This is a genomic window from Propioniciclava sp. LT294 (assembly GCF_059516005.1).
Genome location: NZ_JCAKNG010000006.1, coordinates 1 through 113,402, shown reverse-complemented (window position 1 = coordinate 113,402; position 113,402 = coordinate 1). Strand labels below are relative to the sequence as shown.

The 113,402-nt window shown below is 70.1% G+C and carries 105 protein-coding genes and 2 tRNA genes (1 of these 107 running past the window's edge); 73 read left to right on the top strand and 34 right to left on the bottom strand.

The features are described 5' to 3' along the window. A protein-coding gene (gene pyrR, locus AC5YDA_RS09655; protein WP_496189164.1) for a bifunctional pyr operon transcriptional regulator/uracil phosphoribosyltransferase PyrR crosses the window boundary here: on the bottom strand, positions 1-350 show its 5' portion. The gene continues 205 nt to the left of window position 1, outside the view; only the first 350 of its 555 coding nucleotides appear in the window; the start codon lies at positions 348-350; the stop codon falls past the left edge of the window. 66 nt (positions 351-416) lie between these two features. Here pyrR and AC5YDA_RS09650 point away from each other — a divergent pair, with 66 nt between their 5' ends. Continuing rightward, positions 417-608 carry a hypothetical protein gene (locus AC5YDA_RS09650; RefSeq protein ID WP_496189163.1) on the top strand — a complete coding sequence of 64 codons (192 nt, stop codon included), beginning with the start codon at positions 417-419 and terminating at the stop codon, positions 606-608. Here the strand turns inward: AC5YDA_RS09650 and AC5YDA_RS09645 are convergent. Further along, positions 605-1,738 (bottom strand): Nif3-like dinuclear metal center hexameric protein, encoded by a 1,134-nt coding sequence (locus tag AC5YDA_RS09645; protein ID WP_496189162.1) that lies wholly within the window; start codon positions 1,736-1,738, stop codon positions 605-607. The two genes, AC5YDA_RS09650 and AC5YDA_RS09645, sit on opposite strands and share 4 nt — an antisense overlap. A gap of 59 nt (positions 1,739-1,797) precedes the next feature. Further along, positions 1,798-4,374: an aminopeptidase N gene (gene pepN / locus AC5YDA_RS09640; protein ID WP_496192940.1), complete on the bottom strand. Its 2,577-nt coding sequence runs from the start codon at positions 4,372-4,374 to the stop codon at positions 1,798-1,800. A 110-nt stretch (positions 4,375-4,484) separates the two neighbouring features. Between pepN and AC5YDA_RS09635 the strand changes: the two genes are divergently transcribed. Genes AC5YDA_RS09635 through AC5YDA_RS09620 form a run of 4 tightly spaced genes read left to right on the top strand, consistent with a single transcriptional unit; the run spans position 4,485 to position 7,916 of the window. Next, a complete protein-coding gene (locus tag AC5YDA_RS09635) occupies positions 4,485-5,087 on the top strand; it encodes a mycothiol-dependent nitroreductase Rv2466c family protein (protein WP_496192939.1) in 603 nt (200 codons plus the stop codon). A gap of 40 nt (positions 5,088-5,127) precedes the next feature. Further along, complete coding sequence (locus AC5YDA_RS09630; protein WP_496189160.1) at positions 5,128-5,583, top strand: ribose-5-phosphate isomerase; 456 nt, start codon at positions 5,128-5,130, stop codon at positions 5,581-5,583. A 42-nt stretch (positions 5,584-5,625) separates the two neighbouring features. Further along, a complete protein-coding gene (locus tag AC5YDA_RS09625; protein WP_496189159.1) occupies positions 5,626-6,465 on the top strand; it encodes an Fpg/Nei family DNA glycosylase in 840 nt (279 codons plus the stop codon). Continuing rightward, positions 6,462-7,916, top strand: a complete 1,455-nt coding sequence (locus AC5YDA_RS09620; RefSeq protein WP_496189158.1) for a hypothetical protein — start codon at positions 6,462-6,464, stop codon at positions 7,914-7,916. The genes AC5YDA_RS09625 and AC5YDA_RS09620 overlap by 4 nt, the downstream gene beginning before the upstream one ends. A 140-nt stretch (positions 7,917-8,056) precedes the next feature. Here AC5YDA_RS09620 and AC5YDA_RS09615 read toward each other — a convergent pair whose 3' ends face one another. The 4 genes from AC5YDA_RS09615 to AC5YDA_RS09600 form a co-directional block, all read right to left on the bottom strand. Further along, complete coding sequence (locus AC5YDA_RS09615; RefSeq protein ID WP_496192938.1) at positions 8,057-8,410, bottom strand: hypothetical protein; 354 nt, start codon at positions 8,408-8,410, stop codon at positions 8,057-8,059. A gap of 169 nt (positions 8,411-8,579) precedes the next feature. Then, the gene (locus AC5YDA_RS09610; protein ID WP_496189156.1) at positions 8,580-10,013 is read right to left on the bottom strand and encodes a 4Fe-4S binding protein; all 1,434 of its coding nucleotides are present in this window, start codon (positions 10,011-10,013) and stop codon (positions 8,580-8,582) included. Between the two features lie 30 nt (positions 10,014-10,043). After that, entirely contained in the window at positions 10,044-10,337 is a 294-nt protein-coding gene (locus tag AC5YDA_RS09605) for a hypothetical protein (protein ID WP_496189155.1), read from the bottom strand. Between the two features lie 444 nt (positions 10,338-10,781). Beyond that, positions 10,782-10,857, bottom strand: a tRNA-Pro gene (locus AC5YDA_RS09600). A gap of 71 nt (positions 10,858-10,928) precedes the next feature. On the opposite strand from AC5YDA_RS09600, the gene AC5YDA_RS09595 reads away from it, so the two are divergent. From AC5YDA_RS09595 to clpX, 6 genes are all read left to right on the top strand, one after another. Beyond that, entirely contained in the window at positions 10,929-11,192 is a 264-nt protein-coding gene (locus AC5YDA_RS09595) for a hypothetical protein (RefSeq protein ID WP_496189154.1), read from the top strand. 76 nt (positions 11,193-11,268) lie between these two features. Continuing rightward, positions 11,269-11,339, top strand: a tRNA-Gly gene (locus tag AC5YDA_RS09590). A 45-nt stretch (positions 11,340-11,384) separates the two neighbouring features. Continuing rightward, complete coding sequence (gene tig, locus AC5YDA_RS09585) at positions 11,385-12,899, top strand: trigger factor (protein ID WP_496189153.1); 1,515 nt, start codon at positions 11,385-11,387, stop codon at positions 12,897-12,899. Positions 12,900-13,047: 148 nt separating this feature from the next. Continuing rightward, positions 13,048-13,662, top strand: a complete 615-nt coding sequence (locus tag AC5YDA_RS09580; RefSeq protein WP_496189280.1) for an ATP-dependent Clp protease proteolytic subunit — start codon at positions 13,048-13,050, stop codon at positions 13,660-13,662. A 26-nt stretch (positions 13,663-13,688) separates the two neighbouring features. Next, complete coding sequence (locus AC5YDA_RS09575; RefSeq protein ID WP_496189279.1) at positions 13,689-14,333, top strand: ATP-dependent Clp protease proteolytic subunit; 645 nt, start codon at positions 13,689-13,691, stop codon at positions 14,331-14,333. A gap of 32 nt (positions 14,334-14,365) precedes the next feature. Then, complete coding sequence (gene clpX, locus AC5YDA_RS09570) at positions 14,366-15,652, top strand: ATP-dependent Clp protease ATP-binding subunit ClpX (RefSeq protein ID WP_496189152.1); 1,287 nt, start codon at positions 14,366-14,368, stop codon at positions 15,650-15,652. A 65-nt stretch (positions 15,653-15,717) separates the two neighbouring features. Here the strand turns inward: clpX and valS are convergent, their stop codons facing one another. Beyond that, positions 15,718-18,333 carry a valine--tRNA ligase gene (valS, locus tag AC5YDA_RS09565; protein WP_496189151.1) on the bottom strand — a complete coding sequence of 872 codons (2,616 nt, stop codon included), beginning with the start codon at positions 18,331-18,333 and terminating at the stop codon, positions 15,718-15,720. A 79-nt stretch (positions 18,334-18,412) separates the two neighbouring features. On the opposite strand from valS, the gene AC5YDA_RS09560 reads away from it, so the two are divergent. The 11 genes from AC5YDA_RS09560 to AC5YDA_RS09510 all read left to right on the top strand — a co-directional run bounded on the left by AC5YDA_RS09560 (position 18,413) and on the right by AC5YDA_RS09510 (position 29,861). Continuing rightward, the gene (locus AC5YDA_RS09560; protein ID WP_496189150.1) at positions 18,413-19,747 is read left to right on the top strand and encodes a bifunctional folylpolyglutamate synthase/dihydrofolate synthase; all 1,335 of its coding nucleotides are present in this window, start codon (positions 18,413-18,415) and stop codon (positions 19,745-19,747) included. Next, complete coding sequence (locus AC5YDA_RS09555; RefSeq protein ID WP_496189149.1) at positions 19,744-20,082, top strand: DUF4233 domain-containing protein; 339 nt, start codon at positions 19,744-19,746, stop codon at positions 20,080-20,082. Before AC5YDA_RS09560 ends, AC5YDA_RS09555 begins: the two co-directional genes overlap by 4 nt. A 10-nt stretch (positions 20,083-20,092) precedes the next feature. Then, positions 20,093-20,500, top strand: a complete 408-nt coding sequence (gene ndk, locus AC5YDA_RS09550) for a nucleoside-diphosphate kinase (RefSeq protein ID WP_496189148.1) — start codon at positions 20,093-20,095, stop codon at positions 20,498-20,500. A 117-nt stretch (positions 20,501-20,617) separates the two neighbouring features. Continuing rightward, entirely contained in the window at positions 20,618-23,545 is a 2,928-nt protein-coding gene (locus AC5YDA_RS09545) for a Na+/H+ antiporter subunit A (protein WP_496189147.1), read from the top strand. Then, positions 23,542-23,970: a Na(+)/H(+) antiporter subunit C gene (locus AC5YDA_RS09540; protein WP_496189146.1), complete on the top strand. Its 429-nt coding sequence runs from the start codon at positions 23,542-23,544 to the stop codon at positions 23,968-23,970. The genes AC5YDA_RS09545 and AC5YDA_RS09540 overlap by 4 nt, the downstream gene beginning before the upstream one ends. Continuing rightward, a complete protein-coding gene (locus AC5YDA_RS09535) occupies positions 23,967-25,493 on the top strand; it encodes a Na+/H+ antiporter subunit D (RefSeq protein WP_496189145.1) in 1,527 nt (508 codons plus the stop codon). The genes AC5YDA_RS09540 and AC5YDA_RS09535 overlap by 4 nt, the downstream gene beginning before the upstream one ends. Then, a complete protein-coding gene (locus AC5YDA_RS09530) occupies positions 25,490-26,083 on the top strand; it encodes a Na+/H+ antiporter subunit E (protein WP_496189144.1) in 594 nt (197 codons plus the stop codon). The genes AC5YDA_RS09535 and AC5YDA_RS09530 overlap by 4 nt, the downstream gene beginning before the upstream one ends. After that, positions 26,080-26,481 carry an MrpF/PhaF family protein gene (locus AC5YDA_RS09525; protein ID WP_496189143.1) on the top strand — a complete coding sequence of 134 codons (402 nt, stop codon included), beginning with the start codon at positions 26,080-26,082 and terminating at the stop codon, positions 26,479-26,481. Before AC5YDA_RS09530 ends, AC5YDA_RS09525 begins: the two co-directional genes overlap by 4 nt. Continuing rightward, the gene (mnhG, locus tag AC5YDA_RS09520) at positions 26,474-26,875 is read left to right on the top strand and encodes a monovalent cation/H(+) antiporter subunit G (protein WP_496189142.1); all 402 of its coding nucleotides are present in this window, start codon (positions 26,474-26,476) and stop codon (positions 26,873-26,875) included. The genes AC5YDA_RS09525 and mnhG overlap by 8 nt, the downstream gene beginning before the upstream one ends. A gap of 44 nt (positions 26,876-26,919) precedes the next feature. Beyond that, complete coding sequence (locus AC5YDA_RS09515; protein WP_496189141.1) at positions 26,920-28,866, top strand: TIGR03960 family B12-binding radical SAM protein; 1,947 nt, start codon at positions 26,920-26,922, stop codon at positions 28,864-28,866. A gap of 122 nt (positions 28,867-28,988) precedes the next feature. Further along, positions 28,989-29,861, top strand: a complete 873-nt coding sequence (locus tag AC5YDA_RS09510; RefSeq protein WP_496189140.1) for a PPK2 family polyphosphate kinase — start codon at positions 28,989-28,991, stop codon at positions 29,859-29,861. 74 nt (positions 29,862-29,935) lie between these two features. Here the strand turns inward: AC5YDA_RS09510 and AC5YDA_RS09505 are convergent, their stop codons facing one another. After that, positions 29,936-30,925: a malate dehydrogenase gene (locus AC5YDA_RS09505; protein WP_496189139.1), complete on the bottom strand. Its 990-nt coding sequence runs from the start codon at positions 30,923-30,925 to the stop codon at positions 29,936-29,938. 130 nt (positions 30,926-31,055) lie between these two features. Here AC5YDA_RS09505 and AC5YDA_RS09500 point away from each other — a divergent pair, with 130 nt between their 5' ends. Continuing rightward, the gene (locus AC5YDA_RS09500) at positions 31,056-32,327 is read left to right on the top strand and encodes a histidine phosphatase family protein (RefSeq protein ID WP_496189138.1); all 1,272 of its coding nucleotides are present in this window, start codon (positions 31,056-31,058) and stop codon (positions 32,325-32,327) included. A 99-nt stretch (positions 32,328-32,426) separates the two neighbouring features. Here AC5YDA_RS09500 and AC5YDA_RS09495 read toward each other — a convergent pair whose 3' ends face one another. The 4 genes from AC5YDA_RS09495 to AC5YDA_RS09480 form a co-directional block, all read right to left on the bottom strand. After that, positions 32,427-34,046, bottom strand: a complete 1,620-nt coding sequence (locus AC5YDA_RS09495; RefSeq protein WP_496189137.1) for a monocarboxylic acid transporter — start codon at positions 34,044-34,046, stop codon at positions 32,427-32,429. Continuing rightward, positions 34,043-34,393, bottom strand: coding sequence for a DUF485 domain-containing protein (locus AC5YDA_RS09490; RefSeq protein ID WP_496189136.1), 351 nt, complete (start codon positions 34,391-34,393; stop codon positions 34,043-34,045). The genes AC5YDA_RS09495 and AC5YDA_RS09490 overlap by 4 nt, the downstream gene beginning before the upstream one ends. Before the next feature lie 226 nt (positions 34,394-34,619). After that, a complete protein-coding gene (gene purU, locus AC5YDA_RS09485; protein ID WP_496189135.1) occupies positions 34,620-35,468 on the bottom strand; it encodes a formyltetrahydrofolate deformylase in 849 nt (282 codons plus the stop codon). A gap of 44 nt (positions 35,469-35,512) precedes the next feature. Beyond that, positions 35,513-36,472, bottom strand: coding sequence for a patatin-like phospholipase family protein (locus tag AC5YDA_RS09480; protein ID WP_496189134.1), 960 nt, complete (start codon positions 36,470-36,472; stop codon positions 35,513-35,515). Positions 36,473-36,616: 144 nt separating this feature from the next. Here AC5YDA_RS09480 and glf point away from each other — a divergent pair, with 144 nt between their 5' ends. The 5 genes from glf to AC5YDA_RS09455 are packed head-to-tail and all read left to right on the top strand — an operon-like array spanning position 36,617 to position 41,765. Further along, a complete protein-coding gene (gene glf, locus AC5YDA_RS09475; RefSeq protein ID WP_496192937.1) occupies positions 36,617-37,801 on the top strand; it encodes a UDP-galactopyranose mutase in 1,185 nt (394 codons plus the stop codon). Continuing rightward, entirely contained in the window at positions 37,798-38,664 is an 867-nt protein-coding gene (locus AC5YDA_RS09470; protein WP_496189132.1) for an ABC transporter permease, read from the top strand. The genes glf and AC5YDA_RS09470 overlap by 4 nt, the downstream gene beginning before the upstream one ends. A 1-nt stretch (position 38,665) precedes the next feature. Then, positions 38,666-39,412 (top strand): ABC transporter ATP-binding protein, encoded by a 747-nt coding sequence (locus AC5YDA_RS09465; protein WP_496189131.1) that lies wholly within the window; start codon positions 38,666-38,668, stop codon positions 39,410-39,412. Between the two features lie 29 nt (positions 39,413-39,441). Then, complete coding sequence (locus AC5YDA_RS09460; RefSeq protein WP_496192936.1) at positions 39,442-40,551, top strand: glycosyltransferase; 1,110 nt, start codon at positions 39,442-39,444, stop codon at positions 40,549-40,551. Further along, a complete protein-coding gene (locus AC5YDA_RS09455) occupies positions 40,551-41,765 on the top strand; it encodes a glycosyltransferase family 2 protein (RefSeq protein ID WP_496189129.1) in 1,215 nt (404 codons plus the stop codon). The genes AC5YDA_RS09460 and AC5YDA_RS09455 overlap by 1 nt, the downstream gene beginning before the upstream one ends. Before the next feature lie 23 nt (positions 41,766-41,788). Here AC5YDA_RS09455 and AC5YDA_RS09450 read toward each other — a convergent pair whose 3' ends face one another. From AC5YDA_RS09450 to AC5YDA_RS09440, 3 genes are read right to left on the bottom strand one after another with little or no spacing between them, the layout of a single operon-like run. Further along, positions 41,789-43,801 (bottom strand): acyltransferase family protein, encoded by a 2,013-nt coding sequence (locus AC5YDA_RS09450; protein WP_496189128.1) that lies wholly within the window; start codon positions 43,799-43,801, stop codon positions 41,789-41,791. A gap of 36 nt (positions 43,802-43,837) precedes the next feature. Beyond that, positions 43,838-44,695 (bottom strand): glycosyltransferase, encoded by an 858-nt coding sequence (locus tag AC5YDA_RS09445; protein WP_496189127.1) that lies wholly within the window; start codon positions 44,693-44,695, stop codon positions 43,838-43,840. Then, the gene (locus AC5YDA_RS09440; protein WP_496189126.1) at positions 44,688-45,653 is read right to left on the bottom strand and encodes a glycosyltransferase; all 966 of its coding nucleotides are present in this window, start codon (positions 45,651-45,653) and stop codon (positions 44,688-44,690) included. Before AC5YDA_RS09440 ends, AC5YDA_RS09445 begins: the two co-directional genes overlap by 8 nt. 59 nt (positions 45,654-45,712) lie before the next feature. On the opposite strand from AC5YDA_RS09440, the gene AC5YDA_RS09435 reads away from it, so the two are divergent. The 10 genes from AC5YDA_RS09435 (at position 45,713) to AC5YDA_RS09390 (ending at position 57,707) form a co-directional block, all read left to right on the top strand. Then, positions 45,713-47,047 (top strand): hemolysin family protein, encoded by a 1,335-nt coding sequence (locus AC5YDA_RS09435; protein ID WP_496189125.1) that lies wholly within the window; start codon positions 45,713-45,715, stop codon positions 47,045-47,047. Positions 47,048-47,085: 38 nt separating this feature from the next. Further along, a complete protein-coding gene (locus AC5YDA_RS09430) occupies positions 47,086-48,297 on the top strand; it encodes an aminoglycoside phosphotransferase family protein (RefSeq protein ID WP_496189124.1) in 1,212 nt (403 codons plus the stop codon). A gap of 136 nt (positions 48,298-48,433) precedes the next feature. Then, the gene (locus AC5YDA_RS09425; RefSeq protein WP_496189123.1) at positions 48,434-49,543 is read left to right on the top strand and encodes a BMP family lipoprotein; all 1,110 of its coding nucleotides are present in this window, start codon (positions 48,434-48,436) and stop codon (positions 49,541-49,543) included. Between the two features lie 107 nt (positions 49,544-49,650). Further along, positions 49,651-51,258: an ABC transporter ATP-binding protein gene (locus tag AC5YDA_RS09420; RefSeq protein ID WP_496189278.1), complete on the top strand. Its 1,608-nt coding sequence runs from the start codon at positions 49,651-49,653 to the stop codon at positions 51,256-51,258. After that, complete coding sequence (locus AC5YDA_RS09415) at positions 51,255-52,427, top strand: ABC transporter permease (RefSeq protein ID WP_496189122.1); 1,173 nt, start codon at positions 51,255-51,257, stop codon at positions 52,425-52,427. Before AC5YDA_RS09420 ends, AC5YDA_RS09415 begins: the two co-directional genes overlap by 4 nt. Beyond that, positions 52,424-53,713, top strand: coding sequence for an ABC transporter permease (locus tag AC5YDA_RS09410; protein ID WP_496189121.1), 1,290 nt, complete (start codon positions 52,424-52,426; stop codon positions 53,711-53,713). Before AC5YDA_RS09415 ends, AC5YDA_RS09410 begins: the two co-directional genes overlap by 4 nt. Before the next feature lie 5 nt (positions 53,714-53,718). Continuing rightward, on the top strand, positions 53,719-54,129 hold the full coding sequence (locus AC5YDA_RS09405; RefSeq protein ID WP_496189120.1) for a cytidine deaminase: 411 nt from the start codon (positions 53,719-53,721) through the stop codon (positions 54,127-54,129). Further along, positions 54,119-55,186 (top strand): adenosine deaminase, encoded by a 1,068-nt coding sequence (locus tag AC5YDA_RS09400; RefSeq protein WP_496189119.1) that lies wholly within the window; start codon positions 54,119-54,121, stop codon positions 55,184-55,186. The genes AC5YDA_RS09405 and AC5YDA_RS09400 overlap by 11 nt, the downstream gene beginning before the upstream one ends. A gap of 52 nt (positions 55,187-55,238) precedes the next feature. After that, on the top strand, positions 55,239-57,032 hold the full coding sequence (gene metG / locus AC5YDA_RS09395) for a methionine--tRNA ligase (RefSeq protein ID WP_496189118.1): 1,794 nt from the start codon (positions 55,239-55,241) through the stop codon (positions 57,030-57,032). A 3-nt stretch (positions 57,033-57,035) separates the two neighbouring features. Next, positions 57,036-57,707, top strand: a complete 672-nt coding sequence (locus tag AC5YDA_RS09390) for an O-methyltransferase (protein ID WP_496189117.1) — start codon at positions 57,036-57,038, stop codon at positions 57,705-57,707. Positions 57,708-57,736: 29 nt separating this feature from the next. Here the strand turns inward: AC5YDA_RS09390 and AC5YDA_RS09385 are convergent, their stop codons facing one another. Beyond that, positions 57,737-58,726 carry a bile acid:sodium symporter family protein gene (locus tag AC5YDA_RS09385; protein WP_496189116.1) on the bottom strand — a complete coding sequence of 330 codons (990 nt, stop codon included), beginning with the start codon at positions 58,724-58,726 and terminating at the stop codon, positions 57,737-57,739. Positions 58,727-58,827: 101 nt separating this feature from the next. Here AC5YDA_RS09385 and AC5YDA_RS09380 point away from each other — a divergent pair, with 101 nt between their 5' ends. The 3 genes from AC5YDA_RS09380 (at position 58,828) to AC5YDA_RS09370 (ending at position 61,459) form a co-directional block, all read left to right on the top strand. Next, positions 58,828-59,826, top strand: a complete 999-nt coding sequence (locus AC5YDA_RS09380; protein WP_496192935.1) for a CPBP family intramembrane glutamic endopeptidase — start codon at positions 58,828-58,830, stop codon at positions 59,824-59,826. A gap of 65 nt (positions 59,827-59,891) precedes the next feature. After that, positions 59,892-60,662 (top strand): maleylpyruvate isomerase family mycothiol-dependent enzyme, encoded by a 771-nt coding sequence (locus AC5YDA_RS09375; protein ID WP_496189114.1) that lies wholly within the window; start codon positions 59,892-59,894, stop codon positions 60,660-60,662. Beyond that, positions 60,659-61,459: a TrmH family RNA methyltransferase gene (locus tag AC5YDA_RS09370; protein ID WP_496189113.1), complete on the top strand. Its 801-nt coding sequence runs from the start codon at positions 60,659-60,661 to the stop codon at positions 61,457-61,459. Before AC5YDA_RS09375 ends, AC5YDA_RS09370 begins: the two co-directional genes overlap by 4 nt. A gap of 6 nt (positions 61,460-61,465) precedes the next feature. Here the strand turns inward: AC5YDA_RS09370 and def are convergent, their stop codons facing one another. Continuing rightward, positions 61,466-62,059: a peptide deformylase gene (gene def / locus AC5YDA_RS09365; protein ID WP_496189112.1), complete on the bottom strand. Its 594-nt coding sequence runs from the start codon at positions 62,057-62,059 to the stop codon at positions 61,466-61,468. A 59-nt stretch (positions 62,060-62,118) separates the two neighbouring features. Here def and AC5YDA_RS09360 point away from each other — a divergent pair, with 59 nt between their 5' ends. After that, on the top strand, positions 62,119-63,066 hold the full coding sequence (locus AC5YDA_RS09360; RefSeq protein ID WP_496189111.1) for a tyrosine recombinase XerC: 948 nt from the start codon (positions 62,119-62,121) through the stop codon (positions 63,064-63,066). Between the two features lie 12 nt (positions 63,067-63,078). On the opposite strand, the gene AC5YDA_RS09355 is transcribed toward AC5YDA_RS09360, so the two are convergent. Continuing rightward, entirely contained in the window at positions 63,079-64,029 is a 951-nt protein-coding gene (locus tag AC5YDA_RS09355) for a M23 family metallopeptidase (protein ID WP_496189110.1), read from the bottom strand. Between the two features lie 504 nt (positions 64,030-64,533). On the opposite strand from AC5YDA_RS09355, the gene AC5YDA_RS09350 reads away from it, so the two are divergent. The 7 genes from AC5YDA_RS09350 (at position 64,534) to rlmN (ending at position 70,610) form a co-directional block, all read left to right on the top strand. Next, positions 64,534-65,148, top strand: a complete 615-nt coding sequence (locus tag AC5YDA_RS09350) for a polysaccharide deacetylase family protein (protein ID WP_496189109.1) — start codon at positions 64,534-64,536, stop codon at positions 65,146-65,148. 241 nt (positions 65,149-65,389) lie between these two features. Further along, positions 65,390-66,307, top strand: coding sequence for a 30S ribosomal protein S2 (rpsB, locus tag AC5YDA_RS09345; protein ID WP_496189108.1), 918 nt, complete (start codon positions 65,390-65,392; stop codon positions 66,305-66,307). Positions 66,308-66,344: 37 nt separating this feature from the next. Beyond that, positions 66,345-67,157, top strand: a complete 813-nt coding sequence (gene tsf, locus AC5YDA_RS09340; RefSeq protein ID WP_496189107.1) for a translation elongation factor Ts — start codon at positions 66,345-66,347, stop codon at positions 67,155-67,157. Between the two features lie 86 nt (positions 67,158-67,243). Next, complete coding sequence (gene pyrH, locus AC5YDA_RS09335; RefSeq protein ID WP_496189106.1) at positions 67,244-67,954, top strand: UMP kinase; 711 nt, start codon at positions 67,244-67,246, stop codon at positions 67,952-67,954. A 30-nt stretch (positions 67,955-67,984) separates the two neighbouring features. Then, the gene (gene frr, locus AC5YDA_RS09330; RefSeq protein ID WP_496189105.1) at positions 67,985-68,542 is read left to right on the top strand and encodes a ribosome recycling factor; all 558 of its coding nucleotides are present in this window, start codon (positions 67,985-67,987) and stop codon (positions 68,540-68,542) included. Beyond that, a complete protein-coding gene (locus AC5YDA_RS09325; protein WP_496189104.1) occupies positions 68,542-69,426 on the top strand; it encodes a phosphatidate cytidylyltransferase in 885 nt (294 codons plus the stop codon). The genes frr and AC5YDA_RS09325 overlap by 1 nt, the downstream gene beginning before the upstream one ends. 11 nt (positions 69,427-69,437) lie before the next feature. Next, complete coding sequence (gene rlmN, locus AC5YDA_RS09320; RefSeq protein ID WP_496192934.1) at positions 69,438-70,610, top strand: dual-specificity RNA methyltransferase RlmN; 1,173 nt, start codon at positions 69,438-69,440, stop codon at positions 70,608-70,610. 50 nt (positions 70,611-70,660) lie between these two features. On the opposite strand, the gene AC5YDA_RS09315 is transcribed toward rlmN, so the two are convergent. After that, the gene (locus tag AC5YDA_RS09315; protein WP_496192933.1) at positions 70,661-71,737 is read right to left on the bottom strand and encodes an LOG family protein; all 1,077 of its coding nucleotides are present in this window, start codon (positions 71,735-71,737) and stop codon (positions 70,661-70,663) included. A 17-nt stretch (positions 71,738-71,754) separates the two neighbouring features. Here AC5YDA_RS09315 and dxr point away from each other — a divergent pair, with 17 nt between their 5' ends. From dxr to AC5YDA_RS09285, 6 genes are all read left to right on the top strand, one after another. After that, the gene (gene dxr / locus AC5YDA_RS09310; protein ID WP_496189101.1) at positions 71,755-72,921 is read left to right on the top strand and encodes a 1-deoxy-D-xylulose-5-phosphate reductoisomerase; all 1,167 of its coding nucleotides are present in this window, start codon (positions 71,755-71,757) and stop codon (positions 72,919-72,921) included. After that, positions 72,921-74,207, top strand: coding sequence for a M50 family metallopeptidase (locus AC5YDA_RS09305; RefSeq protein WP_496189100.1), 1,287 nt, complete (start codon positions 72,921-72,923; stop codon positions 74,205-74,207). The genes dxr and AC5YDA_RS09305 overlap by 1 nt, the downstream gene beginning before the upstream one ends. 11 nt (positions 74,208-74,218) lie before the next feature. After that, the gene (ispG, locus tag AC5YDA_RS09300; protein WP_496189099.1) at positions 74,219-75,364 is read left to right on the top strand and encodes a flavodoxin-dependent (E)-4-hydroxy-3-methylbut-2-enyl-diphosphate synthase; all 1,146 of its coding nucleotides are present in this window, start codon (positions 74,219-74,221) and stop codon (positions 75,362-75,364) included. Next, positions 75,364-76,191, top strand: a complete 828-nt coding sequence (locus AC5YDA_RS09295) for a GNAT family N-acetyltransferase (protein ID WP_496189098.1) — start codon at positions 75,364-75,366, stop codon at positions 76,189-76,191. Before ispG ends, AC5YDA_RS09295 begins: the two co-directional genes overlap by 1 nt. A 61-nt stretch (positions 76,192-76,252) precedes the next feature. Next, positions 76,253-78,028, top strand: coding sequence for a proline--tRNA ligase (locus AC5YDA_RS09290; protein WP_496189097.1), 1,776 nt, complete (start codon positions 76,253-76,255; stop codon positions 78,026-78,028). A 21-nt stretch (positions 78,029-78,049) separates the two neighbouring features. Next, the gene (locus AC5YDA_RS09285) at positions 78,050-78,844 is read left to right on the top strand and encodes a sulfite exporter TauE/SafE family protein (protein WP_496189096.1); all 795 of its coding nucleotides are present in this window, start codon (positions 78,050-78,052) and stop codon (positions 78,842-78,844) included. Between the two features lie 8 nt (positions 78,845-78,852). On the opposite strand, the gene AC5YDA_RS09280 is transcribed toward AC5YDA_RS09285, so the two are convergent. After that, entirely contained in the window at positions 78,853-79,785 is a 933-nt protein-coding gene (locus tag AC5YDA_RS09280; protein ID WP_496189095.1) for a hypothetical protein, read from the bottom strand. Positions 79,786-79,872: 87 nt separating this feature from the next. Here AC5YDA_RS09280 and rimP point away from each other — a divergent pair, with 87 nt between their 5' ends. After that, positions 79,873-80,364 carry a ribosome maturation factor RimP gene (gene rimP, locus AC5YDA_RS09275; protein ID WP_496189094.1) on the top strand — a complete coding sequence of 164 codons (492 nt, stop codon included), beginning with the start codon at positions 79,873-79,875 and terminating at the stop codon, positions 80,362-80,364. 1 nt (position 80,365) lies between these two features. After that, a complete protein-coding gene (gene nusA / locus AC5YDA_RS09270) occupies positions 80,366-81,337 on the top strand; it encodes a transcription termination factor NusA (protein ID WP_496189093.1) in 972 nt (323 codons plus the stop codon). A 117-nt stretch (positions 81,338-81,454) separates the two neighbouring features. Here the strand turns inward: nusA and AC5YDA_RS09265 are convergent, their stop codons facing one another. From AC5YDA_RS09265 to AC5YDA_RS09255, 3 genes are all read right to left on the bottom strand, one after another. After that, positions 81,455-82,021, bottom strand: a complete 567-nt coding sequence (locus AC5YDA_RS09265) for a hypothetical protein (RefSeq protein WP_496189092.1) — start codon at positions 82,019-82,021, stop codon at positions 81,455-81,457. Between the two features lie 161 nt (positions 82,022-82,182). Next, a complete protein-coding gene (locus tag AC5YDA_RS09260) occupies positions 82,183-83,823 on the bottom strand; it encodes a monocarboxylic acid transporter (protein ID WP_496189091.1) in 1,641 nt (546 codons plus the stop codon). After that, positions 83,820-84,257: a DUF485 domain-containing protein gene (locus AC5YDA_RS09255; RefSeq protein WP_496189090.1), complete on the bottom strand. Its 438-nt coding sequence runs from the start codon at positions 84,255-84,257 to the stop codon at positions 83,820-83,822. The genes AC5YDA_RS09260 and AC5YDA_RS09255 overlap by 4 nt, the downstream gene beginning before the upstream one ends. Positions 84,258-84,429: 172 nt before the next feature. On the opposite strand from AC5YDA_RS09255, the gene AC5YDA_RS09250 reads away from it, so the two are divergent. The 6 genes from AC5YDA_RS09250 to AC5YDA_RS09225 all read left to right on the top strand — a co-directional run bounded on the left by AC5YDA_RS09250 (position 84,430) and on the right by AC5YDA_RS09225 (position 90,765). Next, on the top strand, positions 84,430-84,696 hold the full coding sequence (locus AC5YDA_RS09250; RefSeq protein WP_496189089.1) for a YlxR family protein: 267 nt from the start codon (positions 84,430-84,432) through the stop codon (positions 84,694-84,696). A gap of 145 nt (positions 84,697-84,841) precedes the next feature. Continuing rightward, positions 84,842-87,826 carry a translation initiation factor IF-2 gene (gene infB / locus AC5YDA_RS09245; RefSeq protein ID WP_496192932.1) on the top strand — a complete coding sequence of 995 codons (2,985 nt, stop codon included), beginning with the start codon at positions 84,842-84,844 and terminating at the stop codon, positions 87,824-87,826. 109 nt (positions 87,827-87,935) lie between these two features. Next, positions 87,936-88,385 carry a 30S ribosome-binding factor RbfA gene (gene rbfA, locus AC5YDA_RS09240; RefSeq protein ID WP_496190227.1) on the top strand — a complete coding sequence of 150 codons (450 nt, stop codon included), beginning with the start codon at positions 87,936-87,938 and terminating at the stop codon, positions 88,383-88,385. Positions 88,386-88,389: 4 nt separating this feature from the next. Beyond that, positions 88,390-89,289 (top strand): tRNA pseudouridine(55) synthase TruB, encoded by a 900-nt coding sequence (gene truB / locus AC5YDA_RS09235; RefSeq protein ID WP_496190228.1) that lies wholly within the window; start codon positions 88,390-88,392, stop codon positions 89,287-89,289. A 28-nt stretch (positions 89,290-89,317) separates the two neighbouring features. Next, complete coding sequence (locus AC5YDA_RS09230; protein ID WP_496190229.1) at positions 89,318-90,274, top strand: bifunctional riboflavin kinase/FAD synthetase; 957 nt, start codon at positions 89,318-89,320, stop codon at positions 90,272-90,274. A 38-nt stretch (positions 90,275-90,312) separates the two neighbouring features. Further along, positions 90,313-90,765 (top strand): hypothetical protein, encoded by a 453-nt coding sequence (locus AC5YDA_RS09225; protein WP_496190230.1) that lies wholly within the window; start codon positions 90,313-90,315, stop codon positions 90,763-90,765. Between the two features lie 60 nt (positions 90,766-90,825). Here the strand turns inward: AC5YDA_RS09225 and AC5YDA_RS09220 are convergent, their stop codons facing one another. The 4 genes from AC5YDA_RS09220 to AC5YDA_RS09205 form a co-directional block, all read right to left on the bottom strand. Next, entirely contained in the window at positions 90,826-91,329 is a 504-nt protein-coding gene (locus AC5YDA_RS09220) for a GNAT family N-acetyltransferase (protein ID WP_496190231.1), read from the bottom strand. Between the two features lie 133 nt (positions 91,330-91,462). Next, entirely contained in the window at positions 91,463-92,872 is a 1,410-nt protein-coding gene (locus AC5YDA_RS09215) for an NAD(P)(+) transhydrogenase (Re/Si-specific) subunit beta (protein ID WP_496190232.1), read from the bottom strand. After that, positions 92,869-93,171: an NAD(P) transhydrogenase subunit alpha part 2 gene (locus AC5YDA_RS09210; protein WP_496190233.1), complete on the bottom strand. Its 303-nt coding sequence runs from the start codon at positions 93,169-93,171 to the stop codon at positions 92,869-92,871. The genes AC5YDA_RS09215 and AC5YDA_RS09210 overlap by 4 nt, the downstream gene beginning before the upstream one ends. Positions 93,172-93,176: 5 nt before the next feature. After that, the gene (locus AC5YDA_RS09205; RefSeq protein WP_496190234.1) at positions 93,177-94,379 is read right to left on the bottom strand and encodes an NAD(P) transhydrogenase subunit alpha; all 1,203 of its coding nucleotides are present in this window, start codon (positions 94,377-94,379) and stop codon (positions 93,177-93,179) included. Positions 94,380-94,607: 228 nt separating this feature from the next. Here AC5YDA_RS09205 and rpsO point away from each other — a divergent pair, with 228 nt between their 5' ends. Next, entirely contained in the window at positions 94,608-94,871 is a 264-nt protein-coding gene (gene rpsO, locus AC5YDA_RS09200) for a 30S ribosomal protein S15 (protein ID WP_496190235.1), read from the top strand. Between the two features lie 262 nt (positions 94,872-95,133). Then, positions 95,134-97,353, top strand: coding sequence for a polyribonucleotide nucleotidyltransferase (locus AC5YDA_RS09195; protein WP_496190250.1), 2,220 nt, complete (start codon positions 95,134-95,136; stop codon positions 97,351-97,353). Between the two features lie 184 nt (positions 97,354-97,537). Here AC5YDA_RS09195 and AC5YDA_RS09190 read toward each other — a convergent pair whose 3' ends face one another. Next, positions 97,538-98,443 (bottom strand): putative endonuclease domain-containing protein, encoded by a 906-nt coding sequence (locus AC5YDA_RS09190; RefSeq protein WP_496190236.1) that lies wholly within the window; start codon positions 98,441-98,443, stop codon positions 97,538-97,540. 241 nt (positions 98,444-98,684) lie between these two features. On the opposite strand from AC5YDA_RS09190, the gene dapB reads away from it, so the two are divergent. Together dapB and AC5YDA_RS09180 are read left to right on the top strand one after the other, a co-directional pair. Then, positions 98,685-99,419, top strand: a complete 735-nt coding sequence (dapB, locus tag AC5YDA_RS09185; protein ID WP_496190237.1) for a 4-hydroxy-tetrahydrodipicolinate reductase — start codon at positions 98,685-98,687, stop codon at positions 99,417-99,419. Beyond that, positions 99,419-100,126 carry an LmeA family phospholipid-binding protein gene (locus tag AC5YDA_RS09180; RefSeq protein WP_496190238.1) on the top strand — a complete coding sequence of 236 codons (708 nt, stop codon included), beginning with the start codon at positions 99,419-99,421 and terminating at the stop codon, positions 100,124-100,126. The genes dapB and AC5YDA_RS09180 overlap by 1 nt, the downstream gene beginning before the upstream one ends. Before the next feature lie 6 nt (positions 100,127-100,132). On the opposite strand, the gene AC5YDA_RS09175 is transcribed toward AC5YDA_RS09180, so the two are convergent. After that, on the bottom strand, positions 100,133-101,179 hold the full coding sequence (locus AC5YDA_RS09175) for a glutathione S-transferase family protein (RefSeq protein WP_496190239.1): 1,047 nt from the start codon (positions 101,177-101,179) through the stop codon (positions 100,133-100,135). 38 nt (positions 101,180-101,217) lie between these two features. Continuing rightward, positions 101,218-102,168, bottom strand: coding sequence for a sugar-binding transcriptional regulator (locus tag AC5YDA_RS09170; RefSeq protein ID WP_496190240.1), 951 nt, complete (start codon positions 102,166-102,168; stop codon positions 101,218-101,220). Between the two features lie 103 nt (positions 102,169-102,271). On the opposite strand from AC5YDA_RS09170, the gene AC5YDA_RS09165 reads away from it, so the two are divergent. The 3 genes from AC5YDA_RS09165 (at position 102,272) to glpK (ending at position 106,488) form a co-directional block, all read left to right on the top strand. Then, the gene (locus AC5YDA_RS09165; protein ID WP_496190241.1) at positions 102,272-104,002 is read left to right on the top strand and encodes a glycerol-3-phosphate dehydrogenase/oxidase; all 1,731 of its coding nucleotides are present in this window, start codon (positions 102,272-102,274) and stop codon (positions 104,000-104,002) included. A gap of 142 nt (positions 104,003-104,144) precedes the next feature. Beyond that, a complete protein-coding gene (locus tag AC5YDA_RS09160; RefSeq protein WP_496190242.1) occupies positions 104,145-104,858 on the top strand; it encodes an MIP/aquaporin family protein in 714 nt (237 codons plus the stop codon). Between the two features lie 115 nt (positions 104,859-104,973). Continuing rightward, positions 104,974-106,488: a glycerol kinase GlpK gene (gene glpK, locus AC5YDA_RS09155; RefSeq protein ID WP_496192931.1), complete on the top strand. Its 1,515-nt coding sequence runs from the start codon at positions 104,974-104,976 to the stop codon at positions 106,486-106,488. Positions 106,489-106,575: 87 nt separating this feature from the next. Here the strand turns inward: glpK and AC5YDA_RS09150 are convergent, their stop codons facing one another. Both AC5YDA_RS09150 and AC5YDA_RS09145 read right to left on the bottom strand, forming a co-directional pair. Next, positions 106,576-107,124, bottom strand: a complete 549-nt coding sequence (locus AC5YDA_RS09150; protein WP_496190244.1) for a GNAT family N-acetyltransferase — start codon at positions 107,122-107,124, stop codon at positions 106,576-106,578. A gap of 65 nt (positions 107,125-107,189) precedes the next feature. After that, positions 107,190-107,801: a cytidylate kinase-like family protein gene (locus tag AC5YDA_RS09145; protein ID WP_496190245.1), complete on the bottom strand. Its 612-nt coding sequence runs from the start codon at positions 107,799-107,801 to the stop codon at positions 107,190-107,192. Positions 107,802-107,900: 99 nt separating this feature from the next. On the opposite strand from AC5YDA_RS09145, the gene AC5YDA_RS09140 reads away from it, so the two are divergent. From AC5YDA_RS09140 to AC5YDA_RS09130, 3 genes are all read left to right on the top strand, one after another. Then, positions 107,901-109,583 carry a ribonuclease J gene (locus AC5YDA_RS09140; RefSeq protein WP_496190246.1) on the top strand — a complete coding sequence of 561 codons (1,683 nt, stop codon included), beginning with the start codon at positions 107,901-107,903 and terminating at the stop codon, positions 109,581-109,583. Positions 109,584-109,708: 125 nt separating this feature from the next. Then, entirely contained in the window at positions 109,709-109,903 is a 195-nt protein-coding gene (rpmB, locus tag AC5YDA_RS09135; RefSeq protein ID WP_496190247.1) for a 50S ribosomal protein L28, read from the top strand. A 101-nt stretch (positions 109,904-110,004) separates the two neighbouring features. Then, positions 110,005-112,218 carry an ATP-dependent DNA helicase RecG gene (locus AC5YDA_RS09130; RefSeq protein WP_496190248.1) on the top strand — a complete coding sequence of 738 codons (2,214 nt, stop codon included), beginning with the start codon at positions 110,005-110,007 and terminating at the stop codon, positions 112,216-112,218. A 49-nt stretch (positions 112,219-112,267) separates the two neighbouring features. On the opposite strand, the gene AC5YDA_RS09125 is transcribed toward AC5YDA_RS09130, so the two are convergent. After that, positions 112,268-113,284 (bottom strand): IS481 family transposase, encoded by a 1,017-nt coding sequence (locus AC5YDA_RS09125; protein WP_496190249.1) that lies wholly within the window; start codon positions 113,282-113,284, stop codon positions 112,268-112,270. Positions 113,285-113,402 lie beyond the last annotated feature (118 nt).

Sequence of the window (113,402 nt, the reverse complement as noted above, 5' to 3'; positions counted from 1 at the left end):
GCCGCGATGGTACGCCCCGAGAAGAGGACGTCGTCGACGAGGACCACGGTCCTGCCGTCGAGCGACACGGGGATCCGGGTCGGGCCGACCGCGCGGGTGGGGTTGGAGCGCAGGTCGTCGCGGTACATCGTGATGTCGAGTTCCCCGACCGGCACCTCGACGCCCTCGGCCTCGGCGATCAGGGCGCCCAGGCGTCGTGCGAGGGGGATGCCGCGGGTGCGGATGCCGAGCAGGACCAGGTCCTCGGGGCCGCGGTTGGCCTCCAGCACCTGGTGGGCGATGCGCTTCAAAGCGCGATGCACGTCGTGGCTGTCCCAGATGACCCGGACGCCATCCTCGTCTGCACTCACCAAGCTCTCCCTCGACCGCTCATTGCGGCAGTCAATCTACCCCAGTTGTCCGCTAGCATTCCGGCCATGTCGCATCTCGCCCTGATCACCCTGCTCGAAACCCTGCCGGGCTGGCCGGATGTCGTCGAGCCCAGCCTCATGGAGTCGCTCGTGATCCTCGCCGGGATCCCGGCGGCCATCGCCGTGGTGGCCACGGTCGCCATCATGGGGCCGCAGTGGTTCCGCCAGTCGCAGGGCAAGGAGCTCGAGCGCCGCTAGTAGCGCTCGCGCCACGGATCGGTGACGATCCGTGAGACGGTCGACCCCAGACGGACACCGGCGTCCACGGCCGCCCGCTCCAGCACCCGCTGCGCCACCGGCAGCCACGTCCACTCGGCTGCCCAGTGCGGCACGTCCACCAACACGGGGGCGTCCGCGTGCGCCAGGAAGTCCTGGGCCGGGTGGTGGCGCAGGTCGCCCGTGACGTAGGCGTCCACCCCGGCCGCCCGCACGGCGTCCAGCATCGAGTCACCGGCGCCGCCGACGACCGCCACCGTCTCCAGGACCCGGTCCGGATCCCCGCCCAGCTTCACGCCGCCGGCCGTGGCCGGAACGTTCGCCGCGACCCGCCGGGCGAACGCGCGGGCCGTGAGCGGCTCGACCAGCCGGCCGATGCGGCCCAGCCCCCGGTCGGACGCCTCGGGTGCCAACTCGAGCACGTCGAAGGCCGGCTCCTCGTACGGGTGGGCCGCGCGCAGCGCCGCCAGCACGGCGGACCGGCGCCGGCGGGGCAACACCATCTCCACGCGGGTCTCCTCGACGCGTTCGATCGCGCCGATGTTCCCGATCGTGGGGTTCGCCCCCGCCAGCGGACGGAAGGTGCCCGTCCCGGTCGCGGTGAACGCGCACCGGTCGTAGTCGCCGATCGCACCCGCGCCCGCGAGGGCGAGGGCGTCGATGACGCCCTCGGCGTCCGCGGTCGGGACGAACGTGACGACCTTGTCGAGCGGGTCGCCGGGCGCCGGCCGGAGCGGCCGGAGGTCGGTCAGCCCACACGCGGACGCCAGTGCCTCGGCCACACCGTCCGGGGCCGAGTCGGCGTTGGTGTGCGCCGCGAACTGCGCGATGCCCGCTCGGATCAGGCGGACCAGGACCCGGCCCCTGGGTTGATCGGTCCGCACGGCATGGACGCCGCGCAGCAGCAGGGGGTGGTGGGTGACGACCAACTGCGCACCCACGCGCTCGGCCTCGTCGACCACCTCGTCGGTGCAGTCGACGGCGAACAGGACGTGGTCCACCGCAGCGTCGGGGTCGCCGCAGCCCAGGCCGACGCGGTCCCAGTCCTCGGCGAGGCTCTCGGGGTAGGCGGCCTGCAGCCAGCCCATGATCGTGCGGACGTCCGTGGCCATGGCCCCGACCCTACTGGGCGGCACCCGGGCCCGCTCGGAGACGGCCGCATGGGGGGCGGCTACTCCGCTCGGGGCCGGTTGACCTGCGCGTCCTGGTTGTTGAGCGCGCGGACGGCGTCGTCGCGCCGTTCCACGACGAGGCGGCGGACCGACTCGGGCAGGTGACGCTCGGCCAGGAAGGCGTCCAGCTTGTCGATGAAGGCCCGGTCGGCGAGCGGGCGCGGGAAGAGGAGACCGAGGACGTGCTGGCGGATCGTGGTGGACGCGGTGGCCCAGCGGCCCTCGCCCGAGCCGATGTCGTCCACCACCTCGAGGTACTTGTCGACGTAGGGCGCGAGCAGGTCGTCCTGGTCGAGCTGCCAGAAATGGCTGCAGACCTGGACGTGGGTCTCGTTCGGGGTCTCCCGCTCGGTCGCCGCGGCCCAGGCGTCGGCCTTGGCGGCCGCGTCCTTCGAGGCAGCCCTCGCCCCGGCGGCCTTCTCGGCGCCGGTGGCGGTGTGGTCGCGCTCGGCCTCGGCGGCGATCTCGGCTTCGCCGACGGCGCCGACACGGGCCAACTCGGTGACCAGTCGCCAGCGCACGTCGGCGTCGATGGCGAGGCCCTCGGGCACCTCCTCGCCGTCCAGCCACGCCTTCAGCACGGCGGCGCCGACCTCGTCGTTGATGGAGTGGGCCAGCGAGCGGGCCAGTGCGAGCTGGTGGTCGGAGCCGGCGACGGACTCCTTCAGCAGCTTGGCGAGGCCGGCGGTGAACCGATCGGCCAGCGCGCGGCGGTCACCGCGGTCCGCGTAGTAGTCGATCGCGGTGCGCGCCTGCAGCAGGAGTGCGGCCACCGCGGTGAGGTCCGTCTCGACGCCGACGCCGCGCAGGACGAGGTCCACATAGTCGGACACCGCCATCTCACCGTCGCGCGTGAGGTCCCACGTGGCGCCCCAGGCCAGGGCGCGCGCCAGCTCATCGTCCAACGCGTGCACGTGGTTCACGAGCGTCGCCAGCGACCGTCCGTCCAGGCGGATCTTGGCGTAGGTGAGGTCGTCGTCGTTGAGGAGCAGCAGGTCGGGACGCCGCTGGCCGACGACCTCCGGCACCTCGGTGTACTCGCCGTCGATGTCGAACTCGAAGCGTTGGGTCCGCGTGAGCTTCCCGTCGACCACGTTGTAGAAGCCCAGCGCGATGCGGTGCCGGCGCAGGGTCGGCCACTGCTGGGTGGCCCACTGGCGGATGCCGAAGCGGGTGAAGGTGTCACCGTCGGTGTCCCAGTCGGCGGCCAGGGTGTTCACGCCCGCCGTCTGCAACCACTGTGTCGTGAAGAAGGAGAGGTCGCGGGTGGATGCCACCTGCAGGTGGTGGAGCAGGTCGTCCAGTCGCGTGTTGCCCCAGGCGTGCTCCGCGAAGTAGGTGCGGACGCCTGCCAGGAAGTCCTCCTCGCCGACGAACGCGACGAGCTGACGCAGCGCGGAGGCGCCCTTGGCGTAGGTGATGCCGTCGAAGTTCAGCTCGACCGCCTCGAGGTCGTACATGTCCGCGGCGATGGGGTGCGTCGAGGGCAACTGGTCCTGACGATAGGCCCACGTCTTGCGCTGGTTGCAGAAGGTGGCCCACGGGTTGGCCCTGTCGCCGTACCGGGCGCGGATCTGCTCCTGCGCGAAGTGGGCGGCGAACTCGGCGAACGACTCGTTGAGCCACAGGTCGTCCCACCACGTCATGGTGACGAGGTCGCCGAACCACATGTGGGCCATCTCGTGCAGGATCGTGTTGTCGCGGCCCTCGTAGGCGGCGGCGGTCTGGCGGCTGCGGAAGATGTACTCGTCGCGGAAGGTCACGCAACCCGCGTTCTCCATGGCGCCGAAGTTGAACTCCGGCACGAACACCTGCGCGTAGTCCTCGAACGGGTAGGTGCGACCGAAGTGCTTCTCGAACACCGCGAACCCGCGCTTGGTCGTCTCGAAGATCCGGTCGGCACGGAGCGCGTCCGCCAAGGACTGGCGGACGTGGACCGACAGCGGGATCTCCGAGCCGTCCTCCCGGGTCCAGGAGTCGAGGACCGAGTGGAACTCACCCGCGCACAGGGCGGTGATGTAGGTCGAGATGCGCTGGGTGGGGGCGAACTCCCAGCGGGCGAACCGGTCGTCGATGGCCGTCGGCTGGACGGCGGGGCTGTTGGAGAGCACCGTCCACTCCTGCGGGGCCAGCGCCGTGAACTGGAAGGTGGCCTTGAGGTCGGGCTGCTCGAACGTGGCGAACACCCGCCGGGCATCGGCGACCTCGAACTGGCTGTACAGGTAGACACGGCCGTCCGCCGGGTCGACGAAGCGGTGCAGGCCCTCCCCGGTGCGGGAGAACCGCATGGTGCCCTCGACCTCGAGCACGTGCTCACCCTCGGAGAGTTCCAGGGTCAGGTGCTCCCCGTCGAAGGCATGGGCGGGGAGGGGCTGTCCGTCGAGGGTGGCCGACACCGCGTCGGAGATGATGTTGGCGTTGGTCACGCACGCGATCGAGCTGAACCGGATGCGGGTGGACGAGGTGAACGTCGTGTCGCTCGATCCGGTGAGGTCGATGGTCACCTCGTAGGAATCCACGCGGAGTTGTCCGCTGCGGGTCCTGGCCTCGTCACGGGTGATGTTGGCGCGGAACATGCAGGCTCGATTCTCGGGTCGAATGGGTACGATCGCCCAGCCTACCGGGGCGGTCTTCCGCGTGCCGCCCGCAACAATTCAGTGTGGGGGCGGCCCACTACGCTGGCGCCATGACGCAGAAGGTTGATCTCTGGTTCGATCCGATTTGCCCGTGGGCCTGGATGACGTCCCGCTGGATGCTCGAGGTCGAGAAGGTTCGGGACGTGCACGTCGACTTCCACGTGATGAGCCTGTCCGTGCTCAACGAGGGGCGCGACCTGCCTCCCGACTACCGCCGGATGTTGGACGAGGCCTGGTCCCCGGCGCGCGTCGCGCTCGCCGTCGAGAGCGGGCACGGCCAGCAGGCCCTCCGCGACTTCTACACCGCCATCGGCACGCGCTTCCACCCGGGTGAGGAACCGCGGACGCGCGAGACCATCGAGGGTGCGCTCGCCGACGTCGGCCTGCCGGTGACGTTGGCCGACCTCGGCGAGACGGACGCCCACAACGGCGACCTGCGCGCCAGCCACCACGCCGGGATGGACCCGGTCGGTGACGAGGTCGGCACGCCGGTGATCCACCTGAACGGCAAGGCACTGTTCGGCCCGGTCATCTCCCCGGCACCCAAGGGGGAGGAGGCCGGCAACCTGTTCGATGGATTCGCCAAGGTCACCGCGTACCCCGGCTTCTTCGAGCTCAAGCGGACCCGCACCGTGGGGCCGATCTTCGACTGAGGGTGTGGTGCGTCGGCGCCGCGTGGGGGAGACTGGCGGCATGCGCGTTCACATTGCCACCGACCACGCGGCATTCGACCTCAAGCAGTTCCTGGTCAGGGAACTGACGGCGCTCGGGCACGAGGTGATCGACCACGGCGCCGCCACCTATGACGCCCAGGACGACTACCCCGCGTTCATCATCCCGGCGGCCGAGGCGGTCGCGGCCGACCCGGAGTCGTTCGGGATCATCCTCGGCGGGTCGGGCAATGGGGAGCAGATGGCCGCCAACAAGGTGAAGGGGATCCGCGCGGGGCTGGCGTACAACCTCGTCATGGCCCGGCTGGCGCGCGAGCACACGAACGCGAACATCCTGTCCATGGGTGGCCGGATGCAGAGCCTCCCGGAGGCGCTGGCGATGGCCAAGGTCTTCCTCGACACGCCGTTCTCCGGGGATCCCCGACACGTCCGACGGCTGGCCATGATCGAGGCGTACGAAGAAGGACGCCGGGCCTGACCCCCGCGGGTCGGGGACGGGCCGCCGACTAGACTCCCCGGCATGCCCGAAGGACACGTCACGCACCGGCTCGCCCGCGCCCTGACCAGCGAGTTCGGTGGGCGCCCGGTCTCGGTGACCTCCCCGCAGGGGCGCTTCGCGGAGGCGGCCGCCTTGCTGGACGGGCGAACGCTGGACGGCGCGGACTCCGTGGGCAAGCACCTGCTGGTGGACTTCGACCTCGGCACCATCTGGATCCACCTGGGCCTGATCGGCAAGTTCCGGTTCAACACCGACTTCCCGCCGCCCAACCCCACCACGCTGCGATTGCGCCTCACGGACGGACGCACGGCAGCCGACCTGCGTGGGCCCCAGTGGTGTCGGCTCGTCACGCCCAGCGAGCGCGAAGCCGTGATCGCCGACTCGGGCCCCGACCCGATCCGGACCGACGCCGACCCCGAGCGAGCATGGGCCGCCACCTCCCGCTCCCGCAAGCCGATCGCCGCCGTGCTGATGGACCAAAGGGCCTTCGCCGGCGTCGGGAACATCTTTCGCGCCGAGGTGCTCCACCGGCACCGGATCGACCCGATGCTGCCGGCTCGGGACCTCCCGCGGCCCGTCTTCGACGCCGTCTGGTCCGACCTGGTGATGCTCATGCGCGCGGCGGTGGAGGTCGGGCGCATCGACACGGTCGCCGACGACCACACGCCCGAGGCGACCGGACGTGACCCCCGCGTCGACCGGCACGGGGGCGAGGTCTACGTGTACCGGCGCGCCGACCTGCCCTGCCACGTGTGCGGCACGCGGGTCTCGTCCGCAGAGCTTGCCGGCCGCAACCTCTACTGGTGCGGGGTCTGCCAGGCGCCGGGGTCCACGGGCCTCGTCGAGGTGCCCGGCTCGTGAGCTGGGGCTTCACGTGCACGGTGAGTGGCGGCGGGCGCGGGCTGCTGGTGCGCCGCGGCACCGCGTCGGTCGCCGAACTCGTCTTCGGGCTGCCGGGGGAACCCGTCGACGGTGGGGAGCCGGACGGCACCGAGGCTCGGCTCACCCGCGACGAGACCACCACCGTGCGCCTGCGCCACATCGGCGACCCGGACGGCTGGACCACGGTCGTCTCCCTCGACAACACCGATGCCGCCGAGCGGCCGCTGCCGCCCTTGGGCATGGTCGTCGGCGCGCACGACGGCTGGAGCGGCTGGTCGTGGGCCAGCGACACCGAGGGCTTCGTGCTGCTGGCGCCCCGGGACGCCCCCGGTCCGGCTCTGCTCGTCCGCCTTCGGCAGGGGTTCCTGAGGTCGGCGTCCGGGCTGCGCGCGCTCACGCCGCTCGACCGGCGAGGGGATGCGTTGGGCGACGGCGTCGGGGCGTTCCACCTCGCGGATCCCACTGGATCGATCCGGCCCTACGGTCGCCACCAGACCACGCTGGAGTTCGAAGAGGTTGCGGACGCCGCCGCCGTGCGCGGTCTGCTGCCGGCATGGCTCCCCGAACTCGTGGTGCCTCCCGGCGATGACCTCCGCATCGAGGAGCCCGACCTGGCGGTCGTGCCGGGCGCCCGCGTCCGGATGTCCACGCAGGACACGACCAGCGTCCTGCTCGCCGAGCCGGGGCACCGCGACCTGGCGGTGCACGGTGTCCGGGGCGTGCAGCGGTTGGCCTCGACGTTCGTGCCGGCGGTGGAGCCCTTCCTGGCGGACGTGACCGCGGCCCTGAAGTCCAAGCGTCCCTCGGCGTTGCCCTCGGCCACCGGGGCGGTGATCGCGTCGGCGCTGTCCCGCAGGGCCGTGGCCGACCCGGAGGCGGTCCTGGACTGGCTGGAACGCGAGGACTGGCTCGCACGGGGCGACATCTTCGGGCCCGCGATCGCCGCGGTCATCGCGACCGAGACCCACGACGAGGCCCTCCTGGGGGCGGCCTGCGAAGCGGTGTCGGGTGCTGAGCCGGAGGTGGGCCTGGGGATCGTCGCCACGCGGTGCTGGCTGGCCACGCTCCGGATGGGCATGCCCCCCCTGGACCTCACCCGTGTCTTCACGCGCGCGACCTCGCCCGCGGCGGCCTTCGAGGCGGCGCTGCTACGGAACGCGGACGCTGATCTCTTCGGCCCCCGCGTCCACGGAGCGGCCCACCGATTCGGGGACGGGGTCCTGCCGGGCCGGCCGCTGGGGCTGTCCGAGGCGGACGCCGGGCTGCTGGTCGCGCTGCTCAGGCTGGTCCCGGAGGAGTGGCCGGCCAAACAGGTGGCCGCCGCGGCCGCCGAGCGGGGGAGTGCCCTGCTGTTGGCCGACCACGCCGACGGCCTGCACCCGGGGCACGAGGGCCTGGCCTGGTTGCTGCTGGGCGAGATCGGCGCCTGAGAGCCGACGGGGTGGGGAGACTTCGACCCTGCTGAGGTCCTTGGGCCTCTTTGCCACAATGCCACCATGAGTCTTGGCGACCTGCGACGAGCGATGCGCCATCACGGGGGCTTCCACTGGTGGATGATCCCCTGGTGGGGTTACGCCCTCGCCGTCGGTACCGTCGTGGCCGTGGTCCTGGTCGTGTTCGCGCTGGTGAACGTCATCACGCGACCGCCGGCACCGGACCCGTGGGGGCGGCCCGAGGTCGGCGTCCGGGTGGCGCCGGCGGCCACTGCGTCGCCCCGGTCGACTCCCACGCCGGAGGAGACAGCCATCCCGGAGCCCACGGCCTCGCCCTCGGTGACGCCCGCACCGGCTCCGCGGACCCCAGCATCGTCGACGACACGGCCCACCGCGCGTGCGCCGAGGGTCACCACGGCCGCCTCCGTAGTCCCCGGACCGGCTCCCACGACGCCCTCCCCGGCTCCCACGACGCCCTCTCCGGCTCCCACGGCGCCGCCCACACCGACACCCCCGCCTCTGCCGCTGCCCGAGCCCACGGTTCCTGTCGATCCACCGGCGCCGACGCCGTCTGTCCAGCCCTGAGGCGGTCGGGCCGGGCCCCCGTCGTCGTGGGGAGGGTACGCGCGGGGGACGCACGCCCTGTTCCCGCACTCGCTCTCACATGCGGTGGGCCATCGGCAGCAGGAACAGGTACGTGTTCATCACCGTGAGGATCCCGAGCAGGACGAGGTACGGCGCCATCGTCGCCCGGCGACGCACCGCGTCCCGATGCCGGCCGTACGCGATGCGACGGACGGTGTACACCGAACCGACCACTCCCAGCGCCAGCACCAGCAACTGCAGGAACAGGATCGCCCCGGGGTCCGCCAAGGCCGTCGAGCCCCCGACGGTCGTGACACCGAAGAGGGCCGCCACGGTCGAGAACACCAGCGACCCCTCGGCCAGCAGGTGGAACAGGTTGTGGGCCAGGTGGGCGGCGATGTCCAGCGGGATGAGGGCGTACCCGAAGCGGGCGAAGTTCGTCAGGGTGCTCTCACCGCTGCCGCGGGCGGCGACCCGGGAACCGAGCGCCAGCATGCCGACCGGAATCGAGACCGCGACGACGAACGCGACCGTGAAGATGAGCGGGTAGCTGGTGACACCGGTGGTCCGCTCGATCCAGACGAGGACGTCCTCCCACACGGTCAGCATCGTGAGGTTCTGGATGAAGACGATGCCCATGATCGCCAGGGCCAGGAACGACTCCTCGACCTTCGGCTTGGTGATGAACCACAGCTCGCTCAGCGGCTTGCGCACCCGTAGGCGCAGGGCGTCGTTGGGACAGGCCTTGATGCAGTTGGCGCACAGGGAGCAGTTGGCGTTCGTGTCCATCGTGCGGGGGAACGTGAACAAGGGGCAGCCCGGCAGCTTGTCCGTGCCGTTGAAGCAGGCAGCGCGCGCCGTGCAGGTCGCACAGACGTCCAGGTCGGCCCGCAGTTCGACGATGCCGCTGCGCGCGTAGTTGCTGCACAGCCCGCCGAGGAAGCACAGGTAGCGGCAGAAGGTCCTCCGCTGGAACAGGGCGCCGGACACGATCACGCCCGTGGTGAGGAGCAGCAGGAGGACGCCGGATCCCCACGGTGACTCGACGATCCCCCAGATGTGGTCACTCCAGGTGATCGCGAGGAACTGGGCGTCGATGATCCAGATGCCGTAGACCTTGAGGAAGCGGGGGACCGGCCGGTTGACGCCGACCCATTTCTGGACGAAGTCCGAGATGGCACCGAACGGGCACACGGCGCACCAGAAGCGACCCAGCACCACGAACGTGATGGGCAGCAACGGCCACCACAGCACCCACATCAGGGCGGTGCCGGCGTTCTTGTGGGCGGTGTCGGGTCCGGCGAGCAACTGGTAGGCGACCAGCCCGAAGACGGCGGCCACCGGGGCCTGGAAGATGCCGGGGTACCAGCGGCTGCGCAGGAACCGCGCCAGCAGGGGGATCTTCAACAGGTTCCGACCAGCCGGCGGCTCGGTGAGCAGGGGCAGCGGCCTCCGCCCCCGAGGAGGTGCGATGTGGTCGTCGGGGCGCGTGGGCACGGGTGCGGGCATGGTGTGTTCCTCAGACGGGTCGTGGGGTGGCTACTGGATGGCGCGCGGAAGCCGGGTCGGACGCCCGCCCTGGAGCCTGGCCCGCCGGCGGAGGAAGCCGGCCGTGGCGACCACGGCACCGTTGAGGGCTGCAAAGCCACCGATGACCAAGCCCCGTGGGCGCGGCGCCTCGGGCTCGTCCTCACCGTGGGCCGCTCCGTGCTCGCCGCCGCCTGAGGCCTCGGAGTGGGCCGCGGCTCCCGTGTGGCCCACAGGCTCGGACGGTGAGGCAGCGGCGGACGCCGCCGCGGTGGCCGCCGGGGCCGCAGGGATTCCGTGGTCCATGCCAGGCATCGGCTGGGAATGGTCCACAGGACTGGGCGACGGGGTCGCGGCGGCGTGAGCAGCGGCGTCCTGGTGTTGGTGGGCGGTTTCAGCGTGGGCGGGCGTCGCGCCGCCGGCGGTGATCACCGCGGCGGCGCACACAGCGACGGCCGTCGCTCGGACATGTCTCATCAGGTCCTCGTGGTTCGGTGGGGCGTTGCCTGATTCTTCGGCGGCGCCGGGGCCCGGGAGGCCCGGTTCGTCGAACCGTGGGCAAACCTTGAGCAGACCTTGACCTGAACGTCGGCCGTCGCCGATGCCGACCGGGCCGTGCGCCACGCCGGGCAGGTGGTGGGGAGTGCGACGGTGATGGTCAGGTCGCTGCTCCTTGCTCTGGAGCCAAGGGCACGACGGGGGCGGGCCCCCACCTTCCGACTCGGAAGGTGCCCCCACGAGGTGGGGAAGTGGTCGGGGCGACAGGACTCGAACCTGCGGTCTCCTGCTCCCAAAGCAGGCGCGCTAGCCACTACGCTACGCCCCGGTGACTGGGCGATTCTATGCGGACCCGGGTCCCCCTGCCCAACCGGCGCCGCCTGGCGTACGGTGGGCGACATGTCTGACCGCGTGGCCGTCGCCTGGGATCCGGACGGTCCGTTGGCGGCGGACGTCCGGCTGTGGCTCCTGCAGCTGGGGGCCGATCCCGTGGATCGGGGTTCGCCTGCGGCGTCCGGGCTGCCGGCCGCACCACAGCACGCCGAGGTGGCACGGGAGGACGTGGGGCACTTCGTCCACGGGTTGAAGGGGACGGACCGCTCGCGGGCCGAACGCTTCGATGACCACGGCTCCAGCGAGAGTTGGCCGCGGGGAAGTTACTGATTCGGGGTGACGCGTGGGCTCAGTGTGCATCCGGGGCCGACGACCTTGTAGTCTGTAGCGGCGCGTGAGCGCGCACGCGGATGTAGCTCAATGGTAGAGCCCCAGTCTTCCAAACTGGCTACGCGGGTTCGATTCCCGTCATCCGCTCCGAAGGTTCAACCGAATCGTCGACCACACACAGGAGTCAACCAAGTGCCCAGCACCGTCGAGAAGCTCAGCCCCTCGCGGGTCAAGCTCACCATCGAGATCCCCTTTGCCGACCTCAAGCCGCACCTGGACAAGGCGTACAAGGACATCGCCACTCAGGTGAACATTCCCGGCTTCCGCAAGGGGAAGGTGCCCGCCGCGATCATCGATCAGCGCTTCGGGCGCGGCTCGGTGCTGCAGGAGGCCATCAACGCCGCCCTGCCGGATGCCTACGCCGCAGCTGTGGCCGAGAACGACCTGGTGCCCCTGGGGCAGCCCGACGTGGACGTGACCAAGCTGGAGGACAACGAGGTCGTCGAGTTCACCGCTGAGCTGGATGTCCGCCCCGACTTCGAGATGCCGGACTTCTCGACCCTCACCGCCGAGGTCGAGGCCGTGGCCGACGCGGACGACGAGGTCGCCGAGCGCATCAACGTCATGCGCCAGCGCTTCGCCACGCGCGCCGACAAGGACGGTGCGGCCGAGGACGGCGACATCGTCACCATCGACCTGATCGCGTCGAAGGACGGCGAGGAGATCGAGGACGGCTCCGCCCAGGGCCTCACCTACAAGGTCGGCTCGGGCGGCATGCTCGACGGCCTGGACGAGGCCGTGAGCGGCAAGAGCGCGGGCGACGAGGTCGAGTTCACCTCCGAGCTCGTCGGGGGCCCCGCCAAGGGTCAGCAGGCCGACATCAAGGTCACCATCACCAAGGTCCAGACCGAGACCCTGCCCGAGCTGGACGACGAGTTCGCCCAGATGGTGTCCGAGTTCGACACCGTCGACGAGATGAAGGCCGACCTGGCCGAGGCCGTCGCCCGCATGGCTCGCGTCGACCAGATCAATGCCGCGTCGGACAAGATCGTGGCCGACCTGGTCGCCAAGACCGAGTTCGAGTTGCCCGAGGCGCTCCTGAACACCGAGGTCGAGAACCGCAAGAAGCAGATCAGCGAGCAGCTCGCCCGCGCCGGCTACACGCTGGAGCGCTACCTCGAGGACACCGAGGAGGAGACCGCCACGAGCGAGGACGAGTTCTGGGCCCAGGTCGCCACCAACGCCGAGACGTCGCTGAAGGCGCAGATCATCCTCGACAAGCTGGCCGACGACCGTGAGGTCACCGTCACCCAGCAGGAGCTGACCGAGCTCATCTTCCGCCGTGCCCAGCAGTCCGGCACCTCCCCGGAGCAGGAGATGCAGCACATGATGGAGCACAACCACGCTCCGGAGTGGATGGGTGAGCTCCGTCGCGGCAAGATCCTCCGCGAGGTCGTCCTGGAGTCGACCGTGACCGACACCAACGGCAACGTCGTCAACGTCGCCGCGGTCCAGTCCGACGGCACCATCGACGAGTCGGTCGTGGCTCCCGAGAAGAAGGCCCCGGCCAAGAAGGCTGCGGCCAAGAAGGCCCCGGCGAAGAAGGCTCCCGCCAAGAAGAAGGCGGACGCCGAGGCCCAGGAGGCCCCGGCTGAGGACGCCGACGCCGAGGCCGCTCCGGCCGAGGACGCTCCGGCTGAGGCCTGAGCCACCGAGTCGAGAACGCGCGGTCCCCTCGGGGGCCGCGCGTTCCGCATCTACCGGCGGTTCCGCCCGTCTGCCTTGAGCGAACACCGGCCCCGCCCGCTCCGAATTGTCGGCGCCAGCGGGTAGCGTCTGGAACGTGACGGAAAACATGCTTCCCGGCCTGCGAGCCGCAGCCGGCCCCTCGGTGGCCGGCATGAGCGACTCGGTGTACCAGGCCCTCCTGGCCAACCGCATCGTCTTCCTCGGCTCCGAGGTCCGCGACGAGAACGCGAACGCGATCTGCGCCCAGTTGCTGCTGCTGAACGCGGAGGATCCTGAGAAGGACATCTACCTCTACATCAACTCCCCGGGTGGCTCGGTGACCGCCGGCATGGCGATCTACGACACCATGCAGTGGATCAGCAACGACGTCGCCACCGTCGCCATGGGCCTGGCCGCCTCGATGGGCCAGTTCCTGCTCAGCGCCGGTACCAAGGGCAAGCGCTACGCCCTCCCGCACGCGCGCATCATGATGCACCAGCCCTCCGGCGGCCTCGGCGGCACGGCGTCCGACATCAAGATCCTCGCCGAGCAGATCATCGCGACGAAGAAGGAGATGGCCGAGCTCATCGCCGAGCACACGGGGCAGCCCCTCGAGCAGATCGAGGCCGATTCCGATCGTGACCGCTGGTTCACCGCTCAGCAGGCCCTCGAGTACGGGTTCATCGACCACGTCTACGAGCGCGCCGCGCAGATCCCGGGCTCCGACGCCCCGAACCAGTGAGGACGGATCCCATGGACATCGCAGCAATGAACAAGATGCTCGCCGGCGGCGCCGCTCCGCAGGGCCCGATGATGGATTACTTCATCCCCCAGTGGGAGGAGCGCACCAGCTATGGCGTCCGCCGCGTCGACCCGTACACCAAGCTGTTCGAGGATCGCATCATCTTCCTCGGCACGCCGATCGTGGACGACATCGCCAACGCGGTGATGGCGCAGCTCCTCGTGCTCCAGTCGATGGATCCCGAGCGCCCGATCTCGATGTACATCAACTCCCCCGGTGGCTCGTTCACGGCGCTGACCGCCATCTACGACACCATGCAGTACATCAAGCCGGACGTGTCGACGGTCTGCCTCGGCCAGGCCGCCTCGGCCGCGGCCGTGCTGCTGGCCGCCGGCGCCAAGGGCAAGCGTTTCGCCCTGCCGAACAGCCGCATCCTGATCCACCAGCCCGCCACCGAAGGTGGCTACGGGCAGGGCTCCGACCTGGAGATCCAGGCCAAGGAGATCCTGCGCATCCGTTCGCTCATGGAGCAGATGCTCGCCGATGACACCGGCCAGCCGGTCGAGAAGATCAGCCGCGACATCGAACGTGACAAGTACCTGACCGCCGAGGAGGCCAAGGAGTACGGCATCATCGACGAGATCTTCACGTCGCTGAAGGACGTCGGCTGACGCCCGGCGTCTGACGAAGAAGGAGGAGAGGGATGGCGCGCATCGGGGAGACCTCCGACCTGCTCAAGTGCTCGTTCTGCGGAAAGAGCCAGAAGCAGGTGCGCAAGCTCATCGCCGGCCCGGGTGTCTACATCTGTGACGAGTGCATCGAGCTCTGCAACGAGATCATCGAGGAGGAGTTCTCCGAGGCGGCGGACGTCGGCCTGCTGGAGGAGCTTCCCAAGCCCCGCGACATCGTGTCGTTCCTCGACTCCTACGTCATCGGCCAGCCGACCGCGAAGAAGGCCCTCGCCGTGGCGGTGTACAACCACTACAAGCGCGTGCAGGCCCAGGCGAGCAGCCCGCGTCGGGCCGCGGAGGACGAGCTGGTGGAGCTCGGCAAGAGCAACATCCTCCTCATCGGTCCGACCGGCTGCGGCAAGACGTACCTGGCCCAGACCCTGGCCCGCATGCTCAACGTCCCGTTCGCGATGGCGGACGCCACGGCGCTGACCGAGGCCGGCTACGTGGGGGAGGACGTGGAGAACATCCTCCTCAAGCTGCTGCAGGCCGCTGACTTCGACGTGAAGAAGGCCGAGACCGGCATCATCTACATCGACGAGATCGACAAGGTGGCCCGCAAGAGCGAGAACCCGTCGATCACGCGCGACGTCTCCGGCGAAGGCGTCCAGCAGGCGCTCCTGAAGATCCTCGAGGGCACGACCGCGTCAGTGCCTCCGCAGGGGGGGCGCAAGCATCCCCACCAGGAGTTCATCCAGATCGACACGACGAACATCCTGTTCATCGTGGGCGGCGCGTTCGCCGGCCTGGAGGACATCATCAACGCCCGCATCGGCAAGCGACCGCTGGGCTTCAACAACGACCTCTCCGCCCGGCGCACGGACGGCAACCCGTTCGAGCAGGTCCGTCCCGAGGACCTGCACAAGTTCGGTCTGATCCCCGAGTTCATCGGCCGCCTGCCCATGATCTCGACGGTCAACCCGCTCGACCTCGACGCCATGGTCCGCATCCTGGTGGAGCCGCGCAACGCACTGACCAAGCAGTTCCGCAAGCTCTTCGAGCTGGACGGTGTGGACCTCGAGTTCACCGATGACGCGATCGCCGCCATCGCCGAACTCGCGCTGGCGCGCGGCATCGGCGCGCGTGGTCTCCGGTCGATCCTGGAGGAGATCCTGCTCAACGTGATGTTCCACGTCCCGTCCGACGACACCATCGGTCAGGTCGTGGTGACCGCCGAGGTCGTCCGCGACGGCGCGGAGCCCCGCATGCTCCCGCGGGCGGCCTCCTCGCGGAGTTCGCGCCGCAGCAAGTCGGCCTGAAGCCTTCCTGAAACCGCATCGTCCCCCTGACCCGACGGGTCAGGGGGACGATGGCGTCCGAGGTCCTACTCGGCGGTGGCGATGCGGGCCGTCACCATGAGCGTCTCCGCACCCTGCCAGGTGATCGGCGTGGTGATGCGCCCCACGGCCCGCAGGTCGGCCTCCACCGAGGTCAGCCGCTCGATCGCGGCGTCCGGCCCGGCCACGAGCGCCGACTCGAGTTCGGTCTTCATCGAGACCTTCGCGTTCGACTTCACGCCGCGGATGCCGATGAGGGCAGCCGAGACGTCGTCCAGCAGCGCCGCGTCACCACCGGACGGCAGCTCGGACGCCGTCGGCCAGGTGGCGTGGTGCACCGAGCCGGACTTCCACCACGACCAGACCTCCTCGGTGACGAACGGCATGAACGGGGCGAACAGACGCAGCAGCACGTCGAGCGCCAGCGCGAGGGCCGCACGGGCCGAGGCCTCACCCTCAACGCCCTGGGCGCCGTAGGCGCGCTCCTTCACCAGCTCGAGGTAGTCGTCACAGAACGTCCAGAAGAACTGCTCCGACACCTCCAGCGCCGCGGAGTAGTCGTAGGCCTCGAACGCCTTGGTCGCCTGCTCGACGACCTCGGCGAGGCGGGCCAGCATCGCGAGGTCGATCGGTGCGGTGACAGCCGCGGGGGAGAGGTCGACCGGGCCGGACGGTGCTGACTCCTGACCGAACCGCTCACCCTTGGCGATGCCCAGCACGAACTTCGACGCGTTGAGGATCTTCATCGCCAGCCGTCGGCCGACCTTCATCTGGGTCTCGTCGAAGGGCGAGTCCATGCCCGGACGCGCCATGGCGGCGCGCCAGCGCACGGCGTCCGCACCGAACTTGTCGAGGATCTCGGTCGGCACGACCACGTTGCCCTTCGACTTCGACATCTTCTTGCGGTCCGGATCCACCACGAAACCGGAGATCGTCGCGCGCTTCCACGGCAGGGTGTCGCTCTCTAGGTGGGAGCGGACGACGCGGCTGAACAGCCACGTGCGGATGATGTCGTGGGCCTGCGGTGCGATGTCCATCGGGAACGTGAGGTTCCACAGCTCCTCGTCGCGCTCCCAGCCGCAGGCGATCTGCGGGGTCAGTGACGAGGTGGCCCAGGTGTCCATGACGTCGGGGTCGCCGATGAAGCCGCCGGACACCCCCCGCTGGTCCTCGGTGTACCCGGGAGCGGGCTGGGAGGCCGGGTCGACGGGCAGGGATGCCTCGTCGGCCAGGATCGGCTCGTCGTAGTTCGGCTCCCCCTCGGCGTCCAGCGCGTACCAGACCGGGAACGGCACCCCGAAGAAGCGCTGGCGCGAGATCAGCCAGTCGCCGTTGAGGCCGTTGACCCAGTTGGAGTAACGGTGGCGCATGTGCTCGGGCACCCAGGCGAGTTCCTCGCCGCGGGCCAGCAGCTGCTGCTTGAGGGCCTCGTCGCGGCCGCCGTTGGTGATGTACCACTGGCGGGTCGACACGATCTCGAGCGGCTTGTCGCCCTTCTCGTAGAAGTTCGCCATGCGCTGCGTCGGCTTCGGCTCGCCGTCCAGGTCGCCGGACTCGCGCAGCAGGCCGACCATCGCCTCCCGGGCGCCGAACGTCGTCTTGCCGGCCAGGTGCGCGTACGGCTCACCGTGGGTGAGCCACTCGGGCGTCTCGGCGGCCAGCCGTCCGTCCCGCTGGAGCACCACGCGCGTGGGCAGGTTCAGTTCACGCCACCACAACACGTCGGTGAGGTCGCCGAAGGTGCAGACCATGGCGATGCCGGCGCCCTTGTCCTTCTCGGCGGCCGGATGTGCGAGCACCGGGATCTCCACCCCGAACACCGGCGAGGTCACCGTCGTGCCGAACATCCCTTGGTAGCGCTCGTCGTCGGGGTGGGCGACCAGCGCGCACACGCTGGGGATGAGCTCGGGACGGGTGGTCTCGATGTGGACGGGACCATCGGCGCCGTGGAAGGCGACACGGTGGTAGTGGCCCGGGTACTCACGGGCCTCGAGTTCGGCCTGGGCGACGGCGGTCTGGAAGGTGACGTCCCACATCGTCGGCGCCTCGGACAGGTAGGCCTCCCCGCGCGCGTGGTTGCGCAGGAACGCGCGCTGCGCGACCGCCTGGGACTCGTCCGAGATGGTGGCGTACAAGGTGTCCCAGTCCACCGACAGGCCGAGGGTGCGCCAGAGGTCCTCGAAGACCTGCTCGTCCACGGCCGTGAGCTCATGGCAGAGCTCGACGAAGTTGCGGCGGCTGATCGGCACCTGGCGCTTCGGATCCGGCTTGGCCGGGGGAGTGAACTCGGGGTCATAGGGCACGCTCGGGTCGCAGCGGACGCCGTAGTAGTTCTGGACGCGGCGCTCGGTCGGCAGGCCGTTGTCGTCCCACCCCATCGGGTAGAAGACGCGCTTGCCGGTCATGCGCTGGTAGCGCGCGATGAGGTCGGTGTGGGTGTAGGAGAACACATGGCCCACGTGCAGTGAACCGGACACGGTCGGCGGCGGGGTGTCGATGCTGAAGACCTGGTCGCGCGACTCGGGGCGGACGAAGGCGTAGGTGCCCTGGTCCTTCCAGCGGGCGGACCAGGTGTTCTCGAGGCCCTCCAGCACCGGACGATCCGGTACGACCCACGCCGACGGGGTCGACGTGGGCACGGACTGGATCGGCTGAGAAGTCATGGCGGCAATCGTAGTGCCAACGACCATCGGTCCCACATGGGGGCGTCCGGTGCGGGCTCCCCGGTAGGCTGGCCCCGCCATGACAACCCACGCCGAGATCTCCCGCGCCCTCCAGTCCCGCTGGCCGGAGCACCGCGTCGCCCCGAGCCTGAGCCGCATCCGGGCCCTGACCGACCTGCTCGGCGAGCCGCAGACGGGCTACCCGATCATCCAGGTGGCGGGCACGAACGGCAAGGGCAGCACCGCCATCATGATCGAGGCGCTGCTGCTCGCCCTCGGTCTCCGGGTGGGGCGCATCGCCTCCCCCCACCTGATGGACCTGACCGAGCGCATCAACATCGACGGCGAGCCGATGGCCGCCGACGCGTTCGACACGCTCGTGGGTGACGTCCTGCCCTTGGTCGAGATGGTCGACGCCCAGAAACTCGACGGCGTCGCGATGACGTTCTTCGAGGTGATGACGGGCCTGGCGTTCGAGGCGTTCGCGCAGGCCCCGGTCGACGTGGCGGTCGTCGAGGTCGGCCTGGGCGGCACGTGGGACGCCACCAGCGTGGCGGACGCCGACGTGGCCGTCGTGTGCCCCATCGACCTGGACCACACGCACCTGCTCGGGGACACCATCGAGCAGATCGCCGGTGAGAAGGCGGGCATCATCAAGCCCGGCTCGATCGCGGTCGTGGCCGGGCAGCAGCCCGAGGCGGACGCCGTCCTCGCCGCCCGCGCGGCGGAGGTGGGTTCCCGGATCCTGCGCGAGGGGGTGGACTTCGGCCTCATCGAACGCACGGTCGCCGTGGGTGGCCAGCTGATCCGGGTCGAGACCAGCAGCGGTCCAGCGCGGGACCTGTTCCTCCCCGTCCACGGTGAGCACATGGCGCGCAACGCCGCCCTGGCGGTGGCAGCGGTCGAGGCGTTCCTGGGTGGCAAACCGCTCCCGCACGACGTCATCGCCGAGGGGCTGTCCGCCGTCCGCGTGCCGGCACGCCTCGAGCGTGTCCGGACCGGACCGGCGATCGTTCTCGACACCTGCCACAACGTCCACGGCACCAGGGCCACGCTGGCCGGCCTGCGTGAGGCGTACGACTTCACCCCGCTCATCGCCGTGGTCGGCATGATGTCCGACAAGGACGTCGAGGGTGTCATCCACCTCATCTCCGAGGAGGCGACCACCATCGTCTGCACCCAGGTCGCGTCGACGGACCGTGGCATGCCCGCCGGGGAACTCGGCGAGATCGCGCGTGAGCACTTCACCGATGACAGCGTGCACGTCCGGGCCTCCCTGCCCGACGCCCTCGAACTCGCCGTGGCCCTGGCAGACGACGCCGGCGCCGGCGCCGGCATCCTCGTGGGGGGCTCTGTCATCCTGGCCGGCGAGGCATCCACCCTGTTGGTCCGCGACGAGGAGGACGAGCGATGAGGCTCACCGAGGGCAACGCCATGACCAAGACGCTGGCGCTGACGCTCATCTTCGAGGCGGTCGTCTTCGTCCTGGCCGTCCCGGGCATGATCCAGGTCAACGACATCCCCCTTGCCCTCGCGTTCGGAGGCGGTGGGGCGGCGGCGGTCCTGGCCCTCGTGGCGGGGGCCACGATCGGACGCCGCCCGATCGGGTGGCCGCTGGCGTGGCTGGCGCAAATCGCCGGCATGGCCCTCGGCCTGCTCACCCCCTGGATGTACGCCGTGGGTGGTGGCTTCGCCGCCCTGTTCGCCCTCGAGTTCTTCCTGGGCAAGAAGATGGAGCAGCCCCAGTAGGGTGTCGGGCATGACCGAACGTTCCCTCGTCCTGATCAAGCCGGACGCCGTCGCCCGCGGCCTCGTCGGCACCGTCCTGGCCCGCTACGAAGCCAAGGGGCTCACCCTCGCGGCCCTGGAGCTCCGGACGATCGACGTGGCCCTGTCCGACGAGCACTACGCCGAGCACCTGGAGCGTGCCTTCTACCCGGGGCTGCGTGACTTCATCACCTCCGGCCCGCTCGTCGCGCTCGTCCTCGAGGGGGAGCGGGCCATCGAGGCGGTTCGTTCCATCAACGGGGCCACCGACGGGGTCAAGGCGGCGCCCGGCACCATCCGGGGCGACCTGTGCCTGTCCGGTGCCCAGAACATCGTGCACGCCTCCGACTCCCCCGAGTCCGCCGCGCGCGAGATCGCGCTCTGGTTCCCCGGGTTGTGAGCGCCGAGGAGCTCCTGGCCCCGCCCCGCCCGTCATTCGGCCGTCCCGGGGTTGGGAGTTCCCAGTTGGTAGGGTGACGCTGCGTCCCCCGCACGATCCACCGAAAGGCGTGACCGCGTGCTCCTCAGCCTGATCGCCCTGCACTTCCTGTTGGGTATCACGGCGTCCTGGTGGGTACGGATCCTCGGGCGCAACGCTTGGTTGGTCGTGGCGATCGCGCCGGCGATCGGCGTCGGGTGGCTGCTGAGCATCGCCCCGACCATCACCTCCGGGGCCGCCGTGTTCGAGACGGCACCCTGGATCCGGGCGCTCTCGGTGGGCCTCACCTTCAACGTCGGCCTGTTGCAGTGGCTGCTCGCCCTGGTGGTCACCGGCATCGGCGTGCTCGTGCTGCTGTACTGCCGCTGGTACTTCGCCGACCCTCCGGCGCGGACCCTGGGCCTGCTGGTCGCGTTCGCGGGAGCCATGCTGGGGCTGGTCACCGCTGACGATCTCGTGCTGCTGTACGTCTTCTGGGAGCTCACCACGGTGTTCTCCTACCTGATGATCGGCCACGACTCCTCCAGGCGGGCGAACCGCGCCGCGGCCACGACCGCCCTCATCGTCACCACCACCGGCGGCCTGGCGATGCTGGTCGGCATCGTGACCTTCGGGTCGGTCACCGGCACCTTCCGCCTCGACGCCGTCCTCGCCGCCGCGCCCCAAGGGGGCGCCGCGACCGCAGCGGCCCTGCTCATGCTGGTCGGCGCCCTGGGGAAGTCGGCGCTGGCCCCCTTCCACTTCTGGCTGCCCGGCGCCATGGCCGCACCCACTCCGGTGTCGGCCTACCTGCACGCCGCGACGATGGTGAAGGCGGGTGTCTACCTCGTGGCGGCGCTCGCCCCGGTGTTCGCCGGCGTCCCGTTCTGGCGGGAAGCGATCTCCATCCTGGGCGCGACCACGATGATCCTGGGCGGCTGGCGTTCCCTGCGGCAGACCGACCTCAAGCTCCTGCTGGCCTACGGCACGGTCAGCCAGCTGGGCTTCATCATGATCCTCGTCGGCCTCGGCACGAAGGCCGCCGGACAGGCGGGCCTGGCGATGCTCCTGGCGCACGCCCTGTTCAAGGCCACGCTGTTCCTCACCGTCGGCGTGATCGACCACGCCACCGGCACCCGTGACATCACGAAGCTCACCCGGCTGGGACGACGCATGCCCGTCCTGGCCGTGACGGCCGGCCTGGCCGCGGCGTCCATGGCGGGGTTACCACCCCTGTTCGGGTTCGTGGCCAAGGAGGCGGCGCTGGACGCCCTCGTCCGGATCGCGCAGGGTGGCGATGGGACGCCGCTGCTGCCCGCACCCGCGTTCCTGCTCGCCGGCGCCGTGGCGGTCGGGTCGATGCTCACCGCCGCCTACTCGCTGCGCTTCTGGTGGGGTGCCTTCGGCACGCGCCGGCGCACCGTGACCCTCGAGGTCGCGCACGCCCCGGAGACGGGCTTCATCGCCGGCCCCGTCCTGCTCGGCGTGGCCGGCCTCGTGCTCGGCTTCCTGGGCCACCAGGTCACCGGCCTGCTCTCGAGCTACACCCGCAGCCTCACGGTGGGGTCCGAGCCGTCCGAACTGGCCCTGTGGCACGGCTTCTCGACCCCGCTCCTGCTCTCGGTGGTCGCCATCACGGGCGGTGTCCTGCTGTTCTGGCAGCGGGACGGCGTGGCCCGCGTCCAGGCGACCTTCCCGCAGGTCCCGGCGGCCAATGACTTCTACCGCTGGTCGATGCGCCTGCTCGACGTGATCGCCGTCGAGGTCACCGCCCGGGTCCAGCGAGGCTCGCTGGCGTCCTACCTCTCCACGATCCTGTCGGTGTTCGTCGTCGCCGTGGGTGGAACGCTGATCCTGATGCCGGTCTGGCCGGAGAACGCCGTCTGGTTCGACAACGTCGCGCAGGTGGGCGTCGGCCTGGTGACCGTCGTGGCCGCGGTGACACTGATCGGCGTGCGGGGACGTGTGCGCGCCATCATCACCGTGGGTGTGACGGGGTACGGCACGGCCCTCCTCTTCCTCCTGCACGGTGCCCCCGACCTCGCGCTCACCCAGGTCCTCATCGAGACCGCCTCCCTGCTGGTGTTCCTGCTGGTCCTGCGGACCCTGCCCAAGTACTTCACCGACCGGCCGCTGCACTCGTCCCGGTGGGTGCGGATGTTGCTGGCGGTGGCCGTGGGGGCGACGGTGAGCGCCTCGGTGCTCGTCGCCGCCGCTTCCCGGACGGCGGTACGCGCGTCGGCCGGCCTGGAGACGGCCGCCTACGAGTTCGGCTACGGCAAGAACATCGTCAACGTGATCCTCGTCGACACCCGCGCCTGGGACACCCTCGGCGAGCTCTCCGTGCTCGTGGTGGCCGCCACGGGCGTCGCGAGCCTGATCTTCCTCCGCTCGCGGGTGCCGCAGCGCCGGACGCGACGCATCGACGCGAGCACCAGCAGCGGCGCGTGGCTCCGCACGACGGGCAGCCTCAACCCCGCGGCCCGGTCGCTGGTGTTCGAGGTCACGACCCGCCTGCTGTTCGGCATCATGATCGTCGTCTCGATCTACCTGTTGACCGCGGGCCACAACCTGCCCGGCGGCGGCTTCGCCGGGGGTCTGGTGGCGGGCCTGGCCCTGGTCGTCCGGTACCTCGCAGCGGGCGGGCGCGAACTCGAGGACGCTGCCCCCGGCGACGCCGGTCGCGTCCTCGGCGCGGGCCTGTTCGTGTCCGTCGGCAGTGCGCTCGTGCCCTGGGCCTTCGGTGGGCGGATCTTCCAGAGCTATGACATCCACCTGACGATCCCCGGCCTGGACGCCGTGGCCACGCCCTGGGGTGTCGTCAACGCGGTCGGTGACCTGCACCTGGTGAGCTCCACCGTCTTCGACATCGGCGTGTACCTCGTCGTGCTCGGCATGATGCTCGACCTCGCGCGGAGCCTGGGCGCCGGCATCGACGTCCACGCGGAGGAGGAGCGGACGCCCCTGCCCAGGCCCGAGTCGACCACCGCACTTCCCGCCAGCGCACGCCGGGGGAACCGCCCGTGACCGGCAACGTGACCCTCGCGATCGTCGCCGGCGTGCTCATCGCGGCGGGCGTCTACCTTCTGACCGAGCGCTCCCTGACCCGCATCCTGGTCGGGGTGCTGGTGATGGGCAACGGTGTGAACGTGTTGTTCCTCATCGCGTCCGGGCCGGCGGGCCTGCCGCCCTTGATCGGGATGTTCGCCGCGGACAGGATGTCCGACCCCCTGCCCCAGGCCATGGTGCTGACCGCCATCGTCATCAACATGGCCGTGTCGGCATTCGTGGTGACGATGGCCTACCGGAGTTTCCAGCTCCACGGCAACGACGAGGTCTCGGATGACATCGAGGACCGGCGCATCCGCGAACTGGCCGAGCGCGACGACGTCTCGGACAGCTTCGAGGACATCCGCTTCAGCGACACGGGCGAGGACCGGGTGAGCGAATGAACAACCTGCTCACGATCCCCGTGCTGCTGCCGATGCTCGGCGCCGCGCTCACCCTCATGCTCGGCCGACGTCCGCGTGTCCAACGCCTGGTGTCGATCCTCGTCCTCATCGGCGTCGTCGCCGCGGCGGGGACGCTGGCGGTGCAGGCCCACTTCGAGGGTGTCCAGAGCCTGTGGGTGGGGGCCTGGCCGCAGGGCTTCGGCATCGCGCTCGTCGCGGACCGGCTCTCGGCGATCATGCTCACCGTCGCCGGCCTGGTGACCCTCGCCGTGCTCATCTTCTCGGCGGGACAGGAGGAGGACGAGGTCCGCAAGGAGACCCCCGTCTCCATCTTCCACCCGACCTTCCTGCTCATGTGCGCGGGCGTCTCCGACGCCTTCCTCGCCGGCGACCTGTTCAACCTGTTCGTCGGATTCGAGATCCTGCTGTTCGCCTCCTACGTGCTGCTGACGATGGGCGGAACCGCCTCGCGCATCCGCGCGGGCTCGATCTACGTGGTCGTGAACCTCCTCAGCTCCAGCCTGTTCCTCATCGCACTGGCCACGACGTACTCGGCCGTGGGCACCGTCAACCTGGCCCAGATGGCCCAGCGCATCCCGGGCCTGCCCGACGGCATCCAGGGGGCGATCCAGTTCATGCTCCTGGTGGTGTTCGCCATCAAGGCGGCCGTGTTCCCGCTGTCGGCGTGGTTGCCGGACTCCTACCCCACCGCGCCGGCGCCCGTCACCGCGGTGTTCGCGGGCCTGCTGACGAAGGTCGGCGTGTACGCGATCATGCGCACCCAGACGCTGTTGTTCCCGCACCGGCCGCTGACCGAGTTGCTGCTCCTGATCGCCCTGCTGACCATGGTCGTCGGCATCCTCGGCGCCATCGCGCAGGCCGACCTCAAGCGACTGCTCTCCTTCACGCTGGTCAGCCACATCGGGTTCATGGTGATGGGCATCGGCCTGGCCAGCATCGAAGGCCTGGCCGGGGCCATCTACTACACCGCCCACCACATCACCATCCAAGCGACGTTGTTCCTCGTCGCGGGGTTGGTCCAACGCGTCGGGAGCAGCAGCAACATCGACCGGCTGAGTGGCCTGATGACCACCTCGCCGCTCCTGGCGGCCCTGTTCATCGTTCCGGGCATGAACCTCGCCGGCATCCCGCCGTTCTCGGGCTTCATCGGCAAGCTGGGGCTGCTGCGGGCCGGCGTCGCAGCAGGCACCCCGTTGGCGTGGGCCCTCGTCGCCGGAAGCGTCCTGACCAGCCTCCTGACCCTGTACGCCATCGCCAAGGTCTGGAACCGCGCATTCTGGGGAACCCCCATCACCTACACGGCGGAGGAGATCGAGGAGGGGGAGGACCTGCACCCGGGTCGTCCGATGCCTCATGTCATGGTCGGTGCCACCGTCGCCCTCCTCGCCTTCAGCCTGTTGCTGACCCTCGTGGCCGGACCGTTCTACGCGTACACCTACGAGGCGGCACGGGCCCTTCTCGATGGGGCCTACGTCCACGCCGTCCTGACGGAGGTGCCATGACCGAGAAGGCGAACCGGAGCCAGACACCGCGTCAGCACCGGATCCGGTGGCAACCGCGCCAAGTGGTCGTGCTCGCCGTCGTCTGGCTGCTCCTGGTGGGGGACGTCAACCTCATCACGGTGGTCGGGGGCCTCCTGCTGGGCATCCTGGTCACCATCGTCTTCCCGCTCCCGTCGATCGAGTGGGCCGGACGCCTGCGGCCGTGGGGCGTCCTCACCCTCATGGTGCACCTGGTCAAGGACCTGGCGGTCGCGTCGTTCCGGTTGGCCGTGTTCGCGTTCGGGCGCGGCGTGCCGACACCGGGCATCGTCCGGATCGAGCTGCGGTCGGACAGCGACCTCTACCAGGTCAACGTCGCCGAGCTGGTGTCGGTCGTTCCCGGCACGATCGTCGTGGACGCCCGTCGCCGCAGCCGGACGCTCTACCTGCACGTCTTCGACCTGCCCGACCCGGAGCTCCGCAGCGAAGTCGTGCAGGACACGCTCGCGATCGAGAGGCGCGTCGTCCGCGCGATGGGCTCGAGGGCGGAGATCCAGGCCCTCGACCATCCGCAGCCCCGGGACGAGCCCGACTTCAAGGACGTGACATGATCCTCCTCACCCAGCTGTTCGTCGGCGCGTCGGGCGTGCTGCTGGCCATCGCCGCGCTGTTGGCGATGGCGCGCCTCGCCAAGGGACCGACGGGTCTGGACCGGGGCGTGGCCTCCGACGTGATCATCGCGGTCCTGACCGCCGCGGTCGCCACGTACGCGATCGCGACCCGGAACGGGGTCGCCCTGGTCATCATCCTGGTGTTGTCGCTGGTCGGCTTCACCACGGCCGTCGGCCTGGCTCGCCTGATCACCGGTACGTCGGCCCGCGAGCGCCGCTTCCTCGAGGCCGAGGCTCGGGCGGCCAACCTGACGCGTGAGCGGGCCGAGCGTGAGCGGGCCGAGCGCGCCGCCGAGGAGTCGGCCGGGCAGGCGGGGAAGGAGGGCACCCATGAATGAGGTCCTCGACCTGCTGGGCGCCCTGCTCCTGTTCGCGGGGGCGGTGTTCTGCGTGGCGGCGGCCGTCGGGGTGCTGCGCTTCCCCGACGTGTTGACCCGGCTGCACGCCGCCACGAAGCCCCAGGTCTTCGGGCTCATGCTGGTCCTCAGCGGCGTGGCGCTCACGCTGCGTACCTGGCACGTGGTCCTCCTCGCCCTGTTCACCATCGCGCTGCAGATTCTGACCGCGCCGGTCTCCGGCCACATGATGGCGCGCACCGCCTACCGCACCGACCAGTGGGACGACCAGCATGCATCGATCGATGAACTGGCCGATGACCTGGAAGCGGCCGGGTTCCGCAACGTCACCGAGGACGACGGCAACCCTGCGGGGGGCCGGGACCACCTCGTCTGAGGCCCTTGATGTGCCGGTGCCGGACTCCTTTACCATGGAGTCCCATGACTGTTGACGCGCGCACCAGCCCCGACTCGCTGTTCCCCCGGCTCGAGCCGCTGCTCGCGCGCGCGAGCAAGCCGATCCAGTACGTCGGCGGTGAGGTCAACTCCATCAGCAAGGAGTGGGACGACACCGAGGTCCGTTGGGCCCTCATGTATCCCGACGCCTACGAGATCGGGCAGCCGAACCAGGGCGTCGCGATCCTGTACGAGATCCTCAACGAGCGCGACTGGCTGCTGGCCGAGCGCACGTACGCCATCTGGCCCGACCTGGCCGGGATGATGCGGACGGCGGGGATCCCGCAGTTCACGCTCGACAACCACCGGCCCGTGCGCGCGTTCGACGTGCTCGGCCTCTCGTTCTCGACCGAGCTCACGTACACCAACATGCTCGCGGCCATCGACCTGTCCGGCATCCCCCTGCACGCCGAGGATCGGACCATCGACGACCCGATCGTCATCGCCGGCGGGCACGCGGCGTTCAACCCGGAGCCCATCGCGTCCTTCATCGACGCCGCCGTGGTCGGCGACGGTGAGGAGGCGTCCCTGCGCGTCAGCGAGATCATCCGGCAGTGGAAGGCGGACGGACGCGAGGGTGGCCGCGACGGCCTGCTGCTGCGCCTGGCGTCCGACGGGGTGGTGTACGTCCCCCGCTTCTACGACGTGACCTACCTCCCGGACGGGCGGATCCAACGCGTCGCGCCGAACCGTCCGGGCGTCCCGTTCAGCGTCGCGAAGCACACGCTGATGGACCTCGACGCCTGGCCCTACCCCAAGGCGCCGATCGTCCCCATCGCCGAGACCGTCCACGAGCGCTACTCGGTGGAGATCTTCCGCGGCTGCACGCGCGGTTGCCGCTTCTGCCAGGCGGGCATGATCACGCGTCCCGTCCGTGAGCGGAACATCGAGACCATCGGCACCATGGTCGCCGGCGGCCTCCAGGCGACGGGCCTGGAGGAGGTCGGCCTGCTGTCGCTGAGTTCGGCGGACCACTCCGAGATCGCCGAGGTGACCAAGGAACTGGCCGATCGTTACGACGGCACCAATGTGTCGCTGTCGTTGCCCTCGACCCGCGTGGACGCGTTCAACATCGACCTGGCCAACGAACTGTCCCGCAACGGCCGACGCTCGGGCCTCACGTTCGCGCCGGAGGGCGGTTCGGAGCGGATGCGCAAGGTCATCAACAAGATGGTCACCGAGGACGACCTGATCCAGACGGTGGCGACCGCCTTCGGCAACGGCTGGCGCAACGTGAAGCTCTACTTCATGTGCGGATTGCCGACCGAGACGGACGAGGACGTGCTGGCCATCGCCGACATGGCCGCTCGGGTCATCGAGACCGGACGCCAGGCCGCGGGCACGCGCGACATCCGCTGCACCGTGTCCATCGGTGGGTTCGTGCCGAAGCCGCACACGCCGTTCCAGTGGGCCGCACAGGCCTCAGCCGAGACCATCGACCAGCGGCTGTTCGCGCTGCGTGACAAGATCCGCTCCGACAAGAAGTACGGCCGGGCGATCGGCATGCGGTACCACGACGGGCGGCCCGGCATCATCGAGGGGCTGCTGTCGCGCGGGGACCGCCGCGTCGGCGCGGTGATCGAGGAGGTCTGGCGCCGGGGCGGCCAGTTCGACGGGTGGAGCGAACACTTCAGCTACGACCGCTGGGTCGCCGCGTGTGAGACCGCGCTGGCCGGCACCGGGGTCGACCTCGACTGGTACACCACGCGTGAGCGCGAGTACGCCGAGGTGCTCCCCTGGGACCACCTGGACTCCGGCCTCGACCGCGACTGGCTGTGGGAGGACTGGCAGGACGCCCTCGACGAGCAGCCGGTCGAGGACTGCCGGTGGACGCCGTGCTACGACTGCGGCGTGTGCCCCCAGATGGACACCGAGATCCAGATCGGCCCCACCGGCAAGCACCTGCTCCCCATCACCCCGGTGAGCCGCTGAACGAGCGACGTGGGTCCTTCGGCGGAGGCACGCCGGACGACGGTGCGGGGCGGCCCGGCAGGCGCGTCCCTCCTTGTGTAGGTTGAGGGGATCATCACGCCGCCACGCGAGGAGGGTTCCCCATGACATCCCACAAGAAATCTTGGACCCAGGACCCGCGCGAGGCGCTGCGGGCGGGCCCGGACTTCGACCTGGCCTCCTTCGACCGCAACGGGCACCCGGGCTGGGGCGGTGACAGGGCCGAGGGCGAGCACTTCATGAAGCGCCGGGGCGAGCAGATGTCCGAGTTGCAGGAGCGACTCTTCGCCGAGGGGCGCGCCGGCGGCTCCCGCTCGGTGTTGCTCGTGCTCCAGGGGCTGGACACAGCGGGGAAGGGGGGGATCGTCCGCCACGTGATGGGCATGGTCGACCCCCAGGGCGTGGAGACGGCGTCCTTCGGCGTCCCGACCCAGGAAGAACTCGCCCACCACTTCCTCTGGCGCATCGAGCGGGAGCTGCCGCCGGCGGGAAGGCTCGGTGTGTTCGACCGGAGCCACTACGAGGACGTCCTCGTCGTGCGCGTCGACGGGCTGGTGCCCGAGAAGGTGTGGCGTCCCCGGTACGAGGAGATCAACGCCTGGGAGAAGAGGCGCGTCGACGCGGGCACGACGATCATCAAGGTGGCGCTCATGGTGTCCTGGGAGGAACAGGGCGGACGCCTCCGGAAGCGCCTGGACCGCCCCGACAAGCACTGGAAGTTCAACCCGGGGGACATCAGGACCCGGGGCAAGTGGTCGGCGTTCCAGGCGGCCTACGAGGACGTGTTCAGGTACACCTCGACCGACCACGCGCCCTGGTACGTCGTGCCCGCCGACAAGAAGTGGTATTCCCGCCTCGCCGTGACCGAGATCGTCACGCGCACCCTGGAGGACCTTGCGCCGCAGTGGCCCGCCGCCGACTTCGACGTCGATGAGATGCGCAGGGCGCTGGACGCCCTCGACGACCAGCACCGCTGACCCGGCAACGACGAGGCCGCCCTCCCCGGTGGGGGAGGGCGGCCTCTGCCGGGTCCCGGGCGTCCGGGTTCGGGTCAGATGAGCCCGAGTTCCTTGACCGCAGCCTGCTCCTCGACCAGCTCGGCGACCGAGGCGTCGATCCTGGAGCGCGAGAACTCGTTGACGTCGAGGCCCTGGACGATCTCGTACGCCCCGTTCTTCACGACGCAGGGGAAGGACGAGATGATGCCCTCCTGGACGCCGTAGGAGCCGTCCGAGGGAACGGCCATGGAGACCCAGTCGCCATCCGGGGTGCCGAGGACCCAGTCGCGCATGTGCTCGATGGTCGCGTTGGCGGCCGATGCGGCCGACGACGACCCGCGGGCGGCGATGATCGCGGCGCCGCGCTTGGCGACGGTGGGGATGAAGTCGTTCTCCAGCCAGGCCTGGTCGTTGACCAGCTCGGCGGCGGACTTGCCGTTGACCTCGGTGTTGAACAGGTCGGGGTACTGCGTGGCGGAGTGGTTGCCCCAGATCGTCATCTTCTTGATCTCGGTGACGGGCACGCCGAGCTTGGCCGCCAGCTGCGAGATGGCGCGGTTGTGGTCCAGGCGCGTGAGGGCGTTGAAGCGCTCCTGGGGGATGTCGGGGGCGTTGCTCATCGCGATGAGGGCGTTCGTGTTGGCCGGGTTGCCGGTGACGAGGACCTTGATGTCATCGGCGGCCACGTCGTTGAGGGCCTTGCCCTGGGCCGTGAAGATCGCGCCGTTGGCCGACAGCAGGTCGCCGCGCTCCATGCCGGCGGTCCGGGGGCGGGCGCCGACCAGCATGGCGAGGTTCGCGCCCTCGAAGACCTTGGTCGGGTCATCGCCGATCTCGACGCCGGCCAGCGTCGGGAAGGCGCAGTCGTCCAGCTCCATCACGACACCCTCGAGGGCCTTCAGGGCCGGGGTGATCTCCAGCAGGCGGAGTTCGATGGGGGTGTCCGGGCCCAGCAGCGCGCCGCTGGCGATGCGGAACAGCAGGCTGTAGCCGATCTGGCCTGCGGCGCCGGTGACGGCAACCTTGACGGGGGCATTGCTCATGATTCCTCCACTTTGAGACGGCTTCGGGGCTGACCCTGTGCATCCCCGAACCTAGCACCCACGGCCTCGGCGCCACACCTCGGGACGGCCTGTCCACCAGCCGTTGGACGCCGAGATCTAGGGTGGTTCCATGCGCCTCTACCTCGTCCGCCACGGTCGCACTCCCAGCAACGTGGCACGCCTCCTCGACACGGCGATTCCCGGGGCCGACCTCGACGCGACGGGCCGCGAACAGGCCCGCACCCTCGTCGGGCGCCTCGCCGGCCACCGCATCGACGCCGTGTACGCCTCCGACCTCGTCCGCACCCAGCAGACGCTCGCCCCGCTGGCCGCCGATCGCGGGCTCGAGGTGGGGATCCTCGGCGGGTTGCGCGAGATCCAGGCGGGGGACGACGAGATGTCCCCGCTCTGGGACCGCTACATCGGGGCGCTCAAGTCCTGGGGAGAGGGCAACCCCACCGCGAGCGTCCCCGGAGGGGAGGACGCGGACGCCTTCTTCGCCCGCTACGACGCCGCCATCGCCGAGGTCGCGGCCGCCGGGCACGAGGCGGCGCTGCTGGTCAGCCACGGTGCGGCGCTGCGGATGTGGATCGCCGCGCGGGTGCAGGGCATCGACCTGGCCGAGGTGGTCGGACGCCGCCTCGGCAACACGACCGTGGTGACGTTGGATGGGGACCCCGAGTCGGGGTGGACGTTCGTGGGGTGGGACGAGATCGAGGAGCCGGACGAGTGGCCCGCCGCGCCGACACCCACGCCGGAGTTCGTGGAGCTGTCGAGCCAGGAGGCGAGCGCTGCGGCTCCCGGCTGGCGCTACCTCCTCGGTCGCCTGCACCTCACCGTCGACTGGTCCTCCTTCGCCGGGGCTGCAGCCTTCGTCTCGGCCGTGGCCGAGGTCGCCGAGGCCATGGACCACCATCTGGAGGTCGACCTGCGGCGCGAGCGCGTGCACCTCGCGGTGGGCTCGTACGAGATGGACGCCGTCACCGGCGTCGACGTGCACCTGGCCAACCGGGTGTCCGTGCTGGTCCACCAGCGCGGGGGACGGCCTGTCCCGACGGCCCTCACCGAGTTGGAGATCGCGATCGACACGATGGATGCCGGCGCGATCCTGCCCTTCTGGGCGGCCGTGCTCGGCTATGAACCTGACGGCGACCGGGCGCTCGTCGATCCGCAGCGGATCGGCCCCGGCGTCTGGTTCCAACAGTTGGGCGTGCCGCGTCCCGTCCGCAACCGGATCCACCTGGACGTGACGGTCGCGCACGACGTCGCCGAGCAACGCATCGCTGCGGCGTTGGCGTCCGGAGGGCGAGTGGTGTCCGACGCGAACGCCCCCGCGTTCACCACGCTCGCGGACGCCGACGGCAATGAGGCCTGCGTGTGCACCTGGCAGGGCCGCGACTGACGGTCCGGGACGCAGCTCGCCCGCAACGGCGACACACCCCACCGGGGCCCATCGGACAGCTGTCCGATGGGCCCCGGTGGCGTGTGGTGGGCGAAGGGCTCAGTGGGCGAGCGCCCCGTCGGCACCGGCACCGGTCATGGAGCGAACCTCCATCTCGGCGGCCTTGCCCAGGTCCGGCACCTCCTTGGACAGGACCGTCCCCAGCCAGCCCATGAAGAAGGCGAGCGGGACCGACACGATGGCCGGGTTGTCGTACGGGAACCAGGCGAAGCTCGAGTTCGGGAACATCGCGCTCGCCAGCGGCTTGGCGGCGCCCAGGGGCGTCGAGACCGCGGGGGAGAAGATGATCAGGACGAGCGAGCTGATGAGGCCGGAGTAGATCGACCACAGCGAGCCCTGGGTGTTGAACCGCTTCCAGTACAGCGAGTACAGGATGGACGGCAGGTTCGCGGACGCGGCGACGGCGAACGCGAGCGCCACCAGGAACGCGATGTTCATGCTCTTGGCGAAGATGCCACCGAAGATGGCCAGCGCGCCGATGACGAGCACGGTGTAGCGCGCGACCTTCATCTCGGCGACGGGGTCGGCCTTGCCGTCCTTCATCACCGAGTTGTAGATGTCGTGCGCGAAGGAGGCCGACGAGGTGATCGTCAGGCCGGCGACCACCGCGAGGATCGTGGCGAACGCCACGCCCGCGATGATGGCCAGGAAGATCGTGCCGCCGAGACCGCCGCCGGGCAGGTAGAACGCCAGCGCCGGGGCGGCGGCATTCGCCTTGCCGGGCATCGCGTTGATCGCTGCCTGGCCGCCCTCCACGATGGACGCGGCGCCGTAGCCCAGGACCAGGGTGAACAGGTAGAACGCGCCGATGAGGGCGATGGCCCACGTCACCGACTTCCGGGCGGCCTTGGCGGTGGGAACCGTGTAGAAGCGCATCAGCACGTGCGGCAGGCCCGCGGTGCCCAGCACGAGGGCGATGGACAGGGAGATGAAGCCCAGCGGGTCCTTGTACTTGTCGCCGGGGGCGAGCATCTGCGGGTGGTTGTTGACCCGGACGGCCTCGCCCATCACCGCGTCGAAGTTGAAACCGAACAGGGCGAGCACCCAGATGGTCATGAGGCCGGCGCCGGCGATGAGCAGGACGGCCTTGATCATCTGGACCCAGGTCGTGCCCTTCATGCCGCCGATGAGGACGTAGGCGATCATCAGGACACCCACGATGATGATGACGACGTTCTGCGCCAGCTCACCGTTGAGCCCCAGCAGCAGGGACACGAGGCCACCCGCGCCGGCCATCTGGGCGAGCAGGTAGAAGAAGGAGATCGCCAGGGTCGAGAAGGCGGCTGCCAGGCGGACGGGCTTCTGCTGCATGCGGAAGCTGAGCACGTCGGCCATCGTGTACTTGCCGGTGTTGCGCAGCGGCTCGGCGACGAGCAGCAGGGCGACGAGCCAGGCGACGAGGAAGCCGATGGAGTACAGCAGGCCGTCGTAGCCGTTGAAGGCGATGGCGCCGGCGATGCCGAGGAACGAGGCGGCCGACAGGTAGTCGCCGGCGATGGCGATGCCGTTCTGGGTCCCGGAGAAGGACGCCCCACCGGTGTAGAACGACCCGGCGGCCTTGGACTGGTTCGCGGTCACCCGGATGACGACGGTCAGGGTGGCGACCACGAAGAGGGCGAAGATGACGATGTTGAAGATCGGGCTGCCGAGCTGGGTCACTTCGCGGCTCCTTCCAGGCGCTCACGGATGTCGTTGGCGATGGGGTCGACCTTGGTGCGGGCGTGGCGCAGGTACAGCCACGTGATGAGGAAGGTCGTGACGAACTGCATGAGGCCCAGGAAGTGGCCCACGTTGAAGTTCTGGAGGCCGAAGATCGGCTGGGACATGAAGTCCTTGGCGTACACGGATGCGAGGACGTAGGCGAAGTACCACACGAGGAAGGCGATCGTCATCGGGAAGGCGAAGCCGCGGAACGTCTTGCGCAGTCGGTCGAACTCCTCAGAGTTCTGCACCTCGATGAACGCCTCCTCCGAGATCTTCGGCTTTGGCGCGGTGGGGTCGGACATGGAACCTCCGTTGGTCAGAGCCGGCGATTGGCTGGCAGCCGCACAGTAGTGCGGGTGTCGCACTGGTCGTCAACACTCGGTGAGGCCTCGCAGGGCAATCGTTGTGATTCCGTGATGAATGTTGATGTCGAGTATCTCGACGCTGAAGACGTTGTATTATTCAACGACCGGCGCTGAGGGTGTGGCGCCACAGACCCCCAGTGAGCGCAGCGTCTCACCGGTGTCGTCAGCGGAAGATGACCGTGCGATGTCCGTCCAGGAACACCCGGTGCTCGGCGTACAGGCGAACCGCTTCGGCGAGGGTGCGGCTCTCCTGCTCCTGCCCCAGCGCGACGAGTTCGGGGACCGTCTTGGTGTGGTCGACGCGCGTGACGTTCTGCTCCACGATCGGGCCCTCGTCCAGGTCCTCGGTGACGAAGTGCGCGGTGGCGCCGATCAGCTTCACGCCCCTGTCGTGTGCCTGGCGATACGGGTTGGCGCCCTTGAACCCGGGCAGGAAGGAGTGGTGGATGTTGATCGCCCGACCCTCCAGCGAGGCGCACAGTTCGGGGGAGAGGATCTGCATGTACCGGGCCAGCACCACCAACTCGACGTCCTCGGCCTCGATCCGGTCCAGGACGGCGCGCTCGAACTCGGCCTTGGTCTCGGGGAGCACGACGTGCTCGCTGAACGGAACCCCGTAGAAGGTGGCCAGAGGGCGCAGGTCGGCGTGGTTGGCCATCACGCCGCAGACATTGATGGGCAGGAGGCCGGAGCGCTGGCGGAACAGGAGGTCGTTCAGGCAGTGGGCGGCCTTGCTGGCGAGGATGAGCGTGCGACGGTGGCGTCCGACCTCGTCGAGGTGCCACGTGGCCTGCAGGTAGGCGGCCAGGGGCCGGACCGACTCCTCGAACGAACTGCGCTCGAATCCCGACTGGACCTGTACCCGCATGAAGAACTGTCCGGAGTCCGCACTGAACTGCTGCAGCTCGGTGATGTTGCCCTGGGCCGCGGCCACGGCTCCTGTCACCGCATGGACGATGCCGGGCCGGTCAGGACACTGCAGGGTCAGCACCCAGTGGGACGAATCGCTCACAGCCGCCGACTCTACCGGGGGCGCCCGTGGGGTCGGGGCCCGTGTCAGAGCCCGGCGGCGTCGAATGCGTCGGCCGCGGCCTCCCGCCCGCGCGCGATGAGCTCCTTGGCGCGGTGGAAGTCGAAGGTGGACGCGATGTCCTGGGGAAACTCGATGAACACGTCCGGGGGGCTGGCGGCCATGCGGAACCGGGTGATGAGTTGTTCGGTCGTCTCCAGCGACAGGGACACGACGTCCGAGGTGCGCAGCCCCTTGGGCAGGTTCTCGAAGTCGAAGTCGCGTGGAGGCCCCGGGGCTGGCTCGATCTCATCGCCCTCCCCGAAGCGGTGCGCCCACCACTGTCGCACGCCGCGCACGGCGTCGGACTCCAGCATGCCGCGGAGGCGCTCGGTCAGCTCACCGAGCATGCCTTCCGTCTCGGCGGCCGCGGTGACGGGGCGGGTGCTGGTCCGTTCGGCCGCACGACGTCCCGACAGTGACACGGCGACGGTGCGGTCCGCCGGCACGCCGAGCAGGGCATCGACCGGCACCGGGTTCAGCAGGCTGCCGTCGGCGAGCAGGCGGCCGTCCACCACGACCGGGGTGAAGACACTGGGAATGCCGATCGAGGCACGCATGGCGGTGGCCACCGAGCCCCGCTGGAACCACACCTCACGGCTGTGGGTCAGGTCGGTGGCCACGGCGGTGAACGGGACGGGGAGGTCTTCGATCCGCGCTCCGTCGAGGATCTCGGCCACCCGGTCCATCACGCGCTGACCCCAGAACACGCCGGGGCCGGTGAGGGCCGGGTCGAGGAGGCGCCACACGTCGGTCTGGCGCAGGGACGACACCCACTCGGTGAACGGCTCCAACTTCTCCGCGGCCTCGAGGCCACCCACGATCGCGCCCATCGAGGTGCCCGAGATCGCGACCACCTCGTGCCCCCGCGCACGGAGTTCGTGGAGGACCCCGATGTGCGTGTAGCCACGTGCTCCGCCGGAGCCGAGGGCGAGTGCGATCCGCATGCCCGAAGGATAGGCGGCCGACTGGTGCAGAAATGCGCAACCCGGAGGCGGGGTGTGGGTTCCCCTCGGATAGGCTGGGTCAGGAGTGTGAGATGCCCAGCGGCTGGCGTGGAGCCGGTCACTCGACCAGATCGGAGTTACCCCGTGGACGCAGACCTCTTGGTGGTGGGGGCGGGACTGTTCGGATTGACCGTCGCCGAGCGAGCGGCGAACGAACTCGGCCTCAACGTCGTCGTCATCGACCGGCGCAACCACATCGGTGGCAACGCGTACTCCGAGAAGGAGGCGAACAGCGGCATCGAGGTGCACCGGTACGGGGCCCACCTCTTCCACACCAGCAACGAGCGCGTCTGGAACTACGTGAACCGGTTCACCGCGTTCACCAACTACCAGCACAAGGTGTACACGTCCCACAAGGGTGAGGTGTACCCGATGCCGGTGAACCTCGGCACGATCAACCAGTTCTTCCGCGCTGCCTACTCCCCGGCCGAGGCCCGGGCCCTGATCGCCGAGCAGGCGGCCGAACTGGGGGACAAGGAGCCCGCGAACTTCGTCGAGAAGGGCATCTCCCTGATCGGGCGCCCGCTGTACGAGGCGTTCATCATGCACTACACCGCGAAGCAGTGGCAGACGGACCCCGAGAAGCTCGAGGCGTCCATCATCAGCCGTCTCCCGGTGCGGTACACCTACGACAACCGCTATTTCAACGACACCTATGAGGGGCTCCCGGTCGACGGGTACACCGCTTGGTTCGAGCGCATGCTGGACAATCCCCGTATCACCGTGAAGCTCGACACCGACTTCTTCGCCGACCCGGAGTTCGGCAAGGCCGCCGCGGTCGGGCAGGTCCCGGTCATCTACACCGGTCCCGTCGACCGTTACTTCGACTACAGCGAGGGTGAACTCGGCTGGCGCACCATCGACTTGGAGGAGGAGGTCCTCCCGATCGAGGACTTCCAGGGCACGTCGGTGATGAACTACCCGGATCCGGACGTCCCGTTCACCCGCATCCACGAGTTCCGCCACTTCCACCCCGAACGCGACTACACCAAGGACGCCACGGTGATCATGCGCGAGTACAGCCGCTTCGCGGGGCAGGGCGACGAGCCGTACTACCCGATCAACACCGACGCAGACCGTGCGGGTCTGCTGAAGTACCGCGACCAGGCCAAGACGGAGTCCAATGTCCTGTTCGGTGGACGTCTGGGCACGTACAAGTACCTGGACATGCACATGGCGATCGGCTCGGCGCTGGCCATGTTCGACAACAAGATCAAGCCGCACTTCTCGGAAGGCGCGCCCCTGCAGAGCGGGGGCATCGACGCGTGAGCGCGACAACCTCGACAGAGGCCATGCACCGGCCCGGTGGTGGACGGGGCCTCTGGGACGCTCTGACCAACCGCTACCTGCTCAAGTTGCTGGTGCACAAGGAGTTGCGGGTCCGCTACCGAGGATCCGTGCTGGGCATGGTGTGGTCGTATGTGAAGCCGGCAGTGCAGTTCGCCGTGTTCTACTTCGCGGTGGGCGAGTTCCTCCAGATGAACAGGGCAGTACCGAACTTCGCGCTGTACCTGTTCTCGGGAATCGTGGCGATCAACTTCTTCAACGAGGCATTCGGCAATGCCACCCGCGCGGTGGTCGGCAACACCCCGTTGGTGAAGAAGATCTACCTGCCCCGGCAACTCTTCCCGGTGTCCAGCGTCTACGTCGCGGCGGTGCACTTCGTACCCCAGTTGGTGGTGCTGATTTTGGGCGCCTTCCTGGTGGGCTGGCGTCCGGGACCGCTGCAGTTGCTGGGCGGCGTGGCCGGATTCGCGATCATCGCGGTCCTCGCGTTGGGGCTGGGTCTGCTCTTCGGCGCGATCAACGTGATGGTGCGGGACGCCGAGAACATCGTCGACCTGATCGCGATGATGGTGAGCTGGACGTCCCCGGTCCTGTATCACTGGAGGCATGTCGTCGAGGCGCTGGGCACTGGCCCGGGGTGGACGCTCTACCAGCTCAACCCGCTGACCCCGGCGATCGAACTGTTCCACTGGTGCTTCTGGGCGCCCACACGAGGGGTGGATTACCTCGACCCTCCGGGCCTGCCGATCTTCTCGCTGATCGCCGGTGGCACCGCAGTGGTGACGCTCGTCGTTGGCGAACTCGTCTTCCGGCGCCTGGACGGGCGCTTTGCGCAGGAGCTCTGACATGACGATTGACTCAGCGCAGCGCCGCCGCATCGTCGTCGACGACGTGTCGAAGGAGTTCAACATCCGGCACACACACTCCCTCAAGGAGTGGATTGTGGCCAAGGTCAAGGGGCGCCGAGAGGCGACCACCGATCACTTCCGCGCCCTCGACCACGTGTCGTTCACGGTGGAGGACGGCGAGGCCGTTGCCCTGCTGGGGCTGAACGGGTCGGGCAAGTCGACGCTGCTCAAGTTGATCTCGGGGGTCATGAACCCCGACGGGGGGGACATCCTCGTCCAGGGCAAGGTAGCCGGACTCATCGAGGTCGGTGCCGGCTTTCATCCCGACCTCACGGGGCGCGAGAACGTGTTCCTCAACGGGGCGATCCTCGGCATGACCGAGGGCCAGATCGCGGAGCGCTTCGACGCCATCGTCGCGTTCAGTGAGATCGAGGAGTTCATCGACACCGAGGTCAAGTTCTACTCCTCGGGCATGTTCCTCCGCCTCGCCTTCGCGGTGGCTGTACACACCGACCCCGATGTCTTCCTTGTTGACGAGATCCTCGCGGTCGGCGACGAACCGTTCCAAAAGAAGTGCTTGGCTCGCATCCGCGAACTGAAGGCGTCCGGCAAGGCGCTTGTGATTGTGAGCCACGACCTCGACATGGTGGCCTCGCTGTGTGAGCGGGGCATCCTGCTACGGCGTGGGAAGATGATTCACGACGGAGACGTGCACGCGGCCGTCTCGATGCTGCGTGGCGAGTGAAGGACGAAGTGTGAGAAGAGAGCAGAAGAATGGTTGAGCCCACCACCCTGGTCGCCCAGCACGGAGAAGGCGCTCCGGCGATCTCGGTTCTGGTCCCGATCTACAACGTCGAGCGATACCTTGATGAGTGCCTGCAAAGCCTGATCGCGCAGACCTTCGTGGACTTCGAGGTGATTTGCATCAACGATGGGTCCACGGATGGCTCACGCGACATCATCGAGCGTTACGTGCAGGCGGATCCCCGCTTTCGGGTGATCGACAAGCCCAATTCGGGTTACGGCGCCTCGATGAACCGGGGGCTCGACGAGGCGCGCGGTGAGTTCATCGCGATCCTCGAATCCGATGATTTCATGGACCCGACCGGCTTGGCCCAACTCCACGCTGCCGCCACGTCGCTCGACGTGGATGTGGCGAAGGCCAACTTCTGGCTCTACTGGTCCACGCCCAAGGAGCGCAACGAACTTCACGAGGCCTTCTGGCCCAAGTTGTGCGGCAAGGTGATCGATCCTGCCGAGGACAGCGACATCTTCCACGTGAAGCCATCCATCTGGTCGGCGATCTACCGCCGATCGTTCCTGACCGACCACGGCATCAGGTTCTTGGAGAGCCCTGGAGCGTCGTTTCAGGATCTGAGCTTCACCTTCAAGGTGTGGGCGTGTGCCCGCCGCGTCACCTACGTGTACGAGCCGCTGGTGCACTATCGCCAGGACAACGAGAACTCCTCGGTGAACTCGATGGGCAAGGTGGACGCCGTCTTCAACGAATATGCGGAGATTGGACGCTGGCTGGATGAACACCCCGACCTGCGCGAAACGTTCGCCACGGTGAAGTCTGCGATGATGTACGACTCGTGCATCTGGAACTACGAACGGGTCGCGGAGAAGCACAAGCTCGAACTGTTGTCGAAGACGCGGGACGTCTTCCTCGCCGAGCAGAAGGCCGGCACCATCGACCTGCGCGAGTTCGAGCCGTGGAAGCTCACGGGGCTGAGGTTGATCCTGTTGTCCCCGGCACGATTCCATGCCCAACACCGCCGCCAGAACTCCCTCCCGGCGCGGGCCGCGCGGATCATGTGGATGGCTTCACCCAAGGACCTGGCCTGGGCCGTCCGTCGCCGCCTCGGTGGGCTGGCCCGCTGATGCCGCGCCTCTCGGTGGTGCTCCCCGTCTACAACGTGGAGCAGTACCTTCCCGTCTGCCTGGAGTCGGTGCGCAGCCAGACCGAGCGGGACATCGAGATCATCTGTGTGAATGACGGCTCGACCGACCGCAGTGCGCTCCTGCTGGAGATGGCTGCGGCGGTCGACAGTCGCATCAAGGTTGTCACCAAGCCGAACGGCGGACTGTCCTCGGCGCGGAACGCGGGGCTGGCTGCGGCGGCCGGGGATCTCGTCCTGTTCGTCGACTCGGATGACTTCCTGCACCGGAAGGCGTGCGAGACCGTACTGGCGACGCACGCCGAGAGCGCTGCGGACATCATCACGTTTGGCGCCTACGTGCACCCGGTCGCCCATACCACCCCGTGGCTGGAACGGACGCTGAGCCCCCGGAAGGTGACGTTCGAGAGGTTCGAACCGGCGCTGCTGTTCGCTGAGGCCTCACGGCCGTTCGTGTGGCGCAGCGCCTTCAGGCGCGAGTTCCTGCTGCGCGAAGGTCTGCGCTTCGACGAGTCGGTGGCCTTCGGGGAGGACCAGGTGTTCTACTTCGCCGCCTACCCGGTGGCACGCCGGACAGCCTTGATCCCCGACAAGCTCTACTACTATCGCGCGGCGCGCCCCCAGTCGCTCATGGCCTCGCGCTACGAGAACCGGGCCAAGATGATGCTTGAGCACCACCACATCACGCGGGTCATCCTGGAGACGTGGCGGCAGCACGGCTGGTTGGAGACTTGGCGGGGCGAGATGCTCGACTGGGTGTTCGAGTTCATCGGTGACGAGGCCGTGAACGGCGCCCCCGACCTCACCCCGCAACTCCGCAGTTCCTTGAGTGAGATCCTACGCCGTTACTTCCCAGCAGGCCCGTGGGTGGCGTCACTGGCGCCGCCCGCCCGTGCGCTGCTCGAGGCGCTGTCGGGGGACGGCGACAAGTCCGGGATCCGGGCGGTCTACCTCGCCTGGCAGGGCGCAGCCTCCTCGCGATCAGCGCTTCGCTCGGTGGCGAAGCGCGTGATCCACTCCGGGCTGGTGCGCAAGGCAAGGGATGCCGCTTGGCGCTTCCTGCCCGCCAGCGAGCGGGCGCACTGGCAGCAGCTTCGCGACCTCCGCGACGAGGTTGTGGACGAGGCGAGACGTGCGGACGCACTCCGGATGCTTCAGACGGAGTGGATGGCAGTCCAGGCGCGAGCGAGCGGCTAGCGATCGGTGCCTGAGCCGTCTGGTCACGGAAGGTTCAGGCGCGCCTCGAGGGCTGGGGCCAGCGAGCGGGAGAACGTTCCCGTGAGGTGATCCTTGTCGTAGTACACCGGCAACCCACCGACGACCGCGTGGCAGCGGGTCGGGTCGCAGAACAGGTCGGACAGGTCGACGCGTGACACCCTGGCCAGGGAGCCGTCGCTGGCCGCCTCGAAGGCGAGGTCGTTCGGCAGGGCGGTGCTGCGGGGCAGGCTGCAGGCATCCGGGTCGCCCTTGTGTCGGGCCAGGCACTCAGGGCCCCACACGCCCCCGGTCGTGGGGTGGTCGCGGATCACCACCACGGGGGCAACCTCGGTGAGCTGGGACCAGGTGCGCAGGTAGCCCGCCTTCCCGGCGGCGGGATCCGACCAGGTCGACCCCACAAAGGCGGAAGAGATGATCAGGTCGGGTTGGAGCTGGCGGACCGCTTCGGTCACCGACGCGGACCAGTCCCCACACTCGGCGGAGTTGCGCGGTTTCCCGCCCCACACGTCGGAGCCGATGAGGTTGAGGGGGCACCCGCCCTTCAGGAAGAGGGCGAACCCGTACCCACGCGGGGCGAGCACCGGCTCCAGGGCGCTGTACAGCACTTGGGCGTGCGAGTCGCCCACCACCGCGACGACCTTGTTCGGGCGGGAGCCCTCCCAGCACCCGGGATCACAGTTCGGCGGGGTCGTCCAGGGGGTGTCCGAATCGGTCACCGGGGCGTTGAGGGGGATCGAGAACGGATTCCCGCACACCTCCACGTTCATGGCCGCCGTCGCGCCGAGGCAAGGGTTCGTGGACAGTGCCTCGATCCGAGCCTGACGCGCGGCATCCTCCGCTTGCTTCGTCCAGTAGCTATGGCCCGCCGCGGATACGGCCAGGACCGCCATCGCCAGGCCCGCCGCGGCGAACGTGGCGACCGGGGTGGCCCGGCGAAGGCGTCCGGTCAGGAAGGGCTGCTCGATCCAGCGCCGCGATGCCTCAGCCAGCAAACCGGTCGCCAGGACGATCCCCAGCTTCTCCTGCCAGATGAGGGGGTGGCCCGAGACGAACGGGACGAGTGCGATGAGCGGCCAGTGCCACAGGTATACCGAGTACGACGCGTCCCCCAGCCAGCGGATCGGGCGCAGCGTGTCCAAGCGCGCCAAGGGGTCGCCCGGTCCGGTGTCCCCGGCGACGATCACCGCGGCTGTGCCGAGCACCGGGACGAGGGCCACGGCGCCGGGGAAGGGGGTGGCTCGGCTGATCGCCAGTGCGGTGGCGACGATGACGGCCAGGCCGACCCAGCGCAATGCCAACGCGAACACGCGGATAGGCGCCCATCGGGACAGGAAGAAGCTGGTCATGGCCCCCACGGCGAACTCCCAGACCCGGGTCGTGGTCACGAAGTACGCGGCCGCAGGGTCGACTGCGGTGAGCACCACCGAATGGGCCAACGAGCCGAGCGTGAGCACCCCCAGCACCAAGCCCACCGCCAGTTCGGTGCGCCCCCGCAGCCAGCGGCGTCCCAGCCATGCGCCGAGCAGGATCAAGGCCGGCCACACCGCGTAGAACTGCTCCTCGGTGGACAGCGACCAGTAGTGCTGGACCGGCGAGGCGAGGTCGTTGGATGCCGAGTAGGTCACCGCGCGGGACGCGAGCCACAGGTTCTCGACGTACAGGGTGCTGGCGATCACCTCGCGCTCCGCGGCGCGGGCGAGTTGCGGCGGCAGGATCGCGAGTGCCGCTGCACCGGTGACCGCCAGGACGACCAGACTGGCCGGTAGGAGGCGGCGCATCCGGCGTGCGTAGAACAAGGTCAGCCCGATGTGGCCGGTTTCCTCCAGTTCGCGGCGGAGGTGGCTGGTGATCAGGAAGCCGGAGATGACGAAGAACACGTCCACTCCGACGAAGCCGCCAGTCAGGCGCTCGGGCCACAGGTGGAAGAGCACCACCAGCCCCACGGCGAGCGCCCGGAGGCCCTGGATCTCGGGTAAGAAGCGGCGCTGGGTGGGAGTGGGCGGGGCGACGAACACGGGCGAATGGTACTGCCAGCCCCGGCGCCCGGGCCCTCAGCGCCAGCGCGTGAAGGCCCGGTAGAGCGGCCGCCGCACGGCCGGGGGCACGAAGCGCCACAGCATGCGCACGAGGACGTTGCGGAGGAACTGGCGCGGGGTGGTGAAGCCGATCGCGAGCATGCGCTGCTGCAGCACCCATTCCGAGCGCGCCAAGTCCCAGCCGCCGCGGCGGCGGTACGCGCCGGCGCCCACTCGATACAGCACGAGCGGTTCGGGCACGTTCGTCGCCCGGGCCCCTGCGGCCAGCATCCGCACGAACAACCAGTAGTCCTCGAGGCGAGCGAGGTGCTGGTAACCACCTGCGGCTGCGACGGCCGTCCGTCGGTACACGACCGAGGGGTGGTTGAACGGGTCTGCGAGGCGTGCCTGACGGGCGATCTCGCCCGGATCGGACGGCCAGCGCCGCGCCAGACCCCGCCGGGACTCGTCGGACTCGAACTCCACGATGGTGCTGGAGAGCAGGTCCACCCCGCCGGCCATCAGCGGCAGCTGACGGGCGAAGCGCTGGGGGAGCGAGACATCGTCGGCGTCCGCGCGGGCGACGACCTCGTGCGTGCAGTGCGCCAGTCCGGCGTCCAGGGCGTGGGCGAGTCCGACGTTGTCCGGGAGCGCCAGCACCCGGACGGGTACGCCAGCCGTCAGTTCCCCGGCCTCGGCGCGGCGCAGGACGTCCCCGATCGAGGCGGGGACGGGTCCGTCCACCACGATGACGAGTTCGTCGGGCCGCAGGGTCTGGTCCACCGTCACCGACACGATGGCCCGTGCGAAGAAGGTGGCGTCGTCGCGGCCGTAGACGGGCAGGAGGACGCTGAACGGGGGCGTCCCCGGCGTCGAGGCGGTGGCTTCAGGCACGGCCGGCGCCCCGTTCGATGGTGAGGACGTCCTCGGCGACGGGAGTGCCCGCCAGCACCGCGACGGTGGGCCGTGGAGCGCGGACGCCCTGGGCCAGCCCGCGGCGTCCATGCGCGACCAGGGCGGCCCGGTCGGACGAGCGCGCCAGCATCCGGACCCAGCGGACGGCGGTCGATCCCGCGTAGAGCGTGCGGTCGGCCGGGCCCAGGGCATCGGAACGGGTGAAGACCCACAGCTTGTTGCGGACCTCGTTCGTGAAGCGGGCGCCCGGATCGGCGTCGGAGGAGCCGAACACCTTGGTCAGGTGGTGGACCCGCGAGGCCGGCACGTACAGGCCGACGCCGTTGCGCAGCAGCCGGGCGGTGTACTCGAAGTCGTCGTTCCACAGGAAGTAGTCGGCCTCGGGCAGGCCATGGCGCCGGATCGCCTCGGCGTCGATCAGGATCGAGACGAAGGACGCCGACCGGATGGGGTACGCCTCCGCCATCGCGGCGGCACCACGGGCCACGCGGCCCGCGCCCGGGCGGGGCCGAGGGCGGTTCATCGGGTGCTCGCGACCATCGCGCCAGTCAGCGCGCGAGGCGGCGACGGTGACGCGCCCCGGGTAGCGCACCCGTGCGGTGAGCAGGGCAGCCAGTGCTCCCGGGGTGGGGACCGTGTCGTCGTCCATGACCCAGACGAGTTCGGCGTCGTGGTGTGCGACGGCCCGGGCGATGCCGGCCGCGAAGCCACCCGCGCCCCCCGTGTTCGTCGGCAGGCCGACCACCTCGGTGACGACCGGGTGGGACGCCGCGAGCGCGGCCGAGCCATCGGTCGAGGCGTTGTCGATCACGACCACGGCGTCGGCCGGACGGTTCTGGGCGGCGAGCCCGGCCAGCGTCTCGGACAGCAACTCCTGCCGATTCCAGGCCACCACCACGGCCACCACGCGCTGGCCCATCGAGGCGTCGACTCCCATGGTCGCCACCCTAGCGGCCCCCGTCCGGTGGGCGGCGCAGGCGCCGGTACGCTGGTCCGGTGAGTCCGACCGTGTCGAACATCCTGCTGATCCTCCTGTTCATCCTGGTCGGCGGTGTCTTCGCCGCCGCCGAGATGGCCCTGGTGTCGCTGCGCGACAGCCAGGTACGGGGGCTGGCCACCAAGGGAAAGCGGGGCGCGACCGTGGCGCGGCTCGCCGAGGACCCGAACCTGTTCCTGTCCGCGGTCCAGATCGGCGTCACCCTGTCGGGCTTCCTGGCCGCCTCGTTCGGTGGCGCCACGCTGGCCAATGAGCTGGCCCCCGTCCTGGTCCGTTGGGGCCTGCCCCAGGGCCCGGCCGGCAGCGTCGCGCTGGTCCTGGTGACGCTCGCGATCTCCTACTTCTCGATCGTGCTCGGCGAGCTCACGGCCAAGCGCCTGGCCATGCAACGTGCCGAGAGCTTCGCGCTGCTGCTGGGCCCCTTCGTCAACGCCATCGCGGCCGTCACCCGGCCGGTGATCTGGTTCCTGGGCGTCTCGACCAACGTGGCCGTGCGGCTGCTCGGCGGCGATCCCCGGGCCTCTCGCGAGGAGGTCACCGACGAGGAGCTCCGCGCCATGGTCTCCAGTTCGGCCACCCTCGGCGACGAGGAGCGTCAGATCGTCGACGAGGTGTTCGCCGCCGGTCAGGTGACACTGCGCGAGGCCATGGTGCCGCGGACCGAGGTCGCCTTCCTCGATGGTGACCTGCCTGCCCACAAGGCCATCCGCATCGTCGCCGACGGCGCGCACTCGCGTTACCCCGTGGTCGGGCGGGACGTCGACGACGTCCTGGGCTTCCTCCACGTGCGCGACCTGTTCGACCTCGACCCGGCCACCCGCCAGGCGCAGGTCAGCCAGCTGGTCCGGCCCATCCAGGCGTTGCCGGGGACGGTCCGCATCCTGCACGCGCTCTCGGTCATGCAGGCCGGTGGCGACCACATGGTCATCGTCCAGGACGAGTACGGCGGCACGGCCGGCATCGTCACCATCGAGGACCTCGTGGAGGAACTCATCGGCGACATCACCGACGAGTTCGACCTGGAGGCGCCGGAGCTGGAACGGGGCGGTGTCGACGAGGTGGACGGGCTCATGACGCTGGAGCAGTTCGCGGAGCACTTCTACCTGCTCCTGCCCGAGGGGCCGTACGACACCGTCGCGGGCTATGTGATGGCCGAGTTGGGTCGCCTGCCCCAGGTGGGGGACACCGTGACCCGCGCACTGCACCCGGTGCGCGGAGGGGATGACACCCCTCTCGAGTTCGAGTTCACCGTGACCGAGCTCGACGGGCGCCGTGCGGCGCGGCTGCGCCTGGTGCGGGTCGGAGCCGGTGCGACCACCGACCCGATCCAGTAACCTGCCCGCGAGACAGGGGAGTCACGGGAGGGTGCGGCATGCCACGAGATGACGGCGCGGCCCTGCTCACCTCCGAAGGGGTGGGCGGGTTGCTCGAGGCCGCCGTCACCCATGCGGGAGGGACGCTCGTGGCCTGGACCCTCGACCACGTGGACGCCAACCCGAACCAGTCGACCACCGCGACCTATTCGGCGATCGTCGACTGGCCCTATGGTCGCCGCGACGAGCTGCTGGGGGTGAGCGCGCGGGCACACGGGTTGTCGGGCTCGGACAGCCGGGCCGAGATCTTCGCCGACGGCGATCGCGAGGTCGCGGTGTGGCTCTACCCCAACGACCCCGACCTTCCTGGCCTGGCCCGGGCCGCCTATCCCTCGTCCATGGCTGCGGTGCTGAACGCCTACAAGGCCGTCCTCGAACCCATCACCCCTGACCAGCTCGACCTCGAGATGATCACCTACCGTCCTCGGCGGCGTGCGGTGCTGCGCGCCGCCGTCCGCGGCGGGGAGACCTTCTTCGTGAAGGTGCTCCGGGAGCGCCTCTTCGCCGATGTCTCCCGCCGCCACAAGCTCCTGCTGGACGCCGGGGTCCCGGCCCCGCGCATCGCGGCCGGGACGGCCGACTTCCTCCTGGTCCTGGGGGAACTGCCCGGACGCCCCCTCGCCCGGGCCGTCTTCGACCGCGTCGCGCCCTGCTCGGCCGAGGACCTCATCGGGGTGCTGGATGCGATGCCCGCGGCGGTGGCCGACCTCGAACGCCGCCCGCCGTGGGCGGACTCGATCGACCACTACGCCCGGATGGTCGCCGCCGCCGTCCCCGCCGAGGAGGAGCGTCTCGACCGCCTCGCCCGCGCAGTCCGGGAGGGCCTCGCGGGGCTGCCGCCGGGGCACGAGGCCACCCACGGCGACTTCCATGAGGGCCAGGTGCACGTGGCGGACGGCCGCGTCGTCGGGGTCTTGGATGTCGACACCATTGGCCCCGGACGCCGTGCTGATGATCTCGCCTGCCTGATCGCCCACCTGTCGACGATCCAGCGCATGAATGCGGAGCAGGAGGCGCGGGTGCACGACCTGTTGCGCAGCTGGGTTCCGGTCTTCGACGAGCGCGTCGACCCCATCGAATTGCGCCTCCGTGCTGCCGCGGTGATCATCTCGCTCGCCACCGGCCCCTACCGGGGGCAGGAGCCCGACTGGGAGCGTGAGACCACCTGCATGATCGACTCGGCAGAGGCGCTCCTCCGGCAGGTCAGTTGAAAGTGGATCACAAAGCGGTATCAACGGCAGGGAGTCTGCCCGGAGCGCGCGTGCGCAGGTGCCAGCGGAGTTATGCTCCCCCTCAGTCCGGGAACACACGCCCCGGCTTCAAAGACGCGTGCCTAGGAGGCATAACGTGAAGAAGTCTCTCATCGGAACCGGTCTGGCCGCCGCCGTGTTGCTGGCCGGCTGCGCCACTCCGCCCCCCGCGCAGACGGCGGCCCCCGCCGCGACGGCCGGCGGCGCCACCGCGACCACGGCGGCCACCGCCGACTTCAAGGCCTGCATGGTGTCTGACTCCGGCGGCTTCGACGACAAGTCGTTCAACCAGACCTCCCACAAGGGGCTCACCGACGCCAAGGCGCAACTGGGCATCCAGACCAACGAGGCACAGTCCAAGACCACGTCCGACTTCGCGCCGAACATCGAGCAGATGGTCAAGTCCAAGTGCGACATCATCGTGACGGTCGGCTTCCTCCTGGGTGACGCCACCAAGGCGGCCGCCGCGGCCAACCCCGACATCGACTTCGCGATCGTCGACTTCGCCTACACCGACGAATCGGGCAAGAACACGGCCCCGGCCAACCTCAAGGGCCTGGTGTTCAACACCGGCGAGCCCGCCTTCCTGGCCGGATACGCGGCCGCATCGCTGACGAAGACCGGCAAGGTCGGCACCTACGGCGGCATGAAGATCCCGAGCGTGACCGCCTTCATGGAGGGCTACGCCCAGGGCGTGAAGTACCACAACGAGCAGAAGGGCACCAAGGTCGAGGTGCTCGGCTGGAACTCCGACACCAAGGACGGCCAGTTCATCCCCGGCCAGAGCCCGTTCGAGGACCTCGCCGGTGGCAAGCGCGTCGGTGAGACCTTGGTCTCCCAAGGCGCCGACGTGATCATGCCGGTCGCCGGGCCCGCCGGTGAGGGTGGCCTGCAGGTCGCCCAGGCCAGCGGTGGCAAGGTCGCAGCCATCTGGGTCGACACCGACGGCTACGTCAGCCAGCCCACCTACAAGTCGGTCATCACCACCTCGGTCGGCAAGGCGATGGACGTCGCCGTGATGGAGGCCATCAAGGCGTCGAAGGAGGGCAAGTTCAGCAACGAGATCTACGTGGGCACCTTGGCCAACAAGGGCGCCTACCTGGCTCCGTTCCACGACTTCGAGTCGAAGGTCTCGCCCGAGACGAAGGCCGAACTGGAGAAGATCCAGGCCGACATCATCTCCGGCGCCATCAAGATCCAGGCGTGACCCACGCCTGAACACCCAGCCGAGGGGAGGCCTCCGGGCCTCCCCTCGCGCGTCCCCCCGTCCAGCCACACCGACATGGAAGGATCTCGTCCGTGAGCAACGACGACATGGCCGGACTGCGACTCCGCGGCATCACCAAGCGTTTCGGCACCTTCACCGCCGTCGATGCGGTCGACCTGGACATCATCCCCGGGGAGATCCACTGCCTGCTCGGCGAGAACGGCGCCGGCAAGTCGACGCTGATGAACGTGCTCTACGGGCTTTACCAGCCCGACGGCGGTGAGGTCCTGATCGACGGCGCCCCCCAGACGTTCACCAACCCGAAGCAGGCCATGGCGGCGGGCATCGGCATGGTCCACCAGCACTTCATGCTGGTGGAGCCCTTCACCGTCGCCGAGAACATGATGCTGGGCCGTGAGGGCGGCTTCGTGCTCGACAAGAACGCCGCCCGCGCCAAGGTGCGCGAGCTGGCAGCCCGCTATCGGATGCCCGTCGACCCCGACACCGTCGTGGAGGACCTGGCGGTCGGCGTCCAGCAGCGAGTCGAGATCCTCAAGGCCCTGGCCAACGACGCGCGCTACCTCATCTTCGACGAGCCGACCGCCGTGCTCACCCCTCAGGAGATCGACGAGCTGATGTCGGTCATGCAGGTGCTGCGCGACGAGGGCAAGGCCATCGTCTTCATCACCCACAAGCTGCGGGAGGTCCGGGCGATCGCCGACCGGATCACCGTCATGCGACGCGGGAAGATCGTCGGCCACGCCGAGCCGGGCACCTCCGAGGCCGACCTCGCCGAGTTGATGGTCGGCCGCGCGGTCGATCTGCGCATTCGCAAGGCGGCCCCCGCCGAGCGCGACGTCCGCCTCGAGGTGCGCGACCTCAAGATCGCCAACGCCGCGGGCGGCATCGTCGTGGACGGCGTCAGCTTCGACGTGCGTGGCGGCGAGGTGCTGTGCGTCGCCGGCGTCCAGGGCAACGGCCAGTCCGAACTGGCTGAGACCCTGCTGGGCAACATCCCGCCGATGTCCGGGTCGGTGGTCCTCGACGGCGTCGACATCACGCGCTCGCGCCCGGCCGCCACGATCGCCGCCGGCATGGGGTATGTCCCCGAGGATCGCGAGGACGACGGGTTCGTGAGCTCGTTCACGGTCGCCGAGAACCTCGTGCTCAACCGGTTCCACCAGCCGCCCTTCAGCAGGGGCCCGGCCCTCGACCTCGGCGCGATCGCCGAGAACGCCGAGAGGCTGAGGGAGGAATTCGACATCCGCACCCAGTCGGTGGCCAGCCCCATGTCGTCGTTGTCGGGCGGCAACAAGCAGAAGGTGATCCTGGCCCGCGAACTCTCCCGCGAGCTGTCGCTGCTCGTCGCCAGCCAGCCGACCCGCGGCGTGGACGTGGGCGCGATCGAGTTCCTGCACCGGCGCATCGTCGAGGAGCGGGACAAGGGCACCGCCGTCCTGCTCGTCTCCACGGAGTTGGACGAGGTGGAGGCGTTGGCGGACCGGGTCCTGGTCATGTACCGCGGCAAGGTGGTCGGCATCGTCGGTCCGGACACGCAGCGCGACGTGATGGGTCTCATGATGGCCGGCGCCTCGCACGAGGAGGCGGTCCGGTTGGCAGCAGAGCAGCCCACCACGCTGGTGGAGCAGGTGCACGAGGCCGAGGTGGCCTCAGAGACCGGCGCTTCCGCGCCCGGTGAGGAGGGGGACCGATGACCAACCTGACCACACCGGCCACGAAGCACAGGGCGAGCACCTTCCAGTGGCGTTCCCTCGCGGTGACCCTGGCAGCCATCGTGCTGGCCCTGGTCGCCGGTGCGATCCTCATGATCGTCAGTGATCCCGAGGTCATCGGGCTCTACGCCTACCTGTTCACCGCCCCGGCCCTGCCGTTGGGGGCGTCCTGGGCGAAGGTCTCCTCGGCGTACGCGGCGCTCGCGATCGGGGCGGTCGGCTCGCCGGGGGCACTCGCCGCCACCACACGCGAGGCGGCGCCGCTGATCTGCGCCGGTCTGGGCGTGGGGCTCGGCTTCCGAGCCGGCCTGTTCAACATCGGTGCGCAGGGCCAGGCCATCATGGCCGCGGTCCTCGCGGCCTGGGTCGGGTTCGCGCTGGCCCTGCCGCCGGTCATCCACATCCTGGTGGCCCTGGCCGCCGGCCTCCTCGGCGGCGCGGTCTGGGGTGGCATGGTGGGCTTCCTCAAGGCGAAGACCGGGTCGCACGAGGTCATCGTCACCATCATGTTCAACTACATCGCGGTGGGCATCCTCTCGTGGTTGCTGACCACGCGCGCGTTCCTCCGGCCCGGCCGGCAGGACCCGATCGCGCCCGAGGTCCACTCCACCGCGGTGTTCCCGTCGATCTACGGGCAGTTGCACGTCGGCTTCCTGGTCGCGCTCCTGGCGGCGCTGGGCACCTGGTGGCTGATCGACCGCTCCACCACCGGGTTCACGATCCGCGCGGTCGGCGCCAACCCCCACGCGGCTGCCACGGCGGGCATGGACGTGGCCCGCACCACCATCATCACGATGACCCTCTCGGGTCTGCTGGCCGGCCTGGCCGGCGTCCAGATGGCCATCGGACCCGGTGCCAACGGCGTCCCGACCCCGCTGTCGCAGGGCATCGTCGGCTCCGTGGGCTTCGACGCGATCACGGTTGCTCTGCTCGGCCGCTCCAAGCCCTTGGGCATCGTGTTCGCCGGCCTGCTGTTCGGCGGCCTGCACGCAGGCGGCCTGTCGATGCAGAGCATCGCCGGCACCCCGCTGACGCTCTCGATGGTCCTGCAGGCGCTCATCGTGCTGTTCGTCGCGGCGCCCGGCCTGGTCAACACGTTGGTCCCGTTCCTGCGCGAGCGTCGCGCCGTCGCCGCCGGAGGTCACGCATGAGCACCACCACCATCGCCCCTGACGCACTCGTCCAGCTCGTCCGCACCGAGTCGCGCGAGGCCCGGCGTGCCCGCCTGTCCGCGGGCGGCCTGATGGCCGTCATGGGGCTCGTCCTCCTCGTGCTGTCCTTCCGGACCAGCGGGGTGGCCCGGTTCGCCCTGTCGGGCTACTTCGACCCGGTGCAACTACCGACGTTCGGCCTTCCGGGTCTGGCCACGGTGCTCGCCTGCGGGCTCATCACGCTGGCCGTCGGCATGGGCTTCCTGAGCGGACGCCTCAACGCGCACCTGCGGACGGGGGCGGCCACCCTGGCCGGGATCGCCGTCATGGTGGGCCTCATCACGTGGGCCGCGGCGGGCTCGACCCTGCCGTTCCAGATCAGCAACCAGCTCACCGGGACGATCGCGCTGGCCACCCCGCTCGTGCTGGGATCGCTGGGCGGCGTCCTGTGCGAGAACTCCGGTGTGGTGAACGTCGCGATCGAGGGCCAGTTCCTCGTGGCCGCCTTCACCGCCGCCACCGTGGGGTCGGTGACGAAGTCGATCCCGATGGCGCTGGTCGCCGCCGTCATGGCGGGCATGCTCATGGGCGCCATGCTGGCGGTGTTCGCGATCCGCTACATCGTGGATCAGGTCGTCCTCGGCGTCGTGCTCAACCTGTTCGCGTCCGGCCTGACCGGCTTCATCTTCGACCAACTCGTCCAGCCCAACTCGGCCGCACTGAACGCCGCCCCGATCATGCAGGCCATCCCGATCCCGCTGCTGTCGGCGATCCCGCTGCTCGGTCCGGTCCTGTTCAATCAGACGATCCTCGTCTACCTCGCGATCCTGTCGGTGGCCGTGGTGTGGTTCCTGCTGTACCGCACGCGCTGGGGCCTGCGCGTCCGCTCCGTCGGTGAGCACCCCGAGGCGGCCGACACCGTGGGCATCTCCGTTCGCGCCGTGCGCTGGCAGGCGGTCCTGCTCGGGGGGCTGTTCTCGGGATTGGGCGGTGCGTTCTTCACCATCGGCTCCACGGGCGGCTTCAACAAGGACATCACGGTCGGCAACGGCTTCATCGCCCTCGCCGCGCTGATCATGGGCCGCTGGCACCCCGTCCGGGCGGCGCTCATGGCCGTGTTCTTCGGCTTCGTGACCCAGTTGGCCACCCAGCTGCAGAGCCTGGGCACGCCGATGCCCAGCCAGTTCCTGCTGATGCTGCCCTACATCGCCACCGTCATCGCCGTGGCCGGGCTCATCGGCCGATCGCGTGGCCCGGCGGCCGACGGCATCCCCTACACGAAGTGATGGACGTGGACATCGACTGGGATGCCTTGCGCGCGGCGGCGAACGAGGCCTGCGCGCGGGCGTACGCGCCCTACTCCGGCTACCGGGTCGGGGCCGCCGCCCTGGTGTCCGACGGCCGGGTGGTCACGGGCTGCAACGTCGAGAACGCCGCCTACGGCGTCACGCTGTGCGCCGAGTGCGGACTGGTGTCCGACCTGGTCCGTGGCGGGGGAGGGCGGCTGGTGGCGTTCACCTGCACGAACGCCGATGCGGAGGTGATCACCCCGTGCGGCCGCTGCCGCCAGTTGCTGTCGGAGCACGGTGGCCCCGCGCTGCTCCTGGAGACACCCCAGGGGTTGCGCACCCTTGACCAGATGTTGCCCCAAGCGTTCAGCGTCGAGGAACTCGACGCAGTGGAGGATTCCCGTGGCCGTTGACCCCGAACTGATCGCCCAGCTGCCCAAGGTCGTCCTGCACGACCACCTGGACGGTGGCCTGCGACCTTCGACCCTGCTCGAGTTGGCGGGGGAGATCGGTCACGAGCTCCCCGCCACCGATGCCGATGCGCTGGGCGCGTGGTTCCAGAGCGCCTGCGACTCGGGGTCGCTGGTGGAGTACCTGACCACGTTCGACCACACGGTCGCCGTGATGCAGACCCCGGAGGCGCTGCACCGCATCGCCCGTGAGTTCGTGCTCGACCTGGCCGCCGACGGCGTCGTGTACGCCGAGGCCCGCTGGGCCCCGCTCCAGCACACGGCGGGCGGGCTGACCCCGCGCCAGGCGGTCGAGGCCGTCCGCGACGGGCTGCGGGCCGGCGAGGCGGAGGCCGCGGCGTCCGGTCGGCCGATCATCGCCCGACAGTTGGTGACGGCGCTGCGGCACCACGAGCCGACGACCGAGGTCGTCGAGCTGGCGGCCGGGTTCGCGCACGACGGGGTCGTCGGCTTCGACATCGCCGGGCCCGAACTCGGCTTCCCCCCGTCACGCCTCGCAGTCTCGTTGGCGTACGCCAGGCGCGCGCACGTGCCCTGCACGATCCACGCCGGCGAGGCCGACGGAGTCGCGTCCATCGCCGAGGCCGTGGCCTGCGGAGCGCGCCGGATCGGGCACGGTGCCCGCCTGGTCGAAGACCTCGAGCGCACGCCGGAGGGCTGGCAGCTGGGGCAGACGGCGTCCGAGGTGCGCGAGCGCGGGATGATCCTGGAGCTGTGCCCCTCGTCGAACATCCAGACCGGCATCTGCGGGTCCGTCGACGAGCACCCCTTCGGCGTCCTGCAGCAGGCGGGCTTCCGCGTCACCGTGAACTGCGACAACCGTCTGATGAGCGCCACCACCACCAGCCGCGAGATGAGCCTGCTCGTGGAGGCCTTCGACTACGGCGTCGCCGACCTGCTGCGGTTCACCCTCGACGCGGCGGTTGGAGCGTTCATCACCGATGGGGAGCGCCGGCGGCTGGTCGAGGAGCTCGTCCTGCCCGGTTACGACGGCCGCTGAGCGCGCTGGCACCGCGCCGGGGTGGGGCCCGGCTTGCAATAGGATCGACCCCATGACTTCTCGGATCCTCACCGCCGCTGCCTGGCCGTACGCGAACGGGCCGCGCCACATCGGGCACGTGTCCGGCTTCGCCGTGCCCGCGGACGTCTTCTCCCGCTACCAGCGCATGGTCGGGAACGACGTCCTCATGGTGTCGGGGACCGACGAGCACGGCACGGCGATCCAGGTGAAGGCCGACTCCGAGGGACTCACCGCCCGCCAGACCGCCGACAAGTACCACCGGATCATCGTCGAGGACCTGCAGGGCCTGGGCCTGTCCTACGACCTCTACACGCGCACGACCACGCTGAACCACCGTGCCGTCGTGCAGGAGCTGTTCAGCGCGCTCCACCGCAACGGTTACGTCGTGGCGAAGAAGCAGATGGGCGCGATCTCGCCGTCCACCGGCCGCACGCTGGCGGACCGCTACATCGAGGGCGAGTGCCCCCACTGTGGCTTCGACGGCGCGCGCGGCGACCAGTGCGACAACTGTGGCCGTCAGCTCGACCCCATCGACCTGAAGAACCCGCGCAGCCGCGTCAACGGCGAGGTCCCGCAGTTCGTGGAGACCGAACACTTCTTCCTCGACCTCCCCGCGCTGGCCGAGCAGCTCCAGCAGTGGCTGGCGACACGCACGGACTGGCGTCCGAACGTGATCCGGTTCAGCGAGCAGTTCGCCAAGGAACTGCAGCCGCGCGCGATCACCCGCGACCTTGACTGGGGCGTGCCCATCCCGTTGGAGGGCTGGGAGGACGCCGCGATGAAGCGGATCTATGTGTGGTTCGACGCGGTCATCGGCTACCTCTCGGCCTCCGTCGAGTGGGCGCGGCGTTCGGGTGACCCCGAGGCCTGGAAGAAGTGGTGGCACGACGGGGGCGCCGAGTCGTACTACTTCATGGGCAAGGACAACATCACCTTCCACACCGTCATCTGGCCCGGCATCCTGCTCGGGGCCAACGGTGAGGGCTCCCGGGGCGGCTCCCCGTCGGAGGTGCTGGGGCGCCTCGACCTGCCGACCGAGATCGTCAGCTCGGAGTTCCTGACCATGTCGGGGTCGAAGTTCAGCTCCTCCCGCAACAAGGTCATCCACGTGCGCGACTTCCTCGCCGAGTTCGGGCCGGACGCCCTGCGCTTCTACATCGCGGTGGCCGGCCCCGAGAACCAGGACACCGACTTCACCTGGGACGAGTTCGTCCGCCGCACCAACTACGAGCTCGCCAACGAGTGGGGCAACCTCGTCAACCGCTCGGTGTCCATGGCGCACAAGAACGTCGGCGCCATCCCCGCCGCGGGCGAGCTGACTGAGGCCGACCGCGCCCTGCTGGACGCCTGCCGCACCGGCTACGAGACGATCGGCGGCCTGCTCGGACGCGCGAAGTTCAAGCAGGCCATCACCGAGGCCATGCGGATCGTGTCGCTGGCCAACAAGTACCTCTCCGACGAGGAGCCCTGGAAGAAGAAGGACGACCCCGGGCGTCGGGACACGATCCTCCACGTCGCCCTGCAGGCCGTGCAGGACTGCAACACCTTCCTCACGCCCTTCCTGCCGCACTCGGCGCAGAAGGTGCACGAGGCCCTGGGTGGCACCGGCGTCTGGGCGGCGCAGCCCGAGATCGTGACGGTCGAGGAGGAGGGCGCCCCCGACTATCCCGTGCTCATGGGCGACTACGCGTCCGAGTTGGCCCGCTGGGAGTCGCGCCCGATCGCCGTGGGGGCCGCACTGGCCAAGCCGACCCCGATCTTCACCAAGCTGGACGACAAGCTCGGCGAGACCGGCCCCGCGTGGGCCCCGCTGCAGGCGGACTGACCGATGGTGGCGTCCGGGCCCGAGCAGTGGGCGGCCGTCGACGAGCGGCTCGCCGTCTTCGCCCGGGAGGACGCCGCCCTGGCCGCGGCCCGCACCTCGACCGAGGTGACGAGCCCCGGCATCGAGGTCTCGCGCCAGTTCGGGCGTCTGCTGCACCTGCTGGTGGCGTCGTCCGGAGCTCGCCGCGTGCTGGAGTTCGGCACGCTGGCCGGCTATTCGACCATCTGGCTCGCTCGCGCGGTGGGCCCGTCGGGGCGCGTCGTCTCGATCGAGCTCGACCGGGGCAACGCCGCCGTGGCCCGCCGGCACCTCGAGGACGCCGGCGTCTCGGCGTGGGTCGACATCCACTGCGGGTCTGCCGCGGACGTCTCGGCTCGCATGGTCGCCGCCGGGGGAGAGCCCTTCGACTTCGTCTTCCTCGATGCGGACAAGGCGCCCCTGCGCATCTACGTCGAGCGTGCGCTCGCGCTGGCCAGGGTCGGCGCACTGATCGTCATCGACAACGTCGTCCGGGGCGGGCGCGTCCTCGAGCCGGGGGATGATCCGCAGGTGCGGGGGGTGGTGACCGCCCTGGGTGCCCTCCAGTCCGACGACCGCGTCCAGGTGTCGGTGCTGCAGACGGTGGGGGAGAAGGGCTGGGACGGCTTCGCGGTGGTGCGCAAGGTCGCCCCCTGACGGTGCTGCCCCGCGGTGGGACCCGTCTCTCAGGCCGGGACCGCAGCGGCGTCCGGCTCGCCGTCGCGCGCGTACCGTGCCGCCAGCCACGAGCAGGCCATGAGCTGGGCCTGGTGGAAGACCATCAGGGGCAGCATGATCAGGCCGATGGGCTGTCCGGCGAACAGGACCGTCGCCATCGGCAGCCCCGTGGCCAGGGACTTCTTGGTGCCGCACATCTGGATGGCGATGGCGTCCGCGCGGTTGAAACCGAGGCGCTTGGCGGTGAACCAGGTCAGCCAGAGCATGAGGACCAGGAGCACCAGGCAGACCACGACGAGCAGCACGATGTCGACCCAGCCGACCATCGTCCAGATGCCCTCGCGCACGCCCTGGGAGAACGCGGCATAGACGACCATCACGATGGACGCCTGGTCGAACAGCTTGAGCTTCTTGTGGCGTTCGACGAAGTCGGCCGTCCAGCGGCGTGAGAGCTGGCCCAGGATGAAGGGCAGCAGGATCTGCACCACGAGGTCGACGATCGAGCCCCACCCGACGTTGGCGGTGCCCGTGGTGTTCATGAGGGCGATCGCGAGCAGGGGCGTCAGGAAGACGCCGAGCAGGTTGGACGCCGACGCACTGACGATGGCTCCCGCGACGTTCCCGCGGGCGATGGAGGTGAAGTTGATCGAACTCTGCACGGTCGAGGGACACAGCGTCACGTACACCATGCCGGGGACCAGGGCCGGCGCGAGCGCCCACCCGGGCAGCAGCCCGATCGCCAGGCCGATGAGGGGGAAGACCACGAACGTGAACGACAGGATCGTGAGGTGCAGCTTCCAGTGCTTCAGGCCGCGCAGCGCCTCCTCCGGATGCAGACGAGCGCCGTAGAGGAAGAACAGGATGAAGATCGCGACCTTGGTGGCGACCGAGAGCACCTGCGCCCCCGGGCCGGCGGCTGGGAGGAGCGAGGCCACCAGGGCTGCCACGACGATCGCGGTGAGGAAGGGATCGAGTTTGACCCGTGCTGCGGCTGCCACCCGGTCACCCTAGCGGGCGGCCGGGACATCGACCTCGGTCGCATCCACGACGGACCGTGGTGCGTTCCCATCCTCGGGGTGGAGGGCGCAGACTCGTGGACATGACGAACAGCTCCGCCCCCCGCCCCGTCTCCGCCCCGGAGCAGCAGTGGGGCGCCCCTGCCGCGGCTTGGGGCGTCCCCCCGGTGCCCGAGCGGATCCCGCCCCTCGAACCCGCCCCCGACACCCCTTACCAGCACCTGTTCCGTGAACCCGGACGGCGCTGGTGGCGGCCGGTGGTCTCACTGCTCGTCCTGGCGATCGTCGGCGCCATCGTCATGGTCGGCGTCCGCAGTGTCGACCAGCGACTGCTCGAGGACCCGAAGCTGGTGCTGGAGGACGCCTCCGGGTGGTCGGTCGTCGTGCTCACGTTGGTGATGAACCTGTCGCTGGCGGCGCTGATCCCGGCGGTCCTGCTGGCCAACAGGGTGGCACACCGGCTGCCAGTGGGGTACACGCACTCCGTCGTCGGGCGCTTCCGCTTCGGCTGGGCCGCGAAGGTCACGCTCGCGCTCCTGCCGGTGTGGCTCGGCTACGTCGTCGTCTCGTTCCTCGCCGAGCCCTTCCCGCTGTTCACGCACGTCGAGACCCCCGCCGTGACCGCTGCACTCGTCGCGGTCGTGCTGCTGACCACGCCGTTCCAGGCGGCCGGTGAGGAGTACGCCTTCCGGGGGTGGCTGCTCCAGAACGTCGGGCTGCTGATCCCGCGCCCCCTCATCGCGGCCGTGGTTCCCACGCTGATGTCGGCGGCGCTGTTCGCCCTCGCCCACGGCAGCCTCGACCCGTGGATGCTCATGACCCTCGCCATCATGGCCCTGACCGCGGTCCACCTCACGATCCGCACGGGTGGCCTCGAGGCGGCCGTGGCGTTCCACAGCCTCAACAACGTGTTGATCTTCGTGTTCCAGGCGGCGTTCGGCGTGCCCGCCATGACCGGCATCGTGACGGCGGACAGCGCCGGTACCGGGGTGGGCGCGCTCGTCCTGGCGGTCTTCTCCGGCCTCGTGGTGCTCGCCGTCGAGTGGCTGGCCAGGCGCGAGGGGATCCGGCCCACCCGCTGACCACCTGCCCACACTCGGGCCCGCATCCCGAGCCCGGGTGCGGGGCCCGACTATCGTTCTGACCCATGGTCGAGGCACGGAACTTCCACGAGATGGGCGAGGCACTGGGCGACGCCTGTGCGGTGCTGCGCAGCAACGCGGCGACGGCGGGTCTGGGCGCGGCGGTGCCGACCTGCCCGGGGTGGACCGTCCGCGACCTGGTCTCCCATGTGGGGCTCGTCCACCGCTGGGCCGCCTCCCGCATCGCGGGAGGGCGCGGTGAACCCGAGGCACTCGTGCTCGCCGAGGCCGACGCGGCACCCGACCTTCTCGACTGGTTCGACGAGGGCATGGTCGAACTGCTCAACGCGATCGCCAAGGCCCCCGCCGACCTCGACGTCCGCTTCTTCCTCCCCGACGCCCCGCCGCCCCGCGACGCGTGGTTGCGGCGCCAGGTGCACGAGACGACGATCCATGCCGTGGACGGGATGGCCGCCCGGTTGGGAAGGGCACCGCGTGGTGAGGAGCTCTGGATGGCTCCCGGCCTCGCCGCCGACGGCGTCGACGAGTTCCTGACCGGTTTCCTCGTCCGGCGCCGGCCCGAGTCCGACCTGCCGCGCGCCCGGTCGTTGCTGTTCCGGGCGACGGACGTCGACCGCGCCTGGCGCGTGGAGCTGACCCACGACGGCGCGGTCACGACGCGCGTCCCCGGCGAGGCGTCGGACGCCGACGTCACGGTGACCGGAACCGCGCGCGAGCTGTACCTGTCGGTGTGGAACCGCGGGCACGCGGCCACGGCGTCCGACCCGACCTGGTGGCCGGAGTGGGCCGAGCGCGTCCGGGTCACCTGGGCGTGAACCGGATCCCCGTCACGGACGCCGCCGACCCGCGCCTGTCCGACTACGTCGCGCTGCGCGACACCTCGCTGCGCAAGCACCTCGAGTCGGAGCGAGGGCTCTTCATCGCCGAGGGGGAGAAGGTCATCAGGCGTGCCGTCGAGGCCGGCCACGTACCGCGTTCGTTCCTTCTGGCGGAGCGCTGGATCGCCGGGCTCACCGATGTCATCGACCGGCACCCCGACGCACCCGTGTACGTGGTGTCGGAGGCGCTGGCCGAGCAGGTGACGGGCTTCCACGTGCACCGCGGGGCGTTGGCGTCACTGCACCGCGCCGAGCCGAGACCGATGGCCGACCTGCTGGGGTCGCGGCGTCTGGTCGTGGCCGAGGACATCGTCGACCACACCAACGTGGGGGCCGTCATCCGCAATGCCGCGGGCTTGGGCTGGGACGGCGTCCTGCTCGCCCCGCGTGCTGCCGATCCCCTCTACCGGCGGGCGATCAAGGTCAGCATGGGGACGGTCTTCTCCCTGCCCTGGGCCAGGGTGGACGACTGGGCCACCGCCCTGCCCACGCTGCGAGAGGCCGGCTTCACCGTCGTCGCGCTGGCGCTCACCGACGACGCCGTGGCGCTGGACGACTACGTCGCCGCGGGCCTTCCCGCCAAGCTCGCCGTCGTGGTCGGGACGGAGGGCGAGGGGTTGTCCCGGCGCTGGATCGAGCAGGCGGACGTGGTCGTCCAGATCCCGATGCAGCACGGGGTGGACTCCCTCAACGTGGCGGCCGCCACCGCGGTGGCGTGCTGGGCCCTGCGCTGAGCGGAATCAGACGTCGGCTCCGGAGACCTTCTTGGGCGTGACCGGCCAGTCGTCCGGGTAGAGGTGAACGAGGCTGTCGTGCTGCTCCTGCAGCTTGCGGAAGGACCGCGTGGACAGGCGATCGCCGAAGACGATGCCGTTGAGGTGGTCGGTCTCGTGCTGCAGGCAGCGGGCCAGCAGACCGTCTCCCTCGATCGTGACCTCGTTGCCCCACGGGTCGAGGCCGGTGCAGGTGGCGCGGTCCGGGCGCGCCAGCGGCTCGTAGCCCCCGGGGAACGACAGGCAGCCCTCCTCCGTCTTGTCCAGGACGCGGTCCTTGCCGGAGGGGGTCGTCACGACGGGGTTGCAGACGGCGCCGTAACGGACGCGCTCATCGGCGTCCGGGCACTCGTACACGAACAGGGAGACGCCGAGCCCGACCTGTGTGGCGGCCAACCCGACCCCGTGGGCGGCACGCATGGTGGCGAACATGTCGCGGACGAGTTCGCGCAGGTCGTCGTCGAATTCGAGGACCTGCTTGGTCTCCTCATGCATCACCGGAGTGCCCCACCGGGTGATGGGCAGGATGTTCCCGCCGGTCATGAGCTCTTCGATCGCCATGTCTCTCCTCCGCGTGGCTGTCCACTGGGCAACCCGACCATTCTGGCACGCTGGCCGGTATGCAGCCCCCGTCCGACGCCACCGTGGCCCCCGGCCTCGCGCGCGACCTGGACGCTTGGGCCGACCACCTGCGGCTGGGCCGCAACCTGTCCGAGCACACCCGCCGCGCCTACGCGGGCGACCTGTTCGACCTCGCGACCTGGGCTGCGACCCGAGGCGTCTCGGCGTGGGGGCAGGTCGACCACCGCCTGCTGCGGGCGTGGCTCGCCGACCTGCACCGGCGGGGTGCCGAGCGGGCGACGATGGCACGCCGCGCCACCGCCGCGCGCGTCTTCTTCGCCTGGGCCCACGCGGACGGTCGTGTCGCCACCGACCCGGGCAGTGCGCTCCAGGCGCCGCGCGCCGCGCGGACCCTGCCCCCCACGATCGACCGCGGGGTGGTGCACGCGTTGTTCGCCCACCTGACGGAACGCGTCGGGGCGGCCGAGGATGACATCGAGCGCGCCCTCGCCGCGCGGGACCTCGCCATGGTGGAGGTGCTGTACTCCTCGGGCCTGCGTGTGGCCGAACTCTGCGGGCTCGACGCGACCGGTGTCGACGAGGCCCGTGGCCTCCTGCGCGTCCGCGGCAAGGGGGACAAGGAGCGCTCCACACCCCTGGGTGACCCGGCACGCCGCGCGCTCGAGGCGTGGCTGGGGGAGCGCCACCACTTGGCGGGGCCGGACGCCGGTGCCGCCGTCTTCGTCGGGGCGCGGGGGGGCCGGATCGACCCGCGCGTCGTGCGCCGGGTCGTGCACGCCGCGTTGGACGCAGTCCCGGACGCTCCCGACCTCGGGCCGCACGGGTTGCGGCATGCGATGGCCACGCACCTCCTCGAGGGTGGGGCCGACCTGCGGTCGGTGCAGGAGATCCTCGGACACGCCTCGGTCGGCACGACGCAGATCTACACCCACGTCACCAACGAGCGACTCCGGGACGCGTTCCGGCAGGCGCACCCCCGCGCGTAGCCCACAGGGTCGTCACGGCCGCCCGAGCCACGGCAGGGGATCCACGTGGCGCCCGTCCGCCTTCACCCCGAAGTGCAGGTGGCACCCGGTGGACCAACCCGTGTTCCCCACGGTGCCGACCACCTCGCCGCGCGTGACCCGGTCGCCCGCCCGGACGCGGTAGCCCTCGGCGTGCAGGTAGACCGTCTGCACGTCCACCCCGTCCACCGTCCCGTGGGACAGGACGAGGCGCCAGCCTCCCGAGGGGTCGTGGCCCCGGTGGGTCACCACCCCATCGGCCGCGGCGAGCAGGGGGGTGCCGCACGGCGCCGAGAGGTCGATCCCGTTGTGCATGCGCCACTCACGGAAGATGGGGTGGAACCGCATGCCGAAGGGGGAACCCAGGCGTCCGGTCGTCGGTTCGGAGAGCGGGCCGGGACCGACGGGCCTGACCAACGGCGAGACCACCCGTGCCGCCTCACGGGCGGCGGCACGCTTCTCGACCTCGGCGACCGCCGAGGTCGGCAGCAGGCGGACCTGCTCCACGATGTGCGACAGGGGGTCGAGGTACTCGTCGCCCCGCTTCAGGCCCCAGTGCAGGCAGGCGGCGCCCGGGCACGGTCGGTGCCCCGCGACCAGCCGGCCCACCGGCTCGGCGGCGGCGACACGGTGCCCCACCCGGACGGTCCCCACGACCGGCTCGAGGGTCGTGCGCTGCGCGCCGTGGTCGACGACCACGACCGGCTTGCCCGCGACGACCCCCGCGAACGACACGACGCCCGCCGCGGGAGCCACGACCACGGCGCCCGGCTCGCCGGCCAGGTCGACGCCCCGATGGCCGGCACCCCAACGCACCTCGGGCGGGTCGAAGCCCCGCACGACCGCCCCCGCCACAGGCCAGGAACCGGACGCCCCGTCCGCCGGTGCGGCGGCCCAACCGGCCGCCAGGAGGGTCATGACGACCAGGATCCACAGTGCACGCATGACACAGGCATTAGGCGGTGCCTGTCACGAGCCGCCATCGGCGGATTTTCCCCCCGGGCGGAGTGCCATCCAGGGCTGCCGGGAGCACAATGGGACATGGTCCGGACGCGCGTGGTCGTCCTGGTGGCGGTGGCGCTGCTGTCGGCCGGGTGCGCCACCGACGTCTCCCCGCGGCCCTCCCCGGCCGGGACACCGCCGGCCGGGACCCCGTCACCCGAGGTGACCACGCCCTGCCCCGGCCCGACAGGGGCGTCCTCGGGCGGGCCCACCAGCACCCCGTGTGGGGCGAGCCCCCTTCCAGTGCCCTCCGCGGAGCCGACGCCCTCGAGCGCGGTCCCCCGACCGACGACGTCCAGCGCGCAGCCGGCGCCGGTGCCGTCCAGCGCCCGGCCGGCCCCCGTCACAAGGCCGCCCACCGTCGCGCCGACCACCGAGCCATCGACCACCGCCCCACCGGCCCCGTGCACCATCCCGGGTGCGTTGCGGGGCCAGGACCTCAGCAGCATGCCCACGTCGGCCAGGGTCGTCGCCCTCACCTTCGACGGCGGCGGGGACGACGCGGGTACGGCGTCGGTGCTGGCGACGCTCGCGGACACCAGCAAGCCCGCAACCTTCTTCCTCACCGGGCGGTTCGTGGAGCGGTTCCCCGAGTCGGCGCGCAGGATCGCCGCCCGATACCCGATCGGGAACCACACCCAGACCCACCCCGCGCTCACCGGGGAGTCGGACGCGCGCGTCGTCGACGAGATCCGCACGGGCGCGGCGTCCATCAGGAAGGCGACGGGCGTGGACCCGCGGCCCTACTTCCGTTTCCCCTTGGGCGACCGCGATGCACGCACCATCGGGCTGGTGAACGATGAGTGCTACGTCCCGTTCCGGTGGACCGTCGACACGCTCGGGTGGAAGGGGACGGTGAAGGGCGGCATGACCGCCCAGAAGGTCACCCAACGGGTGCTGGACGGGGCCACCCCCGGCGGCATCATCCTCATGCACCTCGGCGCGAACCCGGATGACGGAACCACCCTGGACGCCGACGCGCTGCCCGCGATCATCGTCGGCCTGCGTGCGCGCGGTTACACGCTCGTGACCCTCGAACAGGTCCTCCCCGCCAACCCGTGAGCGAGTGTCGCCACGAGGTTTGGAGCGGGGACCCGGTGGGCCATAACATGGGGGCAGCGAACCCGGCCGATCCGGGTCGACTTCGCGTGCAGGCCACGCCGAACCTCCGCAGGTCCTCGGTGACGAGGTGGGGGAGCGGTGCTGCACCAGGAGGGCTGAACGTCAGCCCCACAACCGAACCAGGCGGTCTCGCCCGGGCGCGTGAGCGTGCCGGTGCCCGTCCGCCGAGAAAGGAACGGCCATGGCCGTCGTGACCACGCGTCAGCTGCTCGAGAGCGGTGTCCACTTCGGACACCAGACCCGTCGTTGGAACCCCAAGATGAAGCGCTTCATCTTCGGTGAGCGCAACGGCATCTACATCATCGACCTCCAGCAGTCCCTCACCTACATCGACAAGGCCTACGCCTTCGTCAAGGAGACCGTCGCCCGCGGCGGCCAGATCCTGTTCGTGGGTACCAAGAAGCAGGCCCAGGAGGCCATCGCCGAGCAGGCGACCCGCGTCGGCATGCCCTACGTCAACCAGCGCTGGCTGGGCGGCATGCTCACCAACTACGCCACGATCTCCAAGCGCACCGCGAAGATGAAGGAGCTCGAGGCGATCGACTTCACCAACGTCGCGGCGTCCGGCCTCACCAAGAAGGAGCTCCTGCAGCAGGAGCGCAAGAAGGACAAGCTCGAGAAGACCCTCGGCGGCATCCGTGACATGCAGCGCCTCCCGCAGGCCATCTGGGTGGTCGACACCAAGAAGGAGCACCTCGCGATCGACGAGGCGCGCAAGCTGCGCATCCCGATCGTCGGCATCCTCGACACCAACTGTGACCCCGACGAGGTCGACTACGCCATCCCGGGCAACGACGACGCGATCCGCTCCGTCGCGCTGCTGACCCGCATCATCGCGGACGCCGCGGCCGAGGGTCTGCTGGCCCGCAGCTCCGGCGGTGTCGCCACCGGTGCGGCCGCTGCCGAGCCGATGGCCGAGTGGGAGCGCGAGCTCCTCGGTGCCACCGAGCAGCCCGCCGTCGCCGATGAGCGCGCCGAGGCCGTCGAGGAGGACCAGGCCGCCCCCGTCCCGGCCGCCGCCGGTGAGGAGCCCGTCCCCGCGACCGTCGAGTCCGTCGACTCCCCGGCCAGCCCGGCGTCGGCGTCCGACGACAAGTGACACCCACCCAAGCGAACAACCAGGAAGCGAGATAGTCATGGCGATCACCGCCCAGGACGTCAAGAAGCTCCGCGACGCCACCGGCGCCGGGATGATGGATGCGAAGAAGGCCCTCATCGAGGCTGAGGGTGACTTCGATGCCGCCATCGAGATCCTGCGTGTGACCGGCGCCGCCAAGGTGTCCAGCCGCTCCGACCGCGAGGCCACCAACGGCCTCGTGGCCGCCGCCGGTACCACCCTGATCCAGCTCGGTGCCGAGACCGACTTCGTCGCCAAGAACGACGAGTTCGTCGCGCTGGCCACTGAGATCGCCGAGGCCCTGTCGAAGGCCGGTGTCACCGATGTGGAGGCCGCCAAGTCGGTCAAGCTCGGTGACTCCACCGTCGACGAGGCCGTGGCCACCCTGGCCGCCAAGATCGGTGAGAAGCTCGAGCTGGCCGCCGTGGCCACCTACGAGGCTCCCAGCGCCATCTACCTCCACCGCCGCAGCCAGGACCTGCCCCCGCAGGTCGGCGTCATGGTCGAGTACGAGGGCACCGAGGACGACGAGTTCGTGCGCGGCATCGCCATGCAGATCGCCGCGATGCAGCCGCAGTGGGTCTCCCGGGAGGATGTCCCCGCCGACGTCCTCGAGAAGGAGCGCCACGTGGCCGAGCTCACCGCCAAGGAGGAGGGGAAGCCCGAGAACATCATCCCGCGCATCGTCGAGGGTCGCCTCGGTGGCTTCTTCAAGGAGGTGACCCTGCTCGAGCAGGCGTCCGTCTCCGACGACAAGAAGACCGTCGGGCAGCTCCTCAAGGAGCGCGGCGTGACCGTGAAGCGCTTCGTGCGCCTCTCGGCCGGCGCCTGACCTGCGCTGATCCACTAGAGTGGCGTGCGCCGCGCTCGACGCGGTGCACGCCACTTCGCACGTCCGAACGCATCGAAGGAGAACGCATGCCTGCTTACGACCGCATCCTGCTGAAGCTCTCGGGCGAGGCGTTCGGGGGCGGGTCGGTCGGCGTGGATCCCGACATCATCTCCGGAATCGCCGGTGAGATCGCCGAGATCGTGGCGGGGGGCACCCAGGTCGCGATCGTGACCGGTGGCGGCAACTTCTTCCGTGGCGCCCAGTTGCAGCAGCGGGGGATGGATCGCCGCCGCGCCGACTACATGGGCATGTTGGGCACCGTCATGAACTGCCTGGCGCTGCAGGACTTCCTGGAGCAGGCCGGTGTGCCGACGCGCGTCCAGACCGCCATCCACATGGGGCAGGTCGCCGAGCCGTACATCCCGCTGCGCGCCGTCCGCCACCTCGAGAAGGGCCGCGTGGTCCTGTTCGGCGCCGGATCGGGCATGCCGTTCTTCTCGACCGACACGGTCGCCGCCCAGCGTGCGCTCGAGATCGGCGCGGACGTGCTGCTCATGAGCAAGAACGGCGTCGACGGGGTCTACGACTCCGATCCGCGCACCAACCCGGACGCCCGTCGCTACGACGACCTGTCCTACACCGACTTCCTCGCCCAGGATCTCAAGGTGGCCGATGCCACCGCCGTCAGCCTGGCGCGGGACAACGGCCTCCCCATGGTCTTCTTCGACCTCGGCGACCGTGGCAACATCGCCCGGGTCGTCAACGGTGAGAAGATCGGTACGACCGTCCACGCCTGAGAAGACCCACACCAGTTAGGAGCAGCGACGATGATCGCCGAAATCATGGCGTCCGCCGAGCAGAAGATGAAGGCCACCATCGAGCATGCGAAGGATGAGCTCGCCGCCATCCGGACCGGGCGTGCCCACCCCGCCATGTTCAACAAGATCATGGTGGACTACTACGGCACCCCCACCCCGCTGCAGCAGTTGGCCACCTTCCAGGTGCCCGAGGCGCGCATGGTCCTCATCAGCCCGTTCGACCGCGGGGCCATGAACGCCATCGAGAAGGCCATCCGTGACTCGGACCTGGGGGTGAACCCGGCCAACGACGGCCAGCACGTCCGCATCGTGCTGCCGCAGCTGACCGAGGAGCGCCGCAAGGAGTACATCAAGATGGCCCGCACCAAGGCCGAGGACGCGCGCATCGCCGTCCGGTCCAACCGTCGCCACGCCGTCGACAGCGTCAAGAAGCTGGAGAAGGACAAGGAGATCGGCGAGGACGACGCCCGCGCCGGTGAGAAGCAGCTCGACACGCTGACCAAGAAGTACGAGGAGCAGGTCAACGAGTTGCTCAAGGCCAAGGAAGCCGAGCTCCTCGAAGTCTGATGAGTGCCGACCAGCCCGTGACACCCGTGCGGAAGAGGCGATCGGCCGGTCGTGACCTCCCGGCCGCGATCGCGGTGGGGGTCGGGCTGGTCGGGCTGGTCGTCGTCACACTCGCGTTCTGGCACTGGGGCTTCATCCTGCTCGTGGCGCTCATGCTCAGCCTGGGCGCGACGGAGGTGCACCAGGCGCTCAAGCGCCTCGGCATGCACGCCGAGATCGTCCCGATCGTGCTGGGCACCATCGGGATGGTCGTCGGCACGTACGCGGCCGCGACGGCACCTGCCTACATGGTGCTCCGCATGCCGTGGCACTCGGTGCTGCTGGCGTTTCTCGGGGCGACCGTCCTGGCGACGCTGATCATCCGGTTCCCCCGGGGGCACGACAACTTCGTGCGCGACGCGTCCGCGTCGGTGTTCGTCATCGGCTACATCGCACTCCTGGGTTCGTTCACGGCGCTCATCCTCGCCGGGGAGAACGGCGCGGCGCGCATGGTGACGTTCCTGCTGTGCGTGGTCGCCAACGACACGGGCGGGTACGCGGTGGGCGTCCTCTTCGGCAAGACGCCACTGGCGCCCAGCATCAGCCCCAAGAAGACGTGGGAGGGCCTGGGCGGGTCGGCGCTCTTCGCCGTCGGCACCGGCGCCGTCCTGACCCACTTCGTACTCGGAGCAGGCTGGTGGGTCGGTGCGCTCCTCGGGGTGGTCTGCGTCTTCTTCGGCACCGCCGGCGACCTGATCGAGAGCGCGATCAAGCGCGACGTCGGCATCAAGGACATGAGCTCGGTCCTCCCCGGGCACGGCGGCGTGATGGATCGGCTCGATTCCATGCTGGTCGCGGCCGCTCCGGCGTGGTTCGTGATGTACCTGTTCGTGCCGGGCGGGTAGCCTCAGGCGTGATGACTGAAGGACTGACCGCCGCCGAGCGCGCACGCGCCGACGAACTGGACGCACACGCCCGAGCCGGGCGTGTGCTGGCGCTCGTCTTCGACGCCCCCCGACGCGGCAAGCCGCCGCGCCACTGGGCCGACCTCGCCCCCGACGAACGACGTGCCGCCGTCACCGAGGCCGGATTGCCGGCCTTCCGCGCGTCCCAGTTCGACAGCCACTACTACGGTCAGGCCAGCACCGACCCGCGTGCTTGGACGGACCTCCCCGCCTCCCTGCGCGAGCAGGTGGGGGTGACCTTCTTCCCCGACCTCCTGCACGAGGTCCGGGCCCAGACCGCCGACGAGGGCACCACCGTCAAGACGCTGTGGCGCCTGAACGACGGCAACCTCGTCGAGAGCGTCCTGATGGAGTACGGCGTCCCCGGCAAGCGTTCCAGCGGCTCCGGCCGCCACCGCGCCACCCTCTGCATCTCATCCCAGGCGGGCTGTGGCATGGCGTGCCCCTTCTGCGCGACCGGCCAAGGTGGCCTGCAGCGCAACCTGTCCACCGCCGAGATCGTGGCCCAGGTGGTGGCCGCCCGCCGACGCGTCCGCCTGAACAACATCGTGTTCATGGGCATGGGTGAGCCGATGGCCAACTACAAGGCGATCATGGGGGCGATCCGGCGGATGCTCGACGACCTGGGGATGTCCGCGCGCGGCATCACCGTGTCGACGGTCGGGCTCGTGCCGCGCATCGAACAGCTCGCCACCGAAGGACTTCCGCTCACCCTGGCGGTCAGCCTGCACGCCCCCGACGACGAACTGCGCGACACCCTGGTGCCGATCAACACCCGGTACAAGGTGGACGAGGTCGTCGACGCGGCGCACGCGTACTTCGAGGCCACCGGCCGGCGCGTGTCGATCGAGTACGCGCTGATCCGCGACGTCAATGACCAGGCTTGGCGGGCGGACGCGTTGGCCGACCTGCTGACGAAGGAGGGGCGCGGCGCCCACTGGGTGCACGTCAACCCGATCCCGCTGAACCCGACGCCGGGCTCCAAGTGGACCGCGGCGCGGCGCGCCGACGAGCAGGAGTTCATCCGGCGGCTGAACGCTCGCGGCATCGCGGCCACCATCCGTGACACCCGTGGGCAGGAGATCGACGGGGCCTGCGGGCAACTCGCCGCCAAGGAACGCTGACGCCGGCTCCTCGACGTGGGGTGGGGCGTCCGGCCCCGGTGGCCCCGGCCTCAACCGAGCAGTTCGAGCACCTCCTCCACGCTGTCGACCAGGTGGATGTAGGGCTCCATCAGCCGGCCCCTGGCCAGGGCCTTCAGCAGCGGCCACGCCGGGACCACACGCGTCCAGTACTCGTGTCCCAGCAGCACCATCGGGCGGATCTCCTGGGACTCCAGGGCGTAGAAGTTGCGCGTGAGCGCCTGGAAGATCTCCTGGGTGGTCCCGGCGCGGCCGGGGGAGTACACGACCCCGGCTCCGCACAGGCGCAGCAGGATGTCCTCGCGGATCGCGTTGTCGAAGTATTTCGCGATGCAGTTGGCGAACACATTGGGCGGCTCGTGGCCGTAGAACCAGGTGGGCACCCCCACCGAGAGCCGCGAGCAGTCCCACCGGCGTCGCACGTCGAAGCCGGCGGCCGCCCAGACCTCCGGATCGGGCGAGAAGGACGGGATCTCGGCCAGCGCCGCGCAGGCGTCGACGAGGGCGTCCGCGCCGTCACGGAAGCTCGCGCCGAGGTTGGCCGCCTCCATCAGGCCCGGGCCACCGCCGGTGAGGACGAGATGGCCCGCCTCGGCCAGCCCATGTCCGAGCCTGGCCGCCTGCAGGAACTCCGGCGCGCCGCGCACCACGGAGTGGCCGCCCATCACCCCCACGCCGGCACCCGGCTGGGTCACGATGTCGGAGAGCGCGTCCGAGATGAAGTGGTCGTGCAGGGACTGGGCCAGGGTGGCGTCCAGGAGTGTCGAGCGCTTGCCCAGCGTCCAGCCGTAGATCTTGGCGTCCGGTGTTGCGGCGTAGCCCTCCTCGAGACGGGCGTAGAGATCCTCGGGCGAGTACAGGCGGGGGCGATAGGCGTCGAACGGCAACTGGGGGAGGCGCGGGAAGATCGCGGCCCCGCGCTCGGCCAGGCTCGCCGCGACACGGTGCTTGAGCCGGCAGCCCAGGAAGAAGGCGTTGTTGACCGGGGTGCGGTCCAGGACATCGGCGCGGCCCCGCAGGTCCAGGGCCTGGATGACGCACCCGGCCAGCGACCGCTCGGCGCGGACGTGTTGGTCGAAAGCCTCGATGGTCTCGATCTCCCGTCGCATGGTGAGAGACTAGCGGGGTGCGTGACGTCGTGATTCTTGGCTCCACCGGCTCGATCGGCACCCAGGCGCTGGACGTCATCGCGTCCCGCGGGGACCGGTTCCGGGTGGTGGCCCTGACCGCCGGGGGGTCGCAACTGGAGTTGTTGGCCGAGCAGGTGCGGCGGTTCCGGCCCCGTTTCGTGGGTGTGGCGGACGAGGGGGCGGCCGACGCGTTGCGCGCCCGGCTGGCCGGTGTCCCGGTCGAGGTGGTGGGCACCGACGCCAATGAGCGCGCGGCCCGCCTCGCGTGCGACGTCGTCCTGAATGCCATCACCGGCGCGGCCGGGCTGTTGGCCACGCTGGCCACGCTCGAGTCGGGGACGACGCTGGCGCTCGCCAACAAGGAGAGCCTCGTCATCGGCGGCCGCCTCGTCACGGGCGCGGCCGCTCCCGGTCAGCTCGTCGCGGTCGACTCCGAGCACTCCGCGTTCGCCCAGGCGCTGCGCGCGGGCAAGGCGTCCGAGGTGCGGCGGCTGATCCTCACCGCGTCCGGTGGGCCCTTCCGGGGACGGAGCAGGGAGCAACTCACCGATGTCACGCCCGAGGAGGCGATGGCGCACCCGACGTGGAACATGGGCCGCGTGATCACGATCAACTCCTCGACGTTGGTCAACAAGGGCCTGGAGCTCATCGAGGCGGCCCTGCTGTACGGCATCGACTACGACGCGATCACCGTCGTCGTGCACCCCACCAGTGACATCCACTCGATGGTCGAGTACGTGGACGGCGCCACCATCGCCCAGGCGAGCCCCCCCGACATGCGCCTCCCGATCGCGCTCGGGTTGGCCTGGCCCGACCGCGTTCCGGACGCCGCGGCGTCCTACGACTGGTCCCAGCCGCGGGACTGGCACTTCGAGCCCCTGGACGACGAGGCCTTCGGGGCCGTCGAGCTGGCCCGACGGGCGGGCCGCGCCGCGGGCACGGCCCCGGCCGTGTACAACGCCGCCAACGAGGTCTGCGTGGACGCGTTCTGTGCCGGCCGGATCGGTTTCTTGGACATCGTGGATACCGTGGAAGCCGTGTTGGAGGACCATCTCACGGGCGGACACGTGCCCGACCCCGACCTGACCGTGGACGCCGTCCTGGCGGCCGACGCGTGGGCCCGCATGCGCGCCGAGTCGTTCTGCGCCGGTGAGGCCCGCTGATGGAGTTGTTCTGGACCATCGTCTTCGGACTGGTCTTCTTCGGTCTGCTCATGGCCTCGGTGGCACTGCACGAGGTCGGGCACCTGGTGCCCGGCAAGCTGTTCGGCGTCCGGGTGCCGCAGTACTTCGTCGGGTTCGGCCGCACCCTGTGGTCCACCCGTCGGGGGGAGACCGAGTACGGCATCAAGCTGTTCCCGCTGGGCGGGTTCGTCCGGCTGCTCGGCATGTACCCCCCGACCCGTCCGGGCGCCGGGCGGACCCGCCTGCAGCGGTTCGCCGATGACGCGCGCAGTTACGAGTGGGAGGAGATCACCCCGGCCGACGTGGAGCACGGGCGGCTCTTCTACCAGAAGAAGACCCACCAGAAGCTCATCATCATGGCCGGCGGCATCACGATGAACCTGCTGCTGGCGTTCCTGCTGTTCTGGGGCGTGATCGGCCTGCACGGCACGTGGCGCGAGCAGACGGTCGTGCGGGGCATCCAGCAGTGCGTCATCACCGAGCAGCGCGACGACATGACCTGCCGTCCGTCCGACCCGTTGACCCCGGCGGCTGCGGCGGGGCTCACCGCCGGAGACCGCATCCTGTCGTTGAACGGCCACCCCATCGGCGACTACGCCCAGCTCACCGCGCTCATCCGCGCCAACCTCGACGGTCCCGCCACCCTCGTGGTCGAGCGGGACGGCCGGCAGGTGACGTTGCCCACGGTGAACACACGGGTGGCCAACGTCCGCGACTCGCTCGACCCGTCCAAGGTGGTCCCGGCCGGCTGGCTCGGCGTGGTCCCCACCATGGAGAAGGAGTACGGCGGGCCCGTCGAGGTCGTGCGGGACATGGCCCGCATGGCGACCCAATCCTTGGTCACGCTCGTCCAGTTCCCGGTCAAGGTGTGGAACGTGGGGGTGGACATGGTCACCGGCCAACCCCGGGACCCCTACGGACCCATCAGCATCTTCGGCGCCAGCTCGATCGCAGGTCAGGCCGCCGTCCAGGACGAGCCGATCGCCGACCGGGCCGCGATGTTCGCGAGCCTGCTGGGCTCGATCAACCTGTTCCTGGCGCTGTTCAACCTCATTCCGCTGCCGCCCCTGGACGGCGGTCACATCCTCGGCGCAGTGTGGGAGTGGCTGCGCCGAACCTTCGCCCGCATGACCGGACGCCCCGACCCGGGCCCGGTCGACACCGCCAAGATGGTGCCCGTGGCCTACGCGGTGGGAGGATTCCTCCTGCTGTGCGGCATCGTGCTCATCGTGGCCGACATCGTCTCGCCCGTGAAGATCTTCTGAAGGAGACATCCATGACCGTGAACCTCGGAATGCCCGCCACGCCGCCACCCGTCCTCGCGCCGCGCCGCCCGACCCGTCGCATCAACGTCGGCAGGGTGCCCGTGGGTGGGGGAGCGCCCATCTCGGTGCAGTCGATGACCACCACGAAGACCACCGACATCAACGCGACCCTGCAGCAGATCGCCGAGCTGACCGCGACGGGCTGCGACATCGTGCGCGTCGCCGTCCCGAGTCAGGACGACGCCGACGTCCTGCACATCATCGCGAAGAAGTCGCAGATCCCGGTGATCGCGGACATCCACTTCCAGCCGAAGTACGTTTTCGCCGCGATCGACGCGGGCTGCGCGGCCGTCCGCGTCAACCCGGGCAACATCAAGCAGTTCGACGACAAGGTCGGCGAGATCGCAAAGGCGGCGGCGGACGCCGGTGTCTCGCTGCGCATCGGCGTGAACGCGGGTTCCCTCGACAAGCGGATCCTCGCCAAGCACGGTGGGCCGACCGCGGAGGCCCTGGTGGAGTCGGCGCTGTGGGAGGCGTCCCTCTTCGAGGAGCACGACTTCCGCGACTTCAAGATCTCGGTCAAGCACCACGACCCGGTCGTGATGGTCAATGCCTACCGCCAGCTCTCCGCGCAGTGCGAGTACCCGCTGCACCTGGGGGTGACCGAGGCGGGTCCCGCCTTCCAGGGCACCATCAAGAGCTCGGTCGCGTTCGGCGTCCTGCTCGCCGAGGGCATCGGAGACACGATCCGCGTGTCGCTGTCCGCCCCGCCGGTGGAGGAGGTCAAGGTCGGCCAGAAGATCCTCGAGTCGCTCAACCTGCGGCAGCGGCAGATGGAAATCGTGTCCTGCCCCGGCTGCGGCCGGGCCCAGGTGGACATCTGGGGCCTGGCCAATGACGTCACCGACGGGCTGGAGGGCCTCACCGCGCCCCTGCGCATCGCCGTGATGGGCTGCGTCGTCAACGGCCCGGGGGAGGCCCGCGAGGCCGACCTCGGGGTGGCCGCCGGCAACGGCAAGGGCCAGATCTTCATCAAGGGCGAGGTCGTCAAGACCGTCCCCGAGTCCGAGATCGTGGCCACCCTCATCGAGGAGGCGAGCAAGCTCGCCGCCGAGATGGAGCACACCGGCGAGTCGCCCACGGTGAGCGTGGTGTGATGCGCAGCCGGGTCCTCGACCAGGGCGATCGCGCCCTCGTCACCCGGCTGCTGGACGCCGACCCGGTCGGCAACTGCTTCGTCGCCTCCCGGGTGGACGCCGGCGTCCTGCGGCACGACGGTCAGGGCGAGTTGTGGGGCTACCCGGCCCACGCGCCGCGATCGCTGCTGCACGTCGGCGCGAACGTGGTCCCGGTCGACGCCGACGACGAGGCGCTGGACGCCTTCGCCGCCGACCTCGGGGGATGGCGCAGCTTCGTGGCGCTCGTCGGGCCGGTCGACGTCGCATTCGGGCTCTGGAACCGGCTCGTCGACGTCTGGCCCGAGGTCTACGAGCATGCGCGCGTGGTCCGTGCGCGCCAGCTCCTGATGGCCTGCGCGACGCCGAGCCGCGTGGAGGCCGACCCCCGCGTGCGCCCGGCGACGGCGTCCGACTTCGAGTCGTACCTGGCGGGGGCCGTGCACATGTACCGGGAGGAGCTCGAGGAGGACCCGCTCGCCACGAACCCGGTCGGCTACCGCACCTACGTCCGCTCGCTCATCGACCGTGGTGTCGCCTACGCGATCGTCGAGGACGGTCGGGTGATCTTCAAGGCCGACCTCGGCGCCGTGTCGGCGCGGGTGGCCCAGGTCCAGGGCGTCTGGGTCTCCCCCGACCTGCGTGGCCGGGGGATCTCGGTGCCGGCCATGGCGGCCGTCACCAACGCCATCATCGAGCAGGGGCGGGTCGCCTCCCTGTACGTCAACGACTTCAACAAGCCCGCCATCGCCAGCTACCGCAGGGTCGGCTACGAGGTCGTCGGGGAGTTGGCCTCCGTCCTCTTCTGATCCTCGTTCCGAGGTGGTTGGGGGCGGCTGAGACGGCCGCGATCCCCTAGGCTTGGCCTCCGTGATCACACGCATGTCCGAGCTGTTCGTCCGTACCCTCCGCGAGGATCCCGCCGACGCCGAGGTGCCGAGCCACCGATGGCTCGTCCGTGCGGGCTACATCCGCCGGGTCGCCCCGGGCATCTACAGCTGGCTGCCGCTGGGCCTGAAGGTCCTGCACCACGTCGAGCAGATCGTCCGTGAGGAGATGGACGCCATCGGCGCCCAGGAGGTGCGCTTCCCCGCCCTCCTGCCGCGGGAACCCTACGAGGCGACCAACCGCTGGACCGAGTACGGCCCCAACCTGCTCCGCCTGACCGACCGGAAGGGCGCCGACATGCTGCTGGGGCCCACCCATGAGGAGATGTTCACCCTCATGGTCAAGGACCTGTACTCCTCCTACAAGGACCTGCCGCTGAGCCTGTACCAGATCCAGACGAAGTACCGGGATGAGGCCCGGCCCCGCGCCGGCCTGCTCCGCGGGCGCGAGTTCGTGATGAAGGACTCCTACTCCTTCGACATCGACGACGAGGGACTGCAGGCGTCGTACGACCGCCACCGCGAGGCCTACCAGCGCATCTTCGAGCGTCTCGGGCTGGAGTACGTCATCGTGTCCGCCACGTCGGGCGCCATGGGCGGCTCGGCGTCGGAGGAGTTCCTGGCCGTCGCCGAGGTCGGCGAGGACACCTTCGTCCGCAGCCCCGGTGGCTACGCCGCGAACGTCGAGGCCGTCCGCCGGCCGCTCGCGCCCGAGCAGGACGCCGCGGGCGTGCCGGCCGCCCACGTCGAGGACACGCCCGACTCACCCACCATCGAGTCGCTGGTCGCCCTCAGCAACGAGCGGTTCCCGCGAGCAGACCGGCCCTGGACCGGCGCAGACACCCTCAAGAACGTCCTGTTCATGCTGCGCCACCCCGACGGCACCCGAACGCCGCTGGCCATCGGCCTGCCCGGTGACCGGGAGGTGGACCCCAAGCGCCTCGACGCCGCCGTCGCGCCGGCCGAGGTGGAGGCGTTCGGCGATGCCGAGTTCGAGAAGTACCCGCAGCTGGCCAAGGGGTACATCGGCCCCGGCTCCCAGAACGGCGGTGCGCTCGGCCTCGGTGAGGACGGCAAGGGCGTGCAGTACCTGACCGACCCCGCCGTCGTGCCCGGCACGCGTTGGATCACCGGCGCCAACGCGCCCGGCCAGCACGTCTACGACCTCGTCTGCGGACGCGACTTCTCCTCCGACGGCGTGATCGACGTCGCCGAGATCCGCGAGGGCGACCCCGCCCCCGACGGTTCCGGCCCGCTGACCCTGGCCCGCGGCATCGAGATGGGCCACATCTTCCAGCTCGGCCGCAAGTACGCGGACGCGCTGGGCCTGAAGGTCCTCGACCCCAACGGCAAGCTCGTCACCGTGACCATGGGCTCCTACGGAGTGGGCGTGTCACGCGCGGTCGCCGCCGTCGCCGAGGCGACCTCGGACGAGAAGGGTCTGGCCTGGCCCCGCAACATCGCCCCGTTCGACGTCCACATCGTCGCCACCGGCAAGGACGAGGCGGCCCTGTCGTTCGCCACGCGGCTGGCCCACGAGTTGGACGAGGCGGGCGTGGCCGTGCTGCTGGACGACCGCAAGGCGTCGCCGGGCGTGAAGTTCGCCGATGCCGAACTGCTGGGCATGCCCACCACCGTCGTGGTGGGCCGGACCCTGGCCGAGGGCTTCGTCGAGGTGCGCGACCGCGCCAGCGGTGCGAAGGAGGAGATGGGCCTCGACATCGTGTTGAACCATGTCGTGGCGCTCGTCCGCGCCTGATCGGATCGCGGGTGGCCGCGCGTGACCGGCCTCGAGCTGCCGCTGCTGACGATCGTCCTGCTCATCGCCGCGTCCGGGCTGGCGGGCTGGGTGGATTCGATCGTCGGTGGCGGCGGGCTCATCCAGCTGCCGTCCCTGCTCATCGGGCTGCCCGCTGACACACCCGTCCCGACGGTCGCGGGCACGAACAAGCTGCCGAGTTCGATGGGGACGGCCGTCGCCGTCGTGACGTACCTGCGCAAGGTGCGGATCCCGTGGGCCGCGCTCGTGCCCCTGGTGGCGTTCTCCTACCTCGGCTCCTCGCTGGGCGCGCAACTCACCCACCACCTCGATCGCGCCGCCTTCACCCCGCTGGTGCTGGGCGCGATCGTCGGCGTGGGCTGGTACACGTGGCGCCGGCCGCACCTGGGGCTCAAGCACGAGGTGAAGCACACCGGGTGGCGCGGCGTGGCGTGGCTCGCCGGGATCGGGTTGGTCGTGGGCCTGTGGGACGGCTTCATCGGCCCCGGGACGGGCTCGTTCTTCCTGATCCTCATCGTCGCCGTGATGGGCTTCGACTTCCTCACCTCGACCGCCCTGGCCAAGATCGCGAACCTGACCACGAACGTCGCCGCGATCGTGGTGTTCGGCCTGTCGGGCAACATCCTGTGGGGGCTGGGCGCGGCGATGGGCATCGCCAACCTCACCGGAGGTTTCCTGGGCGCCACGATGGCGCTGAAGCACGGCAACGGCTTCGTCCGGAAGGTGTTCCTGGTCGTGATCGTGGCCCTCGGCCTCAAGCTGACCTGGGACATGGTGGCGCCCCTGTTCGCCTGACCCAGCGGTCAGGTGGCCGGCAACCCCGGCCACCGCTCCAGCAGACCACCCCACCGCGGCACGTCCGCAGCGACGCCCCCCAGCGCGTCCACCAGCAGCGGGCGCAGCGACTCGGGGCCGTTCGCCAGGGTCCGACCCAGCACCGGTAGCGCGGACGCCTGCAGCCGGGCCGCCAACGCGCGCCCCGCCGCGGCGTCCGACGGACGGCCGACCGCGTACCACGGTGGCGCAGGCGTGGGGGTGGCGGACGCCGCCGCGATGCCGGCCGCCAGCTCCTCACGCAGGCCCGACCAGAAGGTGATCCGGGTTCGCAGGTGGTCCTGCTCCTTGCGCCCCAGGCCCAGAGCGCCCGCCGCCACCTCGAGGCCGTAGACCGTGGCCGCGGCTGCGTCGAGGGCGGCCTGGGCGGCAGCCCCGGGCTCCTGGGGGGCGGGCAGGCGGACACCCCGAGCGGGCTCGCGCGCTCCCGCGGCGTCCGGGAGCTGGGCGGAGAGCGCGGCACACCACGCGGCCATGGATGCCCACACGAGGGGTCGGGCGATGGTGGCGTCGAGAGCCTGGTCCCTGAAGGACGTCTGGGCCGCTGCGAGGGCCTCGGCGAGTCCGGCGGGCGGCGCGGCGGGTGCCGCGGTCGCCCCCGGCGCGGGGGACGGCTGGAGGGAGGGTGGGGGGCCGACGTCCGCCAGCGTGGCGAGCGAGACGGCGCGGAACTGGTCGTCGTTGACGTCGCGTGCCCAGGCGAGCAGGTCGGCCTGGGGCAGGGTCAGCGGGCCGGAGGCCGCGTGGTCCAGGGCCGCACGCAGACGGTGCAGGGCCTGGTGGCCGGGGACCCCGGGGTCCGGCGCGGGGGCGATGGTCGTGGTGCCCGTCCCGGGCAGGATGCCGCAGCCGGCCAACGCCGCGAGGGCGGCGCCACCCAGCAGGACGCGACGGCTCAGCACGCACGCGAGGCTACACCGACCTCATCGCCTCGACGTCCGGCTACACTGACCGGACAACTGCACGACCACAACAGGAACGGGAGCGCCATGCACGAACAAGAGATTGCCCGAGTCGTGGGCCCCGTCGTGGAGCAGCATGGTCTGGAGGTCGACCGGATCGAGATCGCCAGCGCGGGCCGGCGCAGTGTCCTGCGTGTCTACCTCGACGGCGATGGCCCGGAGGGCCGTGGGCCCAGCCTCGACGAGATCGCGGACGCCACGCGCGCGCTCTCGCTCGCGCTCGACGAGTCCGCCGCCACCGGTCAGGCCCCGTACACGTTGGAGGTCTCCAGCCGCGGCGTGAGCCGTCCGTTGACCCAACCCAAGCACTACCGGCGCAACACCGGACGGCTCGTCGCGCTCACGCTGACCGACGGCTCCGTCGAGGGCCGCATCCAGGCGGTCGACGAATCCGGTCTCGACCTCGACGTGGCCGGGGAGTCCCGGCGCGTCGACTTCAGCGACATCACCAAGGCCGTCGTGCAGGCCGAACTCCGCAAGGATGCCTTCGCGGACGCCGACGGCGACGAGGAGGAGTGACATGGACATCGACATGGCGGCGCTGCGTTCGCTCGAGCGCGACAAGGAGATCCCGATGGCGGTGCTCGTGGGCGCGATGGAGGAGGCCATCCTCAACGCCTACGAGAAGTCGGCCGACCCGGTGGCGGGCGCGAAGGTCGAACTCGACGTCAAGACCGGTCGCTTCGCCGTGATGGCGCCCGAGACCGACGAGGACGGTCGGGTCGTCGGCTGGTACGAGGACACGCCCGAGGGCTTCGGCCGCGTGGCCGCGGCCACCGCGCGCCAGGTGATCTTCCAGCGCCTGCGCGAGGCTGAGGACGAGCAGAAGTTCGGCCACTTCTCCGCCAAGGAGGGCGACATCGTCACCGGTGTCGTGCAGGCCGATCGGGATTCGCGCACCGTCCGGGTGGACCTGGGCCCCCTCGAGGCGATCATGCCGCCGGCGGAGCAGGTGCCCAACGAGAGCTACACGCACGGGCAGCGGCTCAAGGTGTACGTGGTGGCAGTCCGCCGCGAGCTCAAGGGCCCGCAGGTGATCGTGTCCCGCACCCACCCCAACCTCGTGCAGCGCCTGTTCAAGCTGGAGGCGCCCGAGATCGCCTCGGGCGTCGTCGAGATCAAGGCCGTGGCACGCGAGGCCGGGTTCCGCAGCAAGATCGCGGTGGTCAGCCATGATCCGAACGTGTCCGCCAAGGGCGCGTGCATCGGGCCGATGGGCCAGCGCGTCCGGGCCGTCATGAGCGAGCTGAACGGCGAGAAGATCGACATCATCGACTGGTCCGAGGACGGAGCCAAGTTCGTCGCCGAGGCGCTGAGCCCGGCGAAGGTGTCGTCCGTGACCGTGACCGACCAGTTCGCCAAGGCCGCCCGCGTGATCGTGCCCGACTACCAGCTCTCGCTGGCGATCGGCCGTGAGGGACAGAACGCGCGGTTGGCTGCCCGCCTCACGGGCTGGCGCATCGACATCCGGCCGGACACCCACCAGGACTGAGCACCGCCTCGGCGGTTCTCCGCCGGCGCGCCACCGGACGCCGCCCGCAGTCGAGACTGCGGGCGGCGTCCGGCTCATGTGCGGCGGCGGAAACCGTTCCGGGGCCGTCCGTTTCCGTCAGCGACGGCCGCCCATGTGGCCGCCGCCCCTGGGGCCGCCGCCGATGACGCCGGCCTCGACGGCCTTCTTGACCGCGTCCGCCTCGGCCCGGGTGAGCTTGCCGTCGGTGACGGCCTGGTCCAGGCGGGTCTGGAGAGCTGCGGCCCGCTCGGTGTTCCTCTCGGCCTCCAGGGCGGTGAGCGCCTCGGAGATCTTCGCCTCGTCCACGCCCAGCGTCTTGGCGAGCTCAGCTGCGAGCTCCGCGCGGGCCTGGTCGGGGGTGGGGCGGGTCGTCGAGTCGTCGGCCTGGTGCGATGCGCGCAGTGCGTCGTGGGCGGCCTCCAAGGCGTCGGAGACCTTCGCCTCGTCGAGGCCCAGCTTCTCGGCCAGGGCGGCCGCCTGCCCGCCCTGCTGCATCATCCCGCCGTGCCGGCCGTACATGCCGCCCTGTGGGCCTGCGGTGGCGCTCGGGGTGGGGGAGGTGGTCGGATCGGCGGCTTGGGCGAGGCTGCTCAGCCCCGCGACGCCACCGAGGGCGAGGGCTGCTGTCCCGAGGGTCAGGCCGACCTTCTGGATGCTGTTCATGGTCTGGTCCTTTCTGTGCTGCTTGCTTGACCACCATTCAGCACCCCGGGGCTTTCCCCCGACTGCGACGACCCTGTCAGGAGCCTGTGAACCACTCGGCCGACCCCGAGGGGCCGGCCGAGTGGGGGGTCGGTGACGAGGTGGGCGTCCGCCCCGGTCCGTCAGTGGGCGATGGCGGCACCTGCGCCGGCGCCGGTCATGGAGCGGACCTCCATCTCCGCGGCGAGTTCCTGATCGCCCCGCACCGGCGAGGTGATGGTGCCGATCCAACCGGCCAGGAAGGCCAGCGGAACCGAGACCAGAGCCGGGTTGGTGAGCGGGAACCACGCGAAGTCGATCGCCTCGCCCAGCATGGCGGACTTCGCTCCCGAGATGGCGGGGGAGAAGACGATCAGCACGACCGAGCTCACCAGACCGGTGTAGATGGACCAGACCGAGCCGCGGGTGTTGAAGCGGCGCCAGTACATCGTGTACAGGATCGAGGGCAGGTTCGCCGAGGCGGCCACGGCGAAGGCCAGCGAGATCAGGAAGGCGATGTTCTGGCCGTTGGCCAGGATGCCGCCCAGGATCGCCAGGATGCCGATCACGACCGACGTGATGCGCGCGACCTTGACCTCTTGTTCGGGGTCGGCCCGGCCGTCCTTCAGGATGGAGTTGTAGACGTCGTGGGCGAACGAGGCGGACGCGGTGATCGTCAGGCCGGCGACCACGGCGAGGATCGTGGCGAACGCGACGCCGGAGATGATGCCCATGAAGATCTCGCCGCCGAGGACGAGCGCGAGCAACGGGGCGGCCGAGTTGGCGGCACCGGGAGCCGCGAGGATGGTCTGCTGGCCGACGAGCTTGGCGGCCCCCATGCCGAGCACGAGGGTGATCAGGAAGAACACGCCGACCAGGGCGATGGCCCACACCGCGGAGCGACGGGCCTCCTTGGCGGTGGGAACGGTGTAGAAGCGCATCAGCACGTGCGGCAGCCCCGACGGGCCGGCGACCAGCGCGATGGCCAGGGACAGGAACGACAGCTTGGTGAACTCGTTGGCGCCGTACTGCTGCATCGGGACGAGGAGGTCACTGGTGGTGCCCGCGGCCGTGATGCGGCCCATGGTCGGGTCGAGCGCGGCCGACTGGGCGGCACCCAGCAGGGAGGACAGGTTGAAGCCCTCGCCCAGCAGGACGAGGAACGCCATGACGGCGGCGCCGCCGACCAGCAGGACGGCCTTGATCATCTGGACCCACGTGGTGCCCTTCATGCCACCGATGAGGACGTAGGTCACCATGAGGACACCGACCAGCGCGATCACGACGCCCTGCATGGTGCGGTCGGAGACACCCAGCAGCAGCGCGACCAGGCCGCCGGCGCCGGCCATCTGGGCCAGCAGGTACACGAAGGAGATGACCAGGGTCGACGTGGCGGCGGCGGTCCGGACGGGCTTCTGGTTCATGCGGAAGCTGAGGACGTCCGCCATCGTGTACTTGCCGGTGTTGCGCAGCGGCTCGGCCACCAGGAACAACGCGACGATCCACGCGACGAAGAAGCCGACGGAGTACAGCAGGCCGTCGTAGCCGTACAGGGCGATGGCACCCGTCACCCCCAGGAAGGCGGCAGCGGACAGGTAGTCGCCGGTGATGGCCAGACCGTTCTGACGGCCGGAGAAGGCGGCACCGCCGGTGTAGAAGTCGGATGCCTTGGACTTCTGGCGCGTCACCGCGATGACGATGCCCAAGGTGGCGATGACGAAGAGGGCGAAGACCGCGATGTTGATCATCGGGTTGCCGTACTGGGTGGTCTCCAGCAGCATCATGCGCCGGCTCCCTTCTCGAGCTGGGCCTTGAGGGCCTGGGAGGTGGGGTCGATCCTGGTGCTCATGAAGCGGACGTACAGGAAGGTCCAGACGTAGACCACCGCGAATTGGGCCAGGCCGAGGCTCATGCCGACGGTGAGGTGCCCGATCAGCGGCGTGGACATGAAGCCGACCGCGTAGATCGAGAGCACCACGTAGGTGAAGTACGACACCAGGCCGGCGACGGTCATCGGGAAGGCGAAGCGGCGGAAGGTGGAGCGGAGGTTCGTGTACTCCGTCCTCTGGGAGAGGGCGACGAACGCGGCGGTGCCGGGCTCCCCGTGGGGCCTCTCGGTGTGGACCAGCTCGGGCAGCGGCGAGTGGTCCTCGGGCAGGTGGAACTCGGTGTCGTCCGTCCGGGGCTGGCCCGGGGACAGGTCACGGTCTGGCGTCATCGGGGCGCTCCTCACGCGGCCGCGGGGCCGTCGTTGGCCCCGTCTCGTACTGAAGGTAGGGCATCCCCGGAAGAATCTCAATATCGAGATTGTTGAGATCGAATAACTATGGTGCACAGTGATCCGGCGTCGCCGCCACGCCCGGGACGAGCCCTGCCGCTAGGGTGACCACGTGCCGATTCGGACCTGCGTGGGTTGCCGCCGTCCTGACCAACAGGAGGCCCTGGTGCGGGTGGCGCACACGGCTTCCGGCTTCGTCGTCAGCCGCACCGCGCCAGGGCGCGGGGCTTGGCTGCACCCCGGCTGCGGAGCGTTGGCGCTCAAGCGCCGGGCCATCCCTCGTGCCTTGCGGGTGGCCGCGGGCGATCCCGCCGGGCTGGCCTCCGTGGTCGAGCAGGTGGACGCGCCGGATCCTCGCTTGGGCAATTCGGGGCCGTAGCCACTAGACTGGCCGATGCGCTTCGCGCAGCCGTGCGTGAACACAACCAGAAGGTGGGCTAACGCTCATGACCACTCGATGAGTTCCCAGTAATGAGCATCAACAACTAACTGGCCCAGCGCATGCGCGGGCCTGAAGGAGAGTAGTGGCCAAGGTCCGCGTCTACGAACTCGCAAAGGAGTTCGGACTCGAAAGCAAGGATGTCCTCAAGACACTCCAGGACATGGGCGAGTACGTCCGGTCCGCGTCATCCACGATCGAGCCGCCCGTCGTTCGGCGGCTGACCGAGAAGCTCAGGGCTGGGTCCGGAGGATCCGCGCCCGCCAGGCCGGCGGCCCCCGCAGCTGCCGGCGCCCGCCCCGGTGCCCCCGGCCCGCGTCCGGGAGCCCCCCGCCGGCCCGGCCCCACCCCGCCGCCACCCGCGGCGCAGGCGGCCCCGGCTGCTCCGGCGCCCGGTCCGCGCCCGGCGTCCCCCCAGATTGCCGAGCCGATCCAGCCCGCTGCCCCCGCGCAGCCGGCTGCGCCGGCCGCCGAGGCGCCCGCCCCGTCCGCTCCGCAGCCCGCCGCCCCGCAGGCTGCCGCTCCGCAGGCCGCTGCCCCGCAGTCGGCCGCCCCGCAGGCTCCGACGCAGCGTCCGGCCGCCCCCGGTCCGCGTCCGGGTGCCCCGGCGCCGCGTCCGGCCTCGGGCCGTTCTGCCGCGCCGGCTCCGCGTCCGGGCGGTGCGGCCCCGGCCCCGGGACCGCGTCCTGCCGCCCCCGGCCCGCGCCCCGGAGCACCCGGCCCCCGTCCGGGTGGCACGGGGGGAGTGCCCGGGGCTCGTCCCGCTCGTCCGTCCGGCGCCCCGCGTCCGGGCAACAACCCGTTCGCGTCCAGCCAGGGCATGGGCGTGCGTCGTCCTCGCCCGGAGGGTCCGGGCGGAGCCCCGCGTCCCGGCGCTCCTGGTCGTCCGGGCCCGCGTCCCAGCGCTGAAGGTGGCGCTCCGCGCATGCCGCGCCCGAACCCGGCCATGATGCCGAAGCAGGCCTCCGGGCAGTTGAGCCCCGCCGGTTCCCGCCCGGGTCGCCCCGGAAGCCCCGGCGGCGCTGGTCGCGGTCGTCCCGGCGGTGCCGGGGGCGGTCGTCCCGGCATGGGTGGCGGGCCCTCGACCGGCCCGACGGGTCCCGTCGGCGGCGGCGGTGGCCGCGGCCGTGGCGGTCGCGCCGGCAGCACCCAGGGTGCGTTCGGCCGTGGGGGAGGCCCCGCGCGTCGCGGACGCAAGAGCAAGAAGGCGCGTCGCGCAGAGTTCGACCAGATGGAGGCCCCATCGATCGGTGGCGTGCGCATCAGGCAGGGTGAGGGCCAGAAGGTCCGCCTCCGTCGTGGTGCGTCCCTGACCGACCTCGCCGAGAAGATCGGCGTCGAGCCCGCATCGCTGGTGCAGGTGCTGTTCCACCTCGGCGAGATGGTCAACGCCACCCAGTCGGTGGCCGACGACACGCTGCAGGTGCTGGGTGCCGAGCTGAACTACGACATCGAGGTGGTCAGCCCCGAGGACGAGGATCGCGAGCTGCTCGAGTCCTTCGACATCGAGTTCGGTGAGGACTTCGGCGGTGAGGAGGACCTCGAGTCGCGCCCGCCGGTGGTCACCGTCATGGGTCACGTCGACCACGGCAAGACCAAGCTGCTGGACGCGCTGCGTCACGCGAACGTGGTCGCCGGGGAGGCCGGTGGGATCACGCAGGCCATCGGCGCCTACCAGGTCTCGACCGCGGTGGGCGACGAGGAGCGTCGCATCACCCTCATCGACACCCCGGGTCACGAGGCGTTCACCGCCATGCGTGCCCGTGGCGCCAAGTCGACCGACATCGCCATCCTGGTGGTCGCGGCCGACGATGGTGTGATGCCCCAGACGATCGAGGCTCTGAACCACGCCCGGGCGGCTGACGTGCCGATCGTGGTCGCGGTCAACAAGATCGACAAGGAGTCCGCCGACCCGGTCAAGGTGCGCGGTGAGCTCACCGAGTACGGACTCATCCCCGAGGAGTACGGCGGCGACACCATGTTCGTCGACGTCTCGGCCGTCACCCGTGAGGGCCTGGACAGCCTGCTCGAGGCCGTGGTCCTGACGGCGGACGCCTCGCTGGACCTGCGCGCCAACCCCGACATGCCCGCCCAGGGTGTGGCGATCGAGGCGCACCTCGACAAGGGTCGTGGCCCCGTCGCGACCGTCCTGGTGCACCGGGGCACGCTGCGGACCGGCGACTCGATCGTCGCCGGATCGGCCCATGGCCGCGTCCGTGCGATGATCACCGACACCGGCGAAACCATCGACGAGGCTCCGCCCTCCATGCCGGTCCAGGTCCTCGGCCTCACGTCGGTCCCGGGTGCGGGTGACAACTTCTTGGTCGTCGACGACGACCGGATGGCCCGACAGATCGCCGACAAGCGCGAGTCTCGCCGCCGTGCGGCGCTCCTGGCCAAGACGACGCGTCGCAAGACCCTCGACCAGCTGTTCGAGCAGTTGGAGAAGGGCGAGACCCAGGAGCTCAAGCTCATCCTCAAGGGTGACTCGGCCGGTTCGGTCGAGGCGCTGGAGGACTCGCTGGCCAAGATCGAGGTCGCCGACGAGGTGTCGCTGCGCGTCATCGACCGTGGCGTCGGTGCGATCACCGAGACGAACGTCTCGCTGGCCGCGGCGTCGGATGCCGTCATCATCGGCTACAACGTCCGCGCGCAGGGCAAGGCGACGCAGATGGCCGACGCCGAGGGTGTCGACATCCGCTACTACTCGGTCATCTACGCCGCGATCGACGAGGTGGAGGCTGCTCTGAAGGGCATGCTCAAGCCGATCTTCGAGGAGAAGACGATGGGGCAGGCGGAGATCCGCGAGATCTTCAAGAGCTCCAAGTTCGGCACGATCGCCGGCTGCATGGTGCTCGAGGGCCACATCAAGCGCAACGCCAAGGCCCGCCTCCTCAGGGACGGCGTGGTCGTCACCGAGACGTCCATCGCGTCGCTGCGGCGCGAGAAGGACGACGCCACCGATGTCCGCGAGGGCTACGAGTGTGGTCTCACGCTCGCGCACTACAACGACATCAAGCACGGTGACATCATCGAGACGTACGAGATGGTGGAGAAGCCGCGCGACTGAGTCGCAGGGGGGCGGGGCCGGGTGTTCCGGCCCCGCCCCTCGGCTTGTCCGGGGCGGAGGCGCGCCCCAGTAGACTGCGAATTCCCGTTCGAGTAGAGAGGACCCGACCATGGGCAACCCCCGGTACGTCAAGGTGGCCGAGCAGATCAAGGTGATCGTCGCGGAGCTCCTCGAGCGGCGCATCAAGGATCCCCGGCTCGGTGAGTTCGTCACGATCACCGACGTCCGTCTCACCGGTGACGGTCGCGAGGCCACCGTGTTCTACACGGTCATGGGCGGCGAGGAGGAGCGCGCCGGCACGGCCGCGGCCCTCGCCTCCGCGAACGGGATGATCCGCTCGACGGTCGGCAAGCAGCTGGGCATGAAGTTCACCCCCACGATCGCGTTCGTGCTGGACGCCATCCCCGAGAGCGCTGCCGAGATGGAGGCGCTGCTGGCCAAGGCGCGTGCCTCGGACGCGGACCTGGCCGCTCGCTCCGCGGGCGCCGTGTACGCCGGCGAGGCGGACCCGTACAAGAAGCCCCACGAGGACGACGACGCCGACGACGACGAGGCCTGAGCGCGTGGCCGAGCCGTCGCTGCTCATCGTCGACAAGCCATCCGGGATCACGAGCCATCAGGTCGTGGCCCGGGCCCGCCGGGCGTTGGGGACCAAGAAGGTCGGCCACGCCGGCACGCTGGACCCGATGGCCACCGGCGTGCTCGTCCTCGGGGTGGAGAAGGGCACCCGCCTGCTCGGCCACCTGCTGCTGACCAGCAAGACCTACGAGGCGACGATCCGCCTCGGGCAGGCGACGAACACCGACGACGCCGAGGGCGAGGTGACGGAGGCCGTGGGCGCGTCCCTGGCCGCCGTCGGCCCGCGCCTCCAGGCGTCCGTGGCCGCCCTGACCGGGGTGATCCAGCAGGTGCCCAGCACCGTCTCGGCGATCAAGATCAACGGCCGCCGAGCCTACGCGTTGGCACGCAAGGGCGAGGAGGTGGAGCTGGCGGCCCGTGAGATCACCGTCGCGCGCTTCGACGTCCACGACGTGCGGCAGGCCGAGGCGGGAGGCGTCCCCGTCGTGGACCTCGACGTGGTGGTGGACTGCTCCTCAGGCACCTACATCAGGGCCTTGGCGCGCGACCTGGGCGCTTCGCTCGGCGTGGGCGGGCACCTCACCGCGCTGCGCCGGACGCGGGTCGGCCCCTTCGGGTTGGAGCACGCCACCTGGGACGCCGAGCTGCCCCAGCTCGAGCGCGGTGAGTTGTTCGACGTCCGGCCCTATCCGCTGGCCGACATCGCACCGCTGGCCTTCGCGACCCTGGAGGTCGGCGAGGACGAGGCGCGCGACATCGGCTACGGGCGTCCCCTGGCCCTGAAAGTTCCCGCCGACCCGACCGCACTCGTCAACCGGGGCCACCTGCTGGCCCTGTACCGCCCGGCGGCCGGGGGCAGCGAACCGGTCGCGGTGCTGGTGTGAGGCGGAGGAGTTGTAGGGTGATCGCGCAGTGAACCGGAGGGAGCAGGCGTTGACAGGGTCCGTGGTGGTCATCGGCAACTTCGACGGCGTGCACCCGGGGCACCAGTTGGTGCTCAGCAAGGCCAAGGAGGCCGAGCCGGGCGTGCCGCTGGTCGTCCTGACGTTCTGGCCGCACCCGGCCTCGGTCGTCCGTCCCGGCGGCGGCCCGAAGCTGCTCACCAACCTGGAGGACCGCGTGGCGCTGCTGCGCGCCGCGGGGGCGGACGAGGTGCGCGTCATCGAGTTCACCCGGGAGCTGTCCCAGGAGAGCCCGGCCGAGTTCGTCGAGCAGTACATCATGCCGCTGGAGCCGCGCCGCGTGGTGGTGGGGGAGAACTTCCGGTTCGGGCACAAGGCCTCGGGCGACGTCGCCACGCTGACCGCGCTGGGGGCGGGCCGCTTCGAGGTCACCGGCCTGCAGCTGGTCCATTTCGGGGACGAGGAGACGTGCAGTTCGGCTGTCCGCGCGGCACTGGAGGCCGGGGACGTCCGGCACGCCGGTGAGTTGCTCGGGCGCCCGTTCCGGTTCCGCGGCGTGGTGCGCCACGGCGACAAGCGCGGCCGGGAGCTGGGTTTCCCGACGGCCAACCTGCCGGTTCCGTCGGACTTCGCCTGTCCGGCCGACGGTGTGTACGCCGGCTGGGTCACCCGCATGGATGGCCTCGACGCCCACGGCGAACCGCTGCCCCAGGGCGGGGCCGCCCCGACGTGGCCCGCGGCCATCTCGGTCGGCTCCAACCCGACCTTCGACGGGGTCGACCGTCGCGTCGAGAGCTTCGTCCTGGACCGTGACGACCTCGAGTTGTACGACGCCCCCATCGCGGTGGACTTCTGTGAGCGCATCAGGGGCCAGGTGCGCTTCCTGGGCATCGACGCCCTGATCGCGCAGATGGACGCCGACGTCGCGGCCACGCGGGCCGCGCTCGCCGGGCACCCCTGCGCCTGACCCTTCCGCCGCGCGCCTTTCCGGCGCACACTTGATCCATGGAGCTCCTCGGGTTCCTGGCCGTCGCCGTCCTGACCTTCATCGGCGTCTGGTGGTTCAACTCGGAGCGGCCCTCACGTCCGGCCGTCCCGCTCGACATCCTGCCTGCCGACGAGGCAGAGCTGAACGCCGTCGCGCAACGGCTGCTGTGGGAGCGCCTCACCCGGCGGTCGACCGACCTGGCGTCCCGCCTGCGCACCATCCTGGGCCGGCGGATCCCGGCGCGCGGTCTCGCCCCGGGCAGCGACGGCGGCCCGTGGACGCTGACGTTCGCCGACGGTACGGCCCTGGCCGTCACCGCTCGGCGTCCCGGTGATCTCACCGACCTGCTCGTGTGCCTCGTCCACGGCCGGGTGACTCTGTTGGGTCACCGGTTCGAAGGGGAGGACGTCGTGCTGGAGTTCGCGGCGGGGAACCGGCTGGTGCACCTGACGGCCGTGGCGACGGCCTGAGACGGACGAGGGCCCCACCCCGAACGGGGTGGGGCCCTCGCGCAGGAGAGCGCCGGTGCGTCAACGCACGGTGAGCGACTTGCGGTAGATCGCCTCGATCGGATCGTCGGTCCCCACGCCCTCGCCGTCGATGACCGACATGTTGAGGGCGCTGCGGTGGTCGCCGGTGGGGGTGTAGCCCAGACCGATGTAGAGCGGGATGGCGGCCGGGTTGTCGGGCGTGACGCCGAGGAAGACCTCGTCGTAGCCGAGTTCCCGGGCCAACTCCTCGAGGTGGCCCGTGAGGGCCGCGCCGAGACCATGGCGGCGGAACTTCGGGAAGACCCACAGCAGCTTCATCTCGGGGACGAGCGCCGTGTCCTCGCGACAGTCGAGGATGACGCGCCCGGAGATCTCGCCGTTGAGGAGGCCCACCACGACGTAGTAGTCACCCCGGGACTGCTCCTCCAGGTAGGACGCCGTCAGGCCCTTGGTTGCGGTCGTCTCGTTCGCCTCCAGGCCCGGCAGGTCCTCCGCCGTCGCGAGCCGCGTCTCGATGGACGCGCCCTTGGGTGCCTCGGTCATGTCCTCACTCCTCCCTCGGTGGCTTGCGCACTCCCACAGTCTTGCGGATGGGGGGCGAAACGCAAGTCTGTCTTGCCCCCACGCGTTGCCGGGATCGCCCGACCGCGAGACGCTGTCGCCCGTTTGTTCTGGGTCAGCTGAGTTCCTTGATGTGCGTCACCACCTCGGCGACGGCCTGCTGGGCCGAGCCGTAGAGCATGGAGGTGTTCTCGGCGTAGAACAGGGCGTTCTCGATGCCGGAGTAGCCCGCACCTCGTCCGCGCTTGATGACGATGCACTGCCGCGCCTTGTCGGCGTCCAGGATCGGCATGCCGTAGATCGGGCTCGACTTGTCGGTGCGGGCCACGGGGTTGACCACGTCGTTGGCGCCGATGACCAGCGCCACGTCCGCGAGCGGGAAGTCGGCGTTGACCTCGTCCAGGTCGTAGATCTGGTCGTACGGGACGCCGGCCTCGGCGAGCAGGACGTTCATGTGGCCGGGCATGCGTCCGGCGACGGGGTGGATGGCGAACTTGACGTCCACGCCCTCGGCCTCCAGCAGCTTGGTCATCTCGTACACCTTGTGCTGCGCACCGGCGACGGCCATGCCGTACCCGGGGACGATGATGACGCTCTCGGCGTACCGCATCATGGCCGCCGCGTCCATCGCGTTGACCTCCTTCATCGTGCCGCTGGGGCCGTCGCCGGCCTGCGCCTCCCCGGTGATGGGGGTGAACAGGACGTTCGTCAACGGACGGTTCATGGCCTTGGCCATGAGCAGGGTCAGCAGGGAGCCGGCCGCGCCGACCACGATGCCGGCGATGATCAGCGCCGGGTTGCCCAGCACGTAGCCCTCCAGGCCGACCGCGAGGCCGGTGAAGGCGTTGAGCAGGGAGATGACGACGGGCATGTCGGCGCCGCCGATGGGGCTGGTCAGGGCCAACCCCAGGATCAGCGACATGACGAAGAACGCGATGACCAGCAGCGGGTGCGGCCCGACGACGATGATCGCCACGCCCAGGCCCAGCGTCACCAGCGAGTGGATCACGTTGCCGGCGTTCTGCGCCGGCCAGCGCACCGCCTTCTGCATGACGCCCTGGAGCTTCGCCCAGGCCAGGACCGACCCCGAGAAGGCGACCGAGCCGATGAGCGCGCCCAGCATGGCCAGCACCGCGTGGGCACCGGTGGGCGGCACGGGCCGGGTGAACTCGACCGCGGCGATCAGCGCCGCGGCGCCGCCACCCATGCCGTTGTAGATGGCGACCATCTGGGGCATGTCGGTCATCTTGACGACCTTGCCGAGCCAGGCGGCCAGGACGGTGCCGGCGAGCAGGGCGACGATCGCCAGGACCAGGTTGATCCGCTTGTCGGCCTGGAAGTAGGCGAAGCCGCCGCCGTCCCCGGGCAGGAAGAACGTCGCGAGGGTGGCCAGCACCATGCCGACACCGGCCCACTTGATGCCGGAGGCTGCGGTCTTCGGCGAGCTCATCGCCTTGAGGCCGAAGATGAACAGGACGGCGGCGACGAGGTAGACGCCGTTGAGGATCCAACCCATGGCGGTCATGCCGCAGCCCCCTTCTTGGCGTCACCCTTGGCGGCGAACATGCCGAGCATGCGCTCGGTCACGACGTAGCCACCGGCGGCGTTGGCCGCGCCCAGGAGGACCGCGAAGAATCCGAGGACGAGCTGGACGGGCGTCTCGGCGTGGGCGAGCGCCCACAACGAACCGACCAGGACCACGCCGTGGATGAAGTTCGAGCCGGACATCAGCGGCGTGTGCAGGATCACCGGCACGCGGCTGATCACCTCGTAGCCGACGAACGCGGCGAGGATGAAGATGTACAGGTACAACAGGTCCGTCATCTCGGTCAGGACTCCTTGGCTACGGCGGTGTCGGTGGAAAGTGTGGAGGCGGGGGCGAACTCGGCCGGCGACTGGATCTCGTGAGGCTCCAGCCCGAGGACCTTCGCGACGCCCGCGTGGACGACGTGCCCGGAGTGGGTGAGGGCCGTGCCGGCGATCACCTCGTCGCTCCAGTCGATGGTCAGGGTTCCGTCGGTGATCATCGGGGCGGTGAAGTTCAGCAGGTTCTTGGCGAACATCTCCGAGGTGTGGACGGGCATGCGGCCGGGGATGTTGATGGGGCCGACGACCCGGGCGCCCCCGACCAGCACCTCCTTGCCGGCGACCGTGCCCTCGACGTTGCCGCCGCCTTCGGCGGCCATGTCGACCACCACAGAACCGGGCTTCATGGCCTCGACCATGGCGCGGGTCACGATGACGGGTGCCTTCTTGCCGGGGACGGCGGCGGTGGTGATGAGGACGTCGGCATCCGCGACGGCCTTCGCGAGCGCCGCGCGCTGCCGGTCGACCTCCTCGGCGGTGAGCTCGCGGGCGTAGCCGCCGTCGCCGGCGGCGCTCACGCCGGTGTCCACGAACTTCGCGCCCAGGCTCTCGACCTGCTCGCGGGTCTCGGGACGGACGTCGTAGCCCTGCACCATGGCGCCGAGCCGCTTGGCGGTGGCGATGGCCTGCAGGCCCGCGACACCCGCGCCGATGACCAGCACGCGGCTGGGCCGGATCGTGCCGGCGGCGTAGGTGAGCATCGGGAAGAACTTGGGGGCGCGGGCCGCCGCGATCAGCACGCACTGGTAGCCGGATGCCGACCCCTGCGAGCTCAGGATGTCCATCGACTGCGCACGGGAGATGCGGGGGAGGAGTTCCATCGCGAAAGCCGTCACCCCCGTGGCCGCCAGTCGGCTCGCGTGCTCGACGCTCGCGTAGGGGGTCAGCAGCCCCATCAGGACCTGACCGGGGCGCAGGGCCGCGGTGTCGGCGTCCGACAGGTTCCCGATGGTCCAGATGACGTCGCTGCCCGCGATGACATCGGCGGACGTGTCGGCCCAGTCGACATCCCCCAGGGAATCGGGGGTGGCGAAGGAGGCGTCTGTCGCGCCCCGCTGCACCAGCACGCGGGCGCCCAGCCCTGCGAGTTTCTTGACGACATCCCCGACGATGGGCGAACGGGTTTCGTGTTCAGCACTGGCTGGGATCCCGATCACTACGGTCATGGCACTCCTTCTGCGCTCGGCCAGATCAGGCTACTACGACCCGTCGTTGAGTGTCAGGCCTCACGACATCGAGATTTTCAACTTCGACAAGTTGAACGGGGTCGATCGCTCGATTGGGGCGATCGGCGCTGCGTCGGCTATTGTTGATCTTCGGCGTCAGGACGCCCGCGGACCAAGAGAGCCACCCGACCGGGATCGGCGCCGCGCAACGGATCAAGGGGAATGCACATGGATGCCGCCACCAAGAAGGCCATCATCGACGAGTACGCGACGACGCCGGGCGACACGGGTTCCCCCGACGTCCAGATCGCGCTTCTGTCCAAGCGGATCTCGCACCTGACCGAGCACCTCAAGCAGCACAAGGGTGACCACCACAGCCGTCGTGGCCTCATGCTGCTGGTCGGCCAGCGCCGCCGCCTGCTCAACTACGTCGCCAAGAACGACGTCGAGCACTACCGCGCGCTGATCGCGCGTCTCGGCCTGCGCCGTTGATCCTCTGACCTCCACCACAGGGAGTGGCCCGCGCGGCCGCTCCCTGTTGTGCATGGTCAGGCGGTAGCCTGACGCTTGGGTGCGCAACTTCGCGCCCGCACAATTCAAGATTTGTCCACGCTGCACCTGGCCCGCGCTGTTCGGTCCTCGGTAGTGGCCTCCGGGGCTGGTACCCGTGGGCCTCGATCGAAGACCGAAAACCCTACGAATTGAAGTGGCCGGAGCTGGGTGTCGCACACCTGAAAGGAAGTACTCCATGGCCATGGAGGGTCCCGACGTCCGCTTCACTGAAGCGGTCATCGACAACGGCACGTACGGTCGTCACGTCGTCCGCTTCGAATCCGGCCTGCTCGCGCAGCAGGCGAACGGCTCGGCGGCCGTGTACCTCGACGAGGACACGATGCTGCTGTCCGCCACCACCGCCCAGAACAACCCGCGTGACGCGATCGACTTCTTCCCGCTGACGGTCGACGTCGAGGAGCGCATGTACGCCGCGGGTCGCATCCCCGGCTCGTTCTTCCGCCGGGAGGGCCGCCCGTCCGAGGGCGCCATCCTCGCCGCGCGCCTCATCGACCGCCCGCTGCGCCCCTGCTTCGTCAAGGGCCTGCGCAACGAGGTCCAGGTCGTGGTCACCGTACTGGCGCTCAACCCGAACGTCCGCTACGACGTGCTGGCCATCAACGCCGCCTCGGCGTCCACCACGCTTGCGGGCCTGCCGTTCGCCGGCCCGGTCGGTGGCGTCCGCGTCTCGCTGATCGGCGATCAGTGGGTCGGCTTCCCGACCGTGGAGCAGATGGCTGACTCCGTCTTCGACATGGCGGTCGCCGGTCGCGTCCTGCCCGACGGTGACGTCGCGATCATGATGGTCGAGGCCGGTGGCACGGAGACCACCGTCGACCAGGTCCGCGCCGGCAAGCAGGCACCGACCGAGGACGTCGTCGCCCAGGGCCTCGAGGCTGCCAAGCCGTTCATCAAGGCCCTGTGTGAGGCGCAGGTCGAGCTGGCCAACCAGCTGCCGAAGGCGATGAGCGTCTTCCCGGTCTTCAAGGACTACGAGGACGACGTCTACGCCGCCGTCGCCGAGGCCGCCAGCGAGCGCCTCGAGGCGGTCATGGCCATCGCCGGCAAGCACGAGCGCGAGACCTCCACCGAGGCGCTGCTCGCCGCCGTCCGCGAGGAGGTGGGCCCCCGCTTCGAGGGTCGCGAGAAGGAGGTCACCGGCGCCTACCGTGCCCTGACCAAGAAGGTCGTCCGCCGCAAGACCCTCACCGAGGGCGTCCGTATCGACGGGCGCGGCACGCGCGACATCCGTACCCTGTCGGCCGAGGTCGGCGTGATCCCGCGTGTGCACGGCTCGGCGCTGTTCATGCGCGGCGAGACCCAGATCCTGGGTGTCTCCACGCTGAACATGCTCGACATGGAGCAGAAGCTGGACACGCTCTCCCCGGAGACGACCAAGCGCTACATGCACAACTACAACTTCCCGCCCTACTCCACGGGTGAGACGGGTCGTGTGGGGTCCCCCAAGCGTCGCGAGATCGGTCACGGTGCGCTCGCCGAGCGCGCCCTGGTGCCGGTGCTGCCGAGCCGCGAGGAGTTCCCCTACGCGATCCGGCAGGTGTCGGAGGCGCTGGGTTCGAACGGTTCGACGTCCATGGGTTCGGTCTGCGCCAGCTCGCTGTCGCTGATGAACGCCGGCGTGCCGCTGAAGGCCCCCGTGGCCGGCATCGCCATGGGCCTCATGTCCGAGGAGATCGACGGTGAGATGCGCTACGTCGCGCTGACCGACATCCTCGGCGCCGAGGACGCGCTGGGCGACATGGACTTCAAGGTCGCCGGTACCCGCGACTTCGTGACGGCGCTCCAGCTCGACACCAAGCTCGACGGCATCCCGTCCGACGTGCTGGCGTCCGCCCTGCAGCAGGCCCGCGAGGCCCGCCACACGCTGCTGGACGTGATGAACGAGGCGATCGACGTCCCGGACGAGATGAGCCTGTACGCGCCGCGCATCATCACGGTGAAGATCCCGGTCGACAAGATCGGCGAGGTCATCGGCCCCAAGGGCAAGATGATCAACCAGATCCAGGACGACACCGGCGCCAACATCTCGATCGAGGACGACGGCACGATCTTCATCGGCGCGACCAACGGCGAGTCCGCTGAGGCCGCCCGCTCCCTGATCAACGCCATCGCCAACCCGACGATGCCGGAGAAGGGCGAGCGCTACCTCGGGACCGTCGTCAAGCTCATGGCGTTCGGCGCGTTCGTGTCGCTGCTCCCGGGCAAGGACGGCCTGCTGCACATCAGCAAGCTGCGCACGCTCAACAACGGCAACCGCGTCGACAACGTGGAGGACGTCCTGAGCGTGGGCCAGAAGGTCCAGGTCGAGATCTCCGAGATCGACGACAAGGGCAAGCTGTCGCTCGTCCCGGTCGTCGAGGAGAAGAAGGACGCGACCGCCGAGGTCCCCGCCGAGGCCTGATCGCGCTGACACCCGACGGCGCCGTCCCCGCGAGGGGGCGGCGCCGTCGTGCGTCCGGTGCGCTGTGCTCCGCCCACGTCACCGCGCCGGTGCTCACGCACTCAACCAGCGTTCGGGCACGGGCGGCGTGCTCCCATCCCCGGTGAGGTGGGGCAAGGCTGGTGAGGTGGCCGTCCGAGGGGCCTCAGCGCCGGACGGCGTGCCCGAACGCCCTGCGGATGCGTTCTGCCAGCGCTGCGGGGCGCGACAGCTCCCGCCAGCCCCACCGGACGATCCACCAGCCCTCGTCGCGGAGCGCCTGTTCGCGTTCCTTCTCGGCCATCACGACGTCAGCGGGACGCCGTCCGTCCAGACCGTCGTACTTCAGGGCGCCGTCGAACTCACCGATGACGCCCTGCTCCTCCCAGCCGAAGTCGCCGCGGGCCACGAACGCCCCGGAGGCGGTGCGCACCTCGAACTGCACGTGGGGGATCGGCAGGTGCTGGAGCAGGAAGGTGGCCCGGCTCAACGACTCGCCGGCGGATTCGGACCCGGCGTCGGCGAACCCGACCACACGGCGTGCCCGCCGCTGGCCGGGACGCCGGGCGCCCGAGGCGAGGGTGGCCTCGAGGGACGCGAGCTCCGTCCCCTGCCTGAGGGCGGCGTCCGCGGCTGCGACCCCCCACTCGAAGGGGACGGTCCGGGCCAGGTCGGCGACGATTCGCGCCACCGACGTCATCGTGATGCCGGCCACGGTCGTCCGTTCGTCGGGTGGAACGGGGGCTCGGGTGGCTCTGAGGGTGGCGGTGCACCCACCGCTTCCTTTCGCGCGGGTCACCCACACCTGCTGCAGCAGTGCCCGCTGCACGGGGAGACCCTGCAGGACGGCGGCGGACGCGTGGCTGATCACGGTGCTGTCCCCGAGCGTCCTCAGCGCGGCACGGACGCGAGCGCGGTGCTCGGCCGCAGGGGACAGCCCGGTGGCCTCGGTGAACGTGCCCCGCCGCAGCCGCAGCAGCCGGCCCTCACGGACCGCGCGGCGGATCTCTGCGGGACCCCAGCCCTTGAGGGTCTGGAGATCCGCCGTCGACCAGATCAGGGGTGCGTCCACGTCCCCCACTCCACCCGCCGCCGACGTGATTCGGAAGGGGAGGGGTGTTGTCCGGTTGTTGTCCGTCAAGGGGGCGCGTCGGCCTCCGGCCAGCGCTGGCCCACTCGGCCGGCCTCCGCGCACCCCGCCAGCCTCCCAGCACGGGCGGGGTGGCCGGACGCCCGCGACGTGGGAGTCTGCTGGCCAAGACGAGCGCGGCATGGCCGGCCGGGCGGGGATGAGCCCTGCGTAGGATGTCCCCATGCTGAAGGTGGCGGTGTTCGGGGCGAAGGGACGCATGGGCGTCGAGGTGTGTCGTGCGGTCGAGGCGGCCGACGACCTGGAACTGGTGGCGGCCCTTGATGTCGGCGACGATCGCGCAGCGGGCGCCCACGCCGACGTGGCCATCGACTTCACCGTGCCGGACGCCGTCATGGCCAACCTGGAGTGGTGTGCCGAGCAGGGCGTCCATGCGGTCGTGGGGACGACGGGCTTCTCCCCCGAGCGGCTCGAGCGCGTGCGTGAGCTGTTCGCGGACGGTCGGGCCAACGCGATCGTGGCTTCCAACTACTCCATCGGCTCCCTGCTGATGATGAAGTTCGCCGAGATCGCGGCCCCCTTCTTCGAGTCGGTCGAGATCATCGAGCTGCACCACCCCATGAAGGTCGACGCCCCCTCCGGCACCGCCGTGACGACCGCGGGCCGCATCGCCGCCGCGCGCGCCGCGGCAGGGCTGGGGGAGACGCCCGACGCGACCGAGATCGACCCGGACGGGGCCCGCGGTGCCAAGGTGGACGGCATCAGCGTCCACAGCGTTCGCCAGCGGGGGCTGTTCGCGAACCAGGAGGTGCGCTTCGGCAACGAGGGCGAGCAGCTCGTCATCACCGAGAACGGCTTCACGCGCGCGGCCTACATGCCCGGCGTGCTCACTGCGGTGCGGGCCGTCCCGACGCTGCCCGGGCTGACCGTCGGCATCGAGTCGCTGCTGGGCATCTGATGGGGCGCGTCGTCGGCGCCGTCCTCCTCGGCATCCTCGTGCTGGCCGGGATCGCAGTGGGGGGTGCGTACGCCTTCGACCAGCGAATCCGCAGCGAGGTCGAGGCGCAGGTGTCGGCGACGCTCAAGCAGTCGGTGCCGTTCACCGTGTTGCCCACGGTCGAGATCGCGGGGGAGCCGATCGCCTGGCACCTGCTGACCCGCCGCTTCCCGTCCGTACGCGTGGTCGGTGCCGAGGCGGCGACACCGATCGAGGAGCAGCGCACCCTCCAGCTGCTGGACGTCGACGTCACGCTCACCGACGTCACCGTCAGTGACACCACCATCGACGCCCGCCACCTCCGGGGCACGGCCCGACTCTCGTGGGCCGAGGTCAGTGAACTGGCCGGGGTCGCGATCGCGGACGCCGGGCAGGGCCGGGTCGCGGCGTCCGGCAGCGCCGCTGTGTTCGGCATGACCGTGACGGCGACACTCGAGGGCGTCCCCGCGCTGGACACGAACGCCCAGACCGTCACGATCGCCGATCCCCAGGTCGACGTGGCCGGCGTGCGGATCCCCGCGCAGGCGACGCGCGCGCTGGTCGACACGCTGGTGAAGCCCTTCCACGTGCCGCTCCCGTACGGGCTGAAGCTGGAGGGGGTCACGCCCGGCCCCGACGGTCTGAGGGTGGCGGTGACGGGGCGTGACGTGAGGTTCCCGCGCTCCTGAGCGACCTCAGAAGGCCAGTTCGACCGGGTGGGGGGAGCGCTCGCCGTTCCGCACGGGACCGGGCGGGCAGCCCTCGCCGAACGGGGAACCCCCGAGTTCCCCGCGGTCGTGGCGCGTCAGCCACACGACGGGATCCGGCCCCTTCGGGACGATCTGCAGTGGGTTCAGGTCGGTGTGCACCACGTAGTAGTGGGCCTTGATCTGCTCGAAGTCGATCGTGTCGCCGAAGCCGGGCGTCTGGAACAGGTCGCGCGCGTACGCCCACAGCACCGGCATCTCGGTCAGCTTGGTCCGGTTGCACTTGAAGTGGCCGTGATACACGGCGTCGAAGCGCACCAGCGTGGTGAAGAGGCGGACGTCGGCCTCGGTGATGGCGTCGCCCATGAGGTAGCGCTGGGCGGCGAGGCGCTCCTCGAGCCAGTCCAGCGCCGCGAACAGCCGATCGTAGGCGGCGTCATAGGCCTCCTGCGACCCGGCGAATCCGCAGCGGTACACGCCGTTGTTCACCTCGGTGAAGATGCGCTGCATCACGGCGTCCATCTCCCCGCGGAGCGCCACCGGATACAGGTCCGGAGCCCCCGGGCGGTGGAACTCGCTCCACTCGGTGGAGAAGTCGAGGGTGATCTGCGCGAAGTCATTGGTGACGACCTTGCCGGTCCTCTCGTCCACGATCGCAGGGACGGTGATGCCGCGCGGATACTCCGGGTCCCTGGCGAGGTAGGCGTCCTTGAGCTGGTGGATGCCGAGCACCGGGTCCTTGCCCCCGGGGTCGAGGTCGAACGTCCAGGAGTCGGCGTCGTGGGTCGGGCCGGGCAGGCCGAGGCTGATCGCGTCCTCGAGGCCGAGGAGGCGGCGGACGATCAGGGCCCGGTTGGCCCACGGGCAGGCGCGCGCCGCGACGAGGCGGTAGCGGCCGGGCTCGACGGGCACCGCGTCCTCGCCCTCGGCGACCTCGGCCCTGATCCGGGTGGTGAGGTAGCGCTGGTCGCGGACGAACTCCTTGCCCTTGCTGGAATAGACGCCACCTCGGGCGTGCTCTGCGTGCTCGGTCATGGTGCCACCGTCTCACGGACCCCTCCCCGGGGCCAGCGTCACAGCCGGCGAAGCGTGGCGCGAGCGGTGACCTCGTCGGTCACCAGGTCCGTGACGACACCGGCGCGGAGGGCCGCCACGATGGCGGGGGAGCGCTGCGGGTCGGCCACCACGCAGATGCGCCGGGGGACTCGCGCGAGCTCCGCGGGGGTGAGGCCCGTGGCGCGGGCGTTGGCGGCGATGTCGGCGTAGCTCCCGTCCTCGCGCAGGAGCACGGTGCAGATGTCGCCGACGATCCCGTCGGCGATCAGCGCCTCCCGCTCGGAGGGTTCGATGTAGCCGCTGGCGTAGACGTGCGAGGGCACCTCGCCGGTCATCGACCCGACACCGAAGACGGCCACGTCGAGGTGCTCGAGCAGGTCAAGGACGTGACGGACCGACCGCTCCCGCCACATGGCCCGTTTCGTCTCCGGATAGTCGAAGAACGCGGGCACGGGGAACAGCACCACCTCGGAGTCGAACGCGTCCCCGATCGACTGGAGGATCTCCCGGATGTAGGGGATCCCGGAGGTGCGTTGGTTGGCGCCGCCGTTCATCTGCACGATGGTCGTGTCCGCGACGGGACGGTGGGGCAGGTGCCGGGCCAGGCTCGCCATGGTGACACCCCAAGCCACCCCGACGAACATCGAGTCGCCGACCGCTTCGGCGAGGAGCCCCGCACCGCGCTGGGCCACCTGGTCGAAGCGACTCAGGACGTGCGAGGTCGACCGAACCGGCACCAGGTGCACCCGGACGCCGAACGCGTCGGAGAGGGCGCGCGCGAGCGGTGACTGGGCGCCGGAGGCGTCCGAGATGCTGATGCGCACCAGCCCCGACTCGCGCGCCTCGGCCAGCAGGCGGGAAACGCTGGAGCGCGACATGCCCAGTGATCGGGCGATGGTCTCCATCGTCTCGCCCTGGGCGTAGTACTTCGTTGCCGCGAGATACATGTGGTCGTAGCGGTCGTTCATTGCCCCCACCTCCGTGTGCACGTTTGCCCAACAGGGTGAAACATTAGTGCAGTTCCATGCAAGATGAGTCCATCGGCATGACCCCCGTGCAAAGGAGCAGCCAATGTCCATCCCGGCCCTGAACCCGGTCCAGCGCGAGCGTGACCTCGAGGCGCTGTCCTCCGAGACGTTCGACATCCTCGTCATCGGTGGTGGGGTGACCGGAGCCGGGACGGCGCTCGACGCCGCCACCCGCGGGCTGAGGACGGCCGTCGTCGAGGCCCAGGACTGGGCCTCGGGCACCTCCAGCCGCTCGAGCCGCCTCATCCACGGCGGGCTGCGGTACCTGTACAACCTCGACTTCGCCCTCGTCGCCGAGGCGCTGGGGGAGCGCGGACGGCTGCTGTCCCGCCTCGCCCCCCACCTCGTGAAGGCCCAGCCGTTCCTGTGGCCGCTCAAGCAGCGCGTGATCGAGCGGGCGTACTCGATGGTGGGCGTCGGGCTCTACGACGCTCTCGCCGTCATCCGGGCCGGCGGCCGCCGCACCGTGCCGCTCCAGCGGCACCTGGGGAAGGCCGGGGCGAAGGAGCAGTTCACCGACGTGCGCGACGACGCCCTCATCGGGGCGATCCAGTTCTACGACGCCCGTGTGGACGACGCGCGCCTCGTCATCAACCTCGTCCGCAGCGCCGTCCGCTTCGGCGCGCGCGCGGTGTCCCGGACGGCCGTGGTGGGGCTGATCCAGGGCGAGGACGGGCGCGTCTCGGGTGCGCGCGTCCGGGACCTCGAGTCGGGCCGCGAGTTCGAGGTGAACGCACGCGTCGTGATCAATGCGACCGGTGTCTGGACCGAGTCCACCCAGTCCTTGGCGCGGACCACCAATGCGGGCCTGAAGGTGCTGGCCAGCAAGGGCATCCACATCCTCGTGCCCCGCGACCGGATCCGCGCGAAGTCGGGCATGTTCCTACGCACCGAGAAGTCGGTGCTGTTCATCATCCCGTGGCCGCACTACTGGGTGATCGGCACCACCGACACAGCTTGGCACGAGCAGCTCAAGCACCCGGTCCCCACCTCGGCCGACATCGACTACGTGCTCGAACACGCGAATGCGGTCCTGAGCGCGAACCTCACCCGGGACGACATCATCGGCACGTACGCCGGTCTCCGCCCGCTGCTGCAGCCGGTCGGTGCAGACGAGGCCAAGTCCGCGAAGGTGTCCCGCGAGCACACGACGCTCGAGGCGGCGCCCGGGCTCGTCGTGATCGCCGGTGGCAAGTACACCACCTACCGCGTGATGGCGAAGGACGCGGTGGACGTGGCCCTGGGCAAGGAGCGCGCGTCGGAGCTCCCGTCGATCACGCACGACGTGCCCCTGCTGGGTGCCGATGGCTTCGGGGCGGTGGTCCGTCGACGTGACGCGATCGCCGGCCGCTACGGGTGGTCGGACAGCCGGGTCGAGGACCTCACGGACCGCTACGGCTCCGAGATCGACGATCTGCTGGCCCTCGTCGACGAGGACGCCTCGCTGGGGCAGCCGCTCCAGGCGTCCGACTGGTACCTCCGGGCCGAGGTGGCGTTCGCCTGCCACTACGAGGGTGCGCTCCACCTGGAGGACATCCTGGTCCAGCGCATCCGATTGAACTCCTCCTCGCCCGACCGCGGCGCGTCCGCGGTGGACGAGGTGGCAGAGATCGCCGCCGGCATCCTCGGGTGGGATGCGGGGCGGGCCGAGGCCGAGAAGGCCAACTACCGCGCCAGGGTCGCCGCAGAGCTGGCGGCCCAGCAGGAGCCGACGGACGCCGGGGCGTCCGCAGCCCGCCTGCGGGCGGAGGACGTGGTTCCCTCCGAGCTCTGACACCGGTTCGGGCGACGTAGCCCGTACCAGGAACAAGGACGCCCACCCCCGGGGGTGGGCCCCGAACAGGCACGATGGTGCCGGAAAGTGAGATCCCGTGTCTCTCGCAACCATCTTCCTCTCCGAGGTCGTAGGGACAGCGATGCTGCTCCTCCTCGGCGGCGGTGTGGTCGCCAACAACATCCTCCCCAAGAACAAGGGTGCCGGAAGCGGCTTCCTCCACGTCAACGTGGGCTGGGGTCTCGCCGTGTTCGCCGGCGTGCTCGTCGCTGCCAACTCAGGAGCGCACATCAACCCCGCCGTGACACTCGGCGTCCTGGCATCGGGCGCCACCGAGTACGTGCCCGGCATCCCGGTGGACGCGGTGAGCACCCTGACCTACATCAGCGCACAGTTCCTGGGTGCCTTCCTGGGTGCCGTGTTCTGCTGGCTGGCCTACAAGCGCCAGTTCGACCAGGAGGCACCTCCCGCCGTCAAGCTGGGCGTCTTCTCCACCGGTCCCGAGGTCCGCGCCCCCCTCTGGAACACCGTCACCGAGATCGTGGGCACCTTCGTCCTGGTGTTCGTCGTCCTGGGCGCGGGCAAGTACGCACCCGAGGGTGCGGTCAGCATGGCCTGGCTCGGCGCCCTCGGCGTCGCCCTGCTGGTCGTCGGCATCGGCGCCTCGCTCGGTGGCCCGACCGGCTACGCCATCAACCCGGCCCGTGACCTCGGCCCCCGCATCGCGCACGCGATCCTGCCGATCCCCGGCAAGGGCAGTTCCGACTGGGGCTACTCCTGGGTCCCCGTGGTCGGTCCCCTCACCGGTGGCATCCTCGCCGGCCTGCTCAGCGGCGTGCTCATGCCCGTCGCCTGACCCCGTCGCTGTCTGGTCGGCGGCGCCGGCCGGGCAGGACCCGATCCCTACGCCATCGCGTCGCCGAACGACCGGCGGCCATCAGTACCACACACAAGGAAGTGGAAGGAACACCATGGCTGACAAGTACATCCTCGCCATCGACCAGGGCACGACCAGTTCGCGGGCGATCATCTTCGACCATGCCGGGAAGATCGTCTCGACCGGCCAGATGGAGCACGAGCAGATCTTCCCGCGGGCGGGCTGGGTCGAACACAACCCGGTGGAGATCTGGGACAACATCCGTGAGGTGGTGGCCCAGGCGCTCGCCCGGGGCGGGGTGAACAAGGACAACATCGCCGCCGTCGGCGTCACCAACCAGCGCGAGACCGCGATGGTCTGGGACCGGGCCACGGGCGAGCCGGTGTACAACGCGATTGTCTGGCAGGACACCCGCACCGACAAGATCTGCAAGGAACTCGCCCAGGGCGACGACAACCGGTACAAGGAGAAGGTGGGCCTGCCGCTGGCGACCTACTTCTCCGGCCCCAAGATCAAGTGGATCCTCGACAACGTCGAAGGGGCACGGGCGCGCGCCGAGGCCGGCGAGCTCGTCATGGGCAACATGGACACCTGGGTGATCTGGAACCTGACCGGAGGTGTGGACGGGGGCGTCCATGTGACCGACGTCACGAACGCCTCCCGCACGATGCTCATGGACCTCGAGACGCTCAGCTGGGACGAGTCCATCTGCGCCGACATGGGCATCCCGATGTCGATGCTGCCGGAGATCCGCAGCTCGGCGGAGGTCTACGGCCTGGGCCGCGAGGCGGGCCTGCTCGGCGGCGTCCCCGTGGCCGGAGACCTCGGCGACCAGCAGGCGGCCACCTTCGGCCAGGCCTGCTTCGAGGTCGGGATGGCCAAGAACACCTACGGGACGGGCAACTTCATGCTGCTCAACACCGGCGAGGCGGTCGTCCAGTCCAAGAACGGACTGCTCACCACCGTCTGCTACAAGATCGGCGACAAGAAGCCCGTCTACGCGCTCGAGGGGTCCATCGCCGTGACCGGCTCCCTCGTCCAGTGGCTGCGCGACAACCTGCAGATGTTCTCGTCCGCCCCTGAGATCGAGGAACTGGCCACGAGCGTCGAGGACAACGGTGGCGCCTACTTCGTCCCGGCGTTCTCGGGTCTGTTCGCCCCCTACTGGCGGTCTGACGCCCGCGGTGCACTCCTCGGACTCACCCGGTACGTCAACCGTGGGCACATCGCCCGCGCGGCGCTGGAGGCCACGGCCTACCAGACGCGCGAGGTGCTGGAGGCCATGGAGGCCGACTCGGGGGAGAAGCTCACCGAGCTGAAGGTCGACGGTGGCATGATCGCCAACGACACCCTGATGCAGTTCCAGGCCGACCAGCTGGGGGTGGACGTCGTCCGCCCCGTCGTGGCCGAGACGACCGCGCTCGGCGCGGCCTACGCAGCCGGCATCGCCGTGGGCTACTGGGAGGGTGAGCAGGACGTCATCGACAACTGGGCCGAGGACAAGCGCTGGACGCCGTCGGTGGACGCCACCGAGCGCGACCGGCTCTACCGGAACTGGAAGAAGGCCGTGACCAAGACCTTCGACTGGGTGGACGACGACGTCGTCTGAGTGTGTCCTGACGGCCCGCCCCGGACCGTGCGCCTCACAGGCCATGGCAGCCAGGGCGGGCCGTCCGCTGCCCGGCCCCGTCCGGGATCAGCGCAGGCCGGTGTGCAGGCGGATCATCTTCACGGAGGCGGCTTCGTCCTCGGTGCCGACGGTCCGGTGCGCGCCGTCCGGCGCCCAGCCGGCCGACTGCAGGAACCGGCGCAGCGGGTCGTCCGTGGAGCGCACCCACCAGGTGGCGCGGGTGAACCCGTCCGCGCGGAGGGTGTCGGCGATCGCGTTGAGCAGGCGCGAGCCGTGGCCCTGCCGCTGGGCGGGCGGGTCGATCACGAACTCGCCGACCATGGCGTCCTGCCCGGGGTGGGCGTCGTCGTCGTCCGCAGGCCCGATGGCGGCGAACCCCACCACACGGTTCTGCTCGGTCGCGACCAGCACGCGGAACTTCGCCAGCGGCGGCTTGGTGATGGCCGCGGACCACGACCCCGCCATGGAGGCCAGGTCGACCGAGGCCAGCGCGTGCTCGGCGACGTCAGCAGGGAACAGCTGCTGCCAACTGCGGCGCTGGACGGAGGCGATCCGTTCCGCCTCGGCGGGGAGGGCGAGGCGGCAGGAGTCGGCGGTGCGAGGAGCATCGGTCACGCGGACATGCTAGCCCCGCCGGGGGGCCACCCTTGCGGGAGGCTTCCCGGCGGGCGCCAGCAGGGTCAGGCCTTGCCCTCGGCCGTCGCCTTGATGATCGAGACGACCGTGGCCACCGGCAGGCCGGAGCCGTTGATGACGACGTCGTACCAGTCGTTGTCGCGTGGATCGAAGTTGTAGGTCTTCTCCGACAGCATGGCGCGGAACTCGTCCTCGATGGCCTGGCGCCTCTTGGCGCTCTCGACGCCGAGACCGCCCTGCGCGGCGAACGCGATGCGGCTCTCGACCGGGCCGTCCAACTTCACGTGGACGGTGTTGGGGCGGTCCTTGAGGATGTACTGACCGTTGCGCCCCTGGATGACGCCGCCCTGCTCGGCGGCCGCCCGCACGAGGGCGGTGTTCTCCTCGGCCATCGCGGCATAGTTGGCCTGGGAGAAGGTCGCCGCGTTGGAGACCGCACCGTCATCGGAGAAGTTCGCCGGCGAGAAGTTGCGCAGCAGGCGACCCAGGGCGCCCTCGCGCTCCCGCTCAGCGGTGGCTGCCTCGATGGCCTCCGACGAGTAGGCCTGCTTGTGGAGCGGCAACTTCAACTCGGCCGCCACGGCCTCGGCGACGGCCTCCATGTTGGACCCGTAGGTCTCCCACAGCGTGATCACCAGTGGGGTCTGATCTGCCATCACGTCCTCCTTTGGGCGTTCTTCACTTGTTCACATCCTAGTTGCAGGCCGTGCCGCACGGAGCGGAATGCGCAGAAGCCGAGTGGGTAGAGTTGGGGGGTGCGTGAAGCCCTGAAGACCCCGCCCGCCTTGGCCCCGGACACCCTGCGGATCATTCCGCTGGGCGGCTTGGGCGACGTCGGCCGCAACTCGACCACCTTCGAACTCAACGGCGAACTCCTCATGGTCGACTGTGGGGTGCTGTTCCCCGACGAGAACCACCCGGGTGTCGACCTGATCCTGCCGGGGCTCCATCTCGTCACCGATCGGCTCGACTCCATGGTGGCGCTCGTGCTCACCCACGGGCACGAGGACCACATCGGCGCCGTCCCGTACCTGCTGCGGCGGCGCCCGGACATCCCGGTGCTCGGCAGCAAGCTCACGCTGGCCTTCGTCCGGGAGAAGCTCAAGGAGCACCGCATCCGCAACGTCGACCTGCGTGAGGTCTCGGAGGGTGACCGGACGCACATCGGCGGCTTCGACCTGGAGTTCCTGGCGGTCAACCACTCGATCCCGGACGCGTTGGCCGTGCACATCCGCTCCGCGGGCGGCAGCGTGCTGCACACGGGCGACTTCAAGATGGACCAGCTGCCCCTCGACGGCCGCCTCACCGACCTGCGTGCGTTCGCGCGGGTGGGGGAGGAGGGCCTCGACCTGTTCATGGTCGACTCGACCAACGCCGAGACGCCAGGCTTCACCACCTTGGAGAAGGACATCCAGCCCGCCATGGAGCGCGTGTTCACCCACGCCAAGGGCAAGCTGATCGTGGCCTGCTTCGCGTCCCACGTGCACCGCGTCCAGCAGGTCATGGACGAGGCCGTGAAGGCCGGACGCAAGGTCGTCTACGTGGGACGGTCGATGGTCAAGAACATGACCATCGCGGCCCAGTTGGGCTACCTGCGCGTGCCGGGCGACACCCTCATCGCGCTGGAGGACATCGACAACTACGCCGACCACGAGGTCGTCATCATCTCGACCGGGTCACAGGGGGAGCCGCTGAGCGCGCTCGGCCGCATCGCCAACCACGAGCACCCGGTGATCCGCGCGGGGCAGGGTGACACGGTGCTGCTCGCGAGCTCACTCATCCCGGGCAACGAGAACTCGGTGTATCGCGTGATCAACGGACTCACCAAGAACGGTGTGAAGGTGGTGCACAAGGCCAACGCGCTCGTGCACGTGTCCGGGCACGCCTCGGCCGGGGAGTTGCTCTACTGCTACAACATCGTCAAGCCGCGCAACGTGATGCCGGTCCACGGCGAGGTGCGCCACCTGGTCGCCAACGCCGAGTTGGCCATCGCGACGGGCGTCCCGCGCCAGAACACCGTGGTGGTCGAGGACGGCGCGGTCGTCGACCTGCGCAAGGGCCGTGTCGAGGTCGTCGGACGCCTCGAGTGCGGCTACATCTTCGTGGACGGCTCCACGGTGGACGCCGTGGGGGATGCCGAACTGCAGGATCGCCGGATCCTGGGCGAGGAGGGGTTCATCTCGGCCATCGCCGTGGTCAGCCTGCACGCCGGTTCGCTGGTGGAGGGGCCGATCATCACGGCGCGCGGGTTCGTGGGTGCGGAGGGGATCTTCGACGACATCACGGCCGAGGTGGCGCAGGCCTTGCGGGAGGCGCTCGCCGAGGGCGCCGACGACCCCTACCCCCTGCAGCAGTTGATGCGGCGCCGGATCGGACGTTGGGTGAGCAAGCGGTTCCGTGCGCGCCCGATGATCGTGCCCGTCGTCCTGGCCACCTGAGGCCGGTGCGGGACCCCGATTTCGCTCTCGGGCGGGATTCGGTTAGGATTGACAGGTTCCGATTTTCGAGAGCGGCCCCGACGCGTGATCCGTCGCGGGGGCCGGAACACAAAGGAGATACTCCCATGGCAGCCGTGTGCGACCTGTGCGCCAAGAAGCCGACCTTCGGCCACAACGTGCCGTGGTCCAAGAAGAAGACCAACCGTCGTTGGAGCCCGAACGTGCAGTCCGTGCGCGCGTTCATCAACGGTGGCACCAAGCGCATGAACGTGTGCACCTCGTGCATCAAGGCCGGCAGGGTCGCGCGCGGCAAGGCCTGATCCCAGCTCTGTGAAAGACCCGCCTTCGGGCGGGTCTTTTCGTCTGCCCGGACGCGAACCGCTCAACCTGCCTGTCGGGGGGCCTCGCTAGGATCGCCGGCATGGTCAACCAGCGCTGGCAGACGCGTGCGTTCGCGGAGTTGAACGCACCGCTGGGCGACGTCCTCGGCGCGCAGGCCAAGCACTTCGAGGCGCTGCGCCTCCACACGGTCGGAGACCTGCTGCGCCACCTTCCCCGGCACTACCTGTCCGGCACCGAGCTCACTGACCTGGCCACGCTCGAGGAGGGGGAGCACGTGGCCGTCATGGCGCGTGTCGAGCGCCTGGACGTCCACGAGGGCCGCGGTGGCCGACGCGGCACCGGTCGCCAGCCCAACTCGCGCCTCGAGGTCACCCTCACCGACGGACGCGGCCGCATCAAGGCCACGTTCTTCGGCCGGGACCACGCGGTGAAGTGGTGGCAGAAGGGCCTCAGTCAAGGGGAGCGTGGCATCTTCGTCGGCAAGGTGGGGTCGTTCAACGGCCACCCCCAGATGACACACCCGGCGTTCGTGATGCTGGACGCCGCAGGCCGCGTGGTCGGCAACTCCGAGGAGAAGGAGAAGATCGCCGAGCTGTCCCGCTCCGGCCTGGTCGGCCTGTACCCGGCCACCGCGAAGCTGAAGACATGGACGATCGCGGAGTCGGTCCGCGTCGCGCTGAACGCGCTCGACGGCGCGGCGGACCCGTGGCCCGACTGGGTGCGCTCCCAGGCCGGCGTGACCGGACTCGTCGCAGCGTTCACCGCCGTCCACCGCCCCGATTCCAGGGGCGACATCGAGCGTGGCAATCGGCGCCTGCAGTTCGACGAGGCGTTCTCCACCCAGCTCACCATGGCCTACCGGCGCGCGGAGAACGCCCGACAGTCGGCGGGGCCGCGCCCGCGGCGTCCGGACGGGCTGCTGGACGCCTTCGACGCCAAGCTGCCGTTCACCCTGACCGCTGGCCAGCAGCAGACGTCGGAGGAGATCTTCGCCGACCTCGCCCGCACGCAGCCGATGCAACGGCTTCTCCAAGGCGAGGTGGGCTCGGGCAAGACGCTGGTCGCGCTCCGCGCGATGCTGGCGGTGGTGGACGCCGGCGGCCAGACCGTCCTGCTCGCGCCGACCGAGGTGCTCGCCCAGCAGCACCACCAGACGATCCTCGGGTTGATGGGGGAGCTGGGCATGGGCGGCGGTGTCCTCGGGGCGCCGGAACACGCCACGGACGTGGTGCTCCTGACCGGATCCATGTCGGCGGCCGCCAAGAAGGCCGTGTTGCTCAAGATCGCCTCCGGGGAGGCGGGCATCATCATCGGCACCCACGCGCTGCTGGCCGACCACGTCCAGTTCGTCGACCTCGGTCTCGTCGTCGTCGACGAGCAGCACCGCTTCGGTGTCGAGCAGCGCGCCGCGCTCACCGACCGGGCGACCGCCAAGCCGCACGTGCTGGTGCTGACGGCGACGCCGATCCCGCGGTCGGTCGCGATGACGGTCTTCGGCGACCTCGAGGTCTCCACGCTGGCCGAGTTGCCGCGGGGGCGGGCCCAGGTGACGACGACCGTCGTGGACGCGGGACGCCGGCCCGCCTGGGTCGATCGTGCATGGGAGCGCGTCTGCGAAGAGGTCGCCCAAGGCCGTCAGGTGTTCGTCGTCGCACCGCGCATCGGGGCTTCCGCGAGCGAGGGCGACGGCATGGGTGTGCTCCAACTCGCCGACCACCTGCGTTCGGGGCCCCTCTCCGGCGTGCGGGTGGGCGTCCTGCACGGCCAGATGTCGTCCGAGGCGAAGGACGAAGCCATGGGCTCCTTCGTGCGCGGCGACACGGATGTCCTCGTCGCGACGACGATCATCGAGGTCGGTGTCGACGTACCCAACGCGTCCATGATGATCATCTGGGACGCGGACCGCTTCGGCATCAGTCAGCTGCACCAGCTGCGTGGCCGCATCGGGCGCGGCTCCCTGCCGGGCGTGTGCCTGCTGGTGAGCTCCGCGGAGCCGGATGCGGACTCGTGGCAGCGGCTGCAGGCGGTGGCGTCCACCCGGGACGGTTTCGTGCTCGCCGAGCTCGACCTCGCGCAACGCCGGGAGGGCGATGTGCTCGGTGCGAGCCAGTCCGGCGGGCGGTCCACGCTGAGGCTGCTGCGGGTGCTGGAGCACGCGGACGTCATCGACGCCGCACGCGCTGTCGCCGAGGAGGCCGTGCGGCGTGACCCGGTGTGTGCCACGCCGGGGTTCGCCGACGCGGTGCTCCAGACGAACCTCGTCGCCGACGGCGACTGGATCGACCGCAGCTGACGATCCCCGTGGACAACCGGACGTCGTCCTGCTCGATCGAGTTCGCCCGCTAGCTGTAGTTGCTCATGACGTTGGTGACGCCCGTCCGGAGGCGTGAGGCTGGGGGTTGGTCACCGGTAGCGCTGTGGGGCCGATGGTAGTTGTAGTGCAGGTTCCAGGTCGCGATCGCTTGGCGTCGGTGTTCTTCGCTGGCCCAGGGGCGGGCGTAGAGCAGTTCGTTGGCCAGGATTCGCTGGTAGCGCTCGACCTTGCCGGTGTGGCGGGGTGTGTAGGGCTTGGTTCGCTGGTGGCGTGCGGCGAAGGAGCAGACGGCGCGGGTGAAGTCGTTGGCGCGGTAGCAGGAGCCGTTGTCGGTGACGATCCGGGTGAACCGGGTGATGCCGTGGGCGGCGAACCAGACGTGGGCGCGGTGGAGGAACCCGATCGCGGTCTTGGCGGTCTCGTCGGGGAGGGCCTCGGTGTAGGCGAGCCGGGAGAACCCATCGACCGCGGAGTGGAGGTAGACGTAGCCGGGTCGAGCGCCACGTGCTTTGGCCTTGGCGGTGGCGCGGGCTGCGGCGCGGGCCTGGTCTGAGTTGATGCCGTGGATGCGCCAGCCGCCGCCGTCGGGGATGCGGCCGACCTTCTTCACATCGAGGTGGATCATGTGTCCGGGCCAGTGCGCGGTGATCGTGCCGGGCTTGCGGAGTGGTTCGCCGTCGACGTCGAGGTGGTCGAGTCGGTGCAGGCCGAGTTTGTGGAGCCAGCGGGTGACGGTCGCGACCGAGATGGTGATGTCGGTGGCTGCGAGTTCGCGCGCGATCCGGCGTGCTGACCACTTGTTCTTCCGCATCAGCGCGATCTGCTCGACCACAGCCGTGGGGGTCTGGGTCGGGCGATGTCGGGGTGCGCTCGAGTGATCGTGGAGGCCGGCTTCGCCGTGTTCGCGGTAGCGGGCCACCCACTTGCCCAGGCACTGGCGTGAGACGCCTGCTTCGGCGGCGATATGGGCGATCGGGCGGTGGCGGCAGCGCAGCACCAGCCGCAGACGGCCCTCGGAGGTCAACGGAGCATTACGGTGGGTCACAGGGCAGGTCCTTCGGATCGGCGACGGTTGTCTTGGTCGACTTCCATCCTTGCCGCCGGGGACCTGCCCGTCCCTCACCGCCTACCGCCGGGTGACACCAACCTCATGAGCCGCAACA

Coding starts and splice junctions, on each gene's coding strand:
- AC5YDA_RS09635 (WP_496192939.1), top strand. CDS start 4,485: ATGACGCAGAAGGTTGATCTCTGGTTCGATCCGATTTGCCCGTGGGCC.
- AC5YDA_RS09505 (WP_496189139.1), bottom strand. CDS start 30,925: ATGAGCAATGCCCCCGTCAAGGTTGCCGTCACCGGCGCCGCAGGCCAG.
- AC5YDA_RS09465 (WP_496189131.1), top strand. CDS start 38,666: ATGACGATTGACTCAGCGCAGCGCCGCCGCATCGTCGTCGACGACGTG.
- AC5YDA_RS09510 (WP_496189140.1), top strand. CDS start 28,989: ATGACATCCCACAAGAAATCTTGGACCCAGGACCCGCGCGAGGCGCTG.
- AC5YDA_RS09610 (WP_496189156.1), bottom strand. CDS start 10,013: ATGCCCGCACCCGTGCCCACGCGCCCCGACGACCACATCGCACCTCCT.
- AC5YDA_RS09575 (WP_496189279.1), top strand. CDS start 13,689: ATGAACAAGATGCTCGCCGGCGGCGCCGCTCCGCAGGGCCCGATGATG.
- AC5YDA_RS09170 (WP_496190240.1), bottom strand. CDS start 102,168: ATGAACGACCGCTACGACCACATGTATCTCGCGGCAACGAAGTACTAC.
- AC5YDA_RS09180 (WP_496190238.1), top strand. CDS start 99,419: ATGGGGCGCGTCGTCGGCGCCGTCCTCCTCGGCATCCTCGTGCTGGCC.
- AC5YDA_RS09305 (WP_496189100.1), top strand. CDS start 72,921: ATGGAGTTGTTCTGGACCATCGTCTTCGGACTGGTCTTCTTCGGTCTG.
- AC5YDA_RS09350 (WP_496189109.1), top strand. CDS start 64,534: ATGCCCACGTCGGCCAGGGTCGTCGCCCTCACCTTCGACGGCGGCGGG.
- AC5YDA_RS09605 (WP_496189155.1), bottom strand. CDS start 10,337: ATGGACCACGGAATCCCTGCGGCCCCGGCGGCCACCGCGGCGGCGTCC.
- ispG (WP_496189099.1), top strand. CDS start 74,219: ATGACCGTGAACCTCGGAATGCCCGCCACGCCGCCACCCGTCCTCGCG.
- AC5YDA_RS09410 (WP_496189121.1), top strand. CDS start 52,424: ATGAGCACCACCACCATCGCCCCTGACGCACTCGTCCAGCTCGTCCGC.
- AC5YDA_RS09195 (WP_496190250.1), top strand. CDS start 95,134: ATGGAGGGTCCCGACGTCCGCTTCACTGAAGCGGTCATCGACAACGGC.
- AC5YDA_RS09355 (WP_496189110.1), bottom strand. CDS start 64,029: ATGCGTGCACTGTGGATCCTGGTCGTCATGACCCTCCTGGCGGCCGGT.
- AC5YDA_RS09515 (WP_496189141.1), top strand. CDS start 26,920: ATGACTGTTGACGCGCGCACCAGCCCCGACTCGCTGTTCCCCCGGCTC.
- tsf (WP_496189107.1), top strand. CDS start 66,345: ATGGCGATCACCGCCCAGGACGTCAAGAAGCTCCGCGACGCCACCGGC.
- AC5YDA_RS09580 (WP_496189280.1), top strand. CDS start 13,048: ATGCTTCCCGGCCTGCGAGCCGCAGCCGGCCCCTCGGTGGCCGGCATG.
- AC5YDA_RS09265 (WP_496189092.1), bottom strand. CDS start 82,021: ATGAACAGCATCCAGAAGGTCGGCCTGACCCTCGGGACAGCAGCCCTC.
- AC5YDA_RS09440 (WP_496189126.1), bottom strand. CDS start 45,653: ATGGGAGTCGACGCCTCGATGGGCCAGCGCGTGGTGGCCGTGGTGGTG.
- AC5YDA_RS09225 (WP_496190230.1), top strand. CDS start 90,313: ATGGAGCTCCTCGGGTTCCTGGCCGTCGCCGTCCTGACCTTCATCGGC.
- AC5YDA_RS09625 (WP_496189159.1), top strand. CDS start 5,626: ATGCCCGAAGGACACGTCACGCACCGGCTCGCCCGCGCCCTGACCAGC.
- AC5YDA_RS09390 (WP_496189117.1), top strand. CDS start 57,036: ATGGTGGCGTCCGGGCCCGAGCAGTGGGCGGCCGTCGACGAGCGGCTC.
- AC5YDA_RS09490 (WP_496189136.1), bottom strand. CDS start 34,393: ATGTCCGACCCCACCGCGCCAAAGCCGAAGATCTCGGAGGAGGCGTTC.
- mnhG (WP_496189142.1), top strand. CDS start 26,474: ATGAATGAGGTCCTCGACCTGCTGGGCGCCCTGCTCCTGTTCGCGGGG.
- pyrH (WP_496189106.1), top strand. CDS start 67,244: ATGCCTGCTTACGACCGCATCCTGCTGAAGCTCTCGGGCGAGGCGTTC.
- AC5YDA_RS09480 (WP_496189134.1), bottom strand. CDS start 36,472: ATGCGGATCGCACTCGCCCTCGGCTCCGGCGGAGCACGTGGCTACACG.
- AC5YDA_RS09295 (WP_496189098.1), top strand. CDS start 75,364: ATGCGCAGCCGGGTCCTCGACCAGGGCGATCGCGCCCTCGTCACCCGG.
- AC5YDA_RS09420 (WP_496189278.1), top strand. CDS start 49,651: ATGGCCGGACTGCGACTCCGCGGCATCACCAAGCGTTTCGGCACCTTC.
- AC5YDA_RS09430 (WP_496189124.1), top strand. CDS start 47,086: ATGCCACGAGATGACGGCGCGGCCCTGCTCACCTCCGAAGGGGTGGGC.
- AC5YDA_RS09455 (WP_496189129.1), top strand. CDS start 40,551: ATGCCGCGCCTCTCGGTGGTGCTCCCCGTCTACAACGTGGAGCAGTAC.
- valS (WP_496189151.1), bottom strand. CDS start 18,333: ATGACTTCTCAGCCGATCCAGTCCGTGCCCACGTCGACCCCGTCGGCG.
- AC5YDA_RS09160 (WP_496190242.1), top strand. CDS start 104,145: ATGCTGCTCCTCCTCGGCGGCGGTGTGGTCGCCAACAACATCCTCCCC.
- def (WP_496189112.1), bottom strand. CDS start 62,059: ATGGCGATCGAAGAGCTCATGACCGGCGGGAACATCCTGCCCATCACC.
- rlmN (WP_496192934.1), top strand. CDS start 69,438: ATGACTGAAGGACTGACCGCCGCCGAGCGCGCACGCGCCGACGAACTG.
- dapB (WP_496190237.1), top strand. CDS start 98,685: ATGCTGAAGGTGGCGGTGTTCGGGGCGAAGGGACGCATGGGCGTCGAG.
- AC5YDA_RS09415 (WP_496189122.1), top strand. CDS start 51,255: ATGACCAACCTGACCACACCGGCCACGAAGCACAGGGCGAGCACCTTC.
- AC5YDA_RS09325 (WP_496189104.1), top strand. CDS start 68,542: ATGAGTGCCGACCAGCCCGTGACACCCGTGCGGAAGAGGCGATCGGCC.
- metG (WP_496189118.1), top strand. CDS start 55,239: ATGACTTCTCGGATCCTCACCGCCGCTGCCTGGCCGTACGCGAACGGG.
- AC5YDA_RS09645 (WP_496189162.1), bottom strand. CDS start 1,738: ATGGCCACGGACGTCCGCACGATCATGGGCTGGCTGCAGGCCGCCTAC.
- AC5YDA_RS09500 (WP_496189138.1), top strand. CDS start 31,056: ATGCGCCTCTACCTCGTCCGCCACGGTCGCACTCCCAGCAACGTGGCA.
- frr (WP_496189105.1), top strand. CDS start 67,985: ATGATCGCCGAAATCATGGCGTCCGCCGAGCAGAAGATGAAGGCCACC.
- AC5YDA_RS09215 (WP_496190232.1), bottom strand. CDS start 92,872: ATGACCGCCATGGGTTGGATCCTCAACGGCGTCTACCTCGTCGCCGCC.
- AC5YDA_RS09165 (WP_496190241.1), top strand. CDS start 102,272: ATGTCCATCCCGGCCCTGAACCCGGTCCAGCGCGAGCGTGACCTCGAG.
- rpsO (WP_496190235.1), top strand. CDS start 94,608: ATGGATGCCGCCACCAAGAAGGCCATCATCGACGAGTACGCGACGACG.
- rpmB (WP_496190247.1), top strand. CDS start 109,709: ATGGCAGCCGTGTGCGACCTGTGCGCCAAGAAGCCGACCTTCGGCCAC.
- AC5YDA_RS09210 (WP_496190233.1), bottom strand. CDS start 93,171: ATGACGGACCTGTTGTACCTGTACATCTTCATCCTCGCCGCGTTCGTC.
- AC5YDA_RS09360 (WP_496189111.1), top strand. CDS start 62,119: ATGCAGCCCCCGTCCGACGCCACCGTGGCCCCCGGCCTCGCGCGCGAC.
- AC5YDA_RS09315 (WP_496192933.1), bottom strand. CDS start 71,737: ATGCGACGGGAGATCGAGACCATCGAGGCTTTCGACCAACACGTCCGC.
- AC5YDA_RS09255 (WP_496189090.1), bottom strand. CDS start 84,257: ATGACGCCAGACCGTGACCTGTCCCCGGGCCAGCCCCGGACGGACGAC.
- AC5YDA_RS09630 (WP_496189160.1), top strand. CDS start 5,128: ATGCGCGTTCACATTGCCACCGACCACGCGGCATTCGACCTCAAGCAG.
- clpX (WP_496189152.1), top strand. CDS start 14,366: ATGGCGCGCATCGGGGAGACCTCCGACCTGCTCAAGTGCTCGTTCTGC.
- AC5YDA_RS09595 (WP_496189154.1), top strand. CDS start 10,929: ATGTCTGACCGCGTGGCCGTCGCCTGGGATCCGGACGGTCCGTTGGCG.
- AC5YDA_RS09130 (WP_496190248.1), top strand. CDS start 110,005: ATGGTCAACCAGCGCTGGCAGACGCGTGCGTTCGCGGAGTTGAACGCA.
- nusA (WP_496189093.1), top strand. CDS start 80,366: ATGGACATCGACATGGCGGCGCTGCGTTCGCTCGAGCGCGACAAGGAG.
- AC5YDA_RS09260 (WP_496189091.1), bottom strand. CDS start 83,823: ATGATGCTGCTGGAGACCACCCAGTACGGCAACCCGATGATCAACATC.
- AC5YDA_RS09535 (WP_496189145.1), top strand. CDS start 23,967: ATGAACAACCTGCTCACGATCCCCGTGCTGCTGCCGATGCTCGGCGCC.
- rpsB (WP_496189108.1), top strand. CDS start 65,390: ATGGCCGTCGTGACCACGCGTCAGCTGCTCGAGAGCGGTGTCCACTTC.
- glpK (WP_496192931.1), top strand. CDS start 104,974: ATGGCTGACAAGTACATCCTCGCCATCGACCAGGGCACGACCAGTTCG.
- rimP (WP_496189094.1), top strand. CDS start 79,873: ATGCACGAACAAGAGATTGCCCGAGTCGTGGGCCCCGTCGTGGAGCAG.
- AC5YDA_RS09560 (WP_496189150.1), top strand. CDS start 18,413: ATGACAACCCACGCCGAGATCTCCCGCGCCCTCCAGTCCCGCTGGCCG.
- AC5YDA_RS09650 (WP_496189163.1), top strand. CDS start 417: ATGTCGCATCTCGCCCTGATCACCCTGCTCGAAACCCTGCCGGGCTGG.
- AC5YDA_RS09145 (WP_496190245.1), bottom strand. CDS start 107,801: ATGGCAGATCAGACCCCACTGGTGATCACGCTGTGGGAGACCTACGGG.
- AC5YDA_RS09175 (WP_496190239.1), bottom strand. CDS start 101,179: ATGACCGAGCACGCAGAGCACGCCCGAGGTGGCGTCTATTCCAGCAAG.
- AC5YDA_RS09555 (WP_496189149.1), top strand. CDS start 19,744: ATGAGGCTCACCGAGGGCAACGCCATGACCAAGACGCTGGCGCTGACG.
- AC5YDA_RS09460 (WP_496192936.1), top strand. CDS start 39,442: ATGGTTGAGCCCACCACCCTGGTCGCCCAGCACGGAGAAGGCGCTCCG.
- ndk (WP_496189148.1), top strand. CDS start 20,093: ATGACCGAACGTTCCCTCGTCCTGATCAAGCCGGACGCCGTCGCCCGC.
- AC5YDA_RS09525 (WP_496189143.1), top strand. CDS start 26,080: ATGATCCTCCTCACCCAGCTGTTCGTCGGCGCGTCGGGCGTGCTGCTG.
- AC5YDA_RS09205 (WP_496190234.1), bottom strand. CDS start 94,379: ATGACCGTAGTGATCGGGATCCCAGCCAGTGCTGAACACGAAACCCGT.
- AC5YDA_RS09380 (WP_496192935.1), top strand. CDS start 58,828: ATGACGAACAGCTCCGCCCCCCGCCCCGTCTCCGCCCCGGAGCAGCAG.
- AC5YDA_RS09220 (WP_496190231.1), bottom strand. CDS start 91,329: ATGACCGAGGCACCCAAGGGCGCGTCCATCGAGACGCGGCTCGCGACG.
- AC5YDA_RS09530 (WP_496189144.1), top strand. CDS start 25,490: ATGACCGAGAAGGCGAACCGGAGCCAGACACCGCGTCAGCACCGGATC.
- pepN (WP_496192940.1), bottom strand. CDS start 4,374: ATGTTCCGCGCCAACATCACCCGTGACGAGGCCAGGACCCGCAGCGGA.
- rbfA (WP_496190227.1), top strand. CDS start 87,936: ATGGGCAACCCCCGGTACGTCAAGGTGGCCGAGCAGATCAAGGTGATC.
- AC5YDA_RS09375 (WP_496189114.1), top strand. CDS start 59,892: ATGGTCGAGGCACGGAACTTCCACGAGATGGGCGAGGCACTGGGCGAC.